Annotated in this window: 83 protein-coding genes, 2 tRNA genes and 1 pseudogene; 40 read left to right on the top strand and 46 right to left on the bottom strand. The window is 67.4% G+C overall.

Going from position 1 to position 92136, the window contains the following annotated elements:
- Nucleotides 1-412 precede the first annotated feature (412 nt).
- A tRNA-Lys gene (locus tag WS69_RS14530) sits at nt 413-488 on the bottom strand.
- Between the two features lie 191 nt (nt 489-679).
- Between WS69_RS14530 and WS69_RS14535 the strand changes: the two genes are divergently transcribed.
- Nucleotides 680-1084, top strand: coding sequence for a PaaI family thioesterase (locus WS69_RS14535; protein WP_059471455.1), 405 nt, complete (start codon nt 680-682; stop codon nt 1082-1084).
- Nucleotides 1085-1122: 38 nt separating this feature from the next.
- The gene (locus tag WS69_RS14540) at nt 1123-1992 is read left to right on the top strand and encodes a patatin-like phospholipase family protein (RefSeq protein ID WP_059471456.1); all 870 of its coding nucleotides are present in this window, start codon (nt 1123-1125) and stop codon (nt 1990-1992) included.
- A 112-nt stretch (nt 1993-2104) separates the two neighbouring features.
- Here WS69_RS14540 and WS69_RS14545 read toward each other — a convergent pair whose 3' ends face one another.
- Nucleotides 2105-3121: a D-2-hydroxyacid dehydrogenase family protein gene (locus WS69_RS14545; RefSeq protein ID WP_059471457.1), complete on the bottom strand. Its 1017-nt coding sequence runs from the start codon at nt 3119-3121 to the stop codon at nt 2105-2107.
- A 439-nt stretch (nt 3122-3560) separates the two neighbouring features.
- Between WS69_RS14545 and WS69_RS14550 the strand changes: the two genes are divergently transcribed.
- Complete coding sequence (locus tag WS69_RS14550) at nt 3561-4616, top strand: LysR family transcriptional regulator (protein WP_059471458.1); 1056 nt, start codon at nt 3561-3563, stop codon at nt 4614-4616.
- A 211-nt stretch (nt 4617-4827) separates the two neighbouring features.
- Here the strand turns inward: WS69_RS14550 and WS69_RS14555 are convergent, their stop codons facing one another.
- From WS69_RS14555 to dprA, 3 genes are all read right to left on the bottom strand, one after another.
- Nucleotides 4828-7437, bottom strand: coding sequence for a DNA topoisomerase III (locus WS69_RS14555; protein ID WP_059471459.1), 2610 nt, complete (start codon nt 7435-7437; stop codon nt 4828-4830).
- A gap of 210 nt (nt 7438-7647) precedes the next feature.
- A complete protein-coding gene (locus WS69_RS14560) occupies nt 7648-8019 on the bottom strand; it encodes a thioredoxin family protein (protein WP_059471460.1) in 372 nt (123 codons plus the stop codon).
- A 59-nt stretch (nt 8020-8078) separates the two neighbouring features.
- Entirely contained in the window at nt 8079-9266 is a 1188-nt protein-coding gene (dprA, locus tag WS69_RS14565) for a DNA-processing protein DprA (RefSeq protein ID WP_059471461.1), read from the bottom strand.
- A 235-nt stretch (nt 9267-9501) separates the two neighbouring features.
- Here dprA and def point away from each other — a divergent pair, with 235 nt between their 5' ends.
- The 15 genes from def (at nt 9502) to WS69_RS14640 (ending at nt 23187) form a co-directional block, all read left to right on the top strand.
- Nucleotides 9502-10005, top strand: a complete 504-nt coding sequence (gene def, locus WS69_RS14570) for a peptide deformylase (RefSeq protein ID WP_059471462.1) — start codon at nt 9502-9504, stop codon at nt 10003-10005.
- Between the two features lie 31 nt (nt 10006-10036).
- The gene (gene fmt, locus WS69_RS14575; protein WP_059471463.1) at nt 10037-11020 is read left to right on the top strand and encodes a methionyl-tRNA formyltransferase; all 984 of its coding nucleotides are present in this window, start codon (nt 10037-10039) and stop codon (nt 11018-11020) included.
- Nucleotides 11021-11140: 120 nt separating this feature from the next.
- Nucleotides 11141-11776, top strand: coding sequence for a LysE family translocator (locus WS69_RS14580; RefSeq protein ID WP_059471464.1), 636 nt, complete (start codon nt 11141-11143; stop codon nt 11774-11776).
- A 108-nt stretch (nt 11777-11884) separates the two neighbouring features.
- Nucleotides 11885-12742: a zinc metalloprotease HtpX gene (htpX, locus tag WS69_RS14585; protein ID WP_010113215.1), complete on the top strand. Its 858-nt coding sequence runs from the start codon at nt 11885-11887 to the stop codon at nt 12740-12742.
- A 636-nt stretch (nt 12743-13378) separates the two neighbouring features.
- Nucleotides 13379-14791: a 16S rRNA (cytosine(967)-C(5))-methyltransferase RsmB gene (gene rsmB / locus WS69_RS14590; RefSeq protein WP_059471465.1), complete on the top strand. Its 1413-nt coding sequence runs from the start codon at nt 13379-13381 to the stop codon at nt 14789-14791.
- On the top strand, nt 14788-15378 hold the full coding sequence (locus tag WS69_RS14595; RefSeq protein WP_059471466.1) for a DUF4390 domain-containing protein: 591 nt from the start codon (nt 14788-14790) through the stop codon (nt 15376-15378). Before rsmB ends, WS69_RS14595 begins: the two co-directional genes overlap by 4 nt.
- Nucleotide 15379: 1 nt before the next feature.
- Nucleotides 15380-17788: a sensor histidine kinase EsaS gene (gene esaS / locus WS69_RS14600; RefSeq protein ID WP_059471467.1), complete on the top strand. Its 2409-nt coding sequence runs from the start codon at nt 15380-15382 to the stop codon at nt 17786-17788.
- Nucleotides 17789-18475, top strand: coding sequence for a response regulator transcription factor EsaR (esaR, locus tag WS69_RS14605; RefSeq protein WP_059471468.1), 687 nt, complete (start codon nt 17789-17791; stop codon nt 18473-18475).
- 60 nt (nt 18476-18535) lie between these two features.
- Nucleotides 18536-18611 (top strand) — tRNA-Phe (locus WS69_RS14610).
- Nucleotides 18612-18948: 337 nt separating this feature from the next.
- Nucleotides 18949-19683 carry a 7-cyano-7-deazaguanine synthase QueC gene (gene queC, locus WS69_RS14615; protein ID WP_059471469.1) on the top strand — a complete coding sequence of 245 codons (735 nt, stop codon included), beginning with the start codon at nt 18949-18951 and terminating at the stop codon, nt 19681-19683.
- An 88-nt stretch (nt 19684-19771) separates the two neighbouring features.
- Nucleotides 19772-20404, top strand: coding sequence for a 7-carboxy-7-deazaguanine synthase (queE, locus tag WS69_RS14620; RefSeq protein WP_059471470.1), 633 nt, complete (start codon nt 19772-19774; stop codon nt 20402-20404).
- Nucleotides 20405-20423: 19 nt separating this feature from the next.
- Nucleotides 20424-20876: a 6-carboxytetrahydropterin synthase QueD gene (gene queD / locus WS69_RS14625; protein ID WP_059471471.1), complete on the top strand. Its 453-nt coding sequence runs from the start codon at nt 20424-20426 to the stop codon at nt 20874-20876.
- Nucleotides 20877-20926: 50 nt separating this feature from the next.
- The gene (locus tag WS69_RS14630) at nt 20927-21172 is read left to right on the top strand and encodes a hypothetical protein (protein ID WP_059471472.1); all 246 of its coding nucleotides are present in this window, start codon (nt 20927-20929) and stop codon (nt 21170-21172) included.
- Nucleotides 21173-21628: 456 nt separating this feature from the next.
- On the top strand, nt 21629-22414 hold the full coding sequence (locus WS69_RS14635; protein ID WP_059471473.1) for an HpcH/HpaI aldolase family protein: 786 nt from the start codon (nt 21629-21631) through the stop codon (nt 22412-22414).
- Complete coding sequence (locus WS69_RS14640; protein WP_059471474.1) at nt 22411-23187, top strand: tetratricopeptide repeat protein; 777 nt, start codon at nt 22411-22413, stop codon at nt 23185-23187. The genes WS69_RS14635 and WS69_RS14640 overlap by 4 nt, the downstream gene beginning before the upstream one ends.
- A 231-nt stretch (nt 23188-23418) precedes the next feature.
- Here the strand turns inward: WS69_RS14640 and rodA are convergent, their stop codons facing one another.
- The 5 genes from rodA to WS69_RS14665 all read right to left on the bottom strand — a co-directional run bounded on the left by rodA (nt 23419) and on the right by WS69_RS14665 (nt 29850).
- Nucleotides 23419-24567, bottom strand: a complete 1149-nt coding sequence (gene rodA, locus WS69_RS14645) for a rod shape-determining protein RodA (RefSeq protein WP_059471475.1) — start codon at nt 24565-24567, stop codon at nt 23419-23421.
- Nucleotides 24568-24578: 11 nt separating this feature from the next.
- On the bottom strand, nt 24579-26927 hold the full coding sequence (mrdA, locus tag WS69_RS14650; RefSeq protein WP_059471476.1) for a penicillin-binding protein 2: 2349 nt from the start codon (nt 26925-26927) through the stop codon (nt 24579-24581).
- Between the two features lie 183 nt (nt 26928-27110).
- Nucleotides 27111-27623, bottom strand: a complete 513-nt coding sequence (mreD, locus tag WS69_RS14655; protein WP_059471477.1) for a rod shape-determining protein MreD — start codon at nt 27621-27623, stop codon at nt 27111-27113.
- Complete coding sequence (gene mreC / locus WS69_RS14660) at nt 27620-28687, bottom strand: rod shape-determining protein MreC (protein ID WP_059471478.1); 1068 nt, start codon at nt 28685-28687, stop codon at nt 27620-27622. The genes mreD and mreC overlap by 4 nt, the downstream gene beginning before the upstream one ends.
- A 119-nt stretch (nt 28688-28806) precedes the next feature.
- A complete protein-coding gene (locus WS69_RS14665; RefSeq protein WP_004189550.1) occupies nt 28807-29850 on the bottom strand; it encodes a rod shape-determining protein in 1044 nt (347 codons plus the stop codon).
- Nucleotides 29851-30214: 364 nt separating this feature from the next.
- On the opposite strand from WS69_RS14665, the gene gatC reads away from it, so the two are divergent.
- The 5 genes from gatC to WS69_RS14690 all read left to right on the top strand — a co-directional run bounded on the left by gatC (nt 30215) and on the right by WS69_RS14690 (nt 35377).
- Complete coding sequence (gene gatC / locus WS69_RS14670; RefSeq protein WP_059471479.1) at nt 30215-30514, top strand: Asp-tRNA(Asn)/Glu-tRNA(Gln) amidotransferase subunit GatC; 300 nt, start codon at nt 30215-30217, stop codon at nt 30512-30514.
- A gap of 115 nt (nt 30515-30629) precedes the next feature.
- Nucleotides 30630-32120: an Asp-tRNA(Asn)/Glu-tRNA(Gln) amidotransferase subunit GatA gene (gene gatA, locus WS69_RS14675; RefSeq protein WP_059471480.1), complete on the top strand. Its 1491-nt coding sequence runs from the start codon at nt 30630-30632 to the stop codon at nt 32118-32120.
- Between the two features lie 2 nt (nt 32121-32122).
- Complete coding sequence (gene gatB, locus WS69_RS14680) at nt 32123-33610, top strand: Asp-tRNA(Asn)/Glu-tRNA(Gln) amidotransferase subunit GatB (RefSeq protein ID WP_059471481.1); 1488 nt, start codon at nt 32123-32125, stop codon at nt 33608-33610.
- A 127-nt stretch (nt 33611-33737) separates the two neighbouring features.
- The gene (locus WS69_RS14685; protein ID WP_059471482.1) at nt 33738-34577 is read left to right on the top strand and encodes a PPK2 family polyphosphate kinase; all 840 of its coding nucleotides are present in this window, start codon (nt 33738-33740) and stop codon (nt 34575-34577) included.
- Between the two features lie 29 nt (nt 34578-34606).
- Nucleotides 34607-35377, top strand: a complete 771-nt coding sequence (locus tag WS69_RS14690) for an exodeoxyribonuclease III (RefSeq protein ID WP_010100857.1) — start codon at nt 34607-34609, stop codon at nt 35375-35377.
- 226 nt (nt 35378-35603) lie between these two features.
- Here the strand turns inward: WS69_RS14690 and WS69_RS14700 are convergent, their stop codons facing one another.
- On the bottom strand, nt 35604-36668 hold the full coding sequence (locus WS69_RS14700; RefSeq protein ID WP_059471483.1) for an NAD(P)-dependent alcohol dehydrogenase: 1065 nt from the start codon (nt 36666-36668) through the stop codon (nt 35604-35606).
- A 221-nt stretch (nt 36669-36889) separates the two neighbouring features.
- Here WS69_RS14700 and WS69_RS14705 point away from each other — a divergent pair, with 221 nt between their 5' ends.
- Entirely contained in the window at nt 36890-37834 is a 945-nt protein-coding gene (locus tag WS69_RS14705; protein WP_059471484.1) for an AraC family transcriptional regulator, read from the top strand.
- Nucleotides 37835-37937: 103 nt separating this feature from the next.
- Here the strand turns inward: WS69_RS14705 and WS69_RS14710 are convergent, their stop codons facing one another.
- The 7 genes from WS69_RS14710 to argB form a co-directional block, all read right to left on the bottom strand.
- Nucleotides 37938-39002: a M48 family metallopeptidase gene (locus WS69_RS14710; protein WP_059471485.1), complete on the bottom strand. Its 1065-nt coding sequence runs from the start codon at nt 39000-39002 to the stop codon at nt 37938-37940.
- Nucleotides 38992-40305 carry an AmpG family muropeptide MFS transporter gene (locus WS69_RS14715; RefSeq protein ID WP_059471486.1) on the bottom strand — a complete coding sequence of 438 codons (1314 nt, stop codon included), beginning with the start codon at nt 40303-40305 and terminating at the stop codon, nt 38992-38994. Before WS69_RS14715 ends, WS69_RS14710 begins: the two co-directional genes overlap by 11 nt.
- Before the next feature lie 9 nt (nt 40306-40314).
- Entirely contained in the window at nt 40315-40929 is a 615-nt protein-coding gene (metW, locus tag WS69_RS14720) for a methionine biosynthesis protein MetW (protein WP_059471487.1), read from the bottom strand.
- Nucleotides 40926-42071 (bottom strand): homoserine O-succinyltransferase MetX, encoded by a 1146-nt coding sequence (gene metX / locus WS69_RS14725; RefSeq protein WP_059471488.1) that lies wholly within the window; start codon nt 42069-42071, stop codon nt 40926-40928. The genes metW and metX overlap by 4 nt, the downstream gene beginning before the upstream one ends.
- A gap of 818 nt (nt 42072-42889) precedes the next feature.
- A complete protein-coding gene (slmA, locus tag WS69_RS14730; protein ID WP_059471489.1) occupies nt 42890-43582 on the bottom strand; it encodes a nucleoid occlusion factor SlmA in 693 nt (230 codons plus the stop codon).
- Entirely contained in the window at nt 43549-44352 is an 804-nt protein-coding gene (locus WS69_RS14735) for a pyrimidine 5'-nucleotidase (protein WP_059471490.1), read from the bottom strand. Before WS69_RS14735 ends, slmA begins: the two co-directional genes overlap by 34 nt.
- Entirely contained in the window at nt 44349-45248 is a 900-nt protein-coding gene (gene argB, locus WS69_RS14740; RefSeq protein ID WP_059471491.1) for an acetylglutamate kinase, read from the bottom strand. Before argB ends, WS69_RS14735 begins: the two co-directional genes overlap by 4 nt.
- A gap of 325 nt (nt 45249-45573) precedes the next feature.
- On the opposite strand from argB, the gene WS69_RS14745 reads away from it, so the two are divergent.
- From WS69_RS14745 to WS69_RS14755, 3 genes are read left to right on the top strand one after another with little or no spacing between them, the layout of a single operon-like run.
- Nucleotides 45574-45816: a cysteine-rich CWC family protein gene (locus WS69_RS14745; protein ID WP_059471492.1), complete on the top strand. Its 243-nt coding sequence runs from the start codon at nt 45574-45576 to the stop codon at nt 45814-45816.
- A gap of 17 nt (nt 45817-45833) precedes the next feature.
- Nucleotides 45834-47114 (top strand): ATP-binding protein, encoded by a 1281-nt coding sequence (locus WS69_RS14750; protein WP_059471493.1) that lies wholly within the window; start codon nt 45834-45836, stop codon nt 47112-47114.
- Nucleotides 47115-47133: 19 nt separating this feature from the next.
- Nucleotides 47134-47676: a response regulator transcription factor gene (locus tag WS69_RS14755; RefSeq protein WP_010100880.1), complete on the top strand. Its 543-nt coding sequence runs from the start codon at nt 47134-47136 to the stop codon at nt 47674-47676.
- Nucleotides 47677-47861: 185 nt separating this feature from the next.
- Here the strand turns inward: WS69_RS14755 and hslU are convergent, their stop codons facing one another.
- From hslU to WS69_RS14805, 9 genes are all read right to left on the bottom strand, one after another.
- On the bottom strand, nt 47862-49205 hold the full coding sequence (gene hslU / locus WS69_RS14760) for an ATP-dependent protease ATPase subunit HslU (RefSeq protein WP_059471494.1): 1344 nt from the start codon (nt 49203-49205) through the stop codon (nt 47862-47864).
- Between the two features lie 10 nt (nt 49206-49215).
- A complete protein-coding gene (gene hslV, locus WS69_RS14765) occupies nt 49216-49752 on the bottom strand; it encodes an ATP-dependent protease subunit HslV (RefSeq protein WP_059471495.1) in 537 nt (178 codons plus the stop codon).
- 234 nt (nt 49753-49986) lie between these two features.
- Complete coding sequence (gene dksA, locus WS69_RS14770; RefSeq protein ID WP_059471496.1) at nt 49987-50403, bottom strand: RNA polymerase-binding protein DksA; 417 nt, start codon at nt 50401-50403, stop codon at nt 49987-49989.
- Nucleotides 50404-51148: 745 nt separating this feature from the next.
- On the bottom strand, nt 51149-52231 hold the full coding sequence (locus WS69_RS14780) for a CobW family GTP-binding protein (protein WP_059471498.1): 1083 nt from the start codon (nt 52229-52231) through the stop codon (nt 51149-51151).
- A 178-nt stretch (nt 52232-52409) separates the two neighbouring features.
- Nucleotides 52410-53690 (bottom strand): class I SAM-dependent rRNA methyltransferase, encoded by a 1281-nt coding sequence (locus WS69_RS14785; protein WP_059471499.1) that lies wholly within the window; start codon nt 53688-53690, stop codon nt 52410-52412.
- 65 nt (nt 53691-53755) lie between these two features.
- Nucleotides 53756-54676 carry a tyrosine recombinase XerC gene (xerC, locus tag WS69_RS14790; RefSeq protein WP_059471500.1) on the bottom strand — a complete coding sequence of 307 codons (921 nt, stop codon included), beginning with the start codon at nt 54674-54676 and terminating at the stop codon, nt 53756-53758.
- Nucleotides 54677-54716: 40 nt separating this feature from the next.
- The gene (locus WS69_RS14795; protein WP_059471501.1) at nt 54717-55430 is read right to left on the bottom strand and encodes a DUF484 family protein; all 714 of its coding nucleotides are present in this window, start codon (nt 55428-55430) and stop codon (nt 54717-54719) included.
- A gap of 31 nt (nt 55431-55461) precedes the next feature.
- Complete coding sequence (gene dapF / locus WS69_RS14800) at nt 55462-56346, bottom strand: diaminopimelate epimerase (protein ID WP_059471502.1); 885 nt, start codon at nt 56344-56346, stop codon at nt 55462-55464.
- A gap of 29 nt (nt 56347-56375) precedes the next feature.
- On the bottom strand, nt 56376-57260 hold the full coding sequence (locus WS69_RS14805; RefSeq protein ID WP_059471503.1) for a lipid A biosynthesis lauroyl acyltransferase: 885 nt from the start codon (nt 57258-57260) through the stop codon (nt 56376-56378).
- 266 nt (nt 57261-57526) lie between these two features.
- Here WS69_RS14805 and metK point away from each other — a divergent pair, with 266 nt between their 5' ends.
- Nucleotides 57527-58714: a methionine adenosyltransferase gene (metK, locus tag WS69_RS14810; RefSeq protein WP_059471504.1), complete on the top strand. Its 1188-nt coding sequence runs from the start codon at nt 57527-57529 to the stop codon at nt 58712-58714.
- 147 nt (nt 58715-58861) lie between these two features.
- Here metK and WS69_RS14815 read toward each other — a convergent pair whose 3' ends face one another.
- Nucleotides 58862-59215: a hypothetical protein gene (locus WS69_RS14815; protein WP_059471532.1), complete on the bottom strand. Its 354-nt coding sequence runs from the start codon at nt 59213-59215 to the stop codon at nt 58862-58864.
- Between the two features lie 368 nt (nt 59216-59583).
- Here WS69_RS14815 and WS69_RS14820 point away from each other — a divergent pair, with 368 nt between their 5' ends.
- Entirely contained in the window at nt 59584-60354 is a 771-nt protein-coding gene (locus tag WS69_RS14820) for a phytanoyl-CoA dioxygenase family protein (RefSeq protein WP_059471505.1), read from the top strand.
- Nucleotides 60355-60551: 197 nt separating this feature from the next.
- Here the strand turns inward: WS69_RS14820 and WS69_RS14825 are convergent, their stop codons facing one another.
- Nucleotides 60552-60758, bottom strand: coding sequence for a DUF3185 family protein (locus tag WS69_RS14825; RefSeq protein ID WP_059471506.1), 207 nt, complete (start codon nt 60756-60758; stop codon nt 60552-60554).
- 175 nt (nt 60759-60933) lie between these two features.
- On the opposite strand from WS69_RS14825, the gene mgrA reads away from it, so the two are divergent.
- A complete protein-coding gene (gene mgrA, locus WS69_RS14830; protein ID WP_059471507.1) occupies nt 60934-61977 on the top strand; it encodes an L-glyceraldehyde 3-phosphate reductase in 1044 nt (347 codons plus the stop codon).
- 87 nt (nt 61978-62064) lie between these two features.
- On the opposite strand, the gene WS69_RS14835 is transcribed toward mgrA, so the two are convergent.
- The 3 genes from WS69_RS14835 to WS69_RS14845 all read right to left on the bottom strand — a co-directional run bounded on the left by WS69_RS14835 (nt 62065) and on the right by WS69_RS14845 (nt 65006).
- Nucleotides 62065-62250 (bottom strand): hypothetical protein, encoded by a 186-nt coding sequence (locus tag WS69_RS14835; protein WP_059471508.1) that lies wholly within the window; start codon nt 62248-62250, stop codon nt 62065-62067.
- A 249-nt stretch (nt 62251-62499) separates the two neighbouring features.
- Nucleotides 62500-63363, bottom strand: coding sequence for a DMT family transporter (locus WS69_RS14840; protein ID WP_059471509.1), 864 nt, complete (start codon nt 63361-63363; stop codon nt 62500-62502).
- Between the two features lie 344 nt (nt 63364-63707).
- Nucleotides 63708-65006: an MFS transporter gene (locus WS69_RS14845; RefSeq protein ID WP_059471510.1), complete on the bottom strand. Its 1299-nt coding sequence runs from the start codon at nt 65004-65006 to the stop codon at nt 63708-63710.
- A gap of 346 nt (nt 65007-65352) precedes the next feature.
- Here WS69_RS14845 and WS69_RS14850 point away from each other — a divergent pair, with 346 nt between their 5' ends.
- Nucleotides 65353-65565, top strand: a complete 213-nt coding sequence (locus WS69_RS14850) for a hypothetical protein (RefSeq protein ID WP_004198969.1) — start codon at nt 65353-65355, stop codon at nt 65563-65565.
- A gap of 40 nt (nt 65566-65605) precedes the next feature.
- Entirely contained in the window at nt 65606-66637 is a 1032-nt protein-coding gene (locus tag WS69_RS14855; RefSeq protein WP_059471511.1) for a serine/threonine protein kinase, read from the top strand.
- A gap of 183 nt (nt 66638-66820) precedes the next feature.
- Here the strand turns inward: WS69_RS14855 and WS69_RS14860 are convergent.
- The 3 genes and pseudogenes from WS69_RS14860 to WS69_RS14870 all read right to left on the bottom strand — a co-directional run.
- A pseudogene (locus WS69_RS14860) lies at nt 66821-67651 on the bottom strand (LysR substrate-binding domain-containing protein); the annotation flags it as partial.
- A 35-nt stretch (nt 67652-67686) separates the two neighbouring features.
- On the bottom strand, nt 67687-69105 hold the full coding sequence (locus WS69_RS14865; RefSeq protein WP_059471512.1) for a coniferyl aldehyde dehydrogenase: 1419 nt from the start codon (nt 69103-69105) through the stop codon (nt 67687-67689).
- A gap of 34 nt (nt 69106-69139) precedes the next feature.
- On the bottom strand, nt 69140-70819 hold the full coding sequence (locus tag WS69_RS14870; RefSeq protein ID WP_059471513.1) for an isovaleryl-CoA dehydrogenase: 1680 nt from the start codon (nt 70817-70819) through the stop codon (nt 69140-69142).
- A gap of 227 nt (nt 70820-71046) precedes the next feature.
- Between WS69_RS14870 and WS69_RS14875 the strand changes: the two genes are divergently transcribed.
- Nucleotides 71047-72693: a GMC family oxidoreductase gene (locus tag WS69_RS14875; protein ID WP_059471514.1), complete on the top strand. Its 1647-nt coding sequence runs from the start codon at nt 71047-71049 to the stop codon at nt 72691-72693.
- A gap of 36 nt (nt 72694-72729) precedes the next feature.
- Here the strand turns inward: WS69_RS14875 and WS69_RS14880 are convergent, their stop codons facing one another.
- The 6 genes from WS69_RS14880 to fliF are packed head-to-tail and all read right to left on the bottom strand — an operon-like array spanning nt 72730 to nt 79662.
- Complete coding sequence (locus WS69_RS14880; RefSeq protein ID WP_059471515.1) at nt 72730-74145, bottom strand: flagellar hook-length control protein FliK; 1416 nt, start codon at nt 74143-74145, stop codon at nt 72730-72732.
- Between the two features lie 36 nt (nt 74146-74181).
- Nucleotides 74182-74634 carry a flagellar export protein FliJ gene (gene fliJ / locus WS69_RS14885; protein WP_059471516.1) on the bottom strand — a complete coding sequence of 151 codons (453 nt, stop codon included), beginning with the start codon at nt 74632-74634 and terminating at the stop codon, nt 74182-74184.
- A gap of 5 nt (nt 74635-74639) precedes the next feature.
- A complete protein-coding gene (fliI, locus tag WS69_RS14890; protein ID WP_059471517.1) occupies nt 74640-76211 on the bottom strand; it encodes a flagellar protein export ATPase FliI in 1572 nt (523 codons plus the stop codon).
- Entirely contained in the window at nt 76205-76888 is a 684-nt protein-coding gene (gene fliH, locus WS69_RS14895) for a flagellar assembly protein FliH (RefSeq protein ID WP_059471518.1), read from the bottom strand. Before fliH ends, fliI begins: the two co-directional genes overlap by 7 nt.
- Nucleotides 76881-77876, bottom strand: coding sequence for a flagellar motor switch protein FliG (gene fliG, locus WS69_RS14900; protein WP_059471519.1), 996 nt, complete (start codon nt 77874-77876; stop codon nt 76881-76883). Before fliG ends, fliH begins: the two co-directional genes overlap by 8 nt.
- Complete coding sequence (gene fliF, locus WS69_RS14905) at nt 77866-79662, bottom strand: flagellar basal-body MS-ring/collar protein FliF (protein ID WP_059471520.1); 1797 nt, start codon at nt 79660-79662, stop codon at nt 77866-77868. The genes fliG and fliF overlap by 11 nt, the downstream gene beginning before the upstream one ends.
- 248 nt (nt 79663-79910) lie before the next feature.
- Here fliF and fliE point away from each other — a divergent pair, with 248 nt between their 5' ends.
- The 6 genes from fliE to WS69_RS14935 all read left to right on the top strand — a co-directional run bounded on the left by fliE (nt 79911) and on the right by WS69_RS14935 (nt 83963).
- Entirely contained in the window at nt 79911-80255 is a 345-nt protein-coding gene (fliE, locus tag WS69_RS14910) for a flagellar hook-basal body complex protein FliE (RefSeq protein ID WP_059471521.1), read from the top strand.
- 128 nt (nt 80256-80383) lie between these two features.
- Entirely contained in the window at nt 80384-80818 is a 435-nt protein-coding gene (fliS, locus tag WS69_RS14915) for a flagellar export chaperone FliS (RefSeq protein WP_059471522.1), read from the top strand.
- On the top strand, nt 80815-81141 hold the full coding sequence (locus WS69_RS14920) for a flagellar protein FliT (RefSeq protein WP_059471523.1): 327 nt from the start codon (nt 80815-80817) through the stop codon (nt 81139-81141). Before fliS ends, WS69_RS14920 begins: the two co-directional genes overlap by 4 nt.
- Nucleotides 81142-81253: 112 nt before the next feature.
- Nucleotides 81254-82744 (top strand): flagellar hook-length control protein FliK, encoded by a 1491-nt coding sequence (locus WS69_RS14925; RefSeq protein ID WP_059471524.1) that lies wholly within the window; start codon nt 81254-81256, stop codon nt 82742-82744.
- Nucleotides 82741-83058: an EscU/YscU/HrcU family type III secretion system export apparatus switch protein gene (locus tag WS69_RS14930; protein WP_059471525.1), complete on the top strand. Its 318-nt coding sequence runs from the start codon at nt 82741-82743 to the stop codon at nt 83056-83058. The genes WS69_RS14925 and WS69_RS14930 overlap by 4 nt, the downstream gene beginning before the upstream one ends.
- Nucleotides 83059-83243: 185 nt before the next feature.
- Nucleotides 83244-83963 carry a PepSY-associated TM helix domain-containing protein gene (locus tag WS69_RS14935; protein ID WP_059471526.1) on the top strand — a complete coding sequence of 240 codons (720 nt, stop codon included), beginning with the start codon at nt 83244-83246 and terminating at the stop codon, nt 83961-83963.
- Nucleotides 83964-84259: 296 nt separating this feature from the next.
- Here the strand turns inward: WS69_RS14935 and WS69_RS14940 are convergent, their stop codons facing one another.
- The 5 genes from WS69_RS14940 to WS69_RS14960 all read right to left on the bottom strand — a co-directional run bounded on the left by WS69_RS14940 (nt 84260) and on the right by WS69_RS14960 (nt 90600).
- The gene (locus tag WS69_RS14940; RefSeq protein WP_059471527.1) at nt 84260-85111 is read right to left on the bottom strand and encodes a carbohydrate ABC transporter permease; all 852 of its coding nucleotides are present in this window, start codon (nt 85109-85111) and stop codon (nt 84260-84262) included.
- Nucleotides 85112-85120: 9 nt separating this feature from the next.
- Entirely contained in the window at nt 85121-86017 is an 897-nt protein-coding gene (locus tag WS69_RS14945) for a carbohydrate ABC transporter permease (protein WP_197419262.1), read from the bottom strand.
- A gap of 130 nt (nt 86018-86147) precedes the next feature.
- Nucleotides 86148-87407 (bottom strand): ABC transporter substrate-binding protein, encoded by a 1260-nt coding sequence (locus tag WS69_RS14950; protein ID WP_059471528.1) that lies wholly within the window; start codon nt 87405-87407, stop codon nt 86148-86150.
- A gap of 61 nt (nt 87408-87468) precedes the next feature.
- On the bottom strand, nt 87469-89451 hold the full coding sequence (locus WS69_RS14955; protein WP_059471529.1) for a beta-galactosidase: 1983 nt from the start codon (nt 89449-89451) through the stop codon (nt 87469-87471).
- Nucleotides 89452-89460: 9 nt separating this feature from the next.
- Nucleotides 89461-90600 carry an ABC transporter ATP-binding protein gene (locus WS69_RS14960; RefSeq protein WP_059471530.1) on the bottom strand — a complete coding sequence of 380 codons (1140 nt, stop codon included), beginning with the start codon at nt 90598-90600 and terminating at the stop codon, nt 89461-89463.
- Between the two features lie 187 nt (nt 90601-90787).
- Between WS69_RS14960 and WS69_RS14965 the strand changes: the two genes are divergently transcribed.
- Nucleotides 90788-91846 (top strand): LacI family DNA-binding transcriptional regulator, encoded by a 1059-nt coding sequence (locus WS69_RS14965; protein WP_059471531.1) that lies wholly within the window; start codon nt 90788-90790, stop codon nt 91844-91846.
- Nucleotides 91847-92136 lie beyond the last annotated feature (290 nt).

Genomic DNA, 92136 nt, shown 5'->3' on the forward strand with positions numbered 1-92136 from the left:
TCCTGCAAATCCAACAACACCGTTTCGGCCTCACCGCCTTTCCGTATAAGCCGTCCAGGATTGTTCAGGTTCGACTAGCTAAAGTACACCTTGGATTGACTTGGCTGGCCTTGATTGACCTAGATTAGCCTTGGTTTTGCAATTTGCGAGTTGCGCAAGGTATTGATTTATAAGAACTTGTCAGGCGTAGGCAATACTCCGAAGGCAGTGCTCGGGTGGCAAGGGGCGGGGGATCAGAGTTGTCTGCCGGCAGACAGCAGTATGTGCGACGCACCAGACAACGGCCTGAAGGGCGTCCAGCCATCTCAACGGATGCGCATGGAACGTGGCCGGATTTTAGACGCTGTCTAATATTAGCTCTGCGGCGGCAAAGAAAAAGGGCTTGCACTTTCATGCAAGCCCTTGAATTCCTTGGTGGGGCGTGAGTGACTCGAACACTCGACCTACGGATTAAGAGTCCGCTGCTCTACCAACTGAGCTAACGCCCCAACAGAAAGAAAATTATGCATGGCATTTCTGGCCTTGTCTAGCCCTTTTTGCATTTTTCTTGGAATATTCTCGCCGGGCCTGCGCTGCCGTTCCGAACTCGCACGATCCGTCGCTTCTTGCGCGCTCCCGGTATGATGTCGCCCAAACCCTGTCGCGCGGCGGGCGCGCGGCTCTTTCTGGGCGTACGACGATGGACGAAAACACTGTCCGTGATTTGCTGGATCGGCTCCTTGCTCCGTGGGTCCGTTCTCTTTCCCTGACTCCTGTATCGGTTTCGGAGGAGGGCGTCACCCTCCGGCTGCCGTTCTCCGGCGAGCTTCGCCATTCGGGCGGCGTAATCTGCGGTCAGGTGTTCATGGCGGCTGCCGATACTGCGATGGTCGTCGCGATCTCCGCGGCGCTCGGCGAATTCCGGCCGATGACGACCGTCGCGCTCAACACCCACTTCATGCGCCCGGTCCGCAAGGGCGACGTGTTCATCACCGCCCGCGTGCTGAGGATGGGCCGTAATCTCGTGTTCGGCGAAATCGAGCTGTTCGACGAGGACGGCAAGATGGCCGTCCACGCGACATCGACCTACGCGCTCGTCTCCTGAGCGCCGGCGGCGGCAAACAGAGGCGAGGGGCGCATCCGATGTTCGATCAGGTCGTATTCGCGGGCGGCGGCAACCGATGCTGGTGGCAGGCGGGATTCTGGGATGTCGTGCGGCCCGCGCTCGACGTGCGGCCGCGCGTGATCGCCGGCATCTCGGCGGGCGCGGCGACCGCGTGCATGCTCTACACGCGCGATTCGCGTTGGGTGATGCGTTATTACGAAGAGACGCTCAAGCACAACCGGAAAAACGTCTACTGGGGCAACCTGCTGCGCGCCGAGCCGGTCTTCCCGCATTACCGGATCTACCGGCAGGCGCTCCTCGACATCTACGGCGAGCCGTTCGCGAAGCTCTCCGGCGCGCCCGAGATCCGTATCGGCGTGTCGCATGTGCCGCGCTGGCTCGGCGCGCGCAGCGCGGTCGCGGCGGGGCTTATCGCGTACAACATCGAGAAATACGTGCGCAAGACGCTCCATCCGACGCTCGGCCGCTCGCTCGGCTTTCGTCCGGAGTTCGTCCGCGCGCAGGATTGCGTGCGCGTCGACGAGCTTGCCGACCTCGTTCTCCAGTCGTCGTGCACGCCGCCGTTTACACCCGTCCTGCGCCGCAACGGCCGGCCGGTGCTCGACGGCGGGATGGTCGACAACGTGCCGGTCGGCGCGCTCGACGCGTCGCCGGGGCTTGTGCTCGTGATGGTGACGCGGCTTTATCCGCGTCCGCAGGCGTTCGTCGTCAACCACGGCAGCCAGCGGCGGCTCTACGTGCAGCCGTCGAGCAAGGTGCCGATCTCGAGCTGGGACTATACGAGCCCGCACCAGATGCAGCATGCGTATGATCTCGGTCGGCGCGATGGTGAGTGCTTCGTTACCACCGCATCGGATTTCGTCGGCGAATTCGGCGCGGTGCGCTGAGGCGGGAAGGTGCGGCGAATACGGTGAGGCAGCCGTTAGATCATCGGCGTGCGGTAGCCGACGCGCGCGACGGCGGCCGCGCGTCGCGCGCTGAGCTTCCACGTGCCGGTGCTCAGCGACGAATCCGTCCCTGATTGAGCGCTTCCGGATTCGCGACGCTCGATTGGTCGCCCGCGTCGAACGCGAGGATATTCTTGAACGCGGCGCCGAAGTAGAGCTCATAGCTCTCGCGTTCGACGTAGCCGATATGTGGCGTGCAGATCACGTTTTCCATCCGCAGCAGGCTGTAGCCCTGCAGGATCGGCTCGCTCTCGTAGACATCGATCGCGACCATCCCCGGCCGGTTGCGCGCGAGCGCGGAGACGAGCGCGCTCTCGTCGAGCAGCTCCGCGCGGCTCGTATTGACGAAGAGCGACGTCGGCTTCATTCGCAGCAGGTCGTCGAGCTTGACGATGCCGCGCGTGTCGTCGTGCAGGCGCAGGTGCAGCGACAGCACGTCGGCCTGCTCGAAGAACGTTTCGCGGCTTTCGGCGGTCGCGAAGCCGTCGGCGCGCGCCGCTTCGAGCGAATGCTCGCGACCCCAGATCAGCACGTTCATCCCGAACGCCTTGCCGTAGCCGGCGACGAGCCGGCCGATCTTGCCGTAGCCCCAGATCCCGAGCGTCTGTCCGCGCAGCACCTGGCCGAGCCCGAAGTTCGGCGGCATCGCCGACGTCTTGAGGCCGGACTGCTGCCACGCGCCCTGCTTCAGATTCGCGACGTACTGTGGGATGCGCCGCTGCGCGGCCATGATGAGCGCCCAGGTCAGTTCGGCGGGTGCGATCGGCGAGCCCGTGCCCTCGAGCACGGCGATGCCGCGTTCCGTGCATGCGTCGAGGTCGATGTGGGTCGACACGCGGCCCGTCTGGCTGATCATGCGCAGATGCGGGAGCTTGCCGAGCAGTTGCGACGTGATGTGGGTGCGCTCGCGAATCAGCACGAGCGCTTCGACTTCCGCCAGGCGGCTCGCGAGCTGCCCTAGGCCGCGCACCGTGTTGTTGAAGATCTTCACTTCATGGTCGGCGAGCATCTCGAAGCAATTGAGCTTGCGGACGGCGTCCTGGTAGTCGTCGAGGATGGCAATTTTCATGGCGTGTTTCGGGATTCGCGCGGGATGAGCGATGTGAATTGGTGGCCGTCGCGCGTCGTCGCGCGCCGGTCCGGCCCGGTTTGGGGGCCGTAATGATGCTATGACGGCGGGGCAACAGGTGTATCTCTTTTTAACAGCTTGTTACGCGGCGCGGCAAGCGTCCATGCGCGGGCGGAGATCGCGCTGTTCGGGCCCCGCTTGATGCCGGCCGGGCGGCGAATCCGCCGTTTCTCAATTGGGCAATTTGCGGAGGGGAGATTGCTCAATTATTTCTTAATTCAGAACAGTTGGTCTATCCGGCTAGACAGGCTGAGCAAGTTCGAAGGTTTTTGTCGAGATTTCGCGGGAAGTTGAGCAACTCTGCATCTTTTTCGCTGTCGTAGGAAAATTACTCATTTGCTTCATATTTTTGAAGCGGTAACAGCGGTAGGAGTGGAGTATGGATCATTTGCAGTCGATGCGAGTGTTCGTCAAGGTCGCAGATCTCGGCAGTTTCGCCCGGGCAGCGAGTGCGATGGACATCTCGAACGCGGTCGCGACGCGCCACGTCGCCGACCTCGAAGGCCGGCTCGGCACCCGCCTTCTGAATCGCACCACCCGTAGTCTCTCGCTGACCGAATCCGGCCAAGTCTATCTGGAGCGGGCCCGCCAGATTCTCGACGAACTCGAAGACGTCGAGCAGATGGTCGTCGCGCGCAACCACGAGCCGGTGGGCACGCTGCGGATCGTCGCGCCCGTCGTGTTCGGCCTGCACAACCTCGCGCCGGTGCTGCAGACCTATACGCAGCGCTTTCCGAAAGTCATTCCAGATCTGACCCTCGTCGATCGACAGGTCGATCTCGTCGAGGAAGGATTCGATGTCGGCATCGTGATTACCCGGCAGATGCGCAGCGCGAGCATCGTCACGCGCCGGCTGACGACGGGCTGCATGGTGGTCTGTGCAACGCCGAGCTATCTGGAAAAGCACGGCATGCCGATGCATCCCGAACACCTTGTCGAGCATCCGTGCCTGAGCCTGCCGTCCGAATACTGGGGCGACGAGCGCGTGTTCACCGGCCCGGACGGCGAGGTGCGTGTGCGGCCGTCGAATATCGTCGTCGCGAACAACACCGAAATGCTGCGCCAGTTCGCAATGCTCGGCATGGGCGTCGCGATCCTGCCGAGCTATCTGATCGGCAGCGACATCGCGCGCGGCAAGCTCGTGCGCCTGCTGAGCGAGTACCGGTTGCCGCAGGTCGAGATCAACATCGCGTATCCGAGCCGCCGGCACCTGCCGGCGAAGGTGCGCACGTTCATCGACCATCTCGTCGAGCACTTCAGCCAATCGCCCGACACGATGCTTGGCGAGCAATGGGCGACGCAGGGCAGCCTGGGGCAGCCCGTCGATGCGTTGCCGGCCGATGCGCTTGCCGAGCATCCGAGCGCTGATCCGGCGCTGTCGCCGCGTCTGCCGCGCGCGCCGCGCGCCCGCGCCGTCGTGCCGTCGCCGCTGTAGCGCACGACGCCGCGCGCTCCTTGTCCGGCAAGTGCGCCACCGCGCGCCGGATCCTCCACCGCTAAAAGCAAAAGCGCGGGCTCATCGAGAGCCCGCGCTTTTGTTTGGATCGAAGCACTGCCGCGTTCGCGCCGGTCGGTAGCGCGACGCTTCGCGCGGCGCCGTGCCGCGCTGGCCGGCGGCCGCATATGCGCGCCGGCTGGACGCCGGATCAGGAACCCGTCTTGCGGGCCGGTGTCTTGCGCGCGGCCGTCTTGCGAGCGGGCGCGGCCTTCTTCTCGGTCTTTTCAGCGTCGTCCGCCGCCGCGTCGCCGGCCGTGGCCGTCGACTTGGATGCGGTCTTCTTCGCCGCCGCGGGTCGCGGCTCCTTCTTCTCGAACTCGAAGCCGATCTTGCCGTCAGCCTGCTTGACGAGATACGCCTTGAAGTTGCGTCCCGTGCGCGACGACTTGAAGTTCGGCAGCAGATCAGTGCGGCCGTTCTCGAGGAGCTTCGCCATCTGCTCGCGGGTGATCTCCTGCTGGAGGATCACCTTGCCGGAGCGGAAGTCGCAGGTCTTCGGGTTCGCGACCGAATGCTCGCAGACGTAGCTCATCCCGTGCTCGAACACGCGGCCCTTGCACTTCGGGCACGCGCCGACCGGCTCCTGCGCGGAGAAATCCGGCGCTTCGCCTTCTTCGCCGCCCTGCTCCTGGCCGAAGTCGAACTCGAGCTTGTAGTTTTTCGTCTCGTCGTCGAACGTGAGCTTGAGGATCGCGGAGAACGGCCGGCCCATCTTGCTGCGGAAGCCCGACAGCGGTCCGATCTCCTTCTTCTGCAGCAGCTCCTCGACTTCGGGGATCTCGAACTGCCGGCTGCCCGGAATCTTCGAAATCGAGAAGTCGCATTTCGTGCAGGCGAAGCGGCGGTAGTTCTCCTTCACCTGGCCGCCGCAATTCGGGCACGGCGTCTGGAGCGTCGCGTAGTCACCCGGGATCGTGTCGGAGTCGTACTCTTTCGCGCGCTTGACGATCGTCTGCGTCATCCGCGCGATTTCCTGCATGAACGCGTCGCGCTGCAGGTTGCCGCGCTCCATCTGCGCAAGCTTGTGCTCCCACTCGCCCGTCAGCTCGGGCGCCGTCAGCTCCTTCACGTCGAGGCCGCGCAGCAGGGTCATCAGTTGGAACGCCTTCGCTGTCGGAATCAGCTCGCGGCCCTCGCGCACGAGGTACTTCTCGCCGAGCAGGCCTTCGATAATCGCTGCGCGCGTCGCCGGCGTACCGAGGCCCTTCGCGGCCATCGCTTCGCGTAACTCGTCGTCCTCGACGAGTTTGCCCGCGCCTTCCATCGCCGACAGCAGCGTCGCTTCCGAGTAGCGCGCGGGCGGCTTCGTCGTGAGGCCGTGCGCGGCGATCTTGTCGGTCTTGACCTTCTCCTCCTTCTGCACCGGCACGAGATTGGCGTCGGCGCCCTCGGCGTCGCGGCCGTAAACCTGCAGCCAGCCCGGCTCGACGAGCACCTTGCCTTCCGTCTTGAAGTGGTGACCGGCCACCTCGGTGATCCGGGTCGTCACCTTGAATTCGGCGGCCGGGAAGAACACCGCGAGGAAGCGCTTGACGACGAGATCGTAGAGCTTCTGCTCCGGCTCGGACAGCGACTTCGGCGCCTGCAGCGTCGGGATGATCGCGAAGTGGTCGCTGATCTTCGAGTTGTCGAAGATCCGCTTGTTCGGCTTCACCCAGTTCTTGTCGAGCACCTGCTTCGCGTGTGGCAGGTAGTTGTTGCTCTCCTTCAGCATCTCGAGCGTCGACTTCACCGTGTCGAGGTAGTCCTCCGGCAGCGCGCGCGCGTCGGTACGCGGATAGGTGAGCACCTTGTGCTTTTCGTACAGCGCCTGGGCGAGGCCGAGCGTGTTCTTTGCCGAGAAGCCGAAGCGGCCGTTCGCCTCGCGTTGCAGGCTCGTCAGATCGAAAAGGAGTGGCGAGAGCTGCGTCGACGGCTTCGATTCCTCGGTGACGGTGCCGATCTGGCCGCGACACGCGGCGACGATCGTCTCAGCGGCGGGCAGGCTCCAGAGGCGCGAGTCGCGCTTCTCGGGATCGAATTCGTCCTTCTTGAATTTCGGATCGAACCAGCGGCCTTCGTAGAAGCCGCCTGCGCAGACGAATTCCGCACGCACTTCCCAGTAATCGCGCGGCACGAAGCGGCGGATCTTCTCCTCGCGCTCGACGACGATCGACAGCGTCGGCGTCTGAACGCGGCCGACCGTCGTGAGGAAGAAGCCGCCGCCCTTGCTGTTGAACGCGGTCATCGCGCGCGTGCCGTTGATGCCGACGAGCCAGTCGGCTTCCGAACGGCAGCGGGCGGCATCGGCGAGCGGCTGCATGTCCGAGTCGGTGCGCAGGTGCGCGAAGCCGTCGCGGATCGCGGCGGGCGTCATCGACTGGAGCCACAGGCGCTGAACCGGCTGCTTCGCCTTCGCGTGCTGCGCGATCAGGCGGAAGATCAGCTCGCCCTCGCGCCCCGCGTCACATGCGTTGACCAGGCGGTCGACGTCCTTGCGCTTGATCAGCTTCGTCAGCACCTTGAGGCGCGACTCGCTTTTCGCGATCGGATTCAGATCAAAATGGGGTGGGATGACGGGCAGGTGCGCAAAGCTCCACTTGCCGCGCTTGACCTCGTATTCCTCGGGCGCGGCGATTTCGAGCAGGTGGCCAACTGCCGACGACAGGACGTATTCGTCGTTTTCGTAGTATTCGTCATGCTTGGTAAAGCCGCCCAAAGCGCGCGCGATGTCGTTCGCGACAGAAGGCTTTTCCGCAATGATGAGTGCTTTCGACATGACAGTGTGTATTGGTAGACCGGGCGAGCCCGACTGCGGGCCCTTTTACGACGGCTTTATAGCACACGGCGCCGAAACGGCGGCCGGCGTGAGCAAAAAGCGGGTCATCATAAGTGGGGGCAAGGGCGGCGGCAAGTCCGCCGCGCGTCCTCTCGCGTAAACGAGCGATAAAGCTGCATTCCGCAGCCGATATTTCGGGGCCGGATGGTTTTAGCCGAACAAATTGCGCAATTTCGGTGCGTGCGGCGCGCCCGGCAGCGCGGTCAGGTCGGACAGCATTCGTTCGACGATTGTCGCGTGCGGCAGCACGGTGCCGAAGAAACGGACCGCGTTCGCGTCCTCGATCAAGAGCGTCGGGAAATTTTCGACGTCGAGGTCGTCGAGCCGATCTGCGTGCGTTTCGATGTCGATCCACGCGAAACAGGCGTCGGGGTGCGCGTCGGCGAGCCGGTCGAACGCAATACGGTATTCGCGGCAGCTGCCGCACCATTCGGCGCACAGGCAGGCGACGAGCAGCGTATCGGGATTCCGGAGGCGCTCGGCGATCCGATCTTCGTCGGTGTCGAGGTTCAGCGCGGGCATTGGCGGTTTTCCTTGCATCGTAAGGTGGCGGCGGCGCGGGCAAAGGCCCAAGCGGACGCCTACTCGCCGGAATGTAGCACGGCGCCCGTCCTGCGCGCTTGAGCGGGCTCCCGCGCGCCGTCGATGCGGGTGTAGCGGCCGCCCGGCAGCGCCGTGATGCGCCCGGCCAGTTCCAGACGCAGCAGCAACTGATGCAGGGCGTCGCTCGCGAGCGAAGTGCGCTGTGCGAGCAGATCGAGCGGCACCGGGCCGTATCCGATTGCTTCGAGCAACCGGCGTGCGTCGGTGTCCAGGCCGGCGTCCGCCGCAGCGTCGGCGGGCGCGTTGCGGCTCGCGACCGCCGGCCGGGCGGGATCGAGGCCGAATTCGTCGAGCACGTCGGTCGCGGTCTCGACGAGCTTCGCGCCGTCGCGAATCAGCGCGTGACAGCCTTGCGACAGCGGCGCGTGGATCGAGCCGGGGATCGCGAACACATCGCGTCCCATGTCGTTCGCGAGCCGCGCGGTGATGAGCGAGCCGGAGCGCGGCGCCGCCTCGACGATCAGCACGCCGCCGGACAGCGCGGCGATCAGCCGGTTGCGCTGCGGGAAATGGGCGGCGCGCGCCGGCGTGCGGAGTGGCCATTCGGAGACGAGCGCGCCGCGCTCGGCGATCTCGTGTGCGAGCGCGTGGTGGCAAGCCGGGTAGACGAGGTCCGCGCCGGTGCCGATCACGGCGACGGTGCTGCTTGCTCCGTCGAGTCCGCCGCGGTGCGCGGCGCCGTCGATGCCGCGCGCGAGGCCGGACACGATCGCAAGGCCCGAGTCCGACAGTTCGCGCGCGAAGCGCGTCGCGTCGGCGAGCCCCTGCGGGGTTGCGTCGCGGCTGCCGACGATCGCAACGGCCTGCGCATGAAGCAGCGCGATGCCTCCTTTTATATATAGCAGCGGCGGTGGATCGTAGAGCTCGGCGAGCGTGCCCGGATACGCGGGATCGTGCCGGGTCACGAGCGCGTTGCCGGGTGCGTCGAGCCACGCGAGCGTTTCGTCGACACGCCGCTCGAAATCGTCGGCGGACGGCGCGAGTACCGCGCGAGCGGCCGCGTCGCCGATAAGCGCCGCCAGTTCCGCATGCGACGCCCCGAAAAGCGCCTCGGGCGATGCGAACGCGCCTATGAGCGCCGCCCAGGCGCTGGCCGGCACGCCGGGCGCGCCCGCAAGCCGCAGCCAGCCAGCGAGCTCGGCGCGCGTCAGCGACAGCGGCGACATGACGAAGTCCCCCTCGAGAAGCGCGGCCTGCGAGCCGCGTGGTGCCGTGATAAAATTTTCATCATCCGAAATAGAACGAATGCCACGCGCGCAGGCCCGCGGCGATTGGCCGGTCATTGCGGCGCGCGGCGCATTCTGCGCGTCGTCGAAACCATCTTGAGGCTGGCGCGCGTGTCGCGGCAGTCGGCCAAACGGCCGATGCGGGTGAGTCGTTCGTCTCTCAACACTGAACATCATGGCTTTGCTGAACATCCTTCATTACCCCGACAGACGGCTGCACAAGGTGGCCAAGCCGGTCGACAAGATCGACGACCGCATCCGCAAGCTCGTCGCCGACATGGCCGAGACGATGTACGCGGCGCCCGGCATCGGCCTCGCGGCGACGCAGGTCGACGTGCATGAGCGCGTGATCGTGATCGACGTCTCCGAGGACAAGAACGAGCTGCGCGTCTTCATCAATCCGGAGATCGTCTGGACGGGCGACGGCAAGCAGGTATACGAGGAAGGCTGCCTGTCGGTGCCCGGCGTCTACGACGAAGTCGAGCGCCCGGACCGCGTGCGCGTGCGCGCGCTCAACGAGCAAGGCGAGACGTTCGAAATCGATTGCGAAGGGCTCCTCGCGGTGTGCATCCAGCACGAGATGGATCACCTGATGGGGCGCGTGTTCGTCCAGTATCTGTCGCCGCTCAAGCAGAGCCGGATCAAGACGAAGATGAAGAAACTCGAACGCGCGATGTGACGCGCGCGGCTGCTTCCCGATTCATTCGCACATGACACATTCACTGCGGGTCATTTTTGCCGGCACGCCGGAATTCGCCGCGGCGGCGCTCGCCGCGATCCATGAAGCCGGCTTTCCGGTGCCGCTCGTGCTGACGCAGCCCGATCGCCCGGCGGGGCGCGGGATGAAGCTGCAGGCGAGCGCCGTGAAGCGCTACGCGCTCGAGCACGGCATCGCGGTCGCGCAGCCGCCGTCGCTGCGCCGAACGGGCAAGTGCCCGGTCGAGGCTGCCGCCGCGCTCGATCTACTGCACGCGACGCCTCACGACGTGATGGTCGTCGCCGCATACGGCCTTCTGCTGCCGCAGGAAGTGCTCGACTTGCCGCGCCACGGCTGCATCAACATCCACGCATCGCTGCTGCCGCGCTGGCGCGGCGCCGCGCCGATTCATCGCGCGATCGAGGCGGGTGATGCGGAAACCGGCGTCACGCTGATGCAGATGGACGCCGGCCTCGACACGGGCGCGATGCTGCACGACGCGCGCGTCGAGATCGCGCCCGACGACACGACGGTGACGCTGCACGACAAGCTCGCGGCGGCGGGCGCGCACCTCATTGTCGACGCGCTCGCCGAGCTCGAGCGCGAGGGCTTGCTCGCCGCGACGCCGCAGCCGGCCGACGGCGTCACCTATGCCGAGAAGATCGGCAAGCACGAGGCGGCGCTCGACTGGCGCAAGCCGGCCGCCGCGCTCGCGCGGCAGGTGCGCGCGTTCGACCCGTTTCCGGGCGGCGCGGGCACGCTCGACAGCACCACGCTCAAGCTGTGGGCGGCGGAAGCGGTGGCGGCGCCAGGCGGCGGTGCGCCCGGCACGATCATCGATGCCGGCCCGGACGGCGTCGTAATCGCGTGCGGCGAAGGCGCGCTGCGCGTCACCCAGTTGCAGAAGCCGGGTGGCAAGCGGCTGCCTGCGCGCGAGTTTCTCGCGGGCGCGCCGCTTGCGGCCGGTCAGCGCTTCGCGCTGCCCGACGCCGCATAATTTCGTCGCCTGCCTGTAGTTCATCGGAATCGCGCGCGTCGCGCAATCGGCCGAACGGCCAGGTCGCGCGACGCAGGACGCGCGCGTAGAATTCTTTGACGTCAGTATCGAGGGATCGGCATGTTCGGCATTACCCATCTTGGCTTGTTCGTCGCGGCGGTTTTCCTGTTGAACATCACGCCGGGGCCCGACACCGCGTACATCGTCGGCCGCAGCGTCGCACAGGGGCGCGGTGCGGGCCTCCTGTCCGCGCTCGGCATCTCGGCCGGCTGTTGCGTGCACGTACTCGCATGCGCGTTCGGCCTGACGGCGGTGCTCGCGGCGTCGGCTACCGCGTTCACGGTTATCAAGATCGTCGGCGCGGCCTATCTCGTCTACCTGGGCGTGCGTCTCGTCTTCGCGAAGCAGGAGCCTGCGGCCGAGCAGACCGCACGGCGCGGTGTGGACAAATCGCTGCGCCAGCTTTTCATGCAAGGGTTCCTGACCAACGTGCTGAACCCGAAGGTGGTGCTGTTCTTCGTGTCGTTCTTCCCGCAGTTCGTCTCGGCTGACAGCAGCCACAAAGTGCTCGCGTTCCTGACGCTGGGCGGGGTGTTCCTCGCGATGAGCACCGTGTGGTCGTGCATCGTCGCTTGGGTCGCGGGCACCGTCACGCAGCGCTTCGCCGGCAAGCCTGGTGTGAAGAAATGGCTCGACCGCGGCGTCGGCAGCGCGTTCGTTGGGCTCGGCGTCAAGCTCGCGACATCGACGCGCTGAGGATTGAATTTTCTCGATACGCTCTTATCTAACAGATTGCTTACAATTGTGCGCCGCCGTCGATGAGCGTGCGGCGCGGTCCCCGCAGACGGATAAGGAGTGGGAAACATGTTCAATTGGGTCAAAACGGCGATCCTGATGGCCGCGATCACGGCCCTGTTCGTCGTGATCGGCGGCATGATCGGCGGATCGCGCGGGATGACGATCGCGTTGCTGATCGCGCTCGGTATGAATTTCTTCTCGTATTGGTTCTCGGACAAGATGGTTCTGCGCATGTACAACGCGCAGGAAGTCGATGAAACCACGGCGCCGCAGTTCTACCGGATGGTGCGCGAGCTCGCGACGCGCGCGAACCTGCCGATGCCGCGCGTCTACTTGATCGACGAGGACCAGCCGAACGCGTTCGCGACCGGCCGCAATCCCGAGCACGCGGCCGTCGCCGCGACGACGGGTATTCTGCGTGTGCTGTCCGAGCGCGAGATGCGCGGCGTGATGGCGCACGAACTCGCACACGTGAAGCACCGCGACATCCTGATCTCGACGATTTCCGCGACGATGGCGGGCGCGATCTCGGCGCTCGCGAACTTCGCGATGTTCTTCGGCGGGCGCGACGAGAACGGCCGTCCGGCCAACCCGATCGCGGGCATCGCGGTTGCGTTGCTCGCGCCGATCGCGGGCGCGCTGATCCAGATGGCGATCTCGCGTGCGCGCGAGTTCGAGGCGGACCGCGGCGGTGCGCAGATTTCGGGCGATCCGCAAGCGCTCGCGTCGGCGCTCGACAAGATCCACCGCTACGCGTCGGGCATTCCGTTTCAGACGGCGGAGCAGCATCCGGCCACCGCGCAGATGATGATCATGAATCCGCTGTCGGGCGGCGGGCTGCAGAACCTGTTCTCGACGCACCCGGCCACCGAGGAACGGATCGCGAGGCTGATGGAAATGGCGCGCACCGGCCGATTCGATTGACGAATCTTGTCGCAACGACGACGTGCTCGTAAGGGGGCGTCGCGACGGTAGCTGCTTCCGATGCGCTTCGGCGCGCCGCGAACCTCCGAACCCTGCATGCTTTGCGCTGCGGGGTTCGCCGTTTGCGGCGGGGCGGCGGCGTTTGGGTATGCGGATTCTGCGAGGAGCCGCTGGCGGGCTACCGCGAATCGCGTCGTTATTGCTTCGAACACATCGCGCCCATCGCGCACGGTCGTCGCGGACACATCGAGACTCCGAAGCGCAAAGCGAAGAAACAGGTTGCCGCCTGGCGGCCGCACCGTAAAAACTGATGTTGCTTGTTGCTTGTTGCTTGTTGCTTGTTGCCCGTCGCCCGTCGCCCGTTGCCCGTTGCTCGCCGATGAGCCGAAGGAACGGAACAGCCTGATTCGTTTATCCCGAACGGACCCGTGCCCGCCAGCCGACGGCTCCCGGACCCAACCGGCCACGCATCGTCCGCTGCCCGACGCGTAATTCCACCAACGCAGCCTTGCCACCCGAACAGGCGAGCCGCTCGCCCGGCGCGCTACAATATCCCGCTCACCGGCCGCAGGCCAGCCTCCGGCACATCCCTACCACCGCCCGGCGCCACTGCGTGCCGCAGGCACTGCTGATCCGATGACCCACACTCGCTCTTCCCGTTCCCGCGCATCCGGCGCGCCCGCTCGCGCCACGCGCCTGTCGACGTTGCACCTCGTACCCGATTCGCTCGGCTTCGCGCTCGACGCCGCCGCGCAAGCGGTCGACGCGGTCAATCGCGGCGCGGCGCTGCCCGCCGCGCTTGCAGCCGTCCAGACGACGCTGCCCGCGGGCACGCAACCGGGGCCGCGCGGCGCGATCCAGGACATCGCTTATCGCGCGGTGCGCCGCCGCGGCGCGGCCGACTGGCTGATCGCGCAATTCGTCGCCAAAGCGCCGCATGCGCACGTGCATGCGCTGCTAGTCTGCGCGTTCGCGCTTCTCGTCGACGACGACGAGCATGCCGCGTATGCGCCCTTCACCGTCGTCGACCAGGCCGTGACCGCCGTCGGCGCGCGCCGCGAGTGCTCGTTCGCGAAGGGGCTCGTCAACGCGGTGCTGCGTCGTTTCCTGCGCGAACGGGCTGCGTGGATCGAGCGGCTGCAGTCCGATCGCCGTGCACGCTGGAACTACGAGACGTGGTGGATCGACGCGGTCGAGCGCGCGTGGCCCGCCGCATGGCAGCGCATACTCGCCGCGGGCGACACGCCCGGCCCGCTGACGCTGCGCGTGAACGCGCGCCGCATGACGGCCGACGCATATCACGATGTGCTGCGCGCCGAGCAGATCGACGCCGAGAAAATCGGCCGCCACGCGATACGGCTTGCGTCGCCGCTGCCGGTCGAGCGCATTCCGGGCTTCGTGGACGGCGTCGTGTCGGTCCAGGATGCAGGCGCGCAGCTCGCGGCCGAATGGCTCGGCGCGCGCGACGGCATGCGTGTGCTCGACGCGTGCGCGGCGCCCGGCGGCAAGACGGGTCACATCCTCGAGCTTGCGGACGTCGAAGTCGTCGCGCTCGAAAGCGATCCGGCGCGCGCGCCGCGCATCGGCGAAAACCTCGCGAGGCTGTCGCTTGCGGCCGACGTGCGCATAGGCGATGCGGGCGATCCTGCGCAATGGCACGATGGACGCCCGTTCGACCGAATCCTCGCGGACGTGCCGTGCTCGGCGTCGGGCATCGTGCGCCGCCATCCGGACATCCGCTGGCTGCGTCGCGCGGCCGATATTCCCGCGCTCGTTGTCGAGCAGCGCCGCATTCTCGCCGCGCTCTGGCCGCTCGTGAAACTGGGCGGCGAACTGTTGTACGCGACCTGCTCGATCTTTCCGGAAGAGGGCGAGCTGCAGGCGCGCTGGTTTGGAGACGCCTATCAAGATGCGGTACGATTGGACGCGCCCGGGCAGTTGCTGCCGCAGGGCGCGTCAGGGGGGGCGCCGGCCATCGGGGGATCGAGCGAGCCCGGCCGGCATGTCGATCACGACGGATTTTTCTACGCGCGCTTTCAGAAACGGTGACGATCAAACGCTTCTTTCCACTCCGGCTCGCGGCCGTGCTTTGGGTCGCGCTGACGCTGTGTCTCGCTGCCGTTCCTTTCGCACACGCCGATCCGGTCGCCGTGCAGCGCGCGTCGCTGCAGTCGGACGGCAGCGGCTGGAGCCTCGACGCGCGTTTCGATTTCGAGCTCAACAGCAGCCTGGAGGACGCGGTCAACAAAGGCGTGCCGCTTTATTTCACGACCGATTTCGAACTGAGCCGCGCGCGCTGGTATTGGTTCGACGAGCAGCCGGTGTCGGTGTCGCAGACGATCCGACTGTCGTTCCAGCCGCTCACGCGCGAATACCGCGTGTCGACGGGCGGCTTGCAGCTCGGCTTTCCGTCGCTGAAGGAGGCGCTCGCGGTGGTCAAGCACGTGACGTCCTGGCACGTGATCGACAAGAACCAGGTGCGCTCGGGCGAAACGTATACCGCGTCGGTGCGGATGCAGCTCGACACCGCGCTGATGCCGAAGCCATTCCAGGTCGACGCGGTGAACAACCGCGACTGGAGTCTCGTTTCCGACTGGAAGCGCTTTACTTTCACGGTGGCCGAGCGTGCTAAATAAAATGCGCGTCCGCCGCGCGACGAGCGGAAAGAGCCTCCTCATACGCGTGATCGTGTCGACCGTCGCAATCACGGCGCTTCTGCTGCTCGTGCTGCTCGCGGCTGCGAGCGCGAACACCGAGTTCTTCGATCGCTACTACTCGTGGCTCTACTCGGCGAACATCATCGTCGCGCTCGTGTTCCTGCTCGTCGTGCTCGGGCTCGTCGGGATGATCGTCGCGCGCCTGCGCAAGGGCAAGTTCGGCACGCGGCTGCTCGCGAAGCTCGCGGTGTTCTTCACGCTAGTCGGCGTCGTGCCGGGCGGGATCATCTATATCGTGTCGTATCAGTTCGTGTCGCGCAGCATCGAGTCCTGGTTCGACGTCAACGTCGAGACGGCGCTTACCGCGGGCCTCAATCTCGGCCGCGGGATGCTCGACACGTCGCTCGCGGACCTGCAGACGAAGGCGCACCTGATGTCCGAGCAGCTCGCGAGCGCCGACAGCAACACGAACGGCACGACGCTCACGCTGCTGCGCCTGCGCGACCAGTTCGGCGTGCAGGATGCGACGATCGTGGAGCCGGGCCGCGGCAACGGCGCGTCGCCCGACGTGCACATCGTCGCGCAGGCCTCGGGCAACTTCGCCGCGCTGATTCCGGACGACATGCCGACGCCGCTGATGCTGGGCCAGGCGCGCGAGCACGGCGGCTATGCGGCGATCGAGGGCGAAGTCGACGGTGACCCGCGCGCGCACGGGTCGAAGGGCGCATTGCGTCTGCGCGTCGTGCAGCGCATTCCCGATGCGACGACGGCGCTGCTGCAGCCCGACGAGCGCTTCCTGCAACTCACGCAGCCGGTGTCGCCGACGCTCGCGCGCAACGCCGACGCGGTGCAGCGCGCGTATCGCGAATATCAGGAGAAGTCGCTCGGCCGCAGCGGGCTGCGCAAGATGTACATCGGCACGCTGACGCTCGCCCTCTTCCTCGCGACGTTCATCGCGATGATGATCGCGCTCGCGCTCGGCAACCAGCTCGCGCGGCCGCTGTTCCTGCTCGCGCAGGGCACGAAGGAGGTCGCGGAAGGCGACTACACGCCGAAGCGCGAGATCAAGACGCGCGACGAGCTCGGCTTCCTCACCCAGTCGTTCAACGCAATGACGCGGCAGCTTTCGGAGGCGCGCCTCGCGGTCGAGAAGAACCGCGTCGCGCTCGAACATTCGAAAACCTATCTCGAGAGCATTCTCGCGAACCTGACGGCGGGCGTGTTCGTGCTCGACCGCCAGTTCCGCCTGACGACCGCGAACCGCGGCGCCGAGCGGATCTTCCGGCAGCCGTTCAACTCGCTGATCGGCACGACGCTCGATCAGATCGGCGTCGTCGCGGAGTTCGGCGCGATGGTGAGAAAGGCGTTCGCCGATCGCGAGGCGGCGGGTCGGGGCGGCGGCGAGGATCGCGGCCACTGGCAGCAGCAGTTCGCGGTCGAGGTGCCGGGCGAGGCCGATCCGCTGACGCTGCTCGTGCGCGGCACGCGGCTCGTGTCGACGGCGGCCGCGCCGGGCCAGCTCGACGATCCGCAGACGTCGGGCTACGTCGTCGTGTTCGACGACATCTCCGACGTGATCTCGGCGCAGCGCTCGGTCGCGTGGGGCGAAGTCGCGCGGCGGCTTGCGCACGAGATCAAGAATCCGCTCACGCCGATCCAGTTGTCGGCCGAGCGTCTGCAGATGAAGCTCTCCGACAAGCTCGCGCCGCCCGATGCCGAAGTGCTGAAGCGCGGTGCGACGACGATCGTCAATCAGGTGGCCGCAATGAAGCGGATGGTCGACGATTTTCGCGAGTACGCACGCACGCCGACCGCGGTGCTCGTCAACTTGCAGCTGAACGATCTGGTGAGCGAAGTATTGACGCTCTACGGCGTTGGCGAAGGCAAGAGCACGATCGTCGTCGAGCAGACGCCGCTTCCGGTGATCCGCGGCGATGCGACGCAACTGCGTCAGGTGATTCACAATTTGCTGCAGAACGCGCAGGATTCGGTCGCCGACGTCGAGCATCCCCGTGTGTTGCTCGAAACCAAGACAGTAGAATATGGCGATCCCGACGCAGACGGCAAAACGCGCGTCGCGGTTCGGCTGACCGTCTCGGACAACGGTCCGGGTTTTCCGGCGCGCATCCTGACGCGCGCGTTCGAGCCCTACGTGACGACGAAGGCGAAGGGCACGGGGCTCGGCCTCGCGACGGTGAAGAAGATCGTCGACGAGCATGGTGCGCGGATCGATCTGCGCAATCGCATGCACGGCGACGTCGTGGAAGGCGCGCAGGTCTCGATCCTGTTCCTGCAACTCGCGGACGATGCAGCGGGCGCCGGGGGCGGAGCGAACGGCGGCACGGCACCCGCCAAGACAAGAGCAACTGTGCAGACAAAGGCAGCGTAAATGGCAACCATCCTGGTGGTAGATGATGAAATGGGCATCCGGGAATTGCTCTCGGAGATCCTCAGCGACGAAGGGCACGTCGTCGACGTCGCGGAGAACGCGCAGGCCGCGCGCGACTACCGGCTGCAACATGCGCCCGATCTCGTGCTGCTCGACATCTGGATGCCCGACACCGACGGCGTCACGTTGCTGAAGGAGTGGGCAAGCCAAGGACAACTGACGATGCCCGTCATCATGATGTCGGGGCATGCGACGATCGACACGGCCGTCGAGGCGACGAAGATCGGCGCGCTCGATTTCCTCGAGAAGCCGATCACGCTTCAGAAGCTGCTGAAGTCGGTCGAGCACGGCCTTGCGCGCGGCGCGGCGCCGCTGCCGGCGAGCCCGGCGGCGAAGCAGGCGGCGGGGGCGTCGTCGGTCGCGTCGGCGGCCGCGTTGCCGACGTTCAACGACGATTCGGACGCGGCGCTCGCGGACCACACGACGGCGGCGATTCCGTTCGACATTCCGCTGCGCGAGGCGCGCGACGCGTTCGAGCGCGCGTACTTCGAGTATCACCTCGCTCGCGAGAACGGCAGCATGACGCGCGTCGCGGAGAAGACGGGCCTCGAGCGCACGCACTTGTATAGGAAGCTAAAGCAACTCGGCGTCGAGCTCGGCAAGAAGCCCGCCGAAGGCGCGGCATAAATTTTTTGCACAAGGGGCTTGATCGCTGTCTGACGCATTGCTATAATTTTTTTTCTTCGTGGCCCGGTAGCTCAGTTGGTAGAGCAGCGGATTGAAAATCCGCGTGTCGGTGGTTCGATTCCGCCCCAGGCCACCAGCAGTATCCCACCCCAAGAATCGCCAGATTCTTGGGGTTTTTCGTTTGTGGAGCGGCATTTCCGGTCCTCGGCCGGTTTTGGGGAGGCGTGATAAAATCTCCGTCGACTCAAAGACTTAGAGGACTTGAGGATGTGCCCCGGTGGGCGCCGCAAGTCCTTTTTTCGTTTCGGCGCTCGAGGACGGCATGGGCCCGTGCGCCGCTGCATCGCGGAGCGATGAGCGACATAAGCGCCGCGCCGTTTCCGGCCGGGCGCTGCTGCCTATACTGGGTGGGCCGGCGCCGCCGGCGCGTGCCGGATCGCCGGCGCGCTCGCTCATCATTCACGGAGTATCAGGTGATTCGGACAGACGCTAAGGACGGCGCGCTCGTGTTGTTTTCCGGCGGCCAGGATTCGGCCACGTGTGTTGCCTGGGCGCTCGAGCGCTATCAGACCGTCGAGACGCTCGGCTTCGACTACGGCCAGCGCCATCGCGTCGAGCTCGAATGCCGCGAGGGCGTGCGCGATGCGCTGAAGCGGCGTTTTCCGCAGTGGGAGAACAAGCTCGGCGACGATCACATGATCGATCTGTCGGTGCTCGGCTCGATCAGCGACACCGCGATGACACGCGCGATCGAGATCGAGACGGCGTCGAACGGCCTGCCGAACACGTTCGTGCCGGGCCGCAATCTGCTGTTCATGACGATCGGCGCGGCGATCGCGTATCGGCGCGGGTTGCGCGTGCTCGTCGGCGGCATGTGCGAGACCGATTTTTCCGGCTATCCGGATTGCCGCGACGATACGATGAAGGCGCTGCAGATCACGCTCAATCTCGGCATGGACGCGCGCTTCGTGCTGGAAACGCCGCTGATGTGGCTCGACAAGGCCGACACGTGGCGGCTCGCGGAGCAGCTCGGCGGCAAGCCGTTCGTCGAGCTGATTCGCATCGAGACGCACACGTGCTACGTCGGCGAGCGCTCGGAGCTGCACGATTGGGGCTTCGGCTGTGGCGAATGCCCGGCGTGCAAGCTGCGCAAGCGCGGCTATGAAGCGTATCTGCGCGGCGAGCGCGTGACGGAGGCGCCGGTCTGACGCGGCGCGGTGCTCACGCGACGGCGCGGGCGACAACTGGATTCATCGAGTAACGGAAGGCGAACGGCGCGAGCCGAAACGAAGCAGCATGACGTACACGGTCAAGGAAATCTTCTATACGTTGCAGGGCGAGGGCGCGAATGCCGGGCGTCCGGCCGTGTTCTGCCGGTTCGCCGGCTGCAACCTGTGGTCGGGGCGCGAAGCGGATCGCGACGGCGCGGTGTGCCGCTTCTGTGACACCGACTTCGTCGGCACCGACGGCGAGAACGGCGGCAAGTTCAAGGACGCCGTGTCGCTCGCAGCGAAGATCGCGTCGCTGTGGCCGGCAGGCGAAGCGTATCGCTTCGTCGTCTGCACGGGCGGCGAGCCGATGCTGCAGCTCGATCAGCCGCTCGTCGACGCGCTGCATGCGGCGGGTTTTACGATCGCGATCGAGACGAACGGGTCGCTGCCCGTGCTCGAGTCGATCGACTGGGTCTGCGTGAGCCCGAAGGCCGATGCGCCGCTCGTCGTCACGAAGGGCAACGAACTGAAGGTGGTGGTGCCGCAGGACAAGCAGCGCCTTGCCGATTATGCGAAGCTCGACTTCGAGCACTTCCTCGTGCAGCCGATGGACGGCCCGTCGCGCGACTTCAACACCAAGCTCGCGATCGACTGGTGCAAGCGCCATCCGCAGTGGCGACTGTCGATGCAGACGCACAAGTACCTGAACATTCCTTGAGCCTTACGCTTCATTCATCGTGCTGATTACCCGAAAACTCGAATTCGACGCGGGCCACCGCATCCCCGATCACCGCAGCCAGTGCCGGAATCTGCACGGCCATCGCTATGTGCTCGAAATCACGCTGCGCGGCGATCTCGTCGATACCGAGGGCGCACCCGACCGCGGGATGGTGATGGATTTCGCCGATGTGAAGGCGCTCGCGATGGAGCACCTCGTCAGCAAGTGGGATCACGCGTTCCTCGTCTATGCGCGCGACGACGTCGTGCGCTCGTTCCTCGAGAAGATGGCCGACCACAAGACGGTCGTCCTCGACCGGATTCCGACCGTCGAGAATCTCGCAGCGATCGCGTTCGACATCCTCGCGAACGTCTACGATGCGCATTACGGCGTCAATCTGCGCCTCGAGCGTGTGCGTCTCTACGAGACGCCGAACTGCTGGGCCGACGTCGAGCGCGACGCGCGCGTCTGACGCGCGGCGGTACGCGGCGCTCGGCACCGGCGGCCGGCGTGCGCCGCGGTATGCGCATCGGCGTGCGCGAGGCGGTCGCGCATCGGCGCTTTTTCTTCGCCCTCCTTCGTTCGATGTACTTGTCCGGTTTGCTTGGGGCGCTCGGTTTCGTGTGGATGAGCAGTGGCGGTGCGATTCGGCCGAATTCGTTGAACTCGGCGGATCAGCGGATCGTCGCATTTGTCGATTTGTCGATTTGTCGATTTGTCGATTTGTCGATTTGTCGATTTGTCGATTCGCCGAGCACCGAGCACTGAGCACTGAGCACTGAGCACTGAGCACGAGCCGCTGACTCGTTGATCCTCTGTTGCTGTCGTCCTGGGCAATTGTCTGATCGGCCAGCGAATCGTTCGAGCTGTCGATGCCCTGGTTCGATAATTCGTCAAACTTGTCGACCCGCCGACCCGCCGACCCGCCGACCCGCCGACCCGCCGACCCGCCGACCCGCCGACCCGCCGAATCCCCGAATCCCCGAATCCCCGAATCCCCGAATCCCCGAATCGCACCAACCAGTTCGCGCCCCGCCGTGCGCGGCTTCACCCCGCATCAGTATTTCCCGAGTCCGCGCACCGGCTGCGATCACGGTATGATCGAATCGGCCGCCGCGACGAACGAACCGCGCGCGTCCTTGCGGCTCGGCGCCCACCCGGCGGCAGCCCGCCGCTCCTTCCGAATCGCAGTCCGCTCGTGCGCCGCACGACAGGAGGCCGCCGATGAGCACGCTTACCAATTCCCTGAAGACGCGTCTGAGCGACGGTGACGAGCCGTTGTTCGGCCTGTGGCTCACGCTCGCGAGCGCGGCGGCGACCGAGGCGCTCGCGCATGCCGGCTTCGACTGGCTGTGCATCGACATGGAGCACGCGCCGAACGACAGCCACGACGTCGCCGCGCAGCTGCGTGCGCTCGCGGCCGCGCATCTGCCGAGCGAGCCCGTCGTGCGAGTGCCGGCGCGCGAGCCGTGGCTCGTCAAGCGGGCGCTCGACGCGGGCGCGCGCACGCTGATGTTCCCGAACATCGAAACGGCCGACGACGCCGCGCACGCGGTGCGGCTTACCCGCTTTCAGTCGGCCGACGCGCCGGATGGGCTGCGCGGCGTCGCGGGCGTCGTCCGCGCGGCGGCTTACGGGATGCGGCGCGACTACGTGCAGACCGCGAACGCACAGATCGCGACGATCGTGCAGATCGAATCGGCGCGCGGGATCGACGAGGCCGAGCGGATCGCGGCGACGCCGGGCGTCGATTGCATGTTCGTCGGTCCGGCCGATCTGTCGGCGAGCCTCGGGCATCTCGGCGATACCAAGCATCCGGATGTCGCGACCGCGCTCGAACACGTGCTCGCGGCGGGGCGGCGCGCCGGCGTGCCGGTCGGCATCTTCGCCGCCGACGCGGCCGGTGCGCGCCAGTATCTCGAAGCCGGGTTTCGCGTGATTGCGTTGTCGGCGGATGTCGTGTGGCTGCTGCGCGCGACGCGGCAGGCGCTGCAGGAGGTGCGGGGATGAACGGGAAGAGCCGCCGCGCGCCGACGTTCGCGCGCGCGCGGCGCGCGCTGCAAGACGCGGCGATCGGCGCACTGCTCGCGACGGCGTTCGGCGCGGCGACGGGCGGCGTATTCGCACAGGCGTCGGGCGCGCAGAGGCAGCCGAATCCGGAGCGCGAAACCAACTCGGCGATCGCCGACTACAACGCGGGCAATCTGCGCGCCGCGCTCGTGCAGTTTCACGACGCGGCGACGCGCGGCAACCGTCTCGCCGCGTTCGACTACGCGATGATGCTGATCACGGGTGAAGGCGTGACGGCGAACGTGCCGGAAGGGCTGCGCTGGCTGAAGCGCGCGGCTGACGCGGGCATGTCGCAGGCGCAATATGTGTATGGCCGGATGCTCGACGACGGCGAGTTCGTCGCGCGCGATCCGGCGGCCGCGCACGGCTGGTTCCTGAAGGCTGCGCGGCAAGGGCACGTGCAGGCCGAGCTCGCGCTTGCGAACCAGTTTCTCGACGGACGCGGCACGCCGCGCGACAACCGGCAGGCGTTCGCGTGGTACAAGCGCGCGGCCGACGCGGGCGAGCCGGTTTCGCAATACGTGACGGCGTCGTTCTACGAGCACGGCGGCGACGGCGTCGCGCGCAACCTCAACATCGCCCGCGCATACTACGCGGCGGCCGCCGCGCAAGGCGACGACGCGGCGGCGCTCAAGTATCGGGAGCTGACAGCTGAACTGAAGGCGGGGCCGGGTGGTGCGTTGGCGCCGAAGGTGCCTGGTCCGTCGAACTGATCGGACCGGACGAATTGGCAAACCGCAAACCGCAAACCGCAAACCGCAAACCGCAAACCGCAAACCGGGCTCGCGCAAGGCTGGCGCGCCAGACACGACGCGCGGCAACCGCGACCGACACGGTAGAACGTCGCGAGTCCGCGCGTTCACCGCACCCGGCTCGCTGAACGCCGGCTCGAACGCGAGCCCGAAAGCCGGACATAAAAAGCGGCACATCGCGCGCCGCTTCGATCAACTCTTCATCAGCCGTTTCTGCCGTCCGACGCTCATGATGAGCCCGATGGCGATACCGAGCGTCGTGAGCGCGGTGCCGCCGTAGCTCATGAACGGCAGCGGCACGCCGACGACGGGAAGCACGCCGCTCACCATCCCGATGTTGACGAATGCGTAGACGAAGAACGCGAGCGTGAGCGACCCCGCGAGCAGCCGCCCGAACAGCGTCGCGCCTTGTGCGGCGATGTAGAGCCCGCGCGCGATCAGCGCCATATAGAGCGTGAGCAGCACGATCCCGCCGACGAGCCCGAATTCCTCGGAGAACACCGCGAAGATGAAGTCTGTGTGCTTCTCCGGAATGAATTCGAGGTGGGCCTGCGTGCCCTTCAGATAACCCTTGCCGAGCGGGCCGCCGGAGCCGATCGCGATCACTGCCTGGATCGTGTGGAAGCCCTTGCCGAGCGGATCGGACGTCGGGTCGAGGAGCGTGCAGACGCGGTGCTTCTGGTAGTCGTGCATCAGCGGCCAGACGACTTCGGGCTGGCAGATGCGGTTCTCGAACACGGCGATCGAGCCGACCGCGAGCACGCCGGCGACGAGCACCGGCACGATCAGCTTGTACGACAGCCCCGCGAGATAGATCACGAAGAGGCCTGCCGCGAACACGAGGACGGCGGTGCCGAGGTCCGGCTGTTTCGCGATCAGGCCGACGGGCACCATCAGGATGCCGAACGCGACGACGAAGTCGTACCAGCGCAGGCTGCTTTCGCGTCGCTGGTAGTACCACGCGAGCATCAGCGGCGTCGCGATCTTGAGGATCTCGGACGGCTGGATCACGACGCCGACGTTCAGCCAGCGCTTCGCCCCCTTTTTCGTCATCCCGAACAGCGCGACCGCGACGAGGAGCGCGACGCCGAACGAATAGAGCGGCACGGCGAAGCGCATCAGCGTCTGCGGCGGAATGTTCGCAATCACCCACATCAGCGCGAACGTCAGCAGGATGTTGCGCAACTGGTCTTCGACGCGTCCGGGCATGTCGATGCTCGCGCTGTAGAGCGTGACGATGCCGACGCACAGCAGCAGGAACACGATGAGCGCGAGCGGTCGGTCGAAGCCCGCGAACATCTGCTTGATCTTGTCGAGCGAGGCGCGCTTGTCGAATTGCATGCCTGTCTCCGTTACTCGTCGATGCCGCCCCGCGCCGGCTTCTCGGCGGGGATGGCGCGGTTGTCGTTCCGCGGCGCGGCGGCGGTGATCGCCGCGTCGCTCGCCGGCGCGCGGCGCGGTTTGCGCGTAGGCAGGCGGCGGGCCGCAGGCGGCGTGCTCGCGGCGCTGACGGCCGTCGCGGTTGCGCCTGGAGCGCTGGCCGTTGCGCTCGTCGCGGTGCCGATTGCATGGGGGGCCGCGCGAGTGCCCGCTGCGCCGACGCCGGCATTTGCGTCGCTGGCCGCCGCCCCGCTTGCGCCCGACGCCGCCTCCGCTCCGCTCGCTGCCGCGGGCGGCGTCGGCCGAGGCAGCGCCTTGAACCCGGCCGCAACGCCGACAGGCTTCGTCGCGTCGCCGATCACGGGCGCGTTGACCGGCTCGGTCGCCGACGCGGCCGCCGCGACGGCTGCGGCTTCCGTCGTGGGATTCTTGCGGTCGAGCAGATAGAAATCGAGCACGCGCCGCGCGATCGGGCCTGCGGACTGTGCGCCCCAGCCGCCGTTCTCGACAATCAGCGCGATCGCGATCTGCGGATGGTCGGCGGGCGCGTATGCGATGAAGAGCGCGTGGTCGCGCAGATGCTCGGCAAGCAGGTGGCCGCGGTAGTTGCCGCCCTGCAGCGAGAACACCTGCGCGGTGCCGGTCTTGCCCGCCGCGAGGTACGGCGCGCCGCGGAACACCTTGAACGCGGTGCCGGACGGATTCTCGACGACGTTTTCCATCCCGCGCTTCACGACGTCGAGGTCGCCCTGCTTGAGCGGGATCGCGCCGCTTTCCTTCGGCACGGTCAGATGCCGCTCGCGCGAGATCGGGTTCTCGACCTCTTTCACGAGGTGCGGCTTCATGACGACGCCGTCGTTCGCGAGCGTCGCGGTCGCGTGCGCGAGCTGCAGGATCGTGAACGAGTTGTAGCCTTGTCCGATCCCGAGGCTGATCGTCTCGCCGTCGAACCACTTCTGCTGCGCGGCCTTCTTGAACGTCTTCTTCTTCCATTCGGGCGACGGCAGCACGCCGCGCGCCTCGCCCTGGACGTCGATGCCGGTGATCTGGCCGAATCCGAACGGCTTCATGAAATTCGCGATCGCGGTCACGCCGAGGTCGCGCGCGAGCATGTAGAAATACGTGTCGTTCGACACCATGATCGCCTTGTTCATGTCGACCCAGCCTTGACCCGAGCGCACGTCGTTGCGGAACGTGTGGCCGCCGAACGTGAAGTAGCCGGGGTCCTGGAAGCCCCAGCCCGGCGAGCGCTTGCCGAGCGTCAGGCCTGCGAGCGCCATGAACGGTTTGTACGTCGAGCCGGGCGGATAGGTGCCGTGCAGCGGGCGGTTCAGGAGCGGCTTGTCGGGCGAGTTGTTGAGCTCGTCCCAGGTCTGCTGGTCGATCCCGTCGACGAACGAATTCGGGTCGAAGCTCGGCGACGACACGAACGCGAGCACGTCGCCTGTCTTCGGCTCGATCGCGACGAGCGCGCCGCGTTTGCCGGCGAACGCCTGCTCGGCGACCTGCTGCAGTCCGATGTCGAGCGACAGTACGAGGTTGCTGCCGGGCGTCGCCTGCGTGCGCGACAGCGTGCGCACCGGCCGCCCGCCCGCTGTCACCTCGACTTCCTCGAAGCCCGTGATCCCGTGCAGCTCCGTCTCGTAGCTCTGCTCGACGCCGACCTTGCCGATGTAGTCGGTGCCCTTGTAGTTGTTCGCGTCGCGGCGCGGATCGTAGGTTTCCGGATCGCTGTCGTTCTCGTCGCTCATCGCGTCGATGCGGTCCTGGTCGCGCTTCGAGATCCGGCCGATGTAGCCGATCACGTGCGCGGCCGTTGGGCCGAGCGGATATTGGCGGAACAGGCGCGCGCGCACGTCGACGCCCGGGAAGCGCCAGCGCTGCGCGGTGAAGCGCGCGACTTCGTCGTCGGTCAGGCGCGTTCGGATCGGCAGGCTCTCGAAGTTCTTCGAGTCCTCCTGCAGCTTCTTGAAGCGGCGGCGGTCGCGCGCGTCGATCTGCACGACTTCGGAGAGCGCGTTGATCGTGTTTTCGAGCGTGTCGGTCAGCTTCGACGGCGTGATCTCGAGCGTGTACGCCGAGTAGTTCTTCGCGAGCACGACGCCGTTGCGGTCGGTGATGATCCCGCGGTTCGGGACGATCGGCGCGACCGAGATCCGGTTTTCCTCGGCCTGCAGCGCGTATTTGCCGTGCTGCCAGACCTGCAGGTAGAAGAACCGCGTGGCGAGCAGGCCGAAGCAGACGAACACGAACACGCCCGCCGCCGCGACGCGCAGGCGGAACTTCGAGAGCTGCTGTTGAGTGTCCTTGAATTCGGTCATGCGATTACGGATGAAGGGGCGTGCTTTCCGTCGCTGCGCCGGTGTGTCGGGCGGTGCCGACACGGCGCGCTCGCGCGGGCCGCGCCCACTCGCAGGCCGGCGCGCTGCGGCCGCAAAACGCTAGCGGCGGGCGGGCGGGCGGTCGGCGGGCGTTCAACGTGGAAATCCTGGCGGCGCGGCGCGTCAGATCGGCCGCGTGTCGTCCGGGTCGACCGGACGGCGCTGCGGCATTAGCAGCAGATGGCTCGTGATCGGCCACAGCGCCGCCTCGACGAAACCGTCGACGAGATAGCTCCAGCCGGGAAACGCGGCGCCCATCAGCAGCCGGATCACGAACGGCACGAGCTGCGCGAGCACGAGAAGCGGCGCGACGTAGAAAATTTGCACGCCGAGGGGCAGCCACAGCACGCGCCGGTGGATCGTGATCGCGCCGTACGCGAGCAGCGTGTACGCGAGCGCGTGCTCGCCGAGGAGGCCCGCGTCGTGGACGTCCATCAGGATGCCGAGCATGAACGCGACGCCCATCCCGACCTTGCGCGGCTGGTGGATGTTCCAGAACAGCACGACGAGCGCAACGAAATCGGGCACGCCGGGGATCCGCCCCCACGGCATCAGGTTCAGCAGGAACGCGGCCGCGAGGCTGAAGACGATGAAGTACGGATTGACCGGCTGCAGGATGTACTGAGGGCGGCTCATCGCTGCGCTCCTTGCGACGGCGCGGCCGCGGGTTTGAGCGGGGCGGCGGGCTGCGCCGCGCCGGCCGGGCGGTTCTGGGCGGGCGAGGGCGGTTGCGCGGCGGGCTTCGCACCCTTGTCGGCGCTCTTGTCCGCCGCCTTCGCGTTTTTGTCCGCGCCCTTCGCCGCCTTCTTGCCCTTCGCCGACTTCGCGTCGCTCGCGGCGTCGTCGGTCGCGGGCCGCGGCGGGACGTCGGTGCGGTAGTGCAGCACGAGCATCTCGCGCGCGCCGCGCACCGCGGCGACCGGTGCGCAGACGACGTGCGCGAACGCGGTGTCGGCGAGCTTGTCGACGCGTACGACCTTCGCGACCGGCAGCCCCGGCGGATAGACGCCGTCGAGGCCGCTCGTCACGAGCTCGTCGCCGACGAGCAGGTCGGCGCTCGTCGGCACGAAGCGCAGATCGAGCGCGTCGCCCTTCGGCGTGCCGTAGATCACGCTGCGCAACCCGGTGCGCAGCACCTGGACCGGAATCGCGAGGTCGCGATCGGTGACGAGCGTGACTTCCGACTGCAGCGGGAACACGCGCGTGACCTGGCCGATCACGCCGTCCTCGTTGACGACGGGCGCGCCGTCCTGGATGCCCGCCTGCGCGCCGTGGCCGATGATGATCTTTTGCGAGAACGGGTCGCCAGTGTCGTACTGGATCTCGACGGGCGTCGCCTGCGCGGCGATCTGCTGGCGCAGCTCGAGCACCGCGCGCAGGTGCGCATTGTCGGCAGCGAGCTGGCCTGCCTGGTTCGCCTGCAGCGACAGCGTCAGGTTGCGGTCGCGCAATTGCTGGTTTTCGTGCCGCAGCGACGCGCTCGACGTCGCGAGCTCGGTCGCGCCGACGAACAGGTCGCGCGGCACGAGCGCCGCGCGCTGCAGCGGATAGAGCACGGTGCCGAGGACGCCGCGGACGATTTCGAGTGTGTTGAAGCGCGCGTCCGAGATGAGGAGCGCGATCGCCAGGACGACGAAGAAGGTCAGCCGCGCGAGCGCGGACGGACCTTGTTTGAAGAGGGGCGGCGGACTGTATTCCATGGTCGGCGCCGGGCGCGTGATCGATTTAGATGTTGCTCAGACGCGCGAACGGCGCGGCGGTTCGTTCTAAACGAGCGAGCCGGCCACGCCGCGCGAGCGACATACGGATACCTAGACGATCACTCGTACGAGAAGATGCTGCCGAGCTTGTCCATCCGTTCGAGCGCCATCCCGGAGCCGCGTACGACGCAGGTGAGCGGATCCTCGGCGACGAGCACGGGCAGGCCGGTTTCCTCGGCGAGCAGGCGATCGAGGTCGCGCAGCAGCGCGCCGCCGCCCGTCAGCATCATCCCGCGTTCGGCGATGTCGGCGCCGAGTTCGGGCGGCGTCTGTTCGAGCGCGATCTTCACCGACGACACGATCTGGTTCAGCGGATCGGTGAGCGCCTCGAGGATTTCGTTGCTCGAGATCGTGAAGCTGCGCGGAATGCCTTCCGACAGGTTGCGGCCCTTGACTTCCATTTCCTTGACTTCCGAGCCCGGGAACGCGGAGCCGATTTCCTTCTTGATCGCCTCGGCGGTTTGCTCGCCGATCAGCATCCCATAGTTGCGGCGGATGTAGTTGACGATCGCTTCGTCGAACTTGTCGCCGCCGACGCGCACCGAGCCCTTGTAGACGATGCCGCCGAGCGAGATCACGCCGACCTCGGTCGTGCCGCCGCCGATGTCGACGACCATCGAGCCCGTGGCTTCCGACACCGGCAGGCCCGCGCCGATCGCAGCGGCCATCGGCTCCTCGATCAGGTAGACCTGCGACGCGCCCGCGCCGTGGGCCGCTTCCTTGATCGCGCGGCGCTCGACCTGGGTCGAGCCGCACGGCACGCAGATGATGATGCGCGGCGACGGCGAGAACATCCGCGATTCGTGCGCAGTCTTGATGAACTGCTTGATCATCTGCTCGGTGACCGTGAAGTCGGCGATCACGCCGTCTTTCATCGGACGGATCGCCTCGATGTTGCCGGGCACCTTGCCGAGCATCTGCTTCGCTTCCTTGCCGACCGCTTGAATCGTTTTCTTGCCGTTCGGGCCGCCTTCCTGGCGGATCGACACGACGGACGGCTCGTCGAGCACGATGCCCTTGCCGCGCATGTAGATCAGGGTGTTTGCGGTGCCGAGATCGATCGCGAGATCGTTGGAAAAATAGCTGCGCAAAAAGCCGAACATTCAGAATCCTGTTTCGCTCTGGGGCCGGCCCTATGCGAACATGACGCGAAGGGCGGCAGCGGAAAAAATAACAGCCTCGGATCGGGCGGGAGCGGCCGCTCGGAAGCGCGAAGCTGCGAGTGAAATCTTCCGGGACCGGCGCGAAGCCCGCGCGGCTTCGTCAAAGCGGCGGCGGCGCGGCAAAGGCAGTCCGGGTCTGGGTCGAACGCGTAATGATACCTTATAATTTCGCAGTATTTGAATCGAAACGGGCGGTATTTTCGCCGCTTCGTCCCCGATTTTTGAGGGTTCGATCGAGTCCTCCAACCCCCTGACGCAACGCAAGTTTCACGCTGCGCCAAGCCCTTGTTTTTCCGGTGACCGCATGGCTTTGACCCTGACCGATGTGAAACGCATCGCGCACCTGGCGCGGCTCGAAATGGCCGACGCCGACGCCGAGCATACGCTTACCCAGCTCAACGAATTCTTCAGCCTCGTCGAGCAGATGCAGGCCGTCGATACGACGGGCGTCGCGCCGCTCGCGCACCCGATCGAGCAGATCCAGGCCGTCGCGCAGCGGCTGCGCGACGACGCCGTCACGGAACACGTGAGCCGCGACGAGAATCAGCGCCCGGCCCCGGCTGTCCAGGACGGCCTCTACCTCGTGCCGAAGGTGATCGAGTAAGCGCCCGATTCGGGCCGCGGCCCCAGCAGCCGGCCTCGCCGGCCCGTTTCGTCAGCTTGTTCGCCCGGGCGCGCGCCGTTGCCGCGCGCGCCGAAGAATCCAGGAAACCCACGCAATGCACGCAAAAAGCCTGACCGAACTGCGCGCCGCGCTCGATGCCAAGGAATGCTCGGCCGTCGAGCTTGCGCAGCACTATTTGAAACGGATCGACGCCGCGCGCGATCTGAACGCGTTCGTCCACGTCGACGCGGATCTCACGCTCGCGCAGGCGAAGGCGGCCGACGCCGCGCTCGCGCAAGGCGCCGCCGGCCCGCTCGCCGGCCTGCCGATCGCCCACAAGGACGTATTCGTCACGCGCGGCTGGCGCTCGACCGCCGGCTCGAAGATGCTCGCGAACTACACGAGCCCGTTCGACGCGACCGTCGTCGCGCGCCTCGCGAAGGCGGGCATGGTCACGCTCGGCAAGACCAACATGGACGAGTTCGCGATGGGCTCGTCGAACGAGAACTCCGCGTTCGGCCCGGTGAAGAACCCTTGGGACACGAACGCGGTGCCGGGCGGCAGCTCGGGCGGCAGCTCGGCTGCGGTCGCCGCGCGCCTCGCGCCCGCCGCGACCGGCACCGACACCGGCGGCTCGATCCGCCAGCCGGCGTCGTTCGCCGGCGTGACGGGCATCAAGCCGACGTACGGCCGCGTGTCGCGCTACGGGATGATCGCGTTCGCGTCGTCGCTCGACCAGGGCGGCCCGATCGCGCGGAGCGCCGCCGACTGCGCGCTCCTGCTGAACGCGATGGCGGGCTTCGACGAGCGCGACTCGACGAGCCTCGAGCGCGCCGATGAGGACTATACGCGCGACCTCGGCAAGACGTGGTCGGCCGACGCCGACGCGGGCAAGCCGCTCGCCGGCCTGCGCATCGGCTTGCCGAGCGAATACTTCGGCGCGGGTCTCGCCGACGACGTGCGCGCCGCGATCGACGCCGCGCTCAAGCAGTACGAAGCGCTCGGCGCGACGCTCGTGCCGGTGTCGCTGCCGAAGACCGAGCTGTCGATCCCCGTTTATTACGTGATCGCACCGGCGGAAGCGTCGTCGAACCTGTCGCGTTTCGACGGCGTGCGCTACGGCCACCGCGCGGCCGAGTACCGCGATCTGCTCGACATGTACAAGAAGTCGCGCGCCGAGGGCTTCGGGCCGGAAGTGAAGCGCCGGATTCTCGTCGGCACGTACGTGCTGTCGCACGGCTATTACGATGCGTATTACCTGCAGGCGCAGAAGATCCGCCGGATCATCGCGCAGGATTTCCAGGAGGCGTTCAAGCAGTGCGACGTGATCATGGGTCCGGCGTCGCCGACCGTCGCGTGGGACCTCGGCGCGAAGGGCGACGATCCCGTCCAGATGTACCTCGCGGACATCTACACGCTGTCGGTGAGCCTCGCCGGCCTGCCCGGCATGAGCGTGCCGTGCGGCTTCGGCGCGGGCGCGAATGCAAAGCGCCCGGTCGGTCTGCAGATCATCGGCAACTATTTCGACGAAGCCAGGATGCTGCAGGTCGCCGACGCGTTCCAGCGCGCGACCGACTGGCACGAACAGAAACCGGCAGGAGTGTGAGCATGACCCAGTGGGAAGTCGTTATCGGCCTCGAGACGCACGCGCAGCTGTCGACCGTCTCGAAGATTTTCTCGGGCGCGTCGACGCAGTTCGGCGCGGAACCGAACACGCAGGCCTGCCCGGTCGATCTCGCGCTGCCGGGCGTGCTGCCGGTACTGAACCGCGGCGCGGTCGAGCGGGCGATCCGCTTCGGCCTCGCGATCGGCGCGACGGTGGCGTCACGCAGCGTCTTCGCGCGCAAGAATTATTTCTATCCGGATCTGCCGAAGGGCTATCAGATCAGCCAGTACGAGATCCCCGTCGTGCAGGGCGGCCAGATCACGATCCAGGTGCCCGCCAATGAGAAGGCCGGCAAGGAAGCGTATTCGAAGACGGTCAACCTGACGCGCGCGCACCTCGAGGAGGATGCCGGCAAGTCGCTGCACGAGGACTTCGCGGGGATGACGGGCATCGACCTGAACCGCGCGGGCACGCCGCTCCTCGAGATCGTCACCGAGCCGGAAATGCGCAGCGCGGCCGAGGCGGTCGCGTACGCGAAGGCGCTGCACGGCCTCGTCATGTGGCTCGGCATCTGCGACGGCAACATGCAGGAAGGCTCGTTCCGCTGCGACGCGAACGTGTCGGTGCGTCCGGTCGGCCAGGAGAAGTTCGGCACGCGCGCCGAGATCAAGAACCTGAACTCGTTCCGCTTCCTCGAGGAAGCAATCAACTACGAGGTGCGTCGCCAGATCGAGCTGATCGAGGACGGCGGCGAAGTCGTGCAGGAAACGCGTCTGTACGATCCGGACAAGCGCGAGACGCGCTCGATGCGCAGCAAGGAAGACGCGCACGACTACCGCTACTTCCCCGATCCGGACCTGATGCCGCTCGTGATCGGCGCGGATTGGATCGCGCGCGTGAAGGGCGGGATGCCCGAGTTGCCGGCCGCGATGCAGCAGCGCTTCGTCGAGCAGTACGGCGTGTCCGCGTACGACGCCGGCGTGCTGACGTCGAGCAAGGCGATGGCCGAGTATTTCGAGGCAGTGGTCGCGAAGGTCGGCGCGGCAACCGCCGACGGCGCGAACGCGAAGATCGCGGCGAACTGGCTGATGGGCGACGTATCGTCGCAGCTCAACCGCGACGGCATCGACATCGACGCGTGCCCGGTGTCCGCGGCGCAGCTCGCGCTCGTGCTGCAGCGCATCGCCGACGGCACGATCTCGAACAAGATCGCGAAGGAAATCTTCGTGACGATCTGGGACGAGAAGGCGGCCGACGAAGGCGCAGCCGACCGAATCATCGAAGCGAAGGGCCTGAAGCAGATCTCCGACACGGGCGCGCTCGAAGCGATCATCGACGAGGTGCTCGCCGCGAACGCGAAGTCGGTCGAGGAGTTCCGCGCGGGCAAGGAAAAGGCGTTCAACGCGCTCGTCGGCCAAGCGATGAAGGCGACGAAGGGCAAGGCGAACCCGCAGCAGGTCAACGAGCTCTTGAAGAAGAAGCTCGGCTGAGCGGCCGCCGCCGGATTGAAACCGTACCGATGCAAGCGGGCCGCCGCCGAACCGGCGTTCGGGGCGGCCCGCTCGCATTTCGCGAGGCGCAAGGGCCGCGCTTCGTGCAACACGACAGGAGGTGTCGATGGCCAAGCAACCGTCGCTCGACGACTACCGCGTGCCGTATCACACGCGCGAAAAAGAAGCCGCCGCGTTCGCGCTCGATGCGTTCGAACCGGCCGCGAAGCCGTTTTCCGGTGGAACGAAGGAAACCGACCGCGAGCGGCTGTCCGCCGTCGCGTTGCAGCTCGACACGCTGCAGGAGCGTCTGCACACGCAGCAGCACAAGCGGATGCTGCTCGTGCTGCAAGGGATGGACACGAGCGGCAAGGACGGCACGATGCGGGCGGTGTTCCACGAAGTCGACCCGCTCGGGCTGCGCATCGCATCGTTCAAGGCGCCGACGCCCGTCGAGCTCGCGCACGACTTCCTCTGGCGCGTGCATGCGCAGGCGCCTGCCGCGGGCGAGCTGACGATCTTCAATCGCAGCCATTACGAGGATGTGCTCGTGCCCCGCGTGACGGGCGCGATCGACAAGGCCGAGTGCGAGCGGCGCTACAAGCAGATCCGCCAGTTCGAGGAGATGCTCGCCGAATCCGGCACGCGGGTCGTCAAGTGCTTCCTGCATATCTCGAAGGACGAGCAGCGCGCGCGGCTGCAGGCGCGCATCGACGATCCGAACAAGCACTGGAAGTTCGATATTTCGGACCTCGAAGCGCGCAAGCACTGGGATGCGTATCAGGCCGCGTATCGCGACGCGCTCGCCGCGACGTCCGCCGAGCATGCGCCGTGGTACGTGATCCCGGCCGATTCGAAGACGCATCGCAACGTGATGATCGCCGAGCTGCTGCTGCGCGAGCTGACCGCGATGAAGCTCGAATTTCCTCCCGCGAAGCCCGAGCTTGCGGGCATCAAGATCCAATAAACCGCAACGAATTCACTGGACGGAACATCATGCTGCGTGTCATCACCGCGAATCTGAACGGCATCCGCTCGGCCGCGAAGAAAGGCTTTTTCGACTGGCTCGGCGAGCAGAACGCCGACTGCGTCTGCGTGCAGGAAATCAAGGTGTCGGCGGACGATCTGCCCGCCGAGTTCGTCGAGCCGCACGGCTTCAGGAGCTACTTCCACCATGCCGAGAAGAAGGGCTACAGCGGCGCGGGCCTTTACCTGCGCCGCGAGCCGGACGACGTGATCATCGGCTATGGCAGCAGTGAATTCGATTCGGAAGGCCGCTATGTCGAGGCGCGCTTCGGCAAGCTGTCGGTCGTGTCGGTGTACGTGCCGTCCGGATCGAGCGGCGACGAGCGCCAGCAGGCGAAGTACCGCTTCATGGACGAATTCATGCCGCATCTCGCCGAGCTGAAGGCGAAGCGCGAGGTGATCCTGTGCGGCGACGTGAACATCGTTCACAAGGAAATCGACATCAAGAACTGGAAGAGCAACCAGAAGAACTCCGGTTGCCTGCCGGAAGAGCGCGCGTGGCTCACGAAGCTGTTCGACGACGTGGGCTACGTCGACGTGTTCCGCACGCTCGATGCGCGTCCCGAGCAGTACACGTGGTGGAGCAATCGCGGCCAGGCGTATGCGAAGAACGTCGGGTGGCGGATCGATTACCAGATCGCGACGCCGGGCATTGCCGGCACCGCGAAGCGCACGTCGATCTTCCGCGACATCAAGTTCAGCGACCACGCGCCGCTCACGGTCGACTACGACTACAAGTAACGCGACGCGTCGCGGCGAATGCGCGGCAGCTCCGCATGGGCCGGCCGGGCGGCCGCCGCGATTCGCGACGACGAAAAAACGGGTCGCGTTTGCGGCCCGTTTCCGTTGCGCGGCTTGCTTGCGTCGCGGCGCGTACGGGCACGGGCACGGCGTTGCGATCTGTGCGCAAAACGCACGGCGATCGCTCGGCGCGTCGACGCGAGCACGCCGAGCACACCGTCGCCCGCTAAGCCGAGCGCTTCGACGCAATCGACCCGATGTCGATCACGAAGCGGTACTTGACGTCGCTCTTCAGCATCCGCTCGTAGGCTGCGTTGATCTGGGCCATCGGAATCACTTCGATGTCCGACGTGATTCCGTGCTGTGCGCAGAAATCGAGCATCTCCTGCGTCTCGGCGATCCCGCCGATCAGCGAGCCCGCGAGGCGGCGGCGCTTGCGGATCAGGTTGAACACCTTCGGCGACGGATGGTCGTGCTCCGGTGCGCCGACGAGCGTCATCGTGCCGTCGCGCATCAGCAGGTCGAGGAACGGATTCAGATCGTGCTGCGCGGCGACCGTGTTCAGGATGAAGTCGAAGCTGTTCAGATGCGCGTGCATCTGCGCTTCGTCCTTCGAGATCACGACCTCGTGCGCGCCGAGCCGCTTGCCGTCGTCGATCTTCGACGGCGACATCGTGAACAGCACGACGTGCGCGCCCATCGCGCGCGCGAGCTTCACGCCCATGTGGCCCAAGCCGCCCAGGCCGACGATGCCGACTTTCTTGCCGGGCCCCGCGCCCCACTGGCGCAGCGGCGAATACGTCGTGATGCCCGCGCAGAGGAGCGGCGCCGCGCCCGCGGGATCGAGCGTGTCGGGCACGCGCAGCACGAACGCCTCGTCGACGACGATTTGCGTCGAGTAGCCGCCGAGCGTGACGTCGCCCGTCGCGCGATCGCGGCCGTTGTAGGTGCCGACGGAACCGTTCTCGCAAAACTGCTCGAGCCCTTCCGCACAGCTCGGGCACGCGCGGCACGAATCGACGAGACAGCCGACGCCGACCAGCTCGCCCGCGTTGAAGCGCGTGACTTGCGGACCGACGGCCGTCACGCGGCCGACGATCTCATGCCCCGGCACGACCGGGTAAACCGTGTTCTTCCATTCGTTGCGGGCCTGGTGGAGATCGGAGTGGCAGACGCCGCAGTAGAGGATCTCGATCTGCACGTCGAGATCGCGCAGCGCGCGGCGCTGGAATTCGAACGGCGCAAGCGGCGTCGTGGCGCTCGCTGCCGCGTAAGCGTAAGTCGTGCTCATGAGGGCTCCTGACTCGAAAAAGACGTGTGCCGTGCGCGGCCCGCGGAATGCAGCGGTGCAGCGGCACGGGAGCACATCGTAAGCACGCGGGTAGACACGAGGAATACCTGAAGATCTTGAATCTTTGCCTATTTCTCTTGAATTTCGAGCTGGGTGCGGAAAAAGGGCTTTTCCGGTGCTAGATTGCAAGCCTGATTCTCTTGCAGTCCGAAGGACGTCCGATGAGCTTCGAGCCCTTTTCCCCTGATGGCGGCGCGCATCTGCAGCGTCGCATCATTACGCTGTTCGATCAGCTCGCGCCGAACGAAGGCTATACGTACGCGGATCTCGACGGCGTGCGCTTCATCCGCGCGAACCGGCGGGTGCCGCGGATGCCGGTGCTGTACGAGCCGAGCATCGTCGTCGTGTGCCAGGGGCGCAAGCGAGGCTATCTCGGCGAGCGGGCCTTCGTCTACGACGCGCAGCAGTATCTCGTGCTGTCGGTGCCGTTGCCGTTCGAATGCGAGACCTTTGCGACGCGGGAAGAGCCGTTTCTCGCCATTTCGATCCGTATCGATCTCGCGGTGATCGCCGAGCTCGCGATCCTGCTGGACGAGACGCACGGCGCGTCGGTCAGCGAGCCGCGCGGCATCTATTCGACGCCGCTCGACGCACCGCTCGCCGACGCGGTGCTGCGCCTGCTCGAAGCGCTCGCGTCGCCTGCCGACACGCGTGTGCTTGGGCCGGCGATCATGCGCGAGATCGGCTATCGTGTGCTGACGGGCGCGCAAGGCAACGCGATCCGCGCGGCGCTCGCGCAGCAGCATCACTTCGGGCGCGTGGCGAAGGCGCTGCGGCGAATCCACGCGGACTTGAGCAGCGAGCTCGATGTCGAGATGCTCGCGAGCGAAGCGGGGATGAGCCTCGCCGTGTTCCACGCGCAGTTCAAGAGCGTGACGGCGACGTCGCCGATGCAGTACGTGAAGGCGACGCGACTGCATCACGCGCGGCTGATGATGGTGCAGGACGGACTGAGCGCGGGCGCGGCGGCGGCGCGCGTCGGCTACGCGAGCGCGTCGCAGTTCAGCCGCGAGTTCAAGCGCCTGTTCGGGCGCAGCCCGAGCGACGAAGTGCGCTGGGTGCAAGCGGGCGGCCGGCAGCCGCTCGAGCTCGATACGGCGGAGTGACGGGCGAAGCGAACGCGCGAGCGAATGTCGCGACCGGTTGGCCGGAGCGGGCCGATCACGCGAGCCGCAGGTTCGACGCGGCGCGCCGTCGACACGCCGGTGTTCAGCGATTCGCCGCGGCGGCGCCGTGCTGCTTCGCGCCGGCTGCGGCGCCCGCCCCCGCGACGTTCGCACGCGCATCGGCGTTCTTGTCGAGCGCCTTCTTGTAGAGCGGCATCAGGTCGGCGAGGCGCTTGCGCAGATCGTTGCGGCGCCGCGTGTCGTATGGATGCGCGTAGATGAATCCGTTGTCCTTGTCGGCGCGGGTCGCGACCGCGAGCTTGTCCCACAGCGTGATCGCCGCGCGCGGATCGAAGCCCGCGCGCGAGGCGATGTCGCCGCCGATCACGTCGGCTTCGGTTTCGTCGGTCGGGCCGTAGCGGACCGACGCGAAGCGCTCGACGACGCCAAGCGGCGCGGGCAGCGGGTCCGACAGTCCGAAGAGCGGCGGCAGCGGGGTCGCGCCGGTGCCGAGCGACGCGGCCTGTTGCTCGCCGAGGCTCGAGCGCGCGTGCTCGCGCAGCGCGTGCGCGATCTCGTGCGCGAACAGCACGCCGAGTTCGTCGTCGGTGAGACGCAGCCGGTCGAGGAGCCCGCTGTCGACGAGCACCTTGCCGCCCGGCAGGCAGAAGGCGCGAATCGAGCGCGAGCGCAGCACCTCGATTTCCCAGTTCCAGCCCTTCACGCGGTCGCTCCACTTGACCGCATACGGTGCGAGCCGGGTGACGATCGCGCGCAGCCGCTTCACGCGCGGGTTGTTCGGCGGCAGGAGGCGGTCGCGCTGCGCGGCATCCTGCACGGTCTGCCGGTATTCGTTGTCGGTCAGCTGCTCGAGGAGCGGCGACGGAATCAGGCTGCGGAACACGATCGCGTTGCCGTAGCGCACCTGCTGGTCGCCGAGCCCGTACGACCGGGCATTGCCGGCTGCGGGCGCTGCGGCCGGAGCAGCTGCCGGGGCTGCGGGCGGTGCGCTCGGCGTCGGCGGCGCGGAGGACGGCGTGCCGTTTTCGGCGACGAGCATCGGCTCGGCCATGCACAGCTCGAGCCCGCCCGCCGGACCCGCGACACCGAGCGCGACGCCGCCCACGAACGTGAGCGCGGCGCGGGCGGTGCGCAGCTTAGCCCGCACGGGCGGCCTCGTTGCCAGTCGTGCTGCCGTTCCACGGCGCGATCTTCAGCAACAGCAACATGCCGGGAATGCCGAGCGCCGCGCAGACGAGGAAGTAGTCGAACCAGCCGATCTGCGACACGATGAAGCCGCTCGACGCCGACGCGAGCGTGCGCGGCACCGACGCGAGGCTCGTGAAGAGCGCGAACTGCGTCGCGGTGTAGCGCGGGTCGGTCGTGCTCGCGATGTACGCGGTGAACGCGGCGAGCGTGAGGCCTGTCGAGAACGTCTCGAAGCCGTAGATGGCCGCCATCAGCACGGGATCCGGGCCCGCCTTCGCGAGCCACGCGAAGCCGAGCGTCGACACGATCTGCAGGACGCCGAAGATCCAGAGCCCGCGCGCGATCCCGATCTTCACGAGCCACACGCCGCCGATGATGCCGCCCGCGAGGCTTGCCCAGAACGCGGTCGTCTTCGCGATCACACCGATCTGCGTCTTGTTGAAGCCGAGGTCGAGGAAGAACGAGGTCGACAGCGTCGTCGCCATCGTATCGCCGACCTTGTAGAGGAAGATGAAGCCGAGCACGAGCAGGGCGCCGCGCCAGCCGTCGCGGCCGATGAACTCGCGAAACGGCAAGACCACTGCTTCCGTCAGGCTCCTCGGCGGCGCGCCGTGCACTTCCGGCTCGCGCACGACGAACGTCATCACGATGCCGGGCAGCATAAACGCGGCGGTGAGCGCGAACACGACGTCCCACGGCAGATGATCGGACAGGATCAGCGACAGCGAGCCGGGAATCAGCGCGGCGATCTTGTAGGCATTCACGTGCACCGCGTTGCCGAGGCCCTGCTCCGTGTCGCGCAGCAGTTCGCGGCGGTACGCGTCGATCACGATGTCGGCGCTCGCGCCGAAGAACGCGACGAGCGTCGTCAAGGCGGCGACCGTCCAGATCGATTCGCGCGGCGACACGAAGCCGAGCGCCGCGATCGCGCACGCGACCAGCAACTGCGTGACGACCATCCAGCCGCGCCGCCGACCGGGCCGCCAGCCTGGCAGGCGCGGGATGAAGCGGTCCATCAGCGGCGCCCACAGGAACTTCCATGTGTAGGGGAACTGAATCAGCGCGAAGAGGCCGATTTCCTTCAGGTTTACGCCTTCCGAGCGCAGCCAGGCTTGCACGAGGTAGACGAGCGTGAAGAGCGGCAGTCCCGACGTGAAGCCGAGAAAGACGCAAATCAGCATGTGCGTGTTCAGATAGGCGCGCCAGCCCGGGTGGTCCTCGTGGGCGTTGAGGGTGGGCGCGTCGTGCGGCGGTTTGGTCATCGAACGATACTAGGGTTGTCTCCGCTTGACGCGGTAGACCGCAAGACTACCACGCCAGTTCACTCCCCATCGAATCGGCTGCCCTTCGTGCAGCACCGCGCGATCGAGGATCTCGACGCCGACCTCCGGCGCGAGCGCTTCGAAATCCTTGATGGTCAGCACCCGCACGTTCGGCGTGTTGTGCCATTGATAAGGCAGCGATTTCGACACCGGCATGCGCCCGCGCAGCACCGACAGCCGGTGCGCCCAATAGCCGAAGTTCGGGAACGACACGATGCATTCGCGGCCGACGCGCGCCGTCTCGCGCAGGATCGCGGCCGTCTGGTGAATCGTCTGCAGCGTCTGCGACAGGATTGCGAAATCGAAGCTGTGGTCTTCGAAAAGACGCAGACCGTCCTCGAGGTTTTGCTGGATCACGTTGATGCCGTTCTTCACGCTCGCGAGCACGCCGGCGTCGTTGATTTCCACGCCGTAGCCGGACACTTCGAGTTCTTCGGTCAACAGCGACAGCAGCGACCCGTCGCCGCAGCCGAGATCGAGCACCGTCGAGCGCGGCTCGACCCAGCGCGCGATCGCGCGAAAGTCCGCGCGCGCGGACAGCATGTTCAGCGCTTGTTGATTCATGCGCCCACCTCCTCGGCAATCCGTTCGTAATAGGCGCGCACCAGGTTGTGATAGCGCGCGTCGTCGAGCAGGAACGCGTCGTGCCCGTGCGGCGCATCGATCTCCCCGTACGACACCAAGCGCCGGTTGTCGAGCAGCGCCTTCACGATCTCGCGCGAGCGCACGGGCGCGAAGCGCCAGTCGGTCGCGAAGCTCACGACGAGGTACTTCGCCGTCGTGTGTGCGAGCGCCGCTGTCAGGTTGCCGCCGAACGCCTTTGCAGGATCGAAGTAGTCGAGCGCGCGCGTGATGAGCAGGTAGGTGTTCGCATCGAAGTAGTCGGCGAATTTGTCGCCCTGGTAGCGCAGGTACGACTCGACTTCGAATTCGACGTCGAAGTTGAAGTTGTACGCGTCGAGCGCGCCGTCCGCGCGGCGCAGCGCGCGCCCGAATTTCTCGGCCATGTCGTCGTCGGACAAATACGTGATGTGGCCGATCATCCGCGCGACGCGCAGGCCACGCCGCGGCTTCACGCCGTGCGCGTAATAGTCGCCGCCGTGGAAATCCGGGTCCGACAGGATCGCCGAGCGCGCGACCTCGTTGAACGCGATGTTCTGCGCGGACAGCTTTGGCGTCGACGCGATGTCGATGCAGTGCGCGACGCGCTCCGGATACAGCAGGCTCCACGCGAGCGCCTGCATTCCGCCGAGGCTGCCGCCCATCACCGCGGCGAAGCGCTCGATGCCGAACGCGTCGGCGACGCGCGCCTGCGTGTGCACCCAGTCCTCGACCGTCACGACCGGAAAGCGCGCGCCGTACGGCGCGCCTGTCGCGGGATCGATGCTCATCGGTCCGGTCGAGCCGAAACACGAGCCGAGATTGTTCACGCCGATCACGAAGAAGCGGTTCGTATCGAGCGGCTTGCCCGGTCCGACCATGTTGTCCCACCAGCCGGTGCTGCGCGGATCGTCCGCATGGACGCCCGCGACGTGGTGCGACGCGTTGAGCGCGTGGCAGACGAGCACCGCGTTCGAGCGCGCAGCGTTGAGCTCGCCGTAGGTCTCGACGACGAGTTGATAGCTGCCGAGCACGCTGCCGCTTTGCAGGCGCAGCGGTTCGGCGAAATGCATGGTTTGTGGAGCGACGATGCCGATCGATTCCATTCGTTCCGCCTTATGACTGGGCGGCTAAATGGGGTTGTCGGGCGTGCGCGGGAAGCGGGGAGCCGGCTGACGACCTCTTTAGCCGCATTTGTAGTGAACCGCCGGGACGCAGCCCCGGCCAGTTCGCGCGCCCGCAATCGAGTCAGCAAATCGGCGCGCTTCCCGAGCGTCACCGAAAGGCGGCGACGACAGTCGGGCAAGTATAACGGAAAAACTTCAGTGTCGCGGCGATGCGCGGACGCGGCCCATGGTCGGGGCGGGCGTGATCGAGGCGCGGGCGGTGGACGGCGATCGGGCTGCTGGGAGTCGGCGGCGGGGATGAGGCACGGTCGAAGCGGCGCGTTGACGCATGTGCGGCCAGCGATCCGGCGCATAACGGGAAAACTTCGGCATCGCGGATGCGGCGATGCGCGGACGCGGCCTATGGTCGGGGCGGGCGTGATCGAGGCGCGGGCGGCGGACGGCGATCGGGCTGCAAGACGCGGGGGGCGGCGTGAGGCGCCATTGCGGCGACGCATCGAAACATGTGCCACCGGCGATCCGGCGCGATGATGCGGGCCGGCGTTGCATGTGGCGTGGCGGCTGATGGGGTGAATCGGGCGCGGGAACGGGGCGGCGTATCGCGGAGCAAGATCACGATGCGGGGAGCCGACGAGTCGGGAACCGGGGCGGGCGTGCGAATCGTGGATCGTGAGCCGAGAGCCGAGAGCCGAGAGCCGAGAGCCGAGAGTCGAGAGTCGAGAGCCGAGAGCCGAGAGCCGAGAGCCAAGAGCTGCGCGGCCCTCGCGCCGGCGCCCTTCGGGGCGCGCCGCGCCCCGTCACTGCAAGATCAGCCGCAACTGCGCGTCGGCGTGCTCGCCGGGCGCTTTCGTGAAGCCGCTCTTCGCGTAGCGGTGCCAGCGGCCGAGCACGTAGCTGACGACGAGGCTCGCGCGCAGCGCCGGATCGTAGTCGTCCGGCAGCGGCACGGCAGGCGGGGCGCCGGCGCCGTCGGCGCGGGCGTTGGCCTCGAGGAGCGCGACGCGCAGGCATTGCTTGATCGACGCCTCGATCCGCTCGAGCACCTGATTGACTCGCTCGGCGAGGCGCTCGTGCTCGCCGACGAGCGCCTCGCCCGTCAGCACGCGCGTCATGCCGGGATTCTTCGCGGAGAAATTGAGCAGCATCAGCGCGATCGAGCGCGCCTGCAGCACGCCGTTCAGCTCGTTCGATGCGATCTGGTTGACGAGCCCGAAGAACGTTCCCTCGATGAATTCGATGAGTCCTTCGAACATCTGCGCCTTGCTCGCGAAATGCCGGTAAAGCGCGGCCTCCGATACGTCGAGGCGCGCGGCGAGCGCCGCGGTCGTGATTTTCTCGCTTTTCGGCGATTCGAGCATCGACGCGAGCGTCCGCAGGATGTGCACGCGGCGCTCGCCCGGTTTCGGGCGCGCGCGGGCGCGGGAAGCGGCGTTGCGTTCGTCGTCCGCCGCTGCGTTTACTGCCGGATCCTGCGGGTGAGTCGGCTGCATTTTCGTCGCCCCGATCGAGTGCCCAATCGCAGCGATTTTAGCGAACCAATGCGACGATCGACATAGTGCGGCCGTCCGTAGCTTGGCAGATGACGGGGCAGGTGCCCCGTGATCCAGACGGTGCGGATGCCGAGCCGCTTGTAGCGCTTCAGGTGGCCGCGCGTGTCCTCGACGAGGATCGTGTCCGAAAGACGCGCGTGCGCGGCGCGCATCGCCCGGCGCAGCATCGTCGCGTCGGGCTTCGCGCGCCACGCGTGGCGGTCGCGCATGTGCTCGATCGCGATTACTCGTTCGAACAGGCGCTCGATCTTCAGCTCGCGCAGCACGGCGCGCGCGTACGCTTCGGGCGCGTTCGTCAGCACGATCTTGCGGCCGGGCAGCGCGGCGACAAGCCGCGCGAGCCCGCGCTCGGCGCGCACCATCGACGGCAAGTCGGCGAACGTGTGGACGACTTTCAGGAAATCGTGCGGATCAATCGGATGATGGCGTGCGAGGCCGAGGAGCGCCGCGCCGTAGCGGCGCGTGTAGTGGGTGCGCAGGTGATCGGCTTGCGCGCGCTCGACTTTCAGCATATCGACGATGTACTGCGTCATCGCCTGATTGATCGCCGGGAAGATCGCGTGCGACGCGTGGTGCAGCGTGTTGTCGAGGTCGAAGAGCCAGACGGGGCCGCCCGCGTGCGGGCGGGGGCGCCGCGCGCGCCGGCGTTCGGGCGTCTGCTCGCCCGCCGGCGGCGAGGCCGCGCGAGGCGGCGGACGGCGTGTGCTCAATGCGAGCGGATCATCGTGCCGAACGGCTGCTCGGTCAGAATCTCGAGCAGCACCGAGTGCTCGATCCGGCCGTCGACGATGTGCACCGACTTCACGCCGCTCTTCGCTGCGTCGAGCGCCGACGAGATCTTCGGCAGCATGCCGCCCGAGATCGTGCCGTCTTCGAACAGCGCGTCGATTTCGCGCGCGGATAGATCGGTCAGCAGGTTGCCTTCCTTGTCCATCACGCCGGGAATGTTCGTCATCATCACGAGCTTCTCGGCGTTCAGCACGGTCGCGAGCTTGCCGGCGACGAGGTCCGCATTGATGTTGTACGAGAGGCCGTCTTCGCCGAAGCCGATCGGCGAGATCACCGGGATGAACGCGTCGTCCTGCAGCGCCCTCACGACAGCCGGGTTGATCGTCTCGACCTCGCCGACCTGGCCGATGTCGACATACTGGCCCGGGTTGTCGCGATCCGGCATCATCAGCTTGCGCGCGTGGATGAGGCCGCCGTCCTTGCCCGTCAGGCCGACTGCGTGGCCGCCGAAGTGGTTGATCAGCGTGACGATGTCCTGCTGCACCTCGCCGCCCAGCACCCATTCGACGACTTCCATCGTTTCTTCGTCGGTGACGCGCATCCCCTGGATGAACGTGCCCTGCTTGCCGATCTTCTTGAGCGCCTGGTCGATCTGCGGGCCGCCGCCGTGCACGATCACCGGATTGATGCCGACGAGCTTCAGCAGGATCACGTCGCGCGCGAAGCCTTGCTTGAGCCGTTCTTCCGTCATCGCGTTGCCGCCGTATTTGATGACCACGGTCTTGCCGTGGTAGCGGCGAATGTAAGGCAGCGCCTCCGCGAGGACTTCGGCTTTCAGTACGGGGGAGATCTGCGAGAGGTCGATCGGCTCGGACATGGCGGCGGCTCTGGTGCGAAACGGGTTGAAACAGGCCGAATTGTACAGGAGTGGCGCGGCGCAGCATGGGGTTTTTGGCCGTTTGGCCGATGTGGAAAGCGCGCGCGGCAACCCCGGGTCGCCGACCGAAAAGTGGGGTTTTCCTGCGCAATCCGCATGCAATTTCCGCGTACGGCGCTTATGCTAGGGGCGTAGTGCTCGGCTGCGGCCGCGAGGCGGTTGCCGAGCGGTCGCGTCGAGGTCGCGGGGCGGCTGTCCCGGCAGGCGCCGATGCTCGCCCTTTCGTCCTTTATTGCCCATTCCGGCTCGACCCGGCCAATCCGCGATGACCGTGCCCGCCGCTTCGTCCGGCCTGATCAGCAAGCGCTGCCCGCGCTGCGGCAGCGCATTCGACTGCGGCGCCCGCACGCGTCCGTTCACCTGCTGGTGCGCGGCGATGCCGAGCCTGCCGCCGGGCGCGCAGCCCGCGACGGGCGCGCGCTGCCTGTGTCCGGAGTGTCTCGCCGACGAGATCGCCCGGCGCGTCGCCGCAAGCGAAGGGGGCGACCGCCCGGCGCGCGAGGACTAAGAAGGTAAACTGCGCGGATGCAACGAATCACCACCACCGGACGCGTCAACCTGAGCCATCTGTTCTGGTTGCGCAATCTCGCGATCATCGGCCAACTCGTCACGATCGCCGTCGTACAGGCCTATTTCGGCGTCCATCTGCCGTTGCCCGCGATGCTGATGGTGATCGCGCTCGAAATCGTCTTCAACGCGCTCACGTGGGTGCGCGTGCTGCGCGCGCGGCCCGAGACCAACTTCGAGCTGCTCGGCCAGCTGTGGGTCGACCTGGGCGCGCTGTCGGCGCTTCTCTTCCTGTCCGGCGGGACGACGAACCCGTTCGTGTCGCTTTATCTGCCGTCGCTCGCGATCGCGGCCGCAGTGCTGCCGTGGCACCTGATGATTTGGCTCGCGGCGTTCGCGGTCGCCTGCTATCTCGCGCTCGGCTTCGATTCGGTGCCGCTCAACCTGGATAATCCGGCGAATCTGTTCGATTATTTCCGTGCGGGAATGTGGGTGAACTTCATGGTGAGCGTCGGGCTCATCGCGTGGTTCGTCGCGCGGATGTCGAGCGCGCTGCGCCAGCGCGACGCGGCGCTCGGCGAGGCGCAGCAGGCCCTCCTGCGCGACGAGCGCGCGGTCGCGCTCGGCGTGCAGGCGGCCACGGTCGCGCACGAGATGGGCACGCCGCTGTCGACGATCGCGATGCTGACCGAGGAATTGCGCGAGGCCGCTCGCACGGACGCGGGGCTTGCGCGCTACGATGCCGACCTGAAGGTGCTCGAGGAGCAGATGTCGCAGTGCACGTCGGCGCTCGCGCGCCTCAGAAGCCGCGCGTCGGAGCGGCCGAGCCGGCAGCCGGCCGCCGAATGGCTCGACACGTTCGTCGAGCACTGGCGGCTGCGCCATCCGCACGTGCTGTTCGAGCGGCGGGGGCCGCAGCCCGTGGGCGTCGCGCTCGACGACACGGTCGCGGTCGGCCAGATCCTGACCATCTTGCTCGACAATGCCGCGCGCGCGAGCCGCGATCGCGTTACGCTGATGGCAACGATCGCGCACGACGGCGCGCGCGACGAGATCGAGTTCGAAGTATGCGACAACGGACCGGGCATCCCGGCTGCGTTGCGCGACGCGCTCGGCGCGGCGCCGGTCGACAGCACGCAGGGCGGCCATGGGGTTGGCCTGTATCTGGCGTTCAGCGCGGCGGCGCGCTTGGACGGCTCGATCGAGCTTGCCGCCGCGCAGCCGCGGGGCACGCGGGCGATCCTGCGGCTGCCGGTTGCGCGCCAGGTCGCGGCCGAGATGGCGAACGGAAACGGATAGACAAGACGGAGTGATGCAAATGAGCGACAAGAATTTCCTCGTGATCGACGACAACGAAGTGTTTGCCGGCACGCTGGCGCGCGGGCTCGAGCGCCGCGGCTACGTGGTGCGGCAGGCGCACAACAAGGACGAGGCGCTCAAGCTCGCGGGCGCCGAGAAATTCCAGTTCATCACCGTCGACCTGCACCTCGGCGACGACTCGGGCCTGAGCCTCATCGCGCCGCTGTGCGATCTGCAGCCCGATGCGCGGATCCTCGTGCTGACGGGCTACGCGAGCATCGCGACCGCGGTGCAGGCGGTGAAGGACGGCGCGGACAACTATCTCGCGAAGCCGGCGAACGTCGAGTCGATCCTCGCCGCGCTGCAGACGAACGCGAGCGAAGTGCAGGCCGAAGAGGCGCTCGAGAATCCGGTCGTGCTGTCGGTCGACCGGCTCGAATGGGAGCACATCCAGCGCGTGCTCGCGGAGAACAACAACAACATCTCGGCGACCGCGCGCGCGCTCAACATGCACCGCCGCACGCTGCAGCGCAAGCTCGCGAAGAAGCCGGTGCGGCAGTAAGCGGGCGACGCGCGGCGGGCGCACGGCGTGTCGCGGCGACGGCCGGCGACCGGCAGCAACCGCCGCGCCATCGACACCGCGCCCGTACCGCCTTGTGCGCGTCGCGCCGCGCCGAAACGAAAAAACGGGCAGCCCGCAAGGGACTGCCCGTTTTTTTCATTCAGCAGCGGCGAAATCGCTTCGCGTTACAGCACGTAGCGCGACAGATCCTCGTCCTTCGACACCTCGCCGAGCGCACGGTCGACGTACGCCGCGTCGATCGTCACGCTCTGGCCGGCATGGTTGCCCGCCGCGAACGACACTTCCTCGAGCAGCTTCTCGATCACAGTGTAGAGACGCCGCGCGCCGATGTTCTCGGTCTTCTCGTTGACCGAGTACGCGATCTCGGCGAGCCGGCGGATGCCGTCGTCGGCGAACTCGAGCTGCACGTCCTCGGTCGCGAGGAGCGCCTGATACTGCTTGACGAGGCTCGCGTCGGTCGCGATGAGAATCGCTTCGAAGTCCTTCACCGACAGCGAATCGAGCTCGACGCGGATCGGAAAGCGCCCTTGCAGCTCGGGGATCAGGTCGCTCGGCTTCGCGAGATGGAACGCGCCGCTCGCGATGAACAGGATGTGATCGGTCTTCACCATCCCGTACTTCGTGTTGATCGTCGTACCCTCGACGAGCGGCAGCAGATCGCGCTGAACGCCCTGCCGCGACACCTCGCCGCCGCCGCCTTCGTGGTTGCGCGACGTGATCTTGTCGATCTCGTCGAGGAACACGATGCCGTTCTGCTCGACGTTCTGCACGGCCTTCGTCTTCACTTCCTCTTCGTTCAGCATCTTCGCCGCTTCCTCGTCGGTGAGCAGCTTCAGCGCTTCCTTGATCTTCAGCTTGCGGCGTGTCTTCTTGCCGCCGCCCAGGTTCGAGAACATCGAGCGGATCTGCTCGGTCATCTCTTCCATGCCCGGCGGCGCCATGATGTCCATGCCGACCGTCGGCTGCTCGATGTCGAGCTCGACGTCCTTGTCGTCGAGCTGGCCTTCGCGCAGGCGCTTGCGGAACGTCTGGCGGGTCGCGTTGTTGTCGTCGTTCGCGTGCTCGGCGCTCGCGCCGAAGCCGACCGCGCGCGGCTGCGGCAGCAGGATGTCGAGGATGCGGTCCTCGGCCTGGTCGGTCGCCTTGCTGCGCACCTTGCGCATTTCCGCTTCGCGCGTCTGCTTGACCGAGGTCTCCATCAGGTCGCGCACGATGCTGTCGACGTCGCGGCCGACGTAACCGACTTCGGTGAACTTGGTCGCTTCGATCTTGATGAACGGCGCATCGGCGAGCTTCGCGAGGCGGCGCGCGATTTCGGTCTTGCCGACGCCCGTCGGCCCGATCATCAGGATGTTCTTCGGCGTGATTTCCGTGCGCAGCGGATCGGCAACCTGCTGGCGGCGCCAGCGGTTGCGCAGCGCGACCGCGACGGCCCGCTTCGCCTTGTCCTGGCCGATGATGTGCTTGTCGAGTTCCGAGACGATCTCGGCAGGGGTCATGGTGCTCATTGCTTCGTCCTTACTCGATGGTCTCGATGATCCGGTTGTGATTCGTGTAGATGCACATGTCGCCCGCGATCTCGAGCGCCTTCTCCACGATGTCGCGCGGGGACAGATCGGTGTTCTCCGCGAGCGCGCGCGCGGCGGCCTGTGCGTACGCGCCGCCCGAGCCGATCGCGCAGATCCCGCCTTCCGGGTCGAGCACGTCGCCGTTGCCGGTGATGACGAGCGTCGTGCTCGCATCGGCCGTGATCAGCATCGCTTCGAGACGGCGCAGCATCCGGTCCGTGCGCCAGTCCTTCGCGAGCTCGACGGCGGCGCGCGTCAGGTTGCCCTGGTGCTTTTCGAGCTTCGCCTCGAAGCGGTCGAGGAGCGAGAACGCGTCGGCCGTGCCGCCCGCGAAGCCGACGAGCACCTGGTTGTTATAGATGCGGCGCACTTTGCGCGCACCGCCCTTCATCACGATGTTGCCGAGCGTGACCTGGCCGTCGCCGCCGAGCGCGACCTTGTCGCCGCGCCGCACGGAGACGATCGTCGTGCCGTGAAATTGCTCCATCTGTATTCCTCGAGAAAGACGGGGGATGCGGGGCGCGCGGAAGCCGCGGCCTGGCGGCCGGCTCGACGCGCATTGTCTTCATTTTAGGGCGGGCGCCGCGATATCAAGAGCGGCGTGCGACGGGCGTCGCCGCGAGGAGAAAGGGCGCGACGGCGGGAAAAACAAAAGCGCGCGGCAGGCCGCGCGCTTTGTGCAAAGCGTGTCGGGCGCGGAAGGCGGGCCGCGCCGGGAAGGTCAGTCGCCGAACAGCTTCTGACGCAGCTCGCGGCGCTCTTGCGCTTCGAGCGACAGCGTGGCCGTCGGACGTGCGAGCAGACGCGGGATGCCGATCGGCTCGCCCGTCTCTTCGCACCAACCGTAATCGCCCGAATCGATGCGGGCGAGCGACTGCTGGACCTTCTTGAGAAGCTTCCGTTCGCGGTCGCGCGTGCGCAGTTCGAGCGCGTGCTCTTCCTCGATCGTCGCGCGATCGGCGGGGTCCGGCACGATCACCGTTTCGCGCAGATTCTCGGTCGTCTGGCCCGCATTGCGGAGAATTTCCGCCTGCAATTGTTCGAGCCGATTTTTGAAGAAGGCGAGCTGATCCTCATTCATGTAATCCTTGTCGCTCATCTTCAGGATTTCGGCTTCGGTCAAGAGTTTCTTCGTCATCTGCTTGCTTCTTCAATGTGCGGCGAATCCATGGATATTGCCCGCACTTTGGGATTACCCGCAACAGCCCTTGCAATTGTTTGCTATTCGCTGCGGCGGGGCCGAAAGCCTCCGGATACCGGACCCATCTCGTTCAGTACTCCCTTGGGCGGACCGGATTGCGCGTGACCGGCGGGCGGCCATCCCCGGCGCACCACCGCGCCGCCCAGGCTCCGCGCAAGGATGGGGCCTGCCGTCGCCCTTCTCCAGCGGGCAGGTATTGTAACTGAATCGCAAGCCCTCGCCGTATCGGGTCGATCCCCTGCCGATCAAGCGGTATCCTGAAAATATAACCCGCAAATCAGGAAAAAGCGATGACGTCCGCATGTCGGTCCGCAGCCGGCGCGGCAGCCTTCCCGGCATGCGCGCGGCAGCGGCCGACGGCTTGCCCGTGGCCGACGCGCGGACGTTCCGCTTGCGGCTGCGGTGACGCGTGGGCTTTGCGGTCGGCCAAGTCGATCTGCGTTGCTGCGATTCGCCCGTCAAAGGTCTTGCGGTCCTGCGGCTTGCGGCTTGCGGCTTGCGGCTTGCGGCTTGCGGCTTGCGGCGCGCGGTCCGGCGGCCGCGCGCTATCGAGATCGGCGACGGCGGCGAAGCCGCGCCGACTTCGCGCGCCCGGCTCGCTCGGTCCGTTCGAATCGTCCCGCGCAGGCCGCATCGTGCGAGCCTGTGCGCGGATCCGAGCCGCGCGCGCCGTGCCGCTCGCTTACGCGAGACAGGCGTCGAGACCGTCGGTGATGAGGTCGCGCGGCAGGTCGACGCCGATGAACACCATCTTGTTGGTCTTCTTCTCGGCCGGCAGCCACTTCGCCGCGAGATCGCTGCCCATCATCTGGTGCACGCCCTGGAACACGACCTTGCGGTCGACGCCCTTCATGTACAGCACGCCCTTGTAGCGGAGCATCCGCTCGCCGTAGATCTGCAGGATCCCGCCGAGGAAGTCCTCGAGCTTGTTCGGATCGAACGGGCGGTCGTTGCGGTAGACGAACGACTTGATCTTGTCGTCGTGATGCGCGTGGTGGTGATTGTGATGGCCGTGCTCGTGATCATGCTCGCAATGGCCGTGATCATGGTCGCAATGCGCGTGGTCGCGGTCATGGTCGTGATGGTGGTGATGCGCGTGCTCGTGCTCGTCTTCGGCGAGGAAGTCCGGATCGATCTCGAGCTTCGCGTTCAGGTTGAAGCCGCGCAGGTCGAAGATCTCCTTGATGTCCGCGTCGCCGAAGTTCACGACCTTGATCGCCGCCTTCGGGTTCATGTGCAGCAGGCGGTGCTTGAGGTCCGAGACCGTCTCGTCGTCGACGAGGTCCGCCTTCGTGATGAACAGCCGATCCGCGAAGCCGACCTGGCGCTGCACGACCTCGTGCTCGTCGAGCTGCGCGTCGGCGTGTTTCGCGTCGACGAGCGTGATGACCGCGTCGAGCAGGAATTCGTCGGCGATTTCGCTATCGATGAAGAACGTCTGCGCGACGGGGCCCGGATTCGCGAGGCCCGTCGTCTCGATCACGACGCGGTCGAAATCGAACTTGCCGTCGCGCTTCTTCGCGGCGAGGTCGGCGAGCGCGCGCGCGAGGTCGCCGCGGATCGTGCAGCAGATGCAGCCATTGCTCATCTGGATGATCTGCTCGTTCGATTCCTGGACGAGGATCTCGTTGTCGATGTTCTCCTCGCCGAACTCGTTTTCGATCACGGCGATCTTCATGCCGTGCTGTTCGTTCAGGATGCGCTTGAGCAGCGTGGTCTTGCCGCTGCCGAGGAAGCCGGTGAGGATAGTGACGGGAATGGCCATGTCGTCGATCGCCTGTGGTTCGTGAAACGGGGTCAAAACCGCTGAAAAAACAGCGCGCCCGGCGAGACTTCCCGGGCGCTCAATCGTTTATTGAAACATATCTGTCAAGCCCCCGCCGCCGGCCGGACGGCCAGGGCGGCGCGGGCTCGCACTACGTCGCCCGTTCAGATCGGGGCGATCACGCGATTTGCAACAGCAGCCCTTTCAGATATTCGCCTTCGGGGAACGCGGTCAGCAGCGGGTGGTCGACGCCCGCGCCGAGGCGCTTCAGGATCCGCGCGTCGACTTTCGCGTCGGCCGCCGCGCCCGCGACGATCTTCTGGAACAGGTCCATGTCGATCGCGCCGGAGCACGAGTACGTGAACAAGAGGCCGCCTGGGCGCAGCAGCTTGAAGCCGCTCAGGTTGATGTCCTTGTAGGCGCGCGCGGCGCGGTCGACGCTGTCGCGGGTCGGCGCGAATTTCGGCGGATCGAGCACGATGAGGTCGAAGCGCTCGCCGTCTTCGACGAGACGGCGCAGCGTCTTGAACGCATCCGCGTCGAGCCACTCGGCGCGCGCCGCGTCGAAGCCATTCGTCGCGACGTTCTGCCGCGCGAGCGCGAGCGCGTCGCCCGACGAATCGATCGACACGACCCGCTTCGCGCCGCCTTTCAGCGCCGCGAGCGAGAAGCCGCCCGTGTAGCAGAAGCAGTTCAGCACGTCGCGATCGCGCGCGTACTGCGCGACGAGCGCGCGGTTGTCGCGCTGGTCGACGTAGAAGCCCGTCTTGTGGCCGTTGCGGACGTCGACGTGATACAGCACGCCGTTCTCGTTCGTGATCAGCGTGTCGGGCGGCGCATCGCCGGCGAGCACGCCGGTCGTCTGTTCGAGGCCTTCTTTCTCGCGGATCGACACGTCCGAGCGCTCGTAGACGTTCGGGCAGCCGGTCGCGGCGACGAGCGCCGCGACGATCGCGTCCTTCCACTGCTCGACGCCCGCCGCCATGAACTGGCAGACGAGCTGCGCGCGGCCCGCGCCGGCGGTGCCGTCGTTCGATGTGGTTTGCGCCGCCGCACCTTCTTTGACAGCGTGCGCTGCGGTGCCTCCCGAGAGGACTTGCGCCGCCATGTAGTAATCGACGATGAGCCCCGGCAGGCCGTCCGCCTCGCCGAAGACGAGCCGCACCGCGCCCGTCCCCGAGATCATCGCGTTGCGATGCGCGATCGCGCGCTGCACGCGCCGCTTGAAGAACGCGTGGTCGATCGGCTCGGCCTCGTCGAAGCTCCACACACGCAGCCGGATCTGCGAATGCGGGCTGTACGCCGCGCGCGCGAGGAAACGCCCGTCGTGCGCGCGCACGATGACGGTCGCGCCGGGCGCGGGCTTGCCGTCGACGCGGTCGATCGCGTTCGCGTAGACCCACGGATGGCGGCGCAGCAGGGATTTGTCTTTGGACGGCTTGAGCGTAACGGTATGCATGTCGGGATCGAAAAAGCCGCGTCGGACGCGGCGGAAGGCGATTCGGTGAGCGTGGGCGACGCGCGTCAGTCGCGCTTCTTCGCGCGTGGATGCGCGCTGTCGTAAATCTTTGCGAGATGCTGGAAGTCGAGCGACGTATAGACCTGCGTCGCCGAGATGCTCGCGTGGCCGAGCAACTCCTGCACCGCGCGCAGGTCGCCGCTCGACTGCAGCACGTGTGTCGCGAACGAGTGGCGCAGCACGTGCGGATGGACGTTCGCCGGGATGCCCGCCGCGCGCGCCGCGCGCTTCACGCGCTCGCGCACGACGCCGGGCGACATCCGGTTGCCGCGCACCGACAGGAAGAGCGGATGCGGATCGTGCCTCACGAACTCGCCGCGCACCGCGAGCCATGCGTTGAGCGCGTCGATCGCCTTGCGGCCGACGGGCACCTTGCGCTCCTTGTCGCCCTTGCCGCGCACCGTGACTTCCGCTTCGGCGAGGTCGAGCCAGCCTTCGGAGCGATGCTCGCCGTTTCTCACGTACGCGACGTCGAGGCCGATCAGCTCGGCGAGCCGTAACCCGGACGAATAGAACAGCTCGAGGATCGCGTGGTCGCGCACGCCCTCGGCGGTGCCGGACATCGGCGCGTCCATCAGCGCGGCCGCATCGTCGACGGACAATGCCTTCGGCAGCAGCTTCGCGCGCTTCGGCGCGCGGATCGTGGCCACCGGGTTCGCGTTCATCTCGACGTGCTGCGCGAACCAGCGGTAGAACGCGCGCCATGCGGACAGCCGGTGCGAGATCGAGCGCGCCGACAGGCCGCCCGCATGCGCGCGCGCGACCGCGCCGCGCACGTCGACGGCCGTCAGGCTTTCGAGCGGCCGGCCGTTCGCGAGTTTCTTCAGCTCGTCGAGTTCATGCGCGTACGCGCGCAGCGTGTGGTCCGACAGCTTCCTGACGTGCCGCAGGTTCGACAGGTAGTCGGCGATCGGGGCGGCGGTCATGTCGGGTGGCGGGCGGGTGCCGGGGCGCTCTGCGCGGCCGTCAGTGAGGCAGCAGGCGCGTGAGCGCCGCGCTCGCGAGCGTGCCGATCTGCGTGAGGAAATCGGTGCCCATCCCGTCGTGGAAGCGCCGCGGGTCCGGCGAGCCCAGCACGAGCAGGCCGAACGCGCTCGCGCCGTCACCCGCCGCGGGCGCGCGCAGCGCGATCAGCGCGACCGACTCGGCGGCGCCGCTCGCGGCAGGCGCTTCGCCGCCGTCGACGGCCGGCGCGGCTGCGGCGGGCGCGAGCCACTGCGCGGCTTCGAAGCCGGTATTCGCTCCGCAATAAGGGGTCGCAAGACTACTCGTGAAGAGGCGCACTTCCTCGCCGACGTTGCGCGCGAAATCGGCCTGCGCGTAGGTGTCGGCGACATCCCAGAGCCTGAGCGCCGTCTGCGGCACGTCGAACACGTCGGCGAGGCCGCCCGCGATCGAGCGCGGCAGCGCGTACGGATCGCGTTCGGCGATCACGCGCGCGGTCCAGCGGTTGAACTTCGCGGCGAGTCCGTCGTTCTCGTGGCCGTAGCGCAACAGCTCGGCGAGCCGGCGTTCGAGATGCTTGTTCTTGTCTCGCAGCATCTCCATTTGCCGCTCCTGCAGTGACACCGCGGCCTTGCCGTGCGGGTTCGCGAGCTTGATCGTCGCGAGCAGCTCCGCGTGCGTGGCGAAGAATTCGGGGTTGGCGAGCAGGTAGTCGGCGACTTCGCGATCGTTCATGGCGCTTCGTTCAGCTTCAGCAAATGAAAGGTCAGACAACAAAAGGCCGGACGGACAGGTCGATCACGCCTTCGAAGACGGTCGTCGCCGGGCCGGCCATCAGCAGTGGCGCGCTTTCGTCGCGCGCGCCGTCCCACGAGATCGTCAGCGTGCCGCCATGCGTATGGACCGTGACGGGCGAATCGAGTTGCCCGCGACGGATGCCCGCCGCGACCGCCGCGCACGCGCCCGTGCCGCACGCGAGCGTCTCGCCCGCGCCGCGCTCGTAGACGCGCAGCTTTACTTCGTGGCGCGACAGGATTTGCATGAAGCCCGCGTTTACACGCTGGGCAAAGCGCGGATGGCGCTCGATCGCGGGCCCGTCGACGAGCACCGGGAACGCCTCGGCGTCGTCGACGATCTGCACCGCGTGCGGATTGCCCATCGACACGACCGAGATCCAGCGCGTCGCGCCGTTCACGTCGAGCGGCCACAGCGTGTCGGCGCCTTCGCGGCGGCCATCGAGGCCGCTCGCGTCGAACGGCACGCGCGCCGGCTCGAACACGGGCGCGCCCATGTCGACGACGACCTCGCCGTTGTCCTGCATCGTCAGCGTGATCACACCGTGCTTCACTTCGACGCGCACGCTCGCCTTGTCGGTGAGCCCGTTGTCGCGGACGAACTTGACGAAGCAGCGCGCGCCGTTGCCGCAGTGCTCGACCTCGCCGCCGTCGCAGTTGAAGATCCGGTATTTGAAATCGGCGCCTTCGACGGTCGGCTTTTCGACGAGCAAGAGCTGATCGGCGCCGATCCCGAAGTGGCGGTCGGCGAGCGCGCGCACCTGCGCGTCGGTGAGCGTGGGCAGCGCGCGGGTGTAGCCGTCGAGCACGACGAAGTCGTTGCCCGCGCCGTGCATCTTGGTAAACGAGAGTTTCATGGGCGCTATTGTATGCCGCGGCGGCGAGGTCAATAGAAGCTCGGCTCGCCGGGCGGGCGCGTCTTGAAGCGCTTGTGCACCCAGTAGTACTGCTCGGGCATCAGCGGGATCTGCGCTTCGAGGAACGCGTTCATCCGGCGCGCGTCGAGACCGTCGTCGCCCGTCGGATAATTTTCCCAAGGTTTGAACACTTTCAGCCGATAACCCTTGTAATCGGGCAGCACTTCGCCGATGAACGGCACGACCTGCGCACGGCCCGTCTTCGCGAGCCGGCCGACCGCGGTCAGCGTGCACGCGGGCACGCCGAAGAACGGCGCGAAGGTCGAGTTGCGCAGCCCGTAGTCCATGTCGGCGCCGAGCATCACCGGCTTGCGGTCGCGCAGCCAGCGCAGCACGACGCGCGCGCTGTCGGCGCGGCCGACCATCTCGGCGTCGAAGCGCCCCCGGGCCGCCTTCGCGACGGCTTCGAGCGTCTGGTTCGAGAACGGCTGGTACAGCGACCCGCAGCGGCGCTGCAGCGATCGATTGAGCCAGATCGAGCCCGCCTCGATGCCGACGAAGTGCAGGCCGAGGAAGAGCGTCGGCGGCAGGTTCGGATCGGTGAGATCGATCGCGCTGTCGACTTCGATCAATTTTTCGAGCTTTTTCGCGGAGCCGAACCACTGAACGCTGCGCTCGACGTAGCTGCGGATCGCGTGCCGGAAGTGCCGGCCGGCCACTTCCTCGCGGCGCGCGTCGCTCCAATCAGGGAAGCAAAGTTTCAAATTGATGTGTACGATGCGCTTTCGCCGGCTGGGGATCCGATAGAGCAGCCAGCCAAGGCCGTCGCCGAGGCGCGCGGTCAAGCCGTAGGGCAGGACCGCGAGGAATTTGAGGAATGCGATGGCGAGCTGCGTGCCGAGACGGCCTAGCATGCGAATCCTCCGTCGATCCGGACGGCCGGCGCGATGAGAACAGGGTTGAAGGACAGCGGAAGGAGCAGCACGATCGACGCTCTGTGACAATTCGAGAAAGCCGCTATAATACGGGCTTCGCCGAGTTAACTGACAACTTGCGGGGCGAAGCCGGCGGGCGCAACAAGCGTCCACGGCGCAGGAAATCCGCTAAAGCGTCGCCACTTCGGGCCTCTGGAAGCTGGCTACGTGAACTTCAACCGTAACCACAACAGGAGCCTGAGAACGTGGCAAACGATTATCTCTTTACGTCCGAATCCGTTTCCGAAGGCCATCCGGACAAGGTCGCAGACCAAATCTCCGACGCGATCCTCGACGCAATCCTCGCGCAAGACAAGTATTCCCGTGTCGCAGCCGAAACGCTGTGCAACACGGGCCTCGTCGTTCTGGCCGGTGAAATCACGACGACGGCGAACATCGACTACATCCAGATCGCCCGCGACACGATCAAGCGCATCGGCTACGACAACACCGATTACGGCATCGACTACCGGGGCTGCGCGGTGCTCGTCGCGTACGACAAGCAATCGCCGGACATCGCGCAAGGCGTCGACCGTGCGCACGACAACAACCTCGATCAAGGCGCAGGCGACCAGGGCCTGATGTTCGGCTACGCGTGCGACGAAACGCCCGAGCTGATGCCGCTGCCGATCCACCTGTCGCACCGCCTCGTCGAGCGCCAGGCGAACCTGCGCCGCGACGGCCGCCTGCCGTGGCTGCGTCCGGACGCGAAGTCGCAGGTGACGGTCCGCTACGTCGACGGCAAGCCGCATTCGATCGACACCGTCGTGCTGTCGACGCAGCACGCGCCGGACATCGAACTGCCCGCGCTGCGTGAAGCGGTGATCGAAGAGGTCATCAAGCCGACGCTGCCCGCCGACCTGATCAAGGGCGACATCAAGTTCCTCGTGAACCCGACCGGCCGCTTCGTGATCGGTGGCCCGCAAGGCGACTGCGGGCTGACCGGCCGCAAGATCATCGTCGACACGTACGGCGGCGCGGCCCCGCACGGCGGCGGTGCGTTCTCGGGCAAGGATCCGTCGAAGGTCGACCGCTCGGCCGCTTACGCGGGCCGCTACGTTGCGAAGAACATCGTCGCAGCGGGCCTCGCGTCGCGTGCGCTGATCCAGGTGTCGTACGCGATCGGCGTCGCCGAGCCGACCTCGGTGATGGTCAATACGTTCGGCACGGGCCGCGTGTCCGACGAGACGATCACGAAGCTCGTCCGCGAGCACTTCGACCTGCGTCCGAAGGGCATCATCCAGATGCTCGACCTGTTGCGGCCGATCTACGAGAAGACCGCCGCCTACGGCCACTTCGGCCGCGAAGAGCCGGAATTCTCGTGGGAAGCCGCCGACAAGGCGCTCGTGCTCGCCGAAGCGGCTGGCGTCGAGCCGGCCGTGCAAGTCGCCTGACGCACGGTTCGCCGTAGCAAACAAAAACCCCGGTCGAGACCGGGGTTTTTTCATTTCGGCTTCGCTCGCGTCCTGCTTCGGCCTTGCCTGCGTTCGTCGCGGCATGCGGTTTGCAGGACGCGGCGAATTGCCGCGTGCTTCGCGCGTTCAGCGCGCGGCGAACACGAACCAGCCGGTGCTCGCTGCGAGACGGCGCGGCCGGTTGATCCGGGGCGGCACGACGCTCGCGCGATGCAGCGACGGCGCGCGCAGTCGCAACGCCGGCTTTTGCAGCAGCGAGCGCAGCGCGGTGCGGCGTGCCGCCGCATGCGCACTCATCAGCGACAGGACCGCGTGCAGCCACGCGCGCAGGCCGTCGAGCCGCAGCTGGTGCTGGCGAGCGCGCTCGGCGAGCACGCTCGCTCGGGCGCTGTGGTGACGCAACGCGCGCACGATCCGGTGCGGCGCCGACGGCGCGCTCTTCGGGGTGCGGTGAAGACGGGAAGTCAGTCGGAAAGGCATGACGAAAATAATTCGCTCGTAGATTGCGCCCATTTCGGGGCGCGAATGTAAAAACGGCCGTTATGCGGCACGGGTCGAACCCATCGTACCGAAAGCATCGGTGCGCCGCTGCCCGCGAAAACTAGCAGGTGCGCCGAGACTACAGGCGATTCGTGACGCCCAAAAGTCGCGCTGACCCTTGCGCGCAGGCGCGTGGCGCGCGAACCTGCCGAACTTAGTGGCGCGCGCGCGGCCGACAGTTCCTTTGCGTTACATCAAATTCGCCGCTGCGATCGTGCGCCGTTTTTCGCTTGCCGGCATCGTAGCCGAGCATGTCGCGCACGTCCGCTTTACAATCGATCGTTGATAAAAATTATGCCGAACATCCCATGTCTTCCTTGCACCCGGAGTTGATTCACACGCAGGTCCAGACGCTGCGCGAGCGCGGCTTCGTCGTCGCTCCGGGGCTCGTCGCACCCGAGCGGTGCGCGCAATTGAAGGCGATTGCCGAGCGGCAATTGCGCGAAGCGGCGCAGCCGCTCGAATTCGAGGCCGACTTGCGCTATCCGGGCGCGCCCGAATCGCGGCACGCACCGGGCGGCCATACGGTGCGGCGGCTGCTCGACGCGTACGCGCGCGACAAGGCGTTCGCCGAGCGCGCGACGGCGCCGGAGATCGCCGCGTGGATGCGCATGTATTTCGGCGAGACGCCGGTTCTGTCGCGCGCGCATCACAACTGCATGATGACGAAGCATCCGGCATACGGCAGCCTGACCGGCTGGCATCGCGATGTGCGCTACTGGTCGTTCGAGCGTCCGGACCTCGTGTCCGTGTGGCTCGCGCTCGGGGCGGAGACAAACGAGAATGGCGCGCTGTGGCTCGTGCCGGGCTCGCATGGCGCGGAATTCGGGCCGGAAAGCTTCGACGAAGCGAAGTTCTTCCGCAGCGACGTGCCGGCGAACCGGCAGTTGATCGACCAGGCGGTGTGTCCGGAACTCGCCGCGGGCGACGTCGTGTTCTTCCACTGCAACACGCTGCATTCGGCGGGTCAGAACCGCACCGATCAGGTGAAGTTCTCGCTTGTGTTCACGTACCACGGCGACAGCAATCGACCGGTTCCGGGCTCGCGCTCGGCGTCGAAGCCGGAAGTGCGCTTCTAGTTCGCCGTTCGCGGCGGCGGGGGGCGGCGCGATTCGCGATTAGCGATGCGTCGCGTGCCGCGCGTTCGTTTCATGCGGAATCGGATGCGCACGGCCTTGCATCGCGTGCAAGCAACTGATGATCGGACAACGACCGGGCGGCCCGCATGCGGGCCGCCCGTTTTCGTCTTGGGGGCAATGCCGAAAGCACGAGCGCGTCAGCGCTTGCCGCTCGGCATCGACAGGCCGATCAGCCCGACGAGCGTCGCGACGACGCCGCCCGCGATCAGCATGGTCGTCTTCGTCGAAGGCGAGCCGGTGAAGAAGCGCGCGATGCCGTCGTTGATCGAATGAAACGACTGGCCGCCGAAATACAGCAGCACGACGCCGCCGACGATGAGCGCAACGGAAATCGCTCGAGTCATGAAAATCCTCGCTGAAACGGATGATGAAGACGCCGCAGTGTAGGGGAGCGCCGCCGTCACGTCCATCGCGGCAGTGCATTGCTGCACGATTCGCGATCGTTGGCTAACATGGCCGGCTGAGGTTCGTCCGGCCGGATCGCGTCCGGCCTCGCTCAACGTCCTGACGGGAATTCAGATGGCCTACGAAGCAGCTTCCGAACGCTATGCGGATATGCAGTATCGCGTATGCGGCACATCCGGGCTCAAACTGCCGGCGCTTTCGCTCGGCTTGTGGCACAACTTCGGCGACACGACGCCGATCTCGACGCAGCGCGAGATCCTGCGCACCGCATTCGACCTCGGCATCACCCATTTCGATCTCGCGAACAACTACGGGCCGCCGTACGGCAGCGCCGAAACGAACTTCGGCCGGCTGCTGCGCGAGGACTTCAAGCCGTATCGCGACGAACTCCTGATTTCGACGAAGGCCGGCTGGGACATGTGGCCCGGTCCGTACGGCAGCGGCGGCGGCTCGCGCAAGTACGTGCTCGCGAGCCTCGAGCAGAGCCTGCAACGGATGGGGCTCGACTACGTCGACATCTTCTACTCGCACCGCTTCGACGCGCACACGCCGCTCGAGGAAACCGCGAGTGCGCTCGCGACGGCCGTCCAGCAGGGCAAGGCGCTCTACATCGGGATCTCGTCGTATTCGGCGGCGAAGACGCGCGAGATCGCGAAACTGCTCGCCGAATACAAGGTGCCGCTCCTGATTCACCAGCCCGCGTACAACTTGCTCAATCGCTGGATCGAGCGCGAGCTGCTCGATGCGCTCGACGGGACGGGTTCCGGCTGCATCGCGTTCACGCCGCTCGCGCAGGGGCTCTTGACGTCGAAGTACCTGAACGGCGTGCCAGCCGATGCGCGCATCAACAAGCCGGGCGGCGGATCATTGAAGGACGGTCACCTGAGCGCGCAGAACCTCGAGCACGTGCGCAAGCTGAACGAGATCGCGCAGCGGCGCGGCCAGAGTCTCGCGCAGATGGCGCTCGCGTGGGTGCTGCGCGATCCGCGCGTGACGTCGGCGCTGATCGGCGCGAGCCGCGCGGAGCAGGTGCGCGAAAACGTGGCGGCGCTCCAGCAGCTCGCATTCAGCGACGATGAGATCGCCGAGATCGATCGCTATGCGACGGAAGGTGGGATCAACTTGTGGGAAAAGCCGTCCACCGATCAGGCGATCTGATCGGTAGTCATCCTGACGACGTGCCTGCCGCCCGCTTTCGCGTGCCGAATGCGGCGCAGGCGGATGTGCGTGGCGCGTGCGTCGCGGCTAGATCAGCGCGGGGAGCCCTTCGACCAGCAGCACGGCGACGGCCATGCCGAGCATCGCGCCGAGCACGCGCAGCACGTTGTGACGGAATTCGGTCGCGCACGGGATCGCGCCGAGGAACAGCGCGCCGGCGAGCGCCATCGGGATCAGCAGGATGAAGTCGGCGATCGTGAAGTATGTCGACATGCGTGTCTCCTTTCTTGCTTGGCCCGGTCGCGTGCGGGGCAGCCGGTTGTTTCGAGTATAGGTAACGGCCGGCGGTTTGGGGCTATCCGAAGCTTCGTAGCGCGACGAAAATTCGCGGACTGCCGGGTTTATTGCGAACAATCCGGCGAAACGCTTTCATTTCGTCTTTCTAATTGCTTTCTCGTGCTGCGGCGCGGTGAACAAGGCGCCCGCATGTTGCAGTGCGGGCGCCTTGTCTTCAGGCAGCCGTCATGTGCGCGCGGTGTGTCGGAACACGAGCGCGAGCCCCGCGAGAATCGCGATCATGCCGGCGATCTCGAGCGGCGCGAGACGATTGCCGAGCCACGCCGCATCCATGAGCGCCGTGACGACCGGGACGAGATAGAAAAGGCTCGTCACGTCGACGAGGTCGCCTTGCCGCATCAGCCGATAGAACAGCAACTGCGCGAACACCGAGATCACGATGCCGAGCCACGCGAGCGGCAGCACGAACGACCAGCTCGCTTCGAACGAGATCGGCTCGAACGGTGCGACCAGCATGCACAGTCCGAGGCCGAGTGCGTTCTGCAGCGGCAGCACGTCGATCGGCGCCGCGCACACGCGTTTTTGCAGCAGCGCGCCTGTCGTGATCGCGAGCAATGCGCCGAGTGCGCACGCGGCGCCCGACACCGGCGCGTCGCCGCCCGCGATGCTGCGGTAGACGACGAGGCTCAAGCCGATCAGCGCGAGCGCGAGTCCCGCGAGCCGCGCGCCCGATGCGCGGCGTTCGAGCATGACGAGCGTGAGGATCGGCTGCATGCCGAGGATCGTCGCGAGGATGCCGGGCGCGAGCCCGTGCTCGAGCGCGAGCAGATACAGGATCGAGTAGCCGCCTGTGAGCAGCAACCCGGTCGCGACCGTCGTGCGGCGCGCGCCGGGCGGCGGCAGCCAGCGGCGTCGCGCGAGCGACAGCACGAGCAGCACGAGCGATGCGAGCGCGAAGCGCGCGATCAGGAAAGCGAATGCGGACGCATGCCGCAGGCCGAGTTCGGCGAAGATCGCTCCGCTGCTCCACAGCAGCACGAAGAGCGACGTCGCGCTATGCGCGGCGAGCGCGGGTTTGACTGAAGCCATCTGAAATCCACCTGTCGATCGGATCGGAACGCTCCGAATGCACGCGCACGCGAATACGCCGCGCACGAGCGCGCGGAACGGTTCGGTCAGCGGCGAACGGAGAGTGAGAGAAGTTGCGCGGCGGTCAACCGAGCAGCGCCGCCGGAGGAGGCGGCGCGCCGACGGGCGGCGAAGCGGCAGGCGGACGATGCGCGCACGCGCGCGGCAGCCGTGCGATTGACGGCTTCGATACGGCGCGGGCGGGCAACGAGGGTTTCATCGCGACGAGTGCGAATGGAATGCGAGAGCGTCAAAGGTAACGCATCGATGCGTCGCTTGGCAATCGCTTCGGCGGCGTCATGCCGTCAAGCGGCGCCGACGCGTTCGCGCGCGTGCAGCCAAGTCGCCGCGACGACACCCAGCACGAGCAATGCGCCGACGAGCATCGCGACGCCCGGCCAGCCGAGCGTGCTCCAGAAGCGTCCGCCGAACGAGCCGACGACGCTCGAGCCGATGTAATACGCGAGCAGATAGAGCGCCGCGGCCTGGCCCTTGCCGTGCTGCGCGAGCCGGCCGACCCAGCCGCTCGCGACCGCGTGACCCGCGAAGAAACCGAACGTCACGCATGCGATGCCCGCGGCGATCGCGGCGACGGGATGGAGCAGCGTCAGCGCGACGCCCGCGAGCATCACGACGAGGCTTGCGATCAGCACGCGGCCGCGGCCGAGCGTATCGGCGAGTCGCCCCGACAGCGGCGACGCGATGACGCCCGTCAGATAGACGACGAAGATCGCGCTGATCGTCGCCTGGCCCATCGAATACGGCGGCGCGAGCAGCCGATAGCCGATGTAGTTGTAGAGCGTGACGAAGCTGCCCATCAGCACGAACGCCATCAGAAACAGCACGGGCAGCTCGCGCCGCTTGCCGAGATGGTGGGCGAGCGACGCGCGATGATGCGCGAGGTTGAGGCCGCGGCGCGGCGTGAAGTGCCGCGACGGCGGCAGCAGCGTGCGAAACGCGAGCATCGATGCGAGACCGAGCAGGCCGATCACGCCGACTGCGATGCGCCACGAGAACAGCTCGGTGAGAATGCCGGTGATCACGCGCCCCGCCATCCCGCCGATCGCGGTGCCGCCGACGTAGAGACCCATCGCGAGTCCGAGCCCGTCCGGATGCACTTCTTCCGCGAGATACGCCATCGCGACCGCGGGCACGCCGCCGAGCGCGAGTCCCGTCAGCGCGCGCAGGATCAGCAACTGATGCCAATGCGGCGCGAACGCGGCGGCGAGCGTGAGGAGCGACGATGCGGTGAGCGATGCCGTCATCAGCTTGTGACGGCTCAGCGCTTCGGAGATGAAGCCTGCGACGAAGACCGCGGCGGCGAGCGCGGCGGTCGCGAACGATAGCGCGAGACTGCTCTGCGCGGGGCTCACGCCGAACGTGTTCGAGAACTCGGGCAAGAGCGGCTGCACGTAGTAGAGCAGCGAAAACGTCGCGTAGCCGGCGAACAGCAGCGCGAGGCTCGCGTGCCAGTAGCTGCGCGAGCCGCGTTCGAGATACGAAGCGGACGAAGCGGACGAAGCGGACGGCGCGCGCTCGACGGCGGATGCGTCGTCCTGACGCGCGCGGGCGGCGGGCCGCGGCGCGCCGGATGATACAGTCACGCTGATTCTCCAAGCGAAGCAAACCTAAACGATACGCCGGTTGTTCGTTCGGCGTCGTTTCGTCGGATGAGGCGTTGGCTTTTGGCCGCATTTCAGAATGAATCGCCGAATGGCGGTCGCGCGCGTCAGGGTATGATGGAGCGACGCGCTGCCGTAATAATGGCGGCGTCGCGGCGGCGGAATCGACGCATCCTGCGAATTGGCGGCACCTTTGTCGTCAGCTCGCGTTTTCGCGATTCCATGAACGGTGAACAATGGAATACGCGCAACCGTCGCCGCATGGATGCGCAATTCGGGTATTTCCGGCCGGGCAGCACGCGGCCGGCTTTGAAAGCGGGGAAACATCATGCATGTCGGTTCGATTGTCTGCACCACCCACATCGCCGTGCCGAAAGGCGCGCGCGGCATCGTCCAGCGCATTCTCGGGGACATGGCGATGGTGACCTGGTACGCGGGCGTGCCGGGCGAATCCAAGGAGCTCAATACCGAGCCATTCTTTCTCGAGGATCTGATCGACACCGGCGAATCCGTGCTTCCCGCGGGCGCGGCGCTGCACTGACCGCTCGTCTTTCGGCCTCGCGCGCGGCACAATGCGGGGCATGACCGACGCCACTTCCGAATCCACCGCAGCCGGCGACAACGCCGGCTTGCCTTTTGCAGGTCTCACGCCGGAGCGCGTGCTCGACGCGCTCGACAGCGTGCTGATCCCCGCCGGTTCGCGCACCGACGGGCGCCTGCTCGCGCTCAACAGCTACGAAAACCGCGTCTATCAGGCGGGCATCGAAGACGGGCCGCCGATCGTCGCGAAGTTCTATCGTCCGCATCGCTGGCCGAACGACGCGATCCTCGAAGAGCATGCGTTCGTCGCCGAACTGGTGGCGCGCGAGATTCCGGCCGTACCGGCGCTCGCGTTCGACGGCCGTACGCTGCACGAATTCGAAGGCTTCCGCTTCGCGATCTTCGAGCGGCGCGGCGGTCGCGCGCCCGAGCTCGATCGTCGCGATACGCTCGAGTGGCTGGGCCGTTTCATCGGTCGCATTCACGCAGTCGGCGCGACGAAGCCGTACGTCGCACGGCCGACACTCGATATCGATACGTTCGGCTACGAGCCGCGCGATTTCCTGCTGTCGCACGACTTCGTGCCGAACGACGTTCGGCCTGCTTATGAAGCGGCGGTGACGCTCGCACTGGAAGGCGTCGCGCAAGCATACGAACGCGCGGGCGACGTGCGGATGCTGCGCGCGCACGGCGATTGCCATCCGAGCAACGTGCTATGGACCGACGCGGGCCCGCACTTCGTCGACTTCGACGACAGCCGGATGGCGCCCGCCGTGCAGGACTTGTGGCTGCTGCTGCCGGGCGACCGGCCGGACGCGATGCGCGCGCTCGCCGATTTGCTCGCCGGCTACGAGGACTTTTGCGAATTCGATCCGCGTGAGCTGCATCTGATCGAGGCGCTGCGCACGTTGCGGCTCATTCATTACGCGGCGTGGCTCGCGCGCCGCTGGAACGATCCCGCGTTTCCGGCCGCGTTTCCGTGGTTCAACACGCATCGCTATTGGGAGGCGCGCGTGCTCGAATTGCGCGAGCAGATCGGCGCGATGCAGGAAGGGCCGTTGTGGCCCGTATGACGTTCGCCGTGCCGGTCGCGCGGCCTGCGCTCGATCGACATCATGGACGCGTGCGCCGCAGTCTTCGCGATTCCATAACGTCAGCTTCCCTAACGATCGATTGATCGCGTCGCATGCGACGACGCTCGCTTCGCACGCGCGTCATCGTTTCCCTCGCGTGCGTCGGCGGCGTCGACGCACGCTTCAACGGCCGTCAGTGAGGAGCGACTTGCGCAGCACGTCCTTCAGCGCGCTGAACACCGGATTGTCGTTGTCCTTCCGATACGCGAACGTCAGCTCGACGGGCTTCGCCGGCGTCGTGCGCACCGGCCGATAGACGACCCCCTTGAAGTGCAGCATCGACGCAGCCGCCGGAATCAACGCGGCGCCGATGCCCGCGCGCACCAGCGCCAGCATCGAATGGATCTGGCTCACGTATTCGACGATGTCGGGCAGTACCTCGGCGCGCTCGAACAGTCCGCTCACCAGTTGGTGAAAATAGCGCGCCTCGTACGGCGAATACATCAGCAGCGGCCGGCCCTCGGAATCGCGCAGCGTCGGGTGCTTCGGCCAGGCGTCGGCGGCCGCCTCCGGCAACGCGAGCACGAGCGCCTCCCGCACGCACGGCGCCGATGCGCGCTCGCCATGCTCGACGGGCGGGCGCAGCAGCCCGACGTCGATCAGCCGCGCGTCGAGCGCTTCCAGCTGCGCGCCGCTCACCATCTCCTTCAGCGTCAGCCGCACGTCGGGCGACGCGGCGCGCACCGCGCTCACGAGCGACGGCAGCAGGCCGTAGCCGACCGACGCGGTGAAGCCGATCGTGGGCGCGCCGGCCGCGCCTGTCGCGACGCGGCGCGCGGTTGCTGCCGCTTCGTCGGCGAGCCGCAGAATGCGGGCCGCATCGGGCAGGAAGCTGCGCCCGGCCGCCGTCAGCTTCACCGAGCGGCTCGTGCGTTCGAGCCGCTCGGTGCCGATCTGGTGCTCGAGCAGGCGCACTTGCCGGGACAGCGGCGGCTGCGTCATGTGCAGGCGCTGCGGCCCTTCGTTCGTCCGGCGTCGGCGGCGACGCGTCAGAACTTCAGCATCATCTTGAGAATCGCGGCGAAGCGCCTGCCGTACGGCGGCGCGATCATGCCGCGCGTGTTGAGACGCGGCTGCGTGAGCACGGGCTTCATCTTCGAGAATGTCACGAAGCCGTCGTAGCCGTGGTACGCGCCCATCCCGCTCGCGCCGACGCCGCCGAACGGCAGCGTGCCGCAAGCGATGTGCATCAGCGTGTCGTTGACCGTCACGCCGCCCGAGATCGTGTCGCGCATCACGCGGTCGACGGTCGCGCGGTCTTCGTCGAACAGATACAGCGCAAGCGGCCGCGGGCGCGCGTTCACGTAGGCGATCGCATCGTCGAGCGTGTCGTACGGGACGATCGGCAGCAGCGGCCCGAAGATCTCTTCCTGCATCAACTGCGATGCGTCGGGCGCCTGGGTGACGAGGACGGGCGGCAGCCGGCGCAGCGCGGGATCGGGCGCCGCGTCGGTGAGCGGATGGAGCTGCGCGCCCGCTTCCTGTGCTTCGCTCGCGAGCCGCTGCAGCCGCGCGAAGTGACGCTCGGAAACGATCGACGTGTAGTCCGGGTTCGTCGACAGATTCGGGTAGAGCTTCGCCATCCGCTCTCGCGCACGCGCGACGAACGCCGCTTCCTTGCCGCGCGGCACGAGCACGTAGTCGGGCGCGATGCAGGTCTGGCCCGCGTTCAGCGTCTTGCCGGTGATGACGGCATCGACCGCCGCGTCGAAGCGTGCGCGCGGCCCGACGATCACGGGCGACTTGCCGCCGAGCTCGAGCGTGACGGGCGTCAGGTGTTCGGCGGCCGCGCGCATCACGTGGCGGCCGACGTTCGTCGAGCCGGTGAAGAGCAGGTGATCGAACGGCAGCCCACTGAACGCGGCGCCGATTTCAGCATCGCCGTTGACGACCGCGACGTGATCGCGCGCGAAGGTCTTCGCGATCAGCTCCTCGAACAGCTGCGACGTGCGCGGCGTCAGTTCGGACATCTTGATGATCGCGCGGTTGCCCGCGGCGAGCGCGCAGATGAGCGGCCCCGCGGCGAGCAGCACCGGGTAGTTCCACGGCACGACGATGCCGACGACGCCGAGTGGCTGCGGCATTACCTTCGCGCGCGCCGGGCGCATCCATTTGTTCATCGCCCGGCTCTTCGGCTTGATCCAGCGCTTGCCGTGCTTGAGCGCTTCGTCGATTTCCTCTTTCGCGAGCCAGATTTCGGACATCAGCACTTCTTCCTTCGCGCGATGGCCGAAGTCCGCGCTGATCGCGGCCGCGAGCGCGTCGCGGTTGTCGAGCAGCATCTTGCGCAGTGCGCGCAGGTGGTCGGCGCGCGTTGCCCACGACGGATACGGCGCGCGCAGATACGCGGCGCGCTGGTCGCGCAGCAGTGCGTCGAGTGTGGCTAAACCGGGCAGATCGTTCTTCATGGCGTCTCCAGTGCGATACGGGTGTGGCCGGCATTCAGGCCGGGAACGCCCGCTCGATGAGCGCGGCGTGATCGAAAGTGGCCGGCAGCGTTCCATAAACGCGTCCGGTTTCGCTGCTGGCGTCGCCGAAGCGCGTGGCGACGAACGCCTCGGCGACGGCGGGCGGCCCGTCGCGCAGCAGCAGCGAGGCCTGCGCGACGAGTGCGATGCGTTGTGCGATCCGGCGTGCGCACGCTTCGCGTTGCTCGGGTTCGAGGGACAGGAGACGCGTCAATTCCGCGAGCGCATCAGCGAGCGGCGCGCTGTGCTTCGCCGCATCCCGCCATTCGGCGAAGAGCGCGGCGGCCGCGTCGGGCTCGCGCTCGATCGCGCGCAGCACGTCGAGACACATGACGTTGCCCGATCCTTCCCAGATCGAATTGACGGGCGCTTCGCGATAGAAGCGCGCCATCGGCGCGGTCTCGACGTAGCCGTTGCCGCCCCACACTTCCATCGCTTCGCCGGTGAATTCGAGCGTGCGCTTGCAGACCCAGAACTTCGCGGCCGGCGTGACGATGCGGCGCCAGCCGCGCGCCTGCGGCGAGCGCGCCGCCGCATCCTCTTCGAACGCATGCGCGAGCCGCATGAAGAGCGCGGTCGCCGCTTCCGATTCGAGCGCCAGATCGGCGAGCACGTTGCGCATCAGCGGCTGATCGGCGAGCAGGCGGCCGAACGCGCTGCGATGCCGCGCATGGTGGATCGCCTGCACGAGCGCCGCGCGCATCAGCGCCGCGCTGCCGATCACGCAATCGAGCCGCGTGTAGTTCGCCATCTCGATGATCGTCGGCACGCCGCGTCCTTCGTCGCCGATCATCACGCCGTACGCATTCAGGAATTCGACTTCGCTGCTCGCGTTCGAGCGGTTGCCGAGCTTGTCCTTCAGGCGCTGCACCTGCACCGCGTTCTTGCTGCCGTCCGGCGAAAAGCGCGGCACGTAGAAGCACGAGATGCCCGCGTGTTCGGTCGTGCGCGCGAGCACGAGATGCGCGTCGCATTGCGGCGCGGAGAAGAACCATTTGTGACCGACGAGCCGATACGCTTCGCCGCGTCCGCTCGCGCCGAGCGCATACGCTTGCGTCTCGTTGCTGCGCACGTCGGAGCCGCCTTGCTTCTCGGTCATCCCCATGCCGACCATCATCGTGCGCTTTTCCGGAAGCGGCGCGTCGCGCGCGTCGTGCTCGTGGGAATAGAGCTTGTCGCGCAGCGTCGCAAAAAGGGCCGGTTCGCGCTGCAGCACGGGAATGCTCGCGAACGTCATCGTGAGCGGACACAGCGAGCCGGATTCGAGTTGCGCATGCAGGAAATACCCGGCGCAGCGCGCGACCATCGCGCCCGGCCGCGGGTCCGAGAACGGCAGCGCGTGCAGCCCTTCGCCGCGCAGCATCGCTAGCAGCCGGTGCCAGCTCGGATGGAATTCGAGTGCGTCGATCCGCTCGCCGCGCGGGCTGTGCGTCGACAGCTCGGGCGTGTGCCGGTTGGCGAGATCGGCAAGCGCGAGCGCGTCGAGCGTCGTCAGCGCGGCGCCGTCGCGCGCGAGCGCCGTTTGATGCCAGCTCGCGCCGTACCGTTCGACGGCATCGACGAGCGCGGCATCTGTTTCAAACGCGTTGTAATCGTGAAGCGGCGGCGCCTGGTTCGTCACCCGGTGCGTCGCCATTTGAAGGTCTTGCTGCATGCCTTTGTCTCCCATTTCGCGGGGCCCGGCTTCTGTTGGCCACGTCCTCCGCGCGAGGCGAATCCGATCATCTTAAATTTAGTTCACGCCGCCGTTTAGAGGAATCGCTCTTGAGTCGGGATGTCCCGGCTCGCCTTGCGTTCCTAAAATGCACGAACATGGCGACGCAAGCCGGCTGTCTCGATCGCGATTCCAGCCGCCGTTGATGACAAACAGGGAGACGTGACATGCAGTACGACTACATTATCGTCGGGGCCGGGTCCGGCGGATCGAGCCTCGCGGGTCGCCTGGCCGATGCGTGCCCGGACGCGACGATCGCGCTGATCGAAGCGGGCGGTCACACCGAACGCAATCTGCTCGTCAACATGCCGGTGGGGATCGCGGCGCTCGTGCCGTTCAAGCTCGGCACGAACTACGGCTACGAAACGGTGCCGCAGCCGGGCCTCGGCGGACGCCGCGGCTATCAGCCTCGCGGCCGCGGGCTCGGCGGCTCGAGTGCGATCAACGCGATGATCTACACGCGCGGCCATCCGCACGATTACGACGAATGGGAGCAGCTCGGCTGCACCGGCTGGGGATGGCGCGACGTGCTGCCGTACTTCCGCCGCGCGGAAGGCAACGAGCGCGGCGCGAACGAATGGCACGGCGCGGACGGCCCGCTCACGGTATCCGATCTGCGCTTCCGTAATCCGTTCTCCGAACGATTCATCGCGGCCGCGCACGAAGCGGGCTATCCGCTCAACGACGACTTCAACGGCGAGAATCAGGAAGGCGTCGGCTTCTATCAGGTCACGCATCGCGACGGCGCGCGCTGCAGCGTCGCGCGCGCCTATGTGTACGGCCGCACGCGGCCGAACCTGCACGTGATCGTCGATGCGACGGTGCTGCGCGTCGTGTTCGACGGCAAGCGCGCGACGGGCGTCGAGGTCGCGCGCGGCGGACGCATCGAGACGATCGGCGCGCGCGCGGAAGTCATTCTGTCCGCAGGCGCGTTCAATACGCCGCAACTGCTGATGTGCTCGGGCGTGGGTCCCGCCGCGCAGTTGCGCCGTCACGGCGTCGCGCTCGTGCACGATGCGCCCGACGTCGGCGAGAACCTGATCGATCACATCGATTTCATCATCAACAAGCGCGTGAATTCGTCCGAGCTCGTCGGCATCTGCGTGCGCGGCGTCGCGAAGATGACGCCCGCGCTGTTCGGCTACCTGTCGAAGCGTGAAGGGATGATGACGAGCAACGTCGCCGAGGCGGGCGGCTTCATCAAGAGCGATCCCGGCCTCGATCGCCCCGATCTGCAATTGCACTTCTGCACGGCGCTCGTCGACGACCACAACCGCAACATGCACTGGGGCTTCGGCTATTCGCTGCACGTGTGCGCGCTGCGGCCGAAGAGCCGCGGCAACGTCGCGCTCGCGAGCGGCGACGCGCGCGTCGCACCGCTCATCGATCCGCGCTTCTTCAGTGACGAGCGCGATCTCGACCTGCTGATCCGCGGTGCGAAGGCGATGCGCAAGATCCTGTCCGCCGCGCCGCTCGCGTCGCAAGGCGGGCGCGAGCTGTACACCGATCCGAACGACACCGACGCGCGGTTGCGCGCCGCGATCGTCGCGCACGCGGACACGATCTATCACCCGGTCGGCACGTGCCGGATGGGCGCCGACGCGCGCGCGGTCGTCGACCCGCAATTGCGCGTGAACGGGGTGGAAGGATTGCGGGTCGTCGATGCGTCGGTGATGCCGACGCTGATCGGCGGCAACACGAATGCGCCGACCGTGATGATCGGCGAGCGCGCGGCGGAGTTCATCGTGGCCGCGCGCAAAGGGCAGGCCGAGCCCGCTCGCGAGCGGGTCGAGGCGACGACGCACGGCGGCTGATGCGCGCTGCCGTGCAGGCGGCCGCGGGCGCGGCCGTCAGGCGAACGTGTCGACCATCCCGACGCTGCGTCGCGTCGCGTCGCTGGAGGTTGTCGCTGAGACGTCGTCGAGCGCGGCGTCGGCCGTCGTCGCGCCGAATGCGCGTCGCGTCGCGGCTCCGTCCGACGATTGTCGTTGCGGGGTCTGCTGCTGTTGCGCGGACGCGAAGCCGCCGTCGCTGACGCTCGCGCTGCCGAGCCCGAGTCCGCCCGCGTCCATCGCTTCGCGCAGCTTCGGCAGCGCGGCTTCGACCGCGTCGCGCACCTGCGCATGCTGCGACACGAAGAGCGCGTGCGCGTGGTTGTCCGCGACGCGCAGCACGACTTGCAGCGGCCCGAGATCGGGCGGATTCAGCGTGAGCTCCGCGCTCTGCTGATGCGCGTTCGACAGGAATACGATCTTTTGGCTCAGCGCGTCGGCCCAGTCCGGCGTGCCGACGGGCGGTGCGAGCGTCGGCGCTGCCGAAGCCGCCGCGGCGTTCGCGGCGGGCGCCGCCTGTTGCAGCGCAGCCGGCGCGGTCGACGCGGCGAGCGTCGCGCGTGCGGAATCGGCCGCGTCCTGCAATGCGGCGAGTGCGCCCGTCGCGTCCGGCTGGGCCGCATTCGCGGCGGCGTTCGCCATGGTGGCCGCGGGGTTCGCACCCGACGCATCGGTGAGCGCGGTTTGCATGCCCGGAGCCTTCGCGCCGGCGAGCATCTTGTCGAATGCGGAGCCGTTCGCAGCGAGCGGCGCGTTGCCTTGGCTCGCCGGCAGTGCGGCGGGCGTCGTCGCCGCGCTCGTCTTGCCGGCACCCGTGAGCTTGCTCAACGCGGCATTCAGCGCATCGCCGATCGATTGCTGCGTGCCGGCGCGATCGGACGAGGCGGCGCTGTCCTGAGCAGCGGCGCCCGCCGCGATCGTGTTCGACGGATGGGCGGTGTCGCCCGTGCCCGCTTGCGCGGCCGCCGCATCGGCGGCCGTCTGCACTGCCTGCGCCGTCTGTGCGTCGGGCCGCGCTTGCAACTGCGCTTGCAGCGATGCGGCTGCGGCGAGCGCCGCTGCGTCGGCGGACGCCGATTGCGTCGCGGTTTCGCCGTCGTCTTCGTCATCCGGTTTGCCGGCGCCCTTCGCGTTGCCCGCGCTCGCCGTCGTCTGCGCGCCCGCGCCGGAGACAGACGAATTCGCCGCGTTGTTCGCCGCGGCATTCGTCGCATTGCCTGCGTTCTGCGCGTTTACGTTCACATTCGCATTCGCGATGGTCTGACGCTGCGTCTGCACGCTCTGCTTGAGCGTTTGCGCGAACGGCGCGGCCGACGACGCATCGCCTGACGACGCGCTCGACGAGCCGGACGCGTTCGCCGCGGAGCCGGACGACGACTCGATCATCGTGCTCGCCGCGCCGAGCAGCATACCGATCAGGGGAAGAGGAGGCATGTCGGATCTCGTGTTCGGGTTCGATGGGCGCGGCGCTCACTTCGCCGCTTCCGCGCGCATGCGCAGCACTTTCGCCGCGTGCTCGTCGGCGTCGCGCTGCTCGCGTTTCGCGACGCGTTTCGCTTCCTGCTGCGCGCCGCGCGCCTGCAGGATCTCGTACGAGCCGAGCGTGCGCTTCTTCGCCTGCCACTCGGGGCGCGCCGCGTCGATGCGGGTCTCCGCGGCGGCGAGCACGCGCCGCTGCTGGTCGATCGCCGCGTCGAGCGTGTCGAGGAACGCCTGGAAGTTGCGCCAGTTGCCGGCGGGCATCCCCGATTGCGCGGATTCGGCGAAGCGCACGCGATATTCGTCGCGATAGCGCACGAGCGCGTCGAGCTGCGTCTGCGCGTCGGTGCGCTCGCGCTGCGCGTGGCCGAGTTGCTTCGTCGCGGCGTCGAGATCGTGCTGCGCGCGGTCGAGCAGAAGTTGCAGAGGAAAGGATTGGGCCATGGCGATCAGCTTCCTTCGATATCGAACAGCGCATCGAGCGCGGCGAGGCTCGGCGCGTACGGCGCGCATTCACGAAAGCCTTGCTGCAAAAACGATTCGATGCGCGGGTAAAGCGCGATCGCGCGGTCGAGCTGCGCGTCGCGGCCGGGCGCGTACGCGCCGACCGCGATCAGGTCGCGGTTGCGCTGGTAGCGCGACAGCATCTGCTTGAACTGGCGCACGCGGTCGAGGTGCGCGTCGTCGATCAGCGCGGTCATCGCGCGGCTGATCGACGCTTCGATGTCGATCGCCGGATAGTGACCGGCTTCCGCGAGCGAGCGCGACAGCACGATGTGGCCGTCGAGGATCGCGCGCGCGGAATCGGCGATCGGGTCCTGCTGGTCGTCGCCTTCGGTGAGCACCGTGTAGAACGCGGTGATCGAACCGCCGCCTTCCGGTCCGTTGCCGGTGCGCTCGACGAGCGCGGGCAGCTTCGCGAACACCGACGGCGGATAGCCTTTCGTCGCGGGCGGCTCGCCGATCGCGAGCGCGATCTCGCGCTGCGCCATTGCATAGCGCGTGAGCGAATCCATCAAGAGCAGCACGTGCTTGCCCTGGTCGCGGAAGTATTCGGCGAGCGACGTCGCGTACGCCGCGCCCTGCATCCGCAAGAGCGGCGACACGTCGGCCGGCGCGGCGACGACGACCGAGCGCGCGAGCCCGTCCTCGCCGAGGATCTGTTCGATGAATTCCTTCACTTCGCGGCCCCGCTCGCCGATCAGGCCGATCACGATCACCTCGGCGCTCGTGTAGCGCGCCATCGTGCCGAGCAGCACCGATTTGCCGACGCCCGAGCCCGCGAAGAGGCCCATCCGCTGGCCGCGGCCGACGGTGAGGAGCGTGTTGATCGCGCGCACGCCGACGTCGAGCACGTGATGGATCGGCTCGCGTTCGAGCGGGTTGATCGACGGCGCGGCGAGCGGCGCGTCGACCTTCGACGCGAGCGGCCCGAGATTGTCGAGCGGGCGGCCCGACGCGTCGACGACGCGCCCGAGCATTTCCCAGCCGACGGGCAGCCGCTTCGCGCCCGCGAGCGGATCGGCGACGGGCGCGCTTTCGAGCGGCCACACGCGCGCGCCGGGCAGCACGCCAGCGACCGCGGTGGTCGGCATCAGGAACAGGCGCTCGCCCGCGAAGCCGACGACTTCGGCTTCCGCATACGGCAGCGCGCTGCCCGGAGGCAGCTCGATCGTGCATTCGGCGCCGACCGACAGGCGCAGTCCGATCGCTTCGAGCACGAGACCCGCCGCGCGCGTGAGGCGTCCGCACGGACGCAGCGGCAGCGCGCGCGCGTTGCGCTCGCGCATGCCGTCGAGATGGGCGCGCCAGTGCGCGAGATGCGGATTCGCGAGCGCCGCGCGCGACGTCGCGGGCGGCGCCGCGAGCGGGCGAGGGTGATGAGGGTGCGCGCCGACGCTGGCGCCGATGTCGTGCGCGGCCGCATCGACGTGCTCGGGGCCGTGCGACGCCAGCGCGAGCTCGCGTTCGAGCGCGTCGAGTTCGTCGCGGCCGAGCGCGCCGGATGCGTCGCTCACCATGCGCTCACCTTGCCGATCGCGGCGGCGACCCGCTCCCAGCGGGTGGTGAGCGTCGCGTCGATTTCGCCCGTCGATGCCTGCGCGCGGCAGCCGCCGCGCTCGATCGACGCGTCGGTGCGCACGCTCCAGCCGAGCGTGTCGAGCTCGTCCTTCAGATACGCCTCGACGACGGGCAGATCCGCCGGATTCACGATCAGATGCGGCGCGCCGGCGAGCGCGGGCTCCGCGGCGAGCACCTCGCGCGCGGCCGCGATCAGCGCGGCCGGGTCGTACTGCACGTGCTGGCGCACGACCTGCTGCGCGATCTCGAGCGAGAGCGTCGCGATGTCGTCGGCGAGATCGCGCTCGACGCCCGTGAGCGCGTCGCGAAACGATGCGGCGAGCGCGGCGAGCTGCGCGCTTTGCGTGCGCGCCTCGGTTTGGCCGTCGTCGAAGCCTTTCGCGCGACCTTGTTCATAACCTGCCTGATAGCCGAGCGCCTGGCCTTCGACGTGGCCGGCGGCGAGCCCTTCCGCGTGCGCGGCGTCGCGCACGCGCTGCAGTTCGGCTGCGAGCGCGGCGGCGGCCGCCGCGCCGCCGTCGTCGGGCGGCGGGGGCGGCGGCGGATCGAACGAAGCCATCTCCCATCGCTGGTATGCGGTGACGGGCTTGCTCGACGCGCTCGTGCGATCAGACATACGCGTCTTCCGCCTTGCCGCCGATCACGATCTGGCCGCTCTCGGCGAGGTTGCGTACGACCTGCAGGATCTTGCGCTGCTGCGTCTCGACTTCGGACACGCGCACCGGGCCCCGTGCGTCGAGATCCTCGGCGAGCAGCTCGGCCGCGCGCTGCGACATGTTCGACAGGAACTTCTGCCGCAGCGCGGGCGGCGCGCCCTTCAGCGCGACGATCAGCGCTTCCGACTCCACTTCCTTGAGCAGGAGCTGGATCGCTCGATCCTCGAGCTCGAGCAGGTTCTCGAACACGAACATCTGGTCGATGATCTTCTGCGCGAGGTCCGGATCGTATTGCTTGACGTTCTCGAGCACCGCTTCTTCGTGCACGCTCGTCATGAAGTTCAGGATCTCGGCCGCTGTGCGGATGCCGCCCATCGGCGCGCGCTTCAGGTTGTCGCTGCCGGACAGCAGGCCCGTCAGCACGTCGTCGAGCTCGCGCAGCGCGGTCGGCTGGATGCCGTCGAGCGTCGCGATCCGCAGCAGCACGTCGTTGCGCAGCCGCTCGGTGAAGCACGACGCGATCTCGGACGCCTGGTCGCGGTCGAGATGCACGAGGATCGTCGCGATGATCTGCGGATGCTCGTTCTTGATGAGCTCGGCGACGGCCGCCGAATCCATCCACTTGAGGCCTTCGATGCCGCTCGTGTCGCTGCCTTGCAGGATGCGGTCGATGAGGACGCCCGCCTTGTCTTCGCCAAGCGCCTTCGTCAGCACCGAACGGATGTACTCGCTCGAATCGAGCGACAGCGCGGTGTGCTTCTCCGCTTCGAGCACGAAGTCGTTCAGCACGCCCTCGACTTCTTCGCGCGTGACGTTCTTCAGTGCGGCCATCGCGGCGCCGATCTTCTGCACCTCGCGCGGCGCGAGGAATTTGAATACCTGCGCGGCCTCCTCCTCGCCGATCGACATCAGCAGGAGCGCGCTCTTGTTCAAGCCTTCAGCGTTCATCGGACACCCAGTTCTTGACGACGGTTGCGACGATCTTCGGATCCTGGCGCGCGATCGTGCGCGCGTAGTCGAGATTGCGTTCGTAGCGGTTCTTCTCGCTTTCGAAGGCGAGGAGGGCCGGGTGCTCGTCGTCCTCGTCGGCGAGCTGCTTCTTGTCGGGGCTCGGCAGGCCGTCGAGCGCGATCGCGTCGTTCGGGCCGTCGAGCGCCGGGATCGCGGCCGGCGCGGGCTCCGCCGGCGGCGGGAATGCGCGGCGCAGCGCCGGGCGCACGAACATGAAGTAGAGCGCTGCGGCCGCGGCGGCGACGCCCAGCCACTTCGCGATGTCCTTGCCGAGCTCGATCATGTCGGGCTGGCGCCACCACGGCAGGTTGGCGAACGGGTCGGCGGCCGTCGAGAACGCGCTGTTGACGACGTTGACCGAATCGCCGCGCTTCTCGTCGTAGCCCATCGCGTCCTTCACGAGCTGCTGGATCTGCGTGAGCTTCTCCGCGGTGAGCGGCTGCATCGTCACGTGGCCCTTCGCGTCGGCGGCAGGCTGATAGTTGACGACGACCGCGACCGACAGCCGCTTGATCGTGCCCGTCGACTGTTCGACGTGACGCACGGTCTTGTCGAGTTCGTAGTTCGTCGTCGAATCCTTGCGGTCGCTGACGGGTGTCGCAGCCGGGCCGGCCGGCTGGCCGTTGCTCGCGACGATCGGCGCGGACGCCGGCTGCGGCGGCGTGTTCGACAGCGCGCCCGGCACGCCCGACGCGCCGCTTTGCGCGAGCTCGGTCGCGGTGCTCGTCTGCTGGCTGCGGATCGCGCTCTGCTGCGGCGTGCCGTTCGGGCCGTAGCTCTCCGAGGTCTGCTCGATCTTCGAGAAATCGACGTCGGCGCTCACCTGCGAGCGCGCGTTGCCGGCGCCGAAGATCGGCGCGAGGATCGCGTCGATGCGTTTTTGCGTGTTGCGCTCGATCTGCTGCACGTACTTGAGCTGGCTCGCGTCGAGGCCGGACGCCGACGCGGTCTGCGTGAGCAGGTTGCCGTCCTGGTCGACGATCGTCACGTTCTTCGCGGGCATGTCGGGCACGCCCGACGACACCATCCGTGTGACGGCGAGCACCTGGCCTTCGTCGAGCACGCGGCCCGGATACAGATCGACGAGCACCGACGCCGACGGCGCCTCGCGGTCGCGCACGAACACCGATGGCTTCGGGATCGCGAGATGCACGCGCGCGGCGCGCACCGCGTTGATCGATTCGATCGTGCGCTGCAGCTCGCCTTCGAGCGCGCGCTGATAGTTGACCTGCTCGGCGAACTGGCTGATTCCGAATTTCTGGTTGTCCATCAGCTCGAAGCCGACCGAGCCGCCCTTCGGCAGCCCCATCGACGCGAGCTTGAGGCGTGTTTCGTGGACCTGGTTCGCGGGCACGAGGATCGCGCCGCCTGCGTCGGCGAACTTATAGGCAACGTTTGCCTGCTGGAGCGCGGCGATGATCGCGCCGCCGTCGCGGTCCGACAGGTTGCTGTAGAGCACGCGGTAGTCGGGCGAGCGGCTCCAGAGCACGAGCGCGACGATCGCGGCGATCGCGAGCGCCGCGCCGATCAGGAACGGCAGGCGCGGGTTCGTCTTCATCCGCGCGAGGCCGGGGATGCGTTCGGCGAAGCCGCCCAGGCCGAAATCCGCGCCGCCCGCCGCTGCGCCCGGCAGCGCGCCCGCCGCGGCCACGGCTTGCGGCGACGCACCCGTCAGGCTCGAACGGGCGTCGGGATTGATCAGCGAGTTGGCCTGCGAGTCCATGCGTCGAGTATCTCCACTGCGGGCTGAATGCCGGCTCGGCAGAGCAGGCGGACATTGACACGGTGCGATTATCCGCAACGCAGTCAAGCGCGATCGGACGAATAGAGCAGGGTTTCGCCCGTACTTCTCCGGCTTTCGCCGTTGCGCGGCTGCTATGCTTTTTCGCAATCCGGCCCTCGCAACGCTCGCGGGAAGCCGGGGTTCCCCCCGCCGGGCCCGCGCGGCCCGGCTTCTTCTGCGGAGATCACATGGTTGCCCCCGTCAACGGAATCGCTTCGGCGCTGCAACAAATGCAGGCGATGGCCGCTCAGGCCACGGGCGGAGCGGCGAGTCCGACGGCGGCGCTCGCCGGTTCCGGCGCGGCGACGGCCGGCTCGTTCGCGAGCGCGATGAAGGCGTCGCTCGACAAGATCAGCGGCGACCAGCACAAGGCGCTCGGCGAGGCCCAGGCGTTCGAGCTCGGCGCGCAGAACGTGTCGCTGAACGACGTGATGGTCGACATGCAGAAAGCCAACATCGGCTTCCAGTTCGGACTCCAGGTGCGCAACAAGTTAGTGAGCGCCTACAACGAGATCATGCAGATGTCCGTTTGACGGACCTTGCTCCGCGTCATTTTTCTAAAGCTCTCGGGCTTTCTTACCGATAACGTCGATACAAGACCGCGCCGTGTCGCGCACGGAGCGGTGGTATCGGATCGAATGCACCAAAGAGGAGGAGCGCCATGTTTACCCCAGGTCACGCTGGAGCCAGTGCCTATGCGCGCGTCGGCGTCGAAACAGGGGTGATGGGCGCGTCTCCCCACCGGCTCATTGCTATGCTCTACCAGGGCGCGCGCCAGGCGATCGCGCATGCGCGGCTGCATCTGCAGCAAGGCAATGTCGCCGCGCGCGGCGAGGCGATCGGCAAGGCGATCCGCATCGTCGAGAGCGGCCTGCAGCAGTCGCTGAACCTTGAAGTCGGCGGCGACATCGCGTCTCGCCTCGACGCGCTCTATACGTACATCTGCCGGCGTCTGCTGCAGGCGAACGTCGACGCAAGCGAAGCGATGCTGATCGAGGTCGACGGCCTGCTCGCGACGCTCGAGGACGCATGGACGGGCATCGGCCCGGAGGTTGCCAGGATGACCGCGCAAGCAGGAACGGAACAGTCGCGATGAACCGGAAGGATGAGTACTTTGCCCGCTACGAAGCGATCGCCGACGTGTCCGGACGGATGCTCGTCGCGGCCCGCGATGCGTCGTGGCATGCGCTGAGCGGGCTGCAGGACGAGTATCTGCGGCTCGTCGACGGGCTGAAGGAAGCCGAGCAGGGCGTCCTGCTCGACGACGCCGAGCGCACCCGCAAGTTCGAGCTGATCCGTCGCATCCTCGCCGACGACGCCGCGATCCGCGATCTCGCGAGCCCCGAGGTCGCGCGGCTGTCCGCGTTCATCCACGCGGGCCGCTCGACGCTGAAGGATTTGTATCGGGCGCGCGGCTGAAGGCGGGCGGGGCGCGCCGCCGCCTTCGGGCGCGCCGGCTTGCGCGGACGAACGGCGCGCGTTCGTCTCCGCGGGTTGCCCGATTTTCATCCGGCGCGCGTCAGGATTCACGATGACCGGTATCGACACCGCTGCTGCCGCCATCCTGGCGAGCCGCATCGACAGCCTTCTCGACGCGATCCAGCCCTCGGCGGGCGGCGCGGCGGCGGCGCAGGTCGGCACGTCCGGCGCGCCGCCCGCCGCCGCGCCGCCGCAGGGCGCGACGGGCGGACCGCCGCCCGCGTCCGCGCAGGCCGCGCTGTCCGAGGTCGGACTCACGCTCGACGCGATTTCCCGCTACGGCGGCGGCGCGACGCCCGCCGTCGTCGGCGCCGCGCCGCTGCTGCCCGCGCCGCCCGCTTCGACCGCGCAGGCGGGGGCGCTGCTCGAGCCGTTGCTCCTGCCGCTCGATACCGGCGCAGGCAATGCCGCGCCGTCCGCTGCCGCATCGGCCGCGCAGATCGCCGCGCAAGCGTCGTCTGCCGCGTCGCCCGCTGCCGCGCTGAGCGCAGCGCTCGCGCAGGCTGTCGCGGACTGCGGCCTCTTCTACGAATCTCATCTCGCTCAATGGCTCGCCGGCCAGCGCACGACGGCCGAACTCGCACGCGAGCCGCAGGCGCGGCTGGCGACGGCCGGCCAGCCGGGCGCACAGACCGCCCAGGCGGGCGATGCGCTCGGCGACGCGTTTGCCGACCTGCTCGCCGCGCGCCCGCCGCTGCCGCAAGGCGGCCGCGACGCGCCCGCGCAGGCGGTCGCGCGCGGTCCGGGGCAGACGGCGGGCGATGCGGGCGAAGGCACAGCGGCGGGGCGCGCACTACCGAACGCAGCGGCGCTTGCGCGCTCCGTCGACGCGTATGCGGCGCTCGCCGACGCGAACGGCAAGCCTGCCGCCGCGTCCTCCGCGCAGACGGCCGGCACGCGAGCCGGCCTGCCACCTTCGGACGCCGACACGTCGGCGTCGGTCGCGGCATCGCTGCATGCGGCGACGCTGCCGATCGTGCGCCAGCAGCTCGATCTGCTCGCGACCGATCAGTTTCGCTGGATCGGCGAGGCGTGGCCGGGCGCGCGGCTCGACTGGACGATCGAGCCGGACGAGCAGCACGGCCGCGAACGATCCGCGCCCGACACCGATTTCCCGGGCGCGGGCGGCTGGCGCACGCGCCTCACGCTCGCGCTGCCGTCGCTCGGCACGATCGATGTGGAGCTCGTGCTGAACGGCGAGCAGCTCGCCGCGCGGCTGCGCGCGACCGAGGCGGGCGCGGCGCGGCTCGCGCCGCACGGCGACGCGCTGCGCGCCCGCCTGCAGGCGCTTGGCCTGCAAGTGAGCGGCCTGTCGATTCGCGCGATCGACGGCGTACCGGACGGCTTCGACACGACGGTTGCGCGGGCGGCGGCGTCCGCGTACGCGCGCGCGGCCGCGGGCGGCGAAGCGGGGCCGATGGGGGCGGCGGGCTTGGCGGATGCGGTGGGGGCGGCCGGGGCGGCAAGCGCCGAGCGTCGGACGCCGCCGCCGCCGCCGCCGCCGCCGACCGAGACTGACGACGACTGGGAGTTCACGCGATGAGCGGGCCGCGGCGCAAGCGCGCCGCAGTGCTCGCCTACGACGCGAAGGGCGGCGATACCGCGCCGCGCGTCGTCGCGAAGGGATACGGGCTCGTCGCCGAGCGGATCATCGAGCGAGCGCGCGACGCCGGGCTATATGTGCATACCGCGCCCGAGATGGTGTCGCTGCTGATGCAGGTCGATCTCGACGCGCGGATTCCGCCGCAGCTGTATCAGGCGGTCGCGGAGCTGCTCGCGTGGCTGTATGCGCTCGAGAGCGGCGCGGACGATGGCGGAGACGCGCCGCCGGTCTTTCCGCTGCTGCCGAAGCGCTGAATGGGAGACGCCGTGGTGCCGCGGCGCGACGGTTGAATGGCGCGACGGCCACGCCTGCCCGCCTGCCCGCAGCATTGAGTTCGCTGACATTCTGTGTAATGATATCCATTCTCATTTAATTGAAGCGGGCGGCGCGCGACTCGGTTGCGCGCCGCCCGATGTTTTGTGCGAATGGAAGCCGAAGCGTGAACGCGCCCGAATCGATCGAAAAACACACCGGCGTCGTGGTGCCGTATCCGGGCGCGCCGAGGAAGCTCGACGCCGCCGAACTGGCCGAACGCCGCCGCCGCTCGCAGCGCGCGACGTTCATCAAGTGGCTGCGCAAGGTGCACGGCTGGGTCGGCTTGTGGGGCGCGGTGCTCGGCCTCCTGTTCGGCGTGACGGGCGTGCTGCTCAATCACCGCGCGCCGCCGCTCAAGATCTCGTCCGGCGAGCCGCAGGTCAGTCAGTTACAGCTCGCGCTGCCGTCGCCCGCGCCCGCGACGCCCGTCGCCATGGCCGCGTGGGTCGGGCGCGAGCTCGCGTTCGATGGCCGGCTCGGCCGCATTCGGAAGGAGCCGGCGCAGCCCGTCGCGTGGGGCGAGCGTCGCGTCACGCAGCCCGAGCACTGGCAGTTCGGCATCTTCGGTCCGCACAGCAACGTGCAGGTCGAGTACTGGAAGGGGAACGGCTACGTGTCGGTGAAGCGCACCGACAACGCATTCCTCACGACGCTCAACAACCTGCATCGCGGCGTCGGGATGAACCTGTTCTGGGTCCTGCTGATGGATACGATCGCGGGTTCGATGGTTCTGCTGTCGCTGACGGGCGTGCTGCTCTGGACCGAGCTCAACAAGCGGCGCACGGTCGGTGTCGTGCTCGTCGTCGGCTCGGTCGCCGCGGCGCTCGCGGCTGGCTTGGCTTGACGGCCGATCGCGGCGCGCGCTTCACGGCGGCGCGTCGCGGCGTGCGGTGCGCTTCGTCGATATCGAATGGCACGCATCACGCGACACATCGAGTTCCGCGCGGGCCGCGCCTTCCCGCTGTCGAGTTGACTGCCGGACGAGCGGCCTGCCATTCGCGATGCCGGAGCGTCGGCCGGAATATGCCGTCTCCCGCCTGGCCGCTTCTACGCACGCAAGCCGAGCGAAGGACGAAGTGCGAAGTGCGGCACGGCGACTAACGACCGAACCCAGACAGCCACGGCGACCGCGTATCCCGCTCACCCCTTCGTCGCGCCGAACGTGATCCCCGCGACGAAATTCTTCTGCATCGCGAAGAACATCGCGACCGACGGCAGCGCAGCGAGGATCGAGCCCGCCGACACGAGGTTCCACGACGTCGTCCATTGCCCCTTCAGCGCCGCGACGCCCGCCGTGATCGGCGCTGCCTCGTCGCCTTGCGTGAGGCACAGCGCCCAGAAGTAGTCGTTCCAGACGAACGTGAAGACGAGGATCGCGAGCGCCGCGAGCGCGGGGCGGATCAGCGGCAGCACGATCCGGTAGAACACGATCCATTCGCCCGCGCCCTCGACGCGCGCCGCCTCGATCAGTTCGAACGGCAACTGCTTGATGAAGTTGCGCAAGAACAGCGTGCAAAAGCCGGTCTGGAACGCGACGTGGAACAGGATCAGCGCCTCGACCGTGTTGAACACGCCGAGCCTGAGCGACAGGTCGCGCACGGGAATCATCAGCACCTGCACCGGCACGAAGTTGCCGGCGACGAACGTGCCGAACAGTGCGGCGTTGCCGCGAAAGCGATAGGTTGCGAGCGCGTAGCCCGCCATCGCCGCGAGCGCGATCGAGCCGAGCACCGAAGGCACGGTGATCTGCACGCTGTTCCAGAAATAATGGAGCATTGGCGACGTCGTCAGCGCGTCGCGGTAGTTCTCGATCATCGAGAAGTGCTTCGGCCAGCCCCAGTAGCGGCCTTCCTGGAGCTCCTCGGTCGAGCGGACCGACGTGACGAACACCGCGATCATCGGCAGCAGCCACACGACGAGCGCGACGGGCAGCGACAGCTTGTACAGATTGCGAGAGACGGGCTTCCATTGCTGGAGCGGCATCGGAAACATGGCGGCACCTCACTGTTCGTTGCGCACCATGCGGCGCAGTTGGAAGACGATATAGACGAGCATGATCGCGAACAGCGCGACGGCGATCGACGCGGAATAGCCGAGGCGGTAGTACTTGATCGCCTGGTCGTACATGTAATACGCGAGCACGGTCGAGCTTTCGAACGGCCCGCCGCCCGTCATCACCGAGATCAGGTCGAAGCTGCGCAGCGCGCCGATCACTGTGACGACGATCGCCATGAAGGTCGTCGGCCGCAACTGCGGCAACACGACGTGCCAGAACAGCGTGAAGCCGCGCGCACCTTCCATTCGCGCGGCCTCGATCTGCTCGGCGTTGAGCGCCGTGAGGCCCGTCAGGTAGAGGATCATGCAGTATGCGGTCTGCGGCCACAGCGCCGCGAGCACGATGCCGAACGTCGCGTAGCGCGCGTCGCCGAGCACGGGCACGCCATGTCCGACGATGAGCGCGAGGAGGCCGAAGGTCGGATCGTAGAACCACGAGAAGATCAGTCCGACGACGACGCCCGACAGCACGAACGGCGCGAAGCACAGCGACTTGACGAGGCGGATGCCGCCGACCGACTGGTTCAGGTACAGCGCGAACGCGAGGCCGAGCGGCGGCGCGAGCATGAAGAGCGCGAGCCAGATCACGTTGTTCTTCAGTGCGGTATAGAACGTCGGCGCGTGCAGCAACTCGACGTAGTTCGCGATGCCGACGAACGTGCGCTCCGTCATGCCGTCCCAGTTGTACAGGCTCAGCCACATCGTCGACAGGATCGGCCAGATCACGTAGACGGCAACCATCAGGCAGGCGGGGGCGAGAAAGAGCCACGCGGCGCGCTGCTGCCTGCGCGCGGCGAGCGACGGGTGGCGCGCGGGCGGCGCGGCGGGGGCGGCGCGTGCGATTGGCGCAACTGGCGCGGCGTCCCGGCGCGGCGGCGCGTCGGGGCGGGCGTCGTCGATTTCACGGGGCGTGATCGATCTGGGCACGGCGAACTCCTGAAACGGGACGCGGCGGCGCACGGCCGCCGCCGAATCACTTCTTGTAGATCCGCTTGCGGGTCTGTTCGAGCTGCGCGAGCACGGCGTCGAGCTGCGCGGGATTGGCCATGAACTGCTGCATGCCCTTCATTCCCTCGTCGGCCATTTCCTTCGTCATGTCGCGATCGTAGAACTGCGCGACGCCGCCCTTCGTGCCGGCGAGGATCCGGAAGCCGATGCGCGAGATCGGATCGTCGGGTTCCGGCGACTTGCTGTTCGCCGACAGCGAACCGAGCCCTTCCGCGAGCTTCGCGCCGATCTCCGGCGTTTCGACGAACGCGAGGAACGTGCGCGCGTCGGCCTTGTTCTTTGCTTTCGTCGGGATGTGCAGTGATTCGACCGGGCCGTCCTCGGCGGTCGGCACCGACGGATCGATGATCGGAAACTGGAAGTAGCCCATCTGCGGCTTCACGTTCTGCGGAAAGCCCGCCGCGATGAACGTGCCCATCAGCATCATCGCCGCCTTGCCCTGGAACAGGAACGGCTGCGCGCCGTCGAGATCGTAGGACAGCGCGTTGTCGACGAAGTAGCCGGCGTCGATCAGCGACTTCCACGTCGTGTACACCTTTTTCACGCGCGGGTCGGTGTACGGCACGTCGCCCGCCATTAGCCGCTGATGGAATGCGTTGCCGTTGATCCGCAAGTCGAGATAGTCGAACCAGCCGGCGAGCGTCCACGCATCGCGGCCGCCGATCGCGATCGGCGTGATCCCCGCCGCCTTCAGCTTCTTGCATGCGGCGAGGAATTGATCCCAGGTCTTCGGCTCGTCGGCGATGCCGACCTTGTGCAGCAGATCCTTCCGGTAGAAGAGGCCCCACGAGTAGTAGACGGTCGGCGCCGCGTACTGCTTGCCGTTGTACGACGACGCGTCGCGCGTCGACGCATACATCGCGTTCCAGCCGTTCTTCGCCCAGTCGGCGCTCAGGTCTTCGAACAGGCCGCGCCGCGCGTAGTACGCCATCCGCTCGCCCGCGTGCCAGTTGACGACGTCGGGCGCGACTGTCGTGAGCCACGCCGGCAACTGGACCTTGTATGCCTCTTCGTCGACGAAGGTCGCCTTTACGTCGATGTCCGGGTGCGCCTTGTGGAACGCGTCGAGCGTCGACTGCCACACCGCGCGCTGGCTCGCGCCCTTGAACGCGATGTTGATCGCGAGCGTGCCGGCGTCGGCGGGCGACGCGGCGCCGAACGACGCGACCGCGACGGCGGCCGTCGCCGCGAGTCCGGCAATGAAGCGGATGGGGCGATGGTTCATGTGTGTCTCCGATGTTGGTGTGGATGGACGACGCCGCGCGGCGCCGGTACTGCCGACGCCGTCAGCCGCGATAGGCCGCGACGCCGCGCGGCTCGACCTGCGCGTCGCCGAGCACGAACGCCGACGGCGGGACCGCGTCGATCGTGTGCGGCGCGTCGCCGTAGTTGAAGACGTACGTGAGTCCGCCGCGGCGGCTCACGCGGACGCTGTCGCCGAGCGGCGCGGGCGCGAGTCCCGCTTCGGCGGCAACGTCGGCGAAGAGCTGCTCGGTCGTGCCTTCGTCGAAGAGGGCGGCCCAGTAATGCAGCCGGCCGTGCGCGATGCATGCCGGATGGCCGTCAGCGAAGCGCGCGCGCACGTCGCCGTGCGCGCCGTCGCGCAGCTCGACGAGATCGCGCCAGTGACGCGCGAAGCCCGAAAACGCCGTGCCGTCGCGCAACGCGCCGTCGACGCGCTCGACGACGTTCGGCCGCAGCGACTCGACGCGCCACACGCGGATCGGCACGATCGATGCGAGCAGGCCGGGCGGCAGCGTCGGCGGGATTTGCAGATCGCGTGTCTTCGAGCCGCTGCGCGGCCCGAGCACGACATGCGCGTTCGACGCCGCGAGCCGAGCGGCGAAACCGTCCGGCACGACGGGCAGCGGCGGCACGACGATCAGCCGGTAGCCGTCGAGCGGCGCGCCGGCCGGAATGACGTCGACGTCGAAGCCGAGCGCGCGCAGCGCCGAGTAGTACTCGAACGCGAAGCGCGGATAGTGGAAATCCGCGCCTTGCGGATGCACGCCGAACAGCCACGTCGCTTCGTAGTCGTAGATCAGCGCGACCTGCGCGCGAACCTTGGCATCGGCGCCGGCGCCGGCGGCGTCGCGCAGCGCGGCGATTTCCCGCGCGACGCGCGCGGCTTCATGGCCGCCCACGTCGAGCGCGTTGTCCGGCGTGTTCAGCCCGGCGTGCATCTGCTCCTGCGCGAACGGGGCCTGCCGCCAGCGGAAATACGACACGCAGCCTGCGCCGTGCGCGAACGCCTCCCAGCTCCACAGCCGCACCATGCCGGGCAGCGGCGCCGGATTCCATTGCGCCCAGTTGACGGGGCCCGGCTGCTGCTCCATTACCCAGAACGGTTGCTTCGACATCCCGCGATAGACGTCGTGATTGAACGATGCGAAATCCGGATGGCCCGTGCGCAGCCAGCGCGCCTTCAGCTCCGGCGCGAACCATTGCTCTTCGAGCGCGCCGAGCGGGTAGCTGTCCCATGCGGCGAAATCGAGATCGCGCGCGACCTCGTAGTGATCGAACTCGGTGAAGAGCTGCATGAAGTTGTGCGTGACGCCGCGGCCGGGCGAATGCGCGCGGATCGCGTCGACCTGCATCCGGTGATAGCGCGCGAGCTCGTCCGACGCGAAGCGGCGATAGTCGAGGCGATGCGACGGATGCGCTTCGGTCACGGTGCCGATCGGCGCGTCGATCTCGTCGAAGCGCCGGTACTCCATGCTCCAGAACACCGTGCCCCATGCGCGGTTCAGCGCGTCGATCGTCCCGTAGCGCGCCTTCAGCCAGTTGCGAAAGCGCGCCAGCGCGGCGGGCGAGTAGCTGACGACCGTGTGGTGGCAGCCCATCTCGTTGTCGGTCTGCCAGTAGCGCACGGCCGGATGCCGGCCGTAGCGCTCGGCGACCGCCGTGCAGATCCGCTGCGACGCGTCGTAGTACGCCGGCGACGAGAAATCGTAGTGGCGGCGCGAGCCGAACGTGCGCGGCCGGCCGTCGGCGCCGGTCGCGAGGATGTCGAGATGGCGGTCGATCAGCCATTTCGGCGGCGTCGCGGTCGGCGTGCACATCACGACGTCGAGTCCCGCCGCGCCGAGCACGTCGATCGCGCGATCGAGCCAGCCCCAGTCGAATTCGCCCGGCGACGGCTCGATGCGGCTCCATGCGAATTCGCCGATCCGCACCTGCTCGATGCCGAGCGTCTTCATCCGGCGGGCGTCTTCCGCCCACATCGATTCGGGCCAGTGTTCCGGGTAGTAACAAACGCCGATGCGCATGCCGAGTCCTTATGCGTAGTGGTGAACGTCGGCGCACGCGGGCACCGCGCGGCCGTCTGCGGTGAAGAGATGGCAGGCGGCGGCGGGCGCGTGCAGCCGCACGCGATCGCCCGCGCGCAGCCGCGCGTCGCCCGGCACTTTCGCGACGAGCGGCGCGCCGCCCGGCTCGTCGAGATGCACGTAGCTCAGCTCGCCGAGATGCTCGACGAGCGCGACGTCGCGCGTGAGCGTCGCGGGCGTTGGCTCGTCGGCGAGCGCGAGATGCTCGGGGCGGATGCCGAGCGTCACTTCGTCGCCGGCCCGCAGCGCCGTGCCGTCGCGCGGCAGCGTCAGCGCTTCGCCGGAGGCGAGCGTGACGGTCGTGCGATTTACGTCGCGCGCGGCGACGACGGCCGGCACGAAATTCATCCGCGGCGAGCCGATGAAGCCCGCCACGAACCGGCTGTTCGGATGGTGATAGAGCTCGAGCGGCGTGCCGATCTGCGCGATGCTGCCGTCGCGCGCGGCGTCGGCGCCCGCGTGCAGCAGCACGATCTTGTCCGCGAGCGTCATCGCTTCGGTCTGGTCGTGCGTCACGTAGACGACGCTCGCGTGCGCGAACTGCCGGTGCAGGCGGGCGATCTCGATGCGGGTCTGCCCGCGCAGCGTCGCGTCGAGGTTCGACAGCGGTTCGTCGAACAGAAACACGCCCGGCTCGCGCACGATCGCGCGGCCGATCGCGACGCGCTGCCGCTGGCCGCCCGACAGCGCCTTCGGCTTGCGGTCGAGCAGCGCGTCGAGTTGCAGGATGCGCGCCGCGTCGCGCACTTTCCGGTCGATCTCCGGCTTCGGCGTGCGCGCGAGCTTCAGGCCGAACGCCATGTTTTCGTAGACCGTCATGTGCGGAAACAGCGCGTAGCTCTGGAACACCATCGCGACGCCGCGCTCGGCGGCGGGAACGTCGTCGACGCGCCGTCCGTCGATCAGCAGCTCGCCGTCGCTCAGATCCTCGAGTCCGGCGATCATCCGCAGCAAGGTCGACTTGCCGCAGCCGGACGGCCCGAGGAACACGCAGAATTCGTGCGCGCCGATCTCCAGATCGACGTCGCGGATGACCGGCGCGCCGTCTCCATAGGCTTTCTGCACGCGCCTCAATGAAATGCTCGCCATCGTCTCCACTCCATGTTCTAATGCGCCGCGTAAGATTAAGCGCTTAATCATCGGGCTCAAAAAAATGACCGCCTGCGATCGCGGATGCGCCGCGCCCGTGTTTCGGCGACTCGATGTGCGACGATGGTGCGCCAGAAAAATTTGCGAATCAAATATTGAATAACCGGCTCAGATAGTGAGAGACGAGATGGCGACGTTGAATGAGGTCGCGCAGCGTGCGGGCGTGACCGCGGCGACCGTATCGAACGTGCTGCGCAACCGCGGGCGCGTCGGCGCCGATACGCGCGCGCGCGTGCTGGACGCGGTGCGCGCGCTCGGCTATCGGCCGCACCTTGCCGCCCGCGCGCTCGCCGAAGGGCGCGCGCCGACGGTCGCGCTGATGGTGTCGAGCATCGCAAACCCGTTCTACCCGGAGTTCGCACTGGCGGTCGAAAAGGCGGTGCGGCGCAACGGGCAGTTCCTGATCGTTTGCAATACGAACGACAACCCGTCCGAAGGACGCGCGTATCTCGACCAGATCGCGGGGACGATTTCCGAAGGCATTCTCGTGACGAACGCGAACCTGCATCTGCCCGACCTGCTCGACGTGCAGCGGCGCGGCGTGCCCGTCGTGCTGTGCATGTGGGAGCGCCCGGACGCGCTGCCCGACACGCTGCCGTGCGTCGCGGTCGATTTCCGGCTGGCGGGGCGGCTCGCGGCGCAGCACCTGATCGCGCTCGGGCATCGCGACGTCGGCGTGATCGTCGGCGGCCGTTCGGAGACGGGCGTGCACGCGGCGCGATTCGACGGCTTCGTCGACACGATGCGCGAGCACGGTCTCGATGTCGCGGCTGTCGCGTGCGAGCCGGACACGATCGACGGCGGCGCGCGCGCAGCGCGCCGGCTGCTCGACGCGAAGCCGCACCTGACCGCGCTTTTCGCGACGAACGATCTGCCGGCGATCGGCGCGATGCACACGGCGGCCGAGCGCGGCAGGCAGGTGCCGGACGATCTGTCGATCGTCGGGATCACGAACATTCATCTGGCGAACGACGTGCGGCCGGCGCTCACGACCGTCGCGATTCCGATCGACGAGGCGGCGGATCTGGCGGTCGAACTGCTCAACGCGTTGCGCGAGACGGGAGGGGGCGTCGACGAGGCGCTACTGGCAGCGGCGCGCGCGCGGACGACTTCCGCGCCGAGATTGCTCGTGCGCGGGACGACGGGGCGCGCGCGGTCCGCGCATGGTGGGATGCGCGATCGCTGAGTATCGTGGTGGTGGCGAGAGCCGTGTGGCTTGGCTGCAGCGCTGAATGATGAGCGTCGATTTGCGATTAGCGACTGTCGAATGCCAACCGTCAACCGCCGACCGCCGACCGCCGACCGCCGACCGCCGACCGCCCAACCGCCCAACCGCCCAACCGCCCAACCGCCCAACCGCCGACGCCAACCGGTGATCGATGCGCGCCGCCGCCGCGTTAAATCCCGCAGACCGCGCCGCCGCCCGCCGCGACCTCCCGCGCCGCTTTCGCCCCTTCGATCTGCAGGATCGTCGGC

Source organism: Burkholderia sp. BDU5 (assembly GCF_001522845.1).
Taxonomy (GTDB): Bacteria; Pseudomonadota; Gammaproteobacteria; order Burkholderiales; family Burkholderiaceae; genus Burkholderia; species Burkholderia mayonis.

What these genes read in the sequence shown, in the direction of transcription:
- fliS (WP_059471522.1), top strand. Translation starts at nt 80,384, where the DNA reads ATGTTTACCCCAGGTCACGCTGGAGCCAGTGCCTATGCGCGCGTCGGC.
- WS69_RS14930 (WP_059471525.1), top strand. Translation starts at nt 82,741, where the DNA reads ATGAGCGGGCCGCGGCGCAAGCGCGCCGCAGTGCTCGCCTACGACGCG.
- WS69_RS14750 (WP_059471493.1), top strand. Translation starts at nt 45,834, where the DNA reads ATGCAACGAATCACCACCACCGGACGCGTCAACCTGAGCCATCTGTTC.
- WS69_RS14820 (WP_059471505.1), top strand. Translation starts at nt 59,584, where the DNA reads ATGTCTTCCTTGCACCCGGAGTTGATTCACACGCAGGTCCAGACGCTG.
- WS69_RS14555 (WP_059471459.1), bottom strand. Translation starts at nt 7,437, where the DNA reads ATGTCGAAAGCACTCATCATTGCGGAAAAGCCTTCTGTCGCGAACGAC.
- WS69_RS14560 (WP_059471460.1), bottom strand. Translation starts at nt 8,019, where the DNA reads ATGCCCGCGCTGAACCTCGACACCGACGAAGATCGGATCGCCGAGCGC.
- WS69_RS14840 (WP_059471509.1), bottom strand. Translation starts at nt 63,363, where the DNA reads ATGGCTTCAGTCAAACCCGCGCTCGCCGCGCATAGCGCGACGTCGCTC.
- argB (WP_059471491.1), bottom strand. Translation starts at nt 45,248, where the DNA reads ATGTCCGAGCCGATCGACCTCTCGCAGATCTCCCCCGTACTGAAAGCC.
- WS69_RS14745 (WP_059471492.1), top strand. Translation starts at nt 45,574, where the DNA reads ATGACCGTGCCCGCCGCTTCGTCCGGCCTGATCAGCAAGCGCTGCCCG.
- WS69_RS14880 (WP_059471515.1), bottom strand. Translation starts at nt 74,145, where the DNA reads ATGCCTCCTCTTCCCCTGATCGGTATGCTGCTCGGCGCGGCGAGCACG.
- gatB (WP_059471481.1), top strand. Translation starts at nt 32,123, where the DNA reads ATGACCCAGTGGGAAGTCGTTATCGGCCTCGAGACGCACGCGCAGCTG.
- esaR (WP_059471468.1), top strand. Translation starts at nt 17,789, where the DNA reads ATGGCAACCATCCTGGTGGTAGATGATGAAATGGGCATCCGGGAATTG.
- WS69_RS14825 (WP_059471506.1), bottom strand. Translation starts at nt 60,758, where the DNA reads ATGACTCGAGCGATTTCCGTTGCGCTCATCGTCGGCGGCGTCGTGCTG.
- WS69_RS14630 (WP_059471472.1), top strand. Translation starts at nt 20,927, where the DNA reads ATGCGCATCGGCGTGCGCGAGGCGGTCGCGCATCGGCGCTTTTTCTTC.
- esaS (WP_059471467.1), top strand. Translation starts at nt 15,380, where the DNA reads ATGCGCGTCCGCCGCGCGACGAGCGGAAAGAGCCTCCTCATACGCGTG.
- WS69_RS14855 (WP_059471511.1), top strand. Translation starts at nt 65,606, where the DNA reads ATGACCGACGCCACTTCCGAATCCACCGCAGCCGGCGACAACGCCGGC.
- fliI (WP_059471517.1), bottom strand. Translation starts at nt 76,211, where the DNA reads ATGGTGAGCGACGCATCCGGCGCGCTCGGCCGCGACGAACTCGACGCG.
- WS69_RS14875 (WP_059471514.1), top strand. Translation starts at nt 71,047, where the DNA reads ATGCAGTACGACTACATTATCGTCGGGGCCGGGTCCGGCGGATCGAGC.
- WS69_RS14665 (WP_004189550.1), bottom strand. Translation starts at nt 29,850, where the DNA reads ATGTTCGGCTTTTTGCGCAGCTATTTTTCCAACGATCTCGCGATCGAT.
- WS69_RS14690 (WP_010100857.1), top strand. Translation starts at nt 34,607, where the DNA reads ATGCTGCGTGTCATCACCGCGAATCTGAACGGCATCCGCTCGGCCGCG.
- WS69_RS14685 (WP_059471482.1), top strand. Translation starts at nt 33,738, where the DNA reads ATGGCCAAGCAACCGTCGCTCGACGACTACCGCGTGCCGTATCACACG.
- WS69_RS14805 (WP_059471503.1), bottom strand. Translation starts at nt 57,260, where the DNA reads ATGCTAGGCCGTCTCGGCACGCAGCTCGCCATCGCATTCCTCAAATTC.
- WS69_RS14755 (WP_010100880.1), top strand. Translation starts at nt 47,134, where the DNA reads ATGAGCGACAAGAATTTCCTCGTGATCGACGACAACGAAGTGTTTGCC.
- WS69_RS14785 (WP_059471499.1), bottom strand. Translation starts at nt 53,690, where the DNA reads ATGCATACCGTTACGCTCAAGCCGTCCAAAGACAAATCCCTGCTGCGC.
- WS69_RS14780 (WP_059471498.1), bottom strand. Translation starts at nt 52,231, where the DNA reads ATGGCCATTCCCGTCACTATCCTCACCGGCTTCCTCGGCAGCGGCAAG.
- WS69_RS14640 (WP_059471474.1), top strand. Translation starts at nt 22,411, where the DNA reads ATGAACGGGAAGAGCCGCCGCGCGCCGACGTTCGCGCGCGCGCGGCGC.
- WS69_RS14815 (WP_059471532.1), bottom strand. Translation starts at nt 59,215, where the DNA reads ATGCCTTTCCGACTGACTTCCCGTCTTCACCGCACCCCGAAGAGCGCG.
- rsmB (WP_059471465.1), top strand. Translation starts at nt 13,379, where the DNA reads ATGACCCACACTCGCTCTTCCCGTTCCCGCGCATCCGGCGCGCCCGCT.
- WS69_RS14540 (WP_059471456.1), top strand. Translation starts at nt 1,123, where the DNA reads ATGTTCGATCAGGTCGTATTCGCGGGCGGCGGCAACCGATGCTGGTGG.
- fliG (WP_059471519.1), bottom strand. Translation starts at nt 77,876, where the DNA reads ATGAACGCTGAAGGCTTGAACAAGAGCGCGCTCCTGCTGATGTCGATC.
- WS69_RS14795 (WP_059471501.1), bottom strand. Translation starts at nt 55,430, where the DNA reads ATGAACGATCGCGAAGTCGCCGACTACCTGCTCGCCAACCCCGAATTC.
- WS69_RS14870 (WP_059471513.1), bottom strand. Translation starts at nt 70,819, where the DNA reads ATGCAGCAAGACCTTCAAATGGCGACGCACCGGGTGACGAACCAGGCG.
- WS69_RS14580 (WP_059471464.1), top strand. Translation starts at nt 11,141, where the DNA reads ATGTTCGGCATTACCCATCTTGGCTTGTTCGTCGCGGCGGTTTTCCTG.
- dksA (WP_059471496.1), bottom strand. Translation starts at nt 50,403, where the DNA reads ATGACGAAGAAACTCTTGACCGAAGCCGAAATCCTGAAGATGAGCGAC.
- WS69_RS14965 (WP_059471531.1), top strand. Translation starts at nt 90,788, where the DNA reads ATGGCGACGTTGAATGAGGTCGCGCAGCGTGCGGGCGTGACCGCGGCG.
- mreD (WP_059471477.1), bottom strand. Translation starts at nt 27,623, where the DNA reads ATGAGCCGCCCTCAGTACATCCTGCAGCCGGTCAATCCGTACTTCATC.
- WS69_RS14940 (WP_059471527.1), bottom strand. Translation starts at nt 85,111, where the DNA reads ATGTTTCCGATGCCGCTCCAGCAATGGAAGCCCGTCTCTCGCAATCTG.
- WS69_RS14715 (WP_059471486.1), bottom strand. Translation starts at nt 40,305, where the DNA reads ATGACCAAACCGCCGCACGACGCGCCCACCCTCAACGCCCACGAGGAC.
- mgrA (WP_059471507.1), top strand. Translation starts at nt 60,934, where the DNA reads ATGGCCTACGAAGCAGCTTCCGAACGCTATGCGGATATGCAGTATCGC.
- mreC (WP_059471478.1), bottom strand. Translation starts at nt 28,687, where the DNA reads ATGGAATACAGTCCGCCGCCCCTCTTCAAACAAGGTCCGTCCGCGCTC.
- WS69_RS14545 (WP_059471457.1), bottom strand. Translation starts at nt 3,121, where the DNA reads ATGAAAATTGCCATCCTCGACGACTACCAGGACGCCGTCCGCAAGCTC.
- WS69_RS14550 (WP_059471458.1), top strand. Translation starts at nt 3,561, where the DNA reads ATGGATCATTTGCAGTCGATGCGAGTGTTCGTCAAGGTCGCAGATCTC.
- queE (WP_059471470.1), top strand. Translation starts at nt 19,772, where the DNA reads ATGACGTACACGGTCAAGGAAATCTTCTATACGTTGCAGGGCGAGGGC.
- xerC (WP_059471500.1), bottom strand. Translation starts at nt 54,676, where the DNA reads ATGACCGCCGCCCCGATCGCCGACTACCTGTCGAACCTGCGGCACGTC.
- WS69_RS14835 (WP_059471508.1), bottom strand. Translation starts at nt 62,250, where the DNA reads ATGTCGACATACTTCACGATCGCCGACTTCATCCTGCTGATCCCGATG.
- fliH (WP_059471518.1), bottom strand. Translation starts at nt 76,888, where the DNA reads ATGTCTGATCGCACGAGCGCGTCGAGCAAGCCCGTCACCGCATACCAG.
- def (WP_059471462.1), top strand. Translation starts at nt 9,502, where the DNA reads ATGGCTTTGCTGAACATCCTTCATTACCCCGACAGACGGCTGCACAAG.
- hslU (WP_059471494.1), bottom strand. Translation starts at nt 49,205, where the DNA reads ATGAGCACCATGACCCCTGCCGAGATCGTCTCGGAACTCGACAAGCAC.
- dapF (WP_059471502.1), bottom strand. Translation starts at nt 56,346, where the DNA reads ATGAAACTCTCGTTTACCAAGATGCACGGCGCGGGCAACGACTTCGTC.
- fliJ (WP_059471516.1), bottom strand. Translation starts at nt 74,634, where the DNA reads ATGGCCCAATCCTTTCCTCTGCAACTTCTGCTCGACCGCGCGCAGCAC.
- WS69_RS14700 (WP_059471483.1), bottom strand. Translation starts at nt 36,668, where the DNA reads ATGAGCACGACTTACGCTTACGCGGCAGCGAGCGCCACGACGCCGCTT.
- WS69_RS14635 (WP_059471473.1), top strand. Translation starts at nt 21,629, where the DNA reads ATGAGCACGCTTACCAATTCCCTGAAGACGCGTCTGAGCGACGGTGAC.
- mrdA (WP_059471476.1), bottom strand. Translation starts at nt 26,927, where the DNA reads ATGACCGAATTCAAGGACACTCAACAGCAGCTCTCGAAGTTCCGCCTG.
- WS69_RS14920 (WP_059471523.1), top strand. Translation starts at nt 80,815, where the DNA reads ATGAACCGGAAGGATGAGTACTTTGCCCGCTACGAAGCGATCGCCGAC.
- fliE (WP_059471521.1), top strand. Translation starts at nt 79,911, where the DNA reads ATGGTTGCCCCCGTCAACGGAATCGCTTCGGCGCTGCAACAAATGCAG.
- fmt (WP_059471463.1), top strand. Translation starts at nt 10,037, where the DNA reads ATGACACATTCACTGCGGGTCATTTTTGCCGGCACGCCGGAATTCGCC.
- WS69_RS14865 (WP_059471512.1), bottom strand. Translation starts at nt 69,105, where the DNA reads ATGAAGAACGATCTGCCCGGTTTAGCCACACTCGACGCACTGCTGCGC.
- rodA (WP_059471475.1), bottom strand. Translation starts at nt 24,567, where the DNA reads ATGCAATTCGACAAGCGCGCCTCGCTCGACAAGATCAAGCAGATGTTC.
- WS69_RS14705 (WP_059471484.1), top strand. Translation starts at nt 36,890, where the DNA reads ATGAGCTTCGAGCCCTTTTCCCCTGATGGCGGCGCGCATCTGCAGCGT.
- gatC (WP_059471479.1), top strand. Translation starts at nt 30,215, where the DNA reads ATGGCTTTGACCCTGACCGATGTGAAACGCATCGCGCACCTGGCGCGG.
- fliF (WP_059471520.1), bottom strand. Translation starts at nt 79,662, where the DNA reads ATGGACTCGCAGGCCAACTCGCTGATCAATCCCGACGCCCGTTCGAGC.
- metW (WP_059471487.1), bottom strand. Translation starts at nt 40,929, where the DNA reads ATGAATCAACAAGCGCTGAACATGCTGTCCGCGCGCGCGGACTTTCGC.
- metX (WP_059471488.1), bottom strand. Translation starts at nt 42,071, where the DNA reads ATGGAATCGATCGGCATCGTCGCTCCACAAACCATGCATTTCGCCGAA.
- gatA (WP_059471480.1), top strand. Translation starts at nt 30,630, where the DNA reads ATGCACGCAAAAAGCCTGACCGAACTGCGCGCCGCGCTCGATGCCAAG.
- WS69_RS14850 (WP_004198969.1), top strand. Translation starts at nt 65,353, where the DNA reads ATGCATGTCGGTTCGATTGTCTGCACCACCCACATCGCCGTGCCGAAA.
- dprA (WP_059471461.1), bottom strand. Translation starts at nt 9,266, where the DNA reads ATGTCGCCGCTGTCGCTGACGCGCGCCGAGCTCGCTGGCTGGCTGCGG.
- WS69_RS14955 (WP_059471529.1), bottom strand. Translation starts at nt 89,451, where the DNA reads ATGCGCATCGGCGTTTGTTACTACCCGGAACACTGGCCCGAATCGATG.
- slmA (WP_059471489.1), bottom strand. Translation starts at nt 43,582, where the DNA reads ATGCAGCCGACTCACCCGCAGGATCCGGCAGTAAACGCAGCGGCGGAC.
- hslV (WP_059471495.1), bottom strand. Translation starts at nt 49,752, where the DNA reads ATGGAGCAATTTCACGGCACGACGATCGTCTCCGTGCGGCGCGGCGAC.
- WS69_RS14950 (WP_059471528.1), bottom strand. Translation starts at nt 87,407, where the DNA reads ATGAACCATCGCCCCATCCGCTTCATTGCCGGACTCGCGGCGACGGCC.
- htpX (WP_010113215.1), top strand. Translation starts at nt 11,885, where the DNA reads ATGTTCAATTGGGTCAAAACGGCGATCCTGATGGCCGCGATCACGGCC.
- WS69_RS14535 (WP_059471455.1), top strand. Translation starts at nt 680, where the DNA reads ATGGACGAAAACACTGTCCGTGATTTGCTGGATCGGCTCCTTGCTCCG.
- WS69_RS14960 (WP_059471530.1), bottom strand. Translation starts at nt 90,600, where the DNA reads ATGGCGAGCATTTCATTGAGGCGCGTGCAGAAAGCCTATGGAGACGGC.
- WS69_RS14925 (WP_059471524.1), top strand. Translation starts at nt 81,254, where the DNA reads ATGACCGGTATCGACACCGCTGCTGCCGCCATCCTGGCGAGCCGCATC.